At 68.9% G+C, this 87,288-nt stretch carries 85 protein-coding genes; 43 read left to right on the forward strand and 42 right to left on the reverse strand.

The features are described 5' to 3' along the window. A partial coding sequence (locus ACTJLF_RS30120) for a hypothetical protein (protein WP_440884509.1) occupies nucleotides 1-189 on the forward strand: 189 nt, incomplete at its 5' end. A 4-nt stretch (nucleotides 190-193) separates the two neighbouring features. Here ACTJLF_RS30120 and fusA read toward each other — a convergent pair. From fusA to ACTJLF_RS30160, 8 genes are all read right to left on the reverse strand, one after another. Beyond that, complete coding sequence (gene fusA / locus ACTJLF_RS30125) at nucleotides 194-2,293, reverse strand: elongation factor G (RefSeq protein WP_019657816.1); 2,100 nt, start codon at nucleotides 2,291-2,293, stop codon at nucleotides 194-196. Between the two features lie 95 nt (nucleotides 2,294-2,388). Continuing rightward, nucleotides 2,389-2,862: a 30S ribosomal protein S7 gene (gene rpsG / locus ACTJLF_RS30130; protein WP_019657815.1), complete on the reverse strand. Its 474-nt coding sequence runs from the start codon at nucleotides 2,860-2,862 to the stop codon at nucleotides 2,389-2,391. 149 nt (nucleotides 2,863-3,011) lie between these two features. Continuing rightward, nucleotides 3,012-3,389, reverse strand: coding sequence for a 30S ribosomal protein S12 (gene rpsL / locus ACTJLF_RS30135; RefSeq protein WP_019657814.1), 378 nt, complete (start codon nucleotides 3,387-3,389; stop codon nucleotides 3,012-3,014). Between the two features lie 202 nt (nucleotides 3,390-3,591). Further along, complete coding sequence (locus ACTJLF_RS30140) at nucleotides 3,592-4,761, reverse strand: D-alanyl-D-alanine carboxypeptidase family protein (protein WP_440884510.1); 1,170 nt, start codon at nucleotides 4,759-4,761, stop codon at nucleotides 3,592-3,594. A 40-nt stretch (nucleotides 4,762-4,801) separates the two neighbouring features. Continuing rightward, nucleotides 4,802-5,434, reverse strand: coding sequence for an alpha/beta hydrolase (locus ACTJLF_RS30145; RefSeq protein ID WP_019657812.1), 633 nt, complete (start codon nucleotides 5,432-5,434; stop codon nucleotides 4,802-4,804). A 35-nt stretch (nucleotides 5,435-5,469) separates the two neighbouring features. Further along, on the reverse strand, nucleotides 5,470-5,823 hold the full coding sequence (locus ACTJLF_RS30150) for a (2Fe-2S) ferredoxin domain-containing protein (RefSeq protein WP_019657811.1): 354 nt from the start codon (nucleotides 5,821-5,823) through the stop codon (nucleotides 5,470-5,472). Nucleotides 5,824-5,880: 57 nt separating this feature from the next. Beyond that, on the reverse strand, nucleotides 5,881-7,011 hold the full coding sequence (locus ACTJLF_RS30155) for a VanZ family protein (RefSeq protein WP_019657810.1): 1,131 nt from the start codon (nucleotides 7,009-7,011) through the stop codon (nucleotides 5,881-5,883). A gap of 19 nt (nucleotides 7,012-7,030) precedes the next feature. Beyond that, entirely contained in the window at nucleotides 7,031-7,459 is a 429-nt protein-coding gene (locus ACTJLF_RS30160; RefSeq protein WP_019657809.1) for a CopD family protein, read from the reverse strand. Nucleotides 7,460-7,804: 345 nt separating this feature from the next. On the opposite strand from ACTJLF_RS30160, the gene hemB reads away from it, so the two are divergent. After that, the gene (hemB, locus tag ACTJLF_RS30165; protein ID WP_440884511.1) at nucleotides 7,805-8,818 is read left to right on the forward strand and encodes a porphobilinogen synthase; all 1,014 of its coding nucleotides are present in this window, start codon (nucleotides 7,805-7,807) and stop codon (nucleotides 8,816-8,818) included. A 20-nt stretch (nucleotides 8,819-8,838) separates the two neighbouring features. Then, nucleotides 8,839-10,014, forward strand: a complete 1,176-nt coding sequence (locus tag ACTJLF_RS30170) for a magnesium transporter CorA family protein (protein WP_126183871.1) — start codon at nucleotides 8,839-8,841, stop codon at nucleotides 10,012-10,014. An 81-nt stretch (nucleotides 10,015-10,095) separates the two neighbouring features. Here ACTJLF_RS30170 and ACTJLF_RS30175 read toward each other — a convergent pair whose 3' ends face one another. Continuing rightward, nucleotides 10,096-10,464 carry a hypothetical protein gene (locus ACTJLF_RS30175; RefSeq protein ID WP_026346758.1) on the reverse strand — a complete coding sequence of 123 codons (369 nt, stop codon included), beginning with the start codon at nucleotides 10,462-10,464 and terminating at the stop codon, nucleotides 10,096-10,098. A 219-nt stretch (nucleotides 10,465-10,683) separates the two neighbouring features. Next, nucleotides 10,684-11,013 carry an alpha/beta hydrolase gene (locus ACTJLF_RS30180; RefSeq protein ID WP_440884512.1) on the reverse strand — a complete coding sequence of 110 codons (330 nt, stop codon included), beginning with the start codon at nucleotides 11,011-11,013 and terminating at the stop codon, nucleotides 10,684-10,686. A gap of 133 nt (nucleotides 11,014-11,146) precedes the next feature. Here ACTJLF_RS30180 and ACTJLF_RS30185 point away from each other — a divergent pair, with 133 nt between their 5' ends. After that, nucleotides 11,147-12,061, forward strand: a complete 915-nt coding sequence (locus ACTJLF_RS30185) for a LysR family transcriptional regulator (RefSeq protein WP_019657804.1) — start codon at nucleotides 11,147-11,149, stop codon at nucleotides 12,059-12,061. A gap of 45 nt (nucleotides 12,062-12,106) precedes the next feature. Here the strand turns inward: ACTJLF_RS30185 and ACTJLF_RS30190 are convergent, their stop codons facing one another. Both ACTJLF_RS30190 and ACTJLF_RS30195 read right to left on the reverse strand, forming a co-directional pair. After that, a complete protein-coding gene (locus tag ACTJLF_RS30190; RefSeq protein WP_019657803.1) occupies nucleotides 12,107-12,790 on the reverse strand; it encodes a dienelactone hydrolase family protein in 684 nt (227 codons plus the stop codon). A 76-nt stretch (nucleotides 12,791-12,866) separates the two neighbouring features. After that, entirely contained in the window at nucleotides 12,867-13,469 is a 603-nt protein-coding gene (locus ACTJLF_RS30195) for a 2-hydroxychromene-2-carboxylate isomerase (RefSeq protein WP_126183868.1), read from the reverse strand. Nucleotides 13,470-13,543: 74 nt separating this feature from the next. Here ACTJLF_RS30195 and ACTJLF_RS30200 point away from each other — a divergent pair, with 74 nt between their 5' ends. Together ACTJLF_RS30200 and ACTJLF_RS30205 are read left to right on the forward strand one after the other, a co-directional pair. Continuing rightward, complete coding sequence (locus ACTJLF_RS30200; protein WP_126183867.1) at nucleotides 13,544-14,290, forward strand: SDR family oxidoreductase; 747 nt, start codon at nucleotides 13,544-13,546, stop codon at nucleotides 14,288-14,290. Between the two features lie 2 nt (nucleotides 14,291-14,292). Continuing rightward, a complete protein-coding gene (locus tag ACTJLF_RS30205; RefSeq protein WP_019657800.1) occupies nucleotides 14,293-14,946 on the forward strand; it encodes a MarC family protein in 654 nt (217 codons plus the stop codon). Nucleotides 14,947-14,969: 23 nt separating this feature from the next. On the opposite strand, the gene ACTJLF_RS30210 is transcribed toward ACTJLF_RS30205, so the two are convergent. The 10 genes from ACTJLF_RS30210 to purT all read right to left on the reverse strand — a co-directional run bounded on the left by ACTJLF_RS30210 (nucleotide 14,970) and on the right by purT (nucleotide 26,064). Beyond that, the gene (locus ACTJLF_RS30210) at nucleotides 14,970-15,431 is read right to left on the reverse strand and encodes an EVE domain-containing protein (RefSeq protein WP_132755113.1); all 462 of its coding nucleotides are present in this window, start codon (nucleotides 15,429-15,431) and stop codon (nucleotides 14,970-14,972) included. Nucleotides 15,432-15,439: 8 nt separating this feature from the next. Further along, the gene (locus tag ACTJLF_RS30215; RefSeq protein ID WP_019657798.1) at nucleotides 15,440-16,609 is read right to left on the reverse strand and encodes an ABC transporter substrate-binding protein; all 1,170 of its coding nucleotides are present in this window, start codon (nucleotides 16,607-16,609) and stop codon (nucleotides 15,440-15,442) included. Nucleotides 16,610-16,754: 145 nt separating this feature from the next. Next, nucleotides 16,755-18,614, reverse strand: coding sequence for an AMP-dependent synthetase/ligase (locus ACTJLF_RS30220; protein ID WP_132755111.1), 1,860 nt, complete (start codon nucleotides 18,612-18,614; stop codon nucleotides 16,755-16,757). A 5-nt stretch (nucleotides 18,615-18,619) separates the two neighbouring features. After that, on the reverse strand, nucleotides 18,620-19,393 hold the full coding sequence (locus ACTJLF_RS30225; RefSeq protein ID WP_145759708.1) for an ABC transporter ATP-binding protein: 774 nt from the start codon (nucleotides 19,391-19,393) through the stop codon (nucleotides 18,620-18,622). Between the two features lie 238 nt (nucleotides 19,394-19,631). Next, entirely contained in the window at nucleotides 19,632-20,450 is an 819-nt protein-coding gene (locus ACTJLF_RS30230; protein WP_019657795.1) for an ABC transporter ATP-binding protein, read from the reverse strand. 145 nt (nucleotides 20,451-20,595) lie between these two features. After that, nucleotides 20,596-21,672 carry a branched-chain amino acid ABC transporter permease gene (locus ACTJLF_RS30235; RefSeq protein WP_126183863.1) on the reverse strand — a complete coding sequence of 359 codons (1,077 nt, stop codon included), beginning with the start codon at nucleotides 21,670-21,672 and terminating at the stop codon, nucleotides 20,596-20,598. Nucleotides 21,673-21,765: 93 nt separating this feature from the next. Further along, nucleotides 21,766-22,641: a branched-chain amino acid ABC transporter permease gene (locus ACTJLF_RS30240; RefSeq protein ID WP_019657793.1), complete on the reverse strand. Its 876-nt coding sequence runs from the start codon at nucleotides 22,639-22,641 to the stop codon at nucleotides 21,766-21,768. A gap of 19 nt (nucleotides 22,642-22,660) precedes the next feature. Then, entirely contained in the window at nucleotides 22,661-23,503 is an 843-nt protein-coding gene (locus ACTJLF_RS30245) for a helix-turn-helix domain-containing protein (RefSeq protein WP_132755107.1), read from the reverse strand. Between the two features lie 121 nt (nucleotides 23,504-23,624). Then, nucleotides 23,625-24,566 carry an alpha/beta hydrolase gene (locus tag ACTJLF_RS30250; protein ID WP_132755105.1) on the reverse strand — a complete coding sequence of 314 codons (942 nt, stop codon included), beginning with the start codon at nucleotides 24,564-24,566 and terminating at the stop codon, nucleotides 23,625-23,627. Between the two features lie 298 nt (nucleotides 24,567-24,864). Continuing rightward, complete coding sequence (gene purT / locus ACTJLF_RS30255; protein ID WP_126183861.1) at nucleotides 24,865-26,064, reverse strand: formate-dependent phosphoribosylglycinamide formyltransferase; 1,200 nt, start codon at nucleotides 26,062-26,064, stop codon at nucleotides 24,865-24,867. A 173-nt stretch (nucleotides 26,065-26,237) separates the two neighbouring features. On the opposite strand from purT, the gene ACTJLF_RS30260 reads away from it, so the two are divergent. From ACTJLF_RS30260 to ACTJLF_RS30270, 3 genes are all read left to right on the forward strand, one after another. Beyond that, the gene (locus tag ACTJLF_RS30260) at nucleotides 26,238-27,086 is read left to right on the forward strand and encodes a 3-hydroxybutyryl-CoA dehydrogenase (protein ID WP_019657789.1); all 849 of its coding nucleotides are present in this window, start codon (nucleotides 26,238-26,240) and stop codon (nucleotides 27,084-27,086) included. Between the two features lie 120 nt (nucleotides 27,087-27,206). After that, the gene (locus ACTJLF_RS30265; RefSeq protein ID WP_019657788.1) at nucleotides 27,207-28,022 is read left to right on the forward strand and encodes a crotonase/enoyl-CoA hydratase family protein; all 816 of its coding nucleotides are present in this window, start codon (nucleotides 27,207-27,209) and stop codon (nucleotides 28,020-28,022) included. 24 nt (nucleotides 28,023-28,046) lie between these two features. Then, nucleotides 28,047-29,399, forward strand: a complete 1,353-nt coding sequence (locus ACTJLF_RS30270) for a serine hydrolase domain-containing protein (protein WP_354423997.1) — start codon at nucleotides 28,047-28,049, stop codon at nucleotides 29,397-29,399. Between the two features lie 6 nt (nucleotides 29,400-29,405). Here the strand turns inward: ACTJLF_RS30270 and ACTJLF_RS30275 are convergent, their stop codons facing one another. Further along, nucleotides 29,406-30,194, reverse strand: coding sequence for a type III pantothenate kinase (locus ACTJLF_RS30275; RefSeq protein ID WP_019657786.1), 789 nt, complete (start codon nucleotides 30,192-30,194; stop codon nucleotides 29,406-29,408). 134 nt (nucleotides 30,195-30,328) lie between these two features. On the opposite strand from ACTJLF_RS30275, the gene lysM reads away from it, so the two are divergent. Further along, nucleotides 30,329-30,793 carry a peptidoglycan-binding protein LysM gene (lysM, locus tag ACTJLF_RS30280; RefSeq protein WP_184607601.1) on the forward strand — a complete coding sequence of 155 codons (465 nt, stop codon included), beginning with the start codon at nucleotides 30,329-30,331 and terminating at the stop codon, nucleotides 30,791-30,793. 209 nt (nucleotides 30,794-31,002) lie between these two features. Here the strand turns inward: lysM and ACTJLF_RS30285 are convergent, their stop codons facing one another. Beyond that, on the reverse strand, nucleotides 31,003-31,413 hold the full coding sequence (locus ACTJLF_RS30285; protein ID WP_354423993.1) for a rhodanese-like domain-containing protein: 411 nt from the start codon (nucleotides 31,411-31,413) through the stop codon (nucleotides 31,003-31,005). A 177-nt stretch (nucleotides 31,414-31,590) separates the two neighbouring features. Between ACTJLF_RS30285 and ACTJLF_RS30290 the strand changes: the two genes are divergently transcribed. The 3 genes from ACTJLF_RS30290 (at nucleotide 31,591) to ACTJLF_RS30300 (ending at nucleotide 35,404) form a co-directional block, all read left to right on the forward strand. Further along, on the forward strand, nucleotides 31,591-32,706 hold the full coding sequence (locus ACTJLF_RS30290) for a TRAP transporter substrate-binding protein (protein ID WP_126183858.1): 1,116 nt from the start codon (nucleotides 31,591-31,593) through the stop codon (nucleotides 32,704-32,706). Nucleotides 32,707-32,813: 107 nt separating this feature from the next. After that, nucleotides 32,814-33,434 carry a TRAP transporter small permease subunit gene (locus ACTJLF_RS30295; protein WP_019657782.1) on the forward strand — a complete coding sequence of 207 codons (621 nt, stop codon included), beginning with the start codon at nucleotides 32,814-32,816 and terminating at the stop codon, nucleotides 33,432-33,434. Then, complete coding sequence (locus ACTJLF_RS30300) at nucleotides 33,431-35,404, forward strand: TRAP transporter large permease subunit (RefSeq protein WP_132755101.1); 1,974 nt, start codon at nucleotides 33,431-33,433, stop codon at nucleotides 35,402-35,404. Before ACTJLF_RS30295 ends, ACTJLF_RS30300 begins: the two co-directional genes overlap by 4 nt. A gap of 27 nt (nucleotides 35,405-35,431) precedes the next feature. Here the strand turns inward: ACTJLF_RS30300 and ACTJLF_RS30305 are convergent, their stop codons facing one another. Continuing rightward, a complete protein-coding gene (locus ACTJLF_RS30305; RefSeq protein ID WP_126183854.1) occupies nucleotides 35,432-37,480 on the reverse strand; it encodes a PEP/pyruvate-binding domain-containing protein in 2,049 nt (682 codons plus the stop codon). Nucleotides 37,481-37,627: 147 nt separating this feature from the next. Between ACTJLF_RS30305 and ACTJLF_RS30310 the strand changes: the two genes are divergently transcribed. Next, on the forward strand, nucleotides 37,628-39,571 hold the full coding sequence (locus tag ACTJLF_RS30310) for a DUF6600 domain-containing protein (RefSeq protein ID WP_440884513.1): 1,944 nt from the start codon (nucleotides 37,628-37,630) through the stop codon (nucleotides 39,569-39,571). Nucleotides 39,572-39,575: 4 nt separating this feature from the next. On the opposite strand, the gene ACTJLF_RS30315 is transcribed toward ACTJLF_RS30310, so the two are convergent. Next, nucleotides 39,576-39,875: a double zinc ribbon domain-containing protein gene (locus tag ACTJLF_RS30315; RefSeq protein WP_440884514.1), complete on the reverse strand. Its 300-nt coding sequence runs from the start codon at nucleotides 39,873-39,875 to the stop codon at nucleotides 39,576-39,578. Between the two features lie 171 nt (nucleotides 39,876-40,046). Between ACTJLF_RS30315 and gorA the strand changes: the two genes are divergently transcribed. Then, nucleotides 40,047-41,414, forward strand: coding sequence for a glutathione-disulfide reductase (gene gorA, locus ACTJLF_RS30320; RefSeq protein ID WP_440884515.1), 1,368 nt, complete (start codon nucleotides 40,047-40,049; stop codon nucleotides 41,412-41,414). Between the two features lie 86 nt (nucleotides 41,415-41,500). Here the strand turns inward: gorA and ACTJLF_RS30325 are convergent, their stop codons facing one another. Both ACTJLF_RS30325 and ACTJLF_RS30330 read right to left on the reverse strand, forming a co-directional pair. Beyond that, a complete protein-coding gene (locus tag ACTJLF_RS30325; protein WP_440884516.1) occupies nucleotides 41,501-42,406 on the reverse strand; it encodes a ketopantoate reductase family protein in 906 nt (301 codons plus the stop codon). Between the two features lie 67 nt (nucleotides 42,407-42,473). Next, nucleotides 42,474-43,388, reverse strand: a complete 915-nt coding sequence (locus tag ACTJLF_RS30330) for a LysR substrate-binding domain-containing protein (protein WP_440884517.1) — start codon at nucleotides 43,386-43,388, stop codon at nucleotides 42,474-42,476. Nucleotides 43,389-43,554: 166 nt separating this feature from the next. Between ACTJLF_RS30330 and ACTJLF_RS30335 the strand changes: the two genes are divergently transcribed. From ACTJLF_RS30335 to ACTJLF_RS30365, 7 genes are all read left to right on the forward strand, one after another. Beyond that, nucleotides 43,555-44,340, forward strand: coding sequence for an ABC transporter permease (locus ACTJLF_RS30335; protein WP_026346754.1), 786 nt, complete (start codon nucleotides 43,555-43,557; stop codon nucleotides 44,338-44,340). A 19-nt stretch (nucleotides 44,341-44,359) separates the two neighbouring features. Beyond that, nucleotides 44,360-45,388, forward strand: coding sequence for an ABC transporter ATP-binding protein (locus ACTJLF_RS30340; RefSeq protein WP_440884518.1), 1,029 nt, complete (start codon nucleotides 44,360-44,362; stop codon nucleotides 45,386-45,388). Nucleotides 45,389-45,425: 37 nt separating this feature from the next. Then, nucleotides 45,426-46,502: an extracellular solute-binding protein gene (locus ACTJLF_RS30345; protein ID WP_440884519.1), complete on the forward strand. Its 1,077-nt coding sequence runs from the start codon at nucleotides 45,426-45,428 to the stop codon at nucleotides 46,500-46,502. A gap of 158 nt (nucleotides 46,503-46,660) precedes the next feature. After that, nucleotides 46,661-47,485, forward strand: a complete 825-nt coding sequence (locus ACTJLF_RS30350; protein WP_126183848.1) for an ABC transporter permease — start codon at nucleotides 46,661-46,663, stop codon at nucleotides 47,483-47,485. Then, complete coding sequence (locus tag ACTJLF_RS30355) at nucleotides 47,433-47,984, forward strand: TIGR00725 family protein (protein WP_051127672.1); 552 nt, start codon at nucleotides 47,433-47,435, stop codon at nucleotides 47,982-47,984. The genes ACTJLF_RS30350 and ACTJLF_RS30355 overlap by 53 nt, the downstream gene beginning before the upstream one ends. Before the next feature lie 230 nt (nucleotides 47,985-48,214). After that, on the forward strand, nucleotides 48,215-49,732 hold the full coding sequence (locus ACTJLF_RS30360) for an AMP nucleosidase (RefSeq protein WP_019657769.1): 1,518 nt from the start codon (nucleotides 48,215-48,217) through the stop codon (nucleotides 49,730-49,732). Between the two features lie 124 nt (nucleotides 49,733-49,856). Further along, nucleotides 49,857-50,870, forward strand: a complete 1,014-nt coding sequence (locus tag ACTJLF_RS30365; protein WP_440884520.1) for a Bug family tripartite tricarboxylate transporter substrate binding protein — start codon at nucleotides 49,857-49,859, stop codon at nucleotides 50,868-50,870. Between the two features lie 99 nt (nucleotides 50,871-50,969). On the opposite strand, the gene ACTJLF_RS30370 is transcribed toward ACTJLF_RS30365, so the two are convergent. After that, complete coding sequence (locus ACTJLF_RS30370) at nucleotides 50,970-51,665, reverse strand: ArsR/SmtB family transcription factor (protein WP_126183847.1); 696 nt, start codon at nucleotides 51,663-51,665, stop codon at nucleotides 50,970-50,972. Nucleotides 51,666-51,747: 82 nt separating this feature from the next. Here ACTJLF_RS30370 and ACTJLF_RS30375 point away from each other — a divergent pair, with 82 nt between their 5' ends. Further along, nucleotides 51,748-52,926, forward strand: coding sequence for a cytochrome P450 (locus ACTJLF_RS30375; protein WP_440884521.1), 1,179 nt, complete (start codon nucleotides 51,748-51,750; stop codon nucleotides 52,924-52,926). Here ACTJLF_RS30375 and ACTJLF_RS30380 read toward each other — a convergent pair. Both ACTJLF_RS30380 and ACTJLF_RS30385 read right to left on the reverse strand, forming a co-directional pair. After that, nucleotides 52,884-53,876: a flavin-nucleotide-binding protein gene (locus ACTJLF_RS30380; protein ID WP_440884522.1), complete on the reverse strand. Its 993-nt coding sequence runs from the start codon at nucleotides 53,874-53,876 to the stop codon at nucleotides 52,884-52,886. The two genes, ACTJLF_RS30375 and ACTJLF_RS30380, sit on opposite strands and share 43 nt — an antisense overlap. After that, nucleotides 53,873-54,529 carry a glutathione S-transferase family protein gene (locus ACTJLF_RS30385; RefSeq protein WP_020723358.1) on the reverse strand — a complete coding sequence of 219 codons (657 nt, stop codon included), beginning with the start codon at nucleotides 54,527-54,529 and terminating at the stop codon, nucleotides 53,873-53,875. Before ACTJLF_RS30385 ends, ACTJLF_RS30380 begins: the two co-directional genes overlap by 4 nt. Nucleotides 54,530-54,645: 116 nt before the next feature. On the opposite strand from ACTJLF_RS30385, the gene ACTJLF_RS30390 reads away from it, so the two are divergent. After that, nucleotides 54,646-55,536, forward strand: coding sequence for a LysR family transcriptional regulator (locus ACTJLF_RS30390; protein ID WP_019657763.1), 891 nt, complete (start codon nucleotides 54,646-54,648; stop codon nucleotides 55,534-55,536). Between the two features lie 18 nt (nucleotides 55,537-55,554). On the opposite strand, the gene ACTJLF_RS30395 is transcribed toward ACTJLF_RS30390, so the two are convergent. The 3 genes from ACTJLF_RS30395 to ACTJLF_RS30405 are packed head-to-tail and all read right to left on the reverse strand — an operon-like array spanning nucleotide 55,555 to nucleotide 57,664. Further along, nucleotides 55,555-56,139, reverse strand: coding sequence for a hypothetical protein (locus ACTJLF_RS30395; RefSeq protein WP_019657762.1), 585 nt, complete (start codon nucleotides 56,137-56,139; stop codon nucleotides 55,555-55,557). Continuing rightward, a complete protein-coding gene (locus ACTJLF_RS30400) occupies nucleotides 56,136-56,825 on the reverse strand; it encodes a hypothetical protein (RefSeq protein WP_440884523.1) in 690 nt (229 codons plus the stop codon). The genes ACTJLF_RS30395 and ACTJLF_RS30400 overlap by 4 nt, the downstream gene beginning before the upstream one ends. After that, nucleotides 56,822-57,664: a hypothetical protein gene (locus ACTJLF_RS30405; RefSeq protein ID WP_440884524.1), complete on the reverse strand. Its 843-nt coding sequence runs from the start codon at nucleotides 57,662-57,664 to the stop codon at nucleotides 56,822-56,824. The genes ACTJLF_RS30400 and ACTJLF_RS30405 overlap by 4 nt, the downstream gene beginning before the upstream one ends. A 137-nt stretch (nucleotides 57,665-57,801) precedes the next feature. Here ACTJLF_RS30405 and ACTJLF_RS30410 point away from each other — a divergent pair, with 137 nt between their 5' ends. Beyond that, nucleotides 57,802-58,749: an ATP-binding cassette domain-containing protein gene (locus tag ACTJLF_RS30410; protein ID WP_440884525.1), complete on the forward strand. Its 948-nt coding sequence runs from the start codon at nucleotides 57,802-57,804 to the stop codon at nucleotides 58,747-58,749. A gap of 119 nt (nucleotides 58,750-58,868) precedes the next feature. Then, nucleotides 58,869-59,705 (forward strand): ABC transporter permease, encoded by an 837-nt coding sequence (locus tag ACTJLF_RS30415; RefSeq protein WP_440884526.1) that lies wholly within the window; start codon nucleotides 58,869-58,871, stop codon nucleotides 59,703-59,705. Here the strand turns inward: ACTJLF_RS30415 and ACTJLF_RS30420 are convergent. Continuing rightward, nucleotides 59,695-60,759 (reverse strand): MerR family transcriptional regulator, encoded by a 1,065-nt coding sequence (locus ACTJLF_RS30420; protein WP_440884527.1) that lies wholly within the window; start codon nucleotides 60,757-60,759, stop codon nucleotides 59,695-59,697. The genes ACTJLF_RS30415 and ACTJLF_RS30420 overlap by 11 nt on opposite strands. A 164-nt stretch (nucleotides 60,760-60,923) precedes the next feature. On the opposite strand from ACTJLF_RS30420, the gene ACTJLF_RS30425 reads away from it, so the two are divergent. The 4 genes from ACTJLF_RS30425 to ACTJLF_RS30440 all read left to right on the forward strand — a co-directional run bounded on the left by ACTJLF_RS30425 (nucleotide 60,924) and on the right by ACTJLF_RS30440 (nucleotide 64,356). Continuing rightward, a complete protein-coding gene (locus ACTJLF_RS30425; protein WP_019657756.1) occupies nucleotides 60,924-61,379 on the forward strand; it encodes a MarR family winged helix-turn-helix transcriptional regulator in 456 nt (151 codons plus the stop codon). Between the two features lie 105 nt (nucleotides 61,380-61,484). Next, nucleotides 61,485-61,910 (forward strand): organic hydroperoxide resistance protein, encoded by a 426-nt coding sequence (locus ACTJLF_RS30430; protein WP_019657755.1) that lies wholly within the window; start codon nucleotides 61,485-61,487, stop codon nucleotides 61,908-61,910. Nucleotides 61,911-62,169: 259 nt separating this feature from the next. Then, nucleotides 62,170-63,285, forward strand: coding sequence for a DUF2855 family protein (locus tag ACTJLF_RS30435; RefSeq protein WP_440884528.1), 1,116 nt, complete (start codon nucleotides 62,170-62,172; stop codon nucleotides 63,283-63,285). A gap of 36 nt (nucleotides 63,286-63,321) precedes the next feature. After that, a complete protein-coding gene (locus tag ACTJLF_RS30440) occupies nucleotides 63,322-64,356 on the forward strand; it encodes a serine/threonine protein kinase (protein ID WP_440884529.1) in 1,035 nt (344 codons plus the stop codon). Here the strand turns inward: ACTJLF_RS30440 and ACTJLF_RS30445 are convergent. After that, nucleotides 64,347-65,249, reverse strand: coding sequence for a LysR family transcriptional regulator (locus tag ACTJLF_RS30445; RefSeq protein ID WP_440884530.1), 903 nt, complete (start codon nucleotides 65,247-65,249; stop codon nucleotides 64,347-64,349). The genes ACTJLF_RS30440 and ACTJLF_RS30445 overlap by 10 nt on opposite strands. 100 nt (nucleotides 65,250-65,349) lie before the next feature. Here ACTJLF_RS30445 and ACTJLF_RS30450 point away from each other — a divergent pair, with 100 nt between their 5' ends. From ACTJLF_RS30450 to ACTJLF_RS30460, 3 genes are all read left to right on the forward strand, one after another. Then, nucleotides 65,350-67,044, forward strand: a complete 1,695-nt coding sequence (locus ACTJLF_RS30450) for an acyl-CoA dehydrogenase family protein (protein ID WP_440884531.1) — start codon at nucleotides 65,350-65,352, stop codon at nucleotides 67,042-67,044. Between the two features lie 35 nt (nucleotides 67,045-67,079). Beyond that, nucleotides 67,080-68,057: a Bug family tripartite tricarboxylate transporter substrate binding protein gene (locus ACTJLF_RS30455; RefSeq protein ID WP_019657750.1), complete on the forward strand. Its 978-nt coding sequence runs from the start codon at nucleotides 67,080-67,082 to the stop codon at nucleotides 68,055-68,057. Between the two features lie 286 nt (nucleotides 68,058-68,343). Next, nucleotides 68,344-69,489, forward strand: coding sequence for a CaiB/BaiF CoA transferase family protein (locus ACTJLF_RS30460; protein WP_440884532.1), 1,146 nt, complete (start codon nucleotides 68,344-68,346; stop codon nucleotides 69,487-69,489). Here the strand turns inward: ACTJLF_RS30460 and ACTJLF_RS30465 are convergent. Further along, complete coding sequence (locus ACTJLF_RS30465) at nucleotides 69,472-70,818, reverse strand: UDP-glucose dehydrogenase family protein (RefSeq protein ID WP_440884533.1); 1,347 nt, start codon at nucleotides 70,816-70,818, stop codon at nucleotides 69,472-69,474. The two genes, ACTJLF_RS30460 and ACTJLF_RS30465, sit on opposite strands and share 18 nt — an antisense overlap. A 96-nt stretch (nucleotides 70,819-70,914) precedes the next feature. Between ACTJLF_RS30465 and ACTJLF_RS30470 the strand changes: the two genes are divergently transcribed. Genes ACTJLF_RS30470 through ACTJLF_RS30485 form a run of 4 tightly spaced genes read left to right on the forward strand, consistent with a single transcriptional unit; the run spans nucleotide 70,915 to nucleotide 74,909 of the window. After that, the gene (locus ACTJLF_RS30470) at nucleotides 70,915-71,943 is read left to right on the forward strand and encodes a glycosyltransferase (protein WP_440884534.1); all 1,029 of its coding nucleotides are present in this window, start codon (nucleotides 70,915-70,917) and stop codon (nucleotides 71,941-71,943) included. Nucleotides 71,944-71,992: 49 nt separating this feature from the next. Further along, entirely contained in the window at nucleotides 71,993-73,006 is a 1,014-nt protein-coding gene (locus ACTJLF_RS30475) for a hypothetical protein (RefSeq protein ID WP_132756250.1), read from the forward strand. Then, the gene (locus ACTJLF_RS30480) at nucleotides 72,996-73,778 is read left to right on the forward strand and encodes a hypothetical protein (RefSeq protein ID WP_354325085.1); all 783 of its coding nucleotides are present in this window, start codon (nucleotides 72,996-72,998) and stop codon (nucleotides 73,776-73,778) included. Before ACTJLF_RS30475 ends, ACTJLF_RS30480 begins: the two co-directional genes overlap by 11 nt. 3 nt (nucleotides 73,779-73,781) lie before the next feature. Then, entirely contained in the window at nucleotides 73,782-74,909 is a 1,128-nt protein-coding gene (locus ACTJLF_RS30485) for a hypothetical protein (protein WP_184607628.1), read from the forward strand. A gap of 7 nt (nucleotides 74,910-74,916) precedes the next feature. Here ACTJLF_RS30485 and ACTJLF_RS30490 read toward each other — a convergent pair whose 3' ends face one another. From ACTJLF_RS30490 to htpG, 5 genes are all read right to left on the reverse strand, one after another. Beyond that, entirely contained in the window at nucleotides 74,917-75,282 is a 366-nt protein-coding gene (locus ACTJLF_RS30490) for a nuclear transport factor 2 family protein (RefSeq protein ID WP_132756256.1), read from the reverse strand. Between the two features lie 172 nt (nucleotides 75,283-75,454). Continuing rightward, entirely contained in the window at nucleotides 75,455-77,152 is a 1,698-nt protein-coding gene (locus ACTJLF_RS30495; protein ID WP_440884535.1) for a hypothetical protein, read from the reverse strand. Between the two features lie 84 nt (nucleotides 77,153-77,236). Beyond that, nucleotides 77,237-78,229: a Bug family tripartite tricarboxylate transporter substrate binding protein gene (locus ACTJLF_RS30500; protein WP_440884536.1), complete on the reverse strand. Its 993-nt coding sequence runs from the start codon at nucleotides 78,227-78,229 to the stop codon at nucleotides 77,237-77,239. Nucleotides 78,230-78,340: 111 nt separating this feature from the next. Then, on the reverse strand, nucleotides 78,341-79,021 hold the full coding sequence (locus tag ACTJLF_RS30505) for a hypothetical protein (protein ID WP_440884537.1): 681 nt from the start codon (nucleotides 79,019-79,021) through the stop codon (nucleotides 78,341-78,343). Between the two features lie 47 nt (nucleotides 79,022-79,068). Beyond that, a complete protein-coding gene (gene htpG, locus ACTJLF_RS30510) occupies nucleotides 79,069-81,105 on the reverse strand; it encodes a molecular chaperone HtpG (RefSeq protein WP_019657739.1) in 2,037 nt (678 codons plus the stop codon). A gap of 464 nt (nucleotides 81,106-81,569) precedes the next feature. On the opposite strand from htpG, the gene ACTJLF_RS30515 reads away from it, so the two are divergent. From ACTJLF_RS30515 to ACTJLF_RS30540, 6 genes are all read left to right on the forward strand, one after another. After that, nucleotides 81,570-83,708 carry an SdrD B-like domain-containing protein gene (locus tag ACTJLF_RS30515; RefSeq protein ID WP_440884538.1) on the forward strand — a complete coding sequence of 713 codons (2,139 nt, stop codon included), beginning with the start codon at nucleotides 81,570-81,572 and terminating at the stop codon, nucleotides 83,706-83,708. A 55-nt stretch (nucleotides 83,709-83,763) separates the two neighbouring features. Continuing rightward, entirely contained in the window at nucleotides 83,764-84,369 is a 606-nt protein-coding gene (locus tag ACTJLF_RS30520; protein WP_019657738.1) for a hypothetical protein, read from the forward strand. Then, nucleotides 84,369-85,013 (forward strand): hypothetical protein, encoded by a 645-nt coding sequence (locus ACTJLF_RS30525; protein WP_440884539.1) that lies wholly within the window; start codon nucleotides 84,369-84,371, stop codon nucleotides 85,011-85,013. The genes ACTJLF_RS30520 and ACTJLF_RS30525 overlap by 1 nt, the downstream gene beginning before the upstream one ends. Next, a complete protein-coding gene (locus ACTJLF_RS30530; protein ID WP_132756272.1) occupies nucleotides 85,010-85,519 on the forward strand; it encodes a hypothetical protein in 510 nt (169 codons plus the stop codon). Before ACTJLF_RS30525 ends, ACTJLF_RS30530 begins: the two co-directional genes overlap by 4 nt. Nucleotides 85,520-85,670: 151 nt before the next feature. Then, on the forward strand, nucleotides 85,671-86,498 hold the full coding sequence (locus ACTJLF_RS30535) for a COG1470 family protein (RefSeq protein ID WP_440884540.1): 828 nt from the start codon (nucleotides 85,671-85,673) through the stop codon (nucleotides 86,496-86,498). Continuing rightward, nucleotides 86,495-87,157, forward strand: a complete 663-nt coding sequence (locus ACTJLF_RS30540) for a hypothetical protein (RefSeq protein ID WP_440884541.1) — start codon at nucleotides 86,495-86,497, stop codon at nucleotides 87,155-87,157. Before ACTJLF_RS30535 ends, ACTJLF_RS30540 begins: the two co-directional genes overlap by 4 nt. Nucleotides 87,158-87,288: the final 131 nt, after the last annotated feature.

Below are 87,288 nucleotides of genomic sequence, written 5' to 3' on the forward strand. Positions count from 1 at the left end.
GTGCCCACGTTCACGTGCGGCTTGGTGCGGGTGAATTTACCTTTTGCCATTTTTCAATCCTTGAAAGAGCAGTCCCGTGTATTGGTTTTATGTCTGCATCCGGTTGCTGGTTCGCCCCGCACGGGAACAGGGCGGCACCGGATCGCAGACAGGAAGGGCCGCGCAGTGCGCGGCCCCTGGTTCTTTTGAAAGCTTACTTGGCGCGAGCGGCCACGATGGCTTCGGCGACGTTGCGCGGAGCTTCGGCGTAGTGCTTGAACTCCATCGTGTACGTTGCACGGCCTTGCGACATCGAACGCAGCGTGGTCGAGTAGCCGAACATTTCCGACAGCGGCACTTCTGCCTTGATGGCCTTGCCGCCACCGACCATGTCGTCCATGCCCTGCACCATGCCGCGGCGGGACGACAGGTCGCCCATCACGTTGCCGGCGTAGTCTTCAGGCGTCTCGACTTCCACGGCCATCATCGGCTCGAGGATCACGGGGTTGGCCTTGCGGGCACCTTCCTTGAAGCCGAAGATCGCGGCCATCTTGAACGCCATTTCGTTCGAGTCCACGTCGTGGTACGAACCGAAGTGCAGCGTGACCTTGACGTCCACGACGGGGTAGCCCGCCAGCACGCCCTGGCCCAGCGCTTCCACGATGCCCTTCTCGACCGCGGGGATGTATTCGCGAGGAACCACACCGCCCTTGATGGCGTCGACGAACTCGAAGCCCTTGCCGGCTTCCTGGGGTTCGATCTTCAGCACCACGTGACCGTACTGGCCCTTGCCGCCCGACTGGCGAACGAACTTGCCTTCGGCTTCCTCGACGGTCTTGCGGATCGTCTCGCGGTAGGCCACCTGCGGCTTGCCGACGTTGGCTTCCACGCCGAATTCGCGCTTCATGCGGTCCACGATGATTTCGAGGTGGAGTTCGCCCATGCCGCCGATGATGGTCTGGCCCGATTCTTCGTCGGTGTTGACGCGGAACGAGGGGTCTTCCTGTGCCAGGCGGCCCAGTGCGATACCCATCTTTTCCTGGTCGGCCTTGCTCTTCGGCTCCACGGCCTGGCGGATCACCGGCTCGGGGAAGTGCATGCGCTCGAGCGTCACGACGGCTTCCGGATCGCACAGCGTTTCACCGGTCGTCACGTCCTTCAGGCCCACGCAGGCGGCGATGTCGCCGGCGCGGATTTCGCTGACTTCCTCGCGGTTGTTCGCGTGCATCTGCACGATACGGCCGATACGTTCCTTCTTGCCGCGCACCGGGTTGTAGACACTGTCGCCCTTCGAGAGCACGCCCGAATAGACGCGCACGAAGGTCAGCTGGCCCACGAACGGGTCGGTCATAAGCTTGAACGCCAGGGCCGAGAACTTCTCGTTGTCGTCGGCCTTGCGAGTGGTGGGCTCGTCGTCTTCCGACACGCCGGCCACCGGCGGGATGTCCAGCGGCGAGGGCATGTATTCGACGACGGCGTCGAGCATGGCCTGCACGCCCTTGTTCTTGAAGGCCGAGCCGCACAGCATCGGCTGGATCTCGCCGGCGATGGTGCGCTGGCGCAGGGCCTTCTTGATTTCCTCTTCCGACAGCTCGCCGCCTTCGAGGTACTTGTTCATCAGGTCTTCGCTGGCTTCGGCAGCCGCTTCGACCAGCTTTTCGCGGTATTCGTTGCAGACATCGACCAGGTTGGCCGGGATGTCGCCGTACTGGAAGGTCACGCCCTTGTCCTCGTCCCAGATGATCGCCTTCATCTTCACGAGGTCGACGATGCCCTGGAAGTGCTCTTCGGCACCGATCGGGATCTGAATCACGACGGGGTTGGCCTTCAGGCGGTCGATCATCATCTGGCGAACGCGCAGGAAGTCGGCGCCGGTGCGGTCCATCTTGTTGACGAACGCGAGACGCGGAACCTTGTACTTGTTGGCCTGGCGCCAGACGGTTTCCGACTGGGGCTGCACGCCGCCGACGGCGTCGTACACCATCACGGCGCCGTCCAGCACGCGCATCGAGCGCTCGACTTCAATGGTGAAGTCCACGTGGCCGGGGGTGTCGATGATGTTGATGCGGTGTTCGTCGAACTTGCCGGCCATGCCCTTCCAGAAGCAGGTGGTGGCAGCCGAGGTGATCGTGATACCGCGCTCTTGCTCTTGCTCCATCCAGTCCATCGTGGCGGCGCCGTCGTGCACTTCACCGATCTTGTGGTTCACACCGGTGTAGAACAGGATGCGTTCGGTCGTCGTGGTCTTGCCAGCGTCGATGTGCGCGGAGATGCCGATGTTGCGGTAGCGCTCGATGGGGGTCTTGCGGGACATGATTTACTTTCGGGTTAAATGCGTTGAGCGCTGGGCCTCGAGTACAGGCTGAAAGCCCGTCACTCGACACCCAACGCCCAAGCGAAGTTTGGTTTTTAGAAGCGGAAGTGGCTGAATGCGCGGTTGGCTTCTGCCATGCGGTGCACTTCGTCGCGCTTCTTCATCGCGCCGCCACGGCCTTCCGTGGCTTCCATCAGTTCGTTGGCCAGACGCAGGGCCATCGACTTCTCACCGCGCTTGCGGGCGGCTTCCTTGATCCAGCGCATCGACAGGGCGAGGCGGCGGACGGGACGGACTTCGACCGGCACCTGGTAGTTCGCACCGCCGACGCGGCGCGACTTCACTTCGACCATCGGCTTCACGTTGTTGATGGCGATGGTGAACGCTTCGAGCGGATCCTTGTCAGGATTCTTCTTCTCGATGAAGTCGAGGGCACCATAGATGATGCGCTCGGCAACAGCCTTCTTGCCGCCTTCCATGATCACGTTCATGAATTTGGACAGCTCGACATTGCCGTACTTGGGATCCGGCAGGATTTCACGTTTGGGGACTTCGCGACGACGTGGCATTTTTCTAACCTCTTTGCTTCAGTTGGCACCGTTTCCGGCACCGCGAGAGTCAAGCGGGACTCTCACTTACTCGACCCGACAGTGGGTCACTACGTTCGATGTACCCGCCAAGGTAACCGAACACCGTTTGTTTTTGACGACAGGAAGGCTTAAGCCTTCTTGGGACGCTTCGCGCCGTACTTGGAACGCGACTGCTTGCGGTCTTTCACGCCTTGCAGGTCGAGCGAGCCACGAACGATGTGGTAGCGCACACCGGGCAAGTCCTTCACACGACCGCCGCGGACCAGCACGACGCTGTGTTCCTGGAGGTTGTGGCCTTCGCCGCCGATGTAGGAAATGACTTCGAAGCCGTTGGTCAGGCGGACCTTGGCAACTTTACGCAGAGCCGAGTTCGGCTTCTTGGGCGTCGTGGTGTAGACGCGGGTGCAGACACCGCGACGTTGCGGCGAGTTCTGCATGGCAGGGCTCTTCGAAGCGATCTTTTCGACCGTCCGACCCTGACGCACCAGTTGATTGATGGTTGGCATGAATTAAAAAGTCCCCAAAACGAGAAACGCCCCGGCCCTGGCTGTGAAACCGCCCTTGTCGTGACTCAAGGAGGCCGGGAATGACGAAAACGTGAAACCCTTCGGAAAATTCCGAAAAGCCCACGAGTATAGCAAACGAGTCTGAAAACGGCAAAGCCGGGCGGGCCCGCAGGCCTGCCGATGGCTTTTCGGGCCCTTCAGGCTACTTGATCCAGAGCCGCAGGGCGTCCCAGGCACGGCCGAAGATGCCGGCCTGCTCGACCGGTTCCAGGGCCACCAGCGGGACGTCGGCCAGGGGCTGGTCGTCCAGCGTGACCTTGAGCGAGCCGACCGGCTGGTACTTGGTGAACGGCGCCACCAGCGGGTCGGGGCGCGACACCTGGGTCTTGATCTTGTTGGCCGAGCCGGCCGGCACGGCCACAACGATGGGATCGGGACGGCCCAGCTTCAGCACATTGGCCTTGCCCTTCCACACGGCCGGAGTGGCCGCCGGCTGGCCGCCGTCGAACAGGCGCACGGCGTCATAGGCCGTATAGCCCCAGTTCAGCAGCTTCTGCGACTCGTTGGCGCGCACGGTCTCGCCCGTGGTGCCCAGGACGATCGACAGCAGGCGGCGCCCGCCCGTCAGGTTGGGAAAGTCGCGCTTGGCGGTGGCGATCATGCAGTAGCCGGCAGCTTCGGTGTGCCCGGTCTTCAGGCCGTCGACGGTCGGGTCGCGGAACAGCAGCATGTTGCGATTGGTGTCGTTGGTCGACGGAGTGCCCGGGTAGCGGTACTTCTTGATGGCGTAGTACTTGGCTTCCTCGGGGAAGTCGCGCACCAGGCGGGTCGCCAGGATGCTCAGGTCGCGGGCCGTGGTGGTGTGGCCGGGCGCGGTCAGGCCCTCGGGGTTCTTGTAGGTGGTGTTCTTCATGCCCAGCACCTTGGCCTGGGCGTTCATCATCTCGACGAAATGCTCCACGGTGCCGCCCACGCCTTCGGCCAGGGCGACGGTGGCGTCGTTGCCCGACTGCACGATCAGGCCCTTGATCAGGTCTTCCACCGGCACCTGCATCTTGGGGTCGATGAACATGCGCGAGCCGGGCATCTTCCAGGCGCGGGTGCTGACCGGCAGGGTCTGGGTCAGCGTGATCTTCTTGGTGCGCAGGGCGTCGAACACCAGGTAGGCGGACATCAGCTTGGTGAGCGAGGCCGGCTCGACCGGGCTGTCGATGTCCTTCTGGGCCAGGATCTGGTTCGCGGTCACGTCCAGCAGCAGATAGCTGCGCGCGGCGATTTCAGGCGGCGCCGGCATCTGGGCGGCGGCGAGCAGGCTGAAGGAAGCGGCGGCGGTAAAGACCAGCGCGCGGAGCGCGCCAAGAAAAAGATTCATTGGGAGTTCGGAAAGAGACGAAAACAAGCCGGAGCGGCTTTCAAGCGATGTCCGCGCGCAGATGGCGGACGACCAGACCCTTGAGCAGCGGCAATTGTCCGTGAAAGAAATGGCCGCCCCCGGGGATGACTGTGACAGGAAGTGACTGCGGCCGAGCCCAGTCCATCACTGCGGACAGCGCGACTGTATCGTCGGCCTCGCCATGGACCACCAGCGTGCGCTCGTGCGCCTCCACTGGCAGCGTCGCGACGTTGTTGCGCGACGCCGCCGTGCCCACCAGCACGATCTGCCGGAGCTCGCGCGCGGACCACAGCCGGGCGACGGCGCCGCTCGCGACGAAGGCACCGAAGGAGAAGCCGGCGATCGCCAGCGGCCCTTCGGGGGCGAGTTGGCCGATGACGTTCAGCATGTCTTCCAGCTCGCCGCGACCCTCGTCGTGCACGCCCTCGCTGGCGCCCACGCCGCGGAAGTTGAAACGCACCGTGGTCCAGCCGGTGGCGACGAAGGCGCGCGCCAGCGTCTGCACCACCTTGTTGTCCATCGTGCCGCCGAAGAGCGGATGCGGATGGGCGATGACCGCGACGCCGCGCGGGGTTCCGGCAGGCTGGTCGCGCTGCACTTCGATCGCGCCTGCGGCGCCCTGGAGGGTGATCTTTTCTGTCTGGGAATTCATTGGCGCAGGTACGAGCAGAGGGGCGGCGGAAAAGTTCAGCGTCCGACGTTCGGAGGTAGCAGCAGCCGCTCGACGACCTGACCGTTCTTCAGGTGCGACTCGACGATCTCGTCGATGTCCTCGCTGTCGACGAAGGTGTACCAGACGGCCTCCGGATAGACCACGGCCACTGGCCCGCCTGCGCAGCGGTCTAGGCAGCCGGCCTTGTTGACGCGGACCTTGCCGGGCCCCGACAGGCCCTCAGCCTTGACCTTCGCCTTGCAGCGGTCGAAGCCCTCCTGCGCGTTGTGCATGGCGCAGGAGTCCTCGCCGTTCTTGCGCTCGTTCAGGCAGAAGAAGATGTGGCGGCCGTAGTAGCCGGACGGCGCGGCTGGAGTGGAGCTGGGCATCGGCGGATTTTAGTGACCACCCTCTTCGCCATGTCGACGGCCGAGCAATCCGCACCCTCAGCCCACAGGAGCCGCATCGCGCCGCCCGCGGCGCGACAGGGCCGCCACCACGTAGACCAGCACCGCATAGGGCCACACCCAGCCCAGCCATTGCGCCAGCCCGTGGAAGCGGATGAAGCGCCCCTGCTCCCAGGTGGCCAGCGTCTGCGCGAAGTACGCGCTCTCGGGCGCCTGGTTCAGCAGGCTCAGCTGCAGCACCAGCCCCATCAGCAGCAGCGCCGCGCACAGGCGCCGCGGCGCGAACAGCAGCAGCACGCCGGCGAAGAGCGCTGCCGCCATGCCGACCTGCACCGGCAGCCCCAGCCAGGCCCAGGCGTGTTCCGGCCCGTAGCTCAGCGCCGCCGACAACGCGGAGGCCGCGACGCCCGACAGCAGCGTCAACGGCAGCAGCACCGCGCGCTGGACCACCGAGCGCGCCACCAGGTAGCCCAGCAGGCATGGCACCAGCGCGCCCAGCATCACGCACAGCAGTTCCACCGCCGGCACCAGCGGCTCGAGTTCGAACTGCCGCAGCGGCAGCCAGTCGATGAAGGGCGTGTCGAGAAGCCACTCGGAGATCGCCACCTCGAGCCGCTCGAACACCTGCCCCAGCCCGAAAGTGACGGCGGCCGGAAAGAGCAGCGCGAAGGGCCAGAGCGCCAGGAGCACCAGCGCGCCGCGCGAGTCCTCGGCGAACCACTGCGAGCGCGCCCGGCTCCAGTGCGCCACGGCCCCCAGCCTCTCGAGCCCCGCCGCCACGACGGCGCCGGCGAGCGCGCCCGAAACATTGAGCCCCAGGTCCACGTTGGAAGGAATGCGCGCCGGCAGGTAGCTCTGCAGCGTCTCCATGGCAAAGGAGACCGCCGCTCCCGCCACGGTGGCCCGGGCCACCGCGTGCCAGACGCGGGAGGCCTTCCCGGTCCGCAGCACCGCCAGAGCGCAAAGGAAGCCGAAGGGCACGTAGCCCGCGACGTTCACCGCGAAATCGAAGCCCGTCCAGTATTTGGGCCAGGGCGCCCACAGGTACGCCCAGGGCGCGATCCCCTGGTCGCGCCAGTCGGCGAACGGGTACAGGCTGGCGTAGACGATCAACGCCCCGTAGGCGAGCGCCAGCGGGAGCGCGGCGGACTTGTGCTGCGGCCGATCCACCGTGTGCCCCGGTGCCGGCTCAGAAGGGCTTGACCACCACCAGGATCACGATGCCCAGCAGCAGCAGCACCGGCAGTTCGTTGAACCAGCGAAACCAGCGGTGGTTGCGCCGGTTCTCGCCGGCGACGAAGCGGCGCAGCAGCACCGCGCAGCCGTGGTGGTAGCCGATCACCACCAGCACCAGCGCGAGCTTGGCGTGCATCCAGCCGTTGCCGGGGCCGCGCCCGATGCCGTAGCCCAGCCAGAGCCACAGGCCGAAGCCGATCGCGGGAACCGCCAGGAAGGTCGTGAACCGCAGGAGCTTGCGCGCCATGAGCAGCAGGCGTTCGCGCTCCGCCACCGACTCGGGAGGAACCATCGCCAGGTTCACGAAGATCCGCGGCAGGTAGAACAGTCCCGCGAACCAGCTTGCGATGAAGACGATGTGTAGAGATTTGACCCAGAGCATGGGGGCAGTTTAGTGGCGCCCTCCCCGCGGCACCGCTCTGTTCGGGCGGCGATTCACTCGTACGACAGGCAAAAAAAAGCCCGACGTCTTCACGTCGGGCTGGGAAGCCCTTTTGCTGTCACACATCAAGGCACCCGCTCAGGGAGGAAAAGCGGGGGGCGGCAAGCCGCCCGCTTCAGAATTTAACAAAGACGAAACAAGGTTTCAAGCGACTGGGCCACTTTCTTTGACATTTAAAGCAAAAAACTGAAAACCTTGGTTCTACTATTTTCCGTAGTTGTCAGACAACCGAACGCCCGTGCCAAGGGAGTCGTAAACAGACGGTTCAGGCACAATTTTGTAAATATGACGTCATCATCTTCCCCCCTGGCCATGTTTCCCGCCGGGCGGCCGCGGCGCCTGCGCCGCGACGCTTTCACCCGCAACCTGGTGCGCGAGCACGCGCTGACGACCAACGACCTGATTTACCCGGTCTTCGTCCAGGAAGGCGAGAAACGCCGCGACGCCGTCCCCTCGATGCCCGGCGTGGACCGCCTGAGCCTCGACCTGCTGCTGCCCGTGGCCGAGCAGTGCGTGGCAGCCGGCATTCCGGTGATGGCGCTGTTCCCGGTGATCGACGCCAGCCTCAAGACGCCCGACGGCCGCGAGGCCTTCAACCCCGACGGGCTGATTCCCCGCGTGGTGGGGGCGCTGAAGTCGCGCTTTCCGGAACTGGGCGTGATGACCGACGTCGCCCTCGACCCCTACACCAGCCACGGCCAGGACGGCCTGCTCGACGACACCGGCTACATCCTCAACGACGCGACCGTCGAAGTACTGGTGAAGCAGGCGCTCGCCCAGTCGCAGGCCGGCGTGGACATCGTGGCGCCCAGCGACATGATGGACGGGCGCATCGGCGCGATTCGCAATGCCCTCGAGGCCCGCGGCGACTTCCACACGCGCATCATGGCCTACAGCGCCAAGTACGCCAGCGCCTTCTACGGCCCCTTCCGCGACGCCGTGGGCTCGGCCGCCACGCTCGGCAAGAGCAACAAGAAGGTCTACCAGATGGACCCCGGCAACAGCGACGAGGCCCTGCGCGAAGTCGCCATCGACATCGCCGAAGGCGCCGACATGGTGATGGTGAAGCCCGGCATGCCCTACCTCGACATCGTGCGCCGCGTGAAGGACCAGTTCCGCGTGCCCACCTTCGCCTACCAGGTCAGCGGCGAATACGCCATGCTCAAGGCCGCCGCCCAGAACGGCTGGCTCGACCACGACGCCGTGGTGCTCGAAAGCCTGCTGGCCTTCAAGCGCGCGGGCGCCGACGGCGTGCTGACCTATTTCGCGCTCGACGCCGCGCGCCTGCTGCAGAAGTAACGGCGCGCCGGCAACCGGGCATGCGCATCTTCGAAATCAACCGTTCGCAGGTCAGCGAACACGCCGCGCTGGCACCGCTCGCGGTTCCGGGTGCCTGCGGGGCCAGCGGCTATCTCTGGATCTCGCTCACGCGGGATGAATTCCGCTCCTCGCTGGCCGAGGTGCAGCAGATCCTGCAGACGCTGTGCAAGACGCAGCTGGTCGACCTGCACGTGGCCGACCTGCTCAACGACCAGCTTCCTTCGCACTACGACTACACCTCGCTGTACGACGTGCTGGTGTTCCGGCGGCTGGCCAACGGTCAGGGCCAGGCGGCGCTGGGCAACGGCAAGGGCAGCACCAACGAGGCCCCGCCACTGCCGGCACCGGCTGCGGCTCCCCGCCAGCCGCGCAGCGGCCCGCCCGTGCTGCGCCGTGTCGACACCAGGCCGGTCGGCTTCGCGGTGTTCGACCGGGTGCTGCTCTCGGTGCACCCGGAAGACGGCGCAGTGCGCGACGCCTTCGCCGCCCGGCTGCTGGCCGCCGCCTCGCCCGACGGCGGCGCCCCGGCGCTCGACGTGCGCGCCACCTCGGCCCGCCTGCCGACCAGCCCTGCGGACCTGATGCTGCGCGTGATCAACCAGATCGTCGACGGCTACCTCGACCTGCGGCGCGAGCTCACCAAGCAGCTCGACCACTGGCAAAGCGAGCTGATCGACCCGCGCAGCCGCTTCACCAACTGGGGCGCGCTGATGGAGGCGCGCCAGTCGCTGCACCACCTCGACGAGATCTGCGAGGACCAGCGCGCCGCCATGCAGGACTGGATCGATTCGCTGGAGACGCTCCCCGTGCCCAAGGGCGAGGTGGAGCAGCGCGAGCGCGAACTCATCATGATCCGCAGCCGAGACGTGCTCGAGCACATCGAGCGCGTCGTGCACCACGTGCACCGGCTGGAGCAGAACGCCGAGACGGCCGTGCAGATGCACTTCAGCGTCCAGGGGCACCGCGCCAACGACATCATGCGGGTGCTGACGGTGCTCACCGCCGTGTTCCTGCCGCTGAACCTCATCGCCGGCATCTTCGGCATGAACTTCGAATTCATCCCGCTGGTGCACAAGGCCGACGGCTTCTGGATCGCGATGACTTCCATGCTGGTCATCGCGGTGCTGCTGGTAATCGTGTTCTGGCGCAAGCGCTACCTCGCCCGCACGCGCTGAACCCAGGCTTCGCGCCAAAAGAAAAGGGCCACGCTTTCGCGTGGCCCTTTTTCATTGCTGCAGTCCGGAGGACCGCTTCAATTACTTGGCGGTGGCGCCGGCGCCTTGCTGGGCCTGGACGCGCACGTCCATCGGGTGGGGCATGGTCGAGACGACCTTGCTGTTGACGCGCGAGCCACTGGTCACGTTCTGGTCGGGAGCGTAGGCGGTGCGAACGGCTTCGGCTTCGACGATCGAGCGGTCCTTCGACACGGCAACCGTTTCGGCACCGCGCGAACCGCGCACGACGTTCTGGTTCGGAGCCGCTGCGGTACGCACGGCTTCGGCGTTGACTTCGTCGCGGCTCTTGGTCGACACGGCGGTGTTCACGCCTTGGTAGGTTTCAGCCTGGGCGCCAGTGGCGGCGAGCAGGGCGAGGGTGGCGGCAGCGAGGATTTGCGAGGTCTTCATGTTCATTTCTCCTAGGGTGTTCGTTGGATGGTTCGTCCACCAGGCCTGCTGGTCCGCGAGCCTGTGCGGCGAGTTTCCGGGGGAACTGCGTTGCCGGAACACTCGGTTCAGAGACACCGTGTTTCCTCTATTGAAACAATGTCGACATGAAGGCATGCAAAGCAAAAAGCCGGGCCCGGTTCGCACCGGCCCGGCCCTGGCTGAGGGAAGACTTCCGGCCTAGCGTCCGGCGCGCTCGAACTGGGGAGGCACTTCGCTGTTGACGAAGGCGCGGCGGTCCAGGTTCTGGTTCGGCGCGTGGGCGGCGGCCACGGCCTCGGCGCGGACCGAGGCCCGGTCACGGGAACTGGGCCGGGAGGTCAGCGGCGCCGCGACCACGTCGCCATAGACATTGCCGTCGCGCGCCGCGGCATCGGCTTCGGCCGCCACGGCACTGCGGCTGGTGAGGGCCTTGAGCGGCTGGACAGGCTCGAAGCCCTGCGCCAGCGCACCGCCGGAAGCGGCGAGGAGCGACAGGGCAGCGGCGGCGATGATCTTCGGGGTCTTCATTCCAGTTCCTTCCAACGGTCCAGCCGGGCTGGCGACGTCGGCGCGTAGCGCAAGTGTCGCCCAGACCGGTCAGGAAAAACCCGGGAGAATCGAACCATCGCGTTCCCAAAACGGAAACAATGGACTCATCCACATGGACAGCCTCGATCTGATCAGAACCTTCCGGGAGGTCGCCTCGCACGGCAGCTTCTCCCAGGCAGCCAAGAGGCTGGACATGTCGAAGGCCACCGTCAGCAAGTATGTGGCCGAGCTGGAAACCCGCTTCGGGGTGCGACTTCTGAACCGATCCACCCGCTCGGTGAGCCTCACCGACGCCGGCCAGCTGCTGCTGGAGCGCAGCACCCCGGTGCTGGAGATGGTCGAGCTCACACAGGCCGAGCTGCAGGAGCGCGCCAGCCAGCCCGGCGGGCGGCTGCGCATCTCGGCGCCGCACGGCATGGGCAACGGCGAGTTCCCGAACCTGCTGGCCGACTTCATGCGCTACTACCCCGACGTGAGCATCAGCCTGCAGCTGACCAACCGCACCGTCGACCTCGCCGAGGAGGGCATCGACGTCGACATCCGCAGCGGCCCGGTGGAAGACGCCAACCTCATCGTGCGCAAGCTCCGGCGCATGGAGATGGTGGTCTGCGCCTCGCCCATCTACTGGAAGAAGCACGGCAAGCCCGAGCACCCACGCGACCTGGCCAACCATGAAGCCCTCACGCACTCGCTGCTCGGCGCCCAGCCTGTCTGGCGCTTCGACGACGGCGGCCAGCCGCTGGACGTCCACGTCAAGAGCCGCATGGACTGCACCGAGGGCGCGCCGCTGATCCGCGTGGCGATGCGCGGGTTCGGCGTGATCTACCTGCCCTCGATCCTCGTGCAGTCGCACATCGAGCACGGCGAGCTGGTGCCGGTGCTGCAGGACTACACGCGCAAGGACATGTGGCTCTCGGCGGCGTACCTGCAGCGGCGCCACAACAGCGCCGCGCTGCGGGCCCTGCTCGACTTCCTGCAGACCCGCGTGGGCGACGGGCACGGCCCCAGGCGAAAACCGGCACCATGAAAAAAGCCCGGCATGCCGGGCTTTTCCCTTCTTAGCCGTAGCGGGTCAGCCGACGTGCTTCGCAAAGAACGCCAGCGTGCGCTCGCGCGCCAGCTTGGCCGCGTCGGCGTCATAGGAGCCGCGCTGGTCGCAGTTGAAGCCGTGGCCCACGGGGTACACGTGCACTTCCACTTCGGGATGCGCCTTCTTGAACGCCTCGACGGTGTCCAGCGGAATCCAGTGGTCCTGGTTGCCGAAGTGCGCCAGCACCGGCACCTTGGGCTGGCGCGCCGTTTCCTCGGGCGAGGTCATGCCGCCGCCGTAGTAGGGCACCGCCGCCGACAGGCCCGGCAGCAGCGCGGCCGCGCGCCAGGTCAGCAGGCCGCCCCAGCAGTAGCCGACGATGCCGACCTTGCCCGCCTTCGACGCATAGGCGATCGCGGCCTCGATGTCCTGCAGCACGCCCGGCGCCGGCAGCGCCTCGACCGCCGTCTTCAGGCCGAAGCCGTTCTTCATGTCGTCTTCCGAATAGCCGAGCTCGACGCCCGGCTTGACGCGCTGGAAGGTCGACGGCGCCACGGCGAGGTAGCCCTCGGCCGCGTAGCCGTCGGCCACGGAGCGGATGTGCGAGTTCACGCCGAAGATTTCCTGCACCACGACCACCGCGCCGCGCGGCTTGCCGGCCGGCTCGGCCACGTAGGCGGGAAAGCTCAGGCCGTCCTTGGCCTTGAGATCGATGAATTGACCCATGTTTTCTTGCTCCTTGATGGCAAACGGATGAATGAATGAATAAAGAAAGGGAGGACCGAATGAATGATTTGCCGGCCTACGCGCGCAGCGCCCTCTCGACGAAGTCGAGGCGATCCTGCCCCCAGAATATTTCGCCGTCGATCACGTAGCTCGGCGCGCCGAACACCTGGATGTCGATGGCCTCCTGCGTGTAGGCCTCGTAGCGCTCCTGCACCGCCTGGCTCTGCGACTGCTCGCCGCGCTTGGGCGACAGCCCGCATTCGACCACCAGCGAATCGAGGACCTTCGGATCGCCGATGTTGCGCTCCTGCACCCACACGGCCTGGAACACCGCCGAGCACATGCGCATCGCGGCCTCGGTGCCGTCGTGCATGTCGACCGCGATGATGAGCCGCGCCGCGTCGTCGCTCGCCACCGGGAAGAACTTCGGCTTGACGTTCAGCGGCAGCTCCAGGTATTTCGAGCAGCGCGCCAGGTCGACGAGCCGATAGGCCTGGCGCTGCGGCGCCCGCTTGCCCAGCGGCAGCCCGCCCGACACCGGGAACACGCTGCCCATGTCGATGGGCCGCACCCGCACCGTGGCACCGGCGGCCGCGGCGATCGCCTCGAAGCGGGAATGCCCCAGGTAGGTCCATGGGCTCTGTGGCGCAAAGTAATAGTCGATCGTCTTGGTGCTCATGCGCATGCCCCCGGGTGATGTAATCCAAGCCAGTCGTTTTAACTGACACGCAGTTTCTCTGCAGGAGGTAGGTTTTGGACCAGGTGCTATTGATCACCGGCGGCGGTCGCGGCATCGGCGCCGCCACGGCCCTGCTCGCGGCCAGCCGCGGCTACGCAGTGGCCGTCAACTACGCCACCAACTCCCTGGCCGCCGACGAGGTGGTGCGCACCATCCGCGACAACGGCGGCAACGCCATGGCCGTGCAGGCCGACGTGGGCGACGAGGCACAGGTCCTGGCCATGTTCCGGAAGGTCGATGCCCGCTTCGGCCGCCTCACCGCGCTGGTCAACAACGCCGGCGTGGTCGACATGACTGCGCGCGTCGACGAAATGAGCTTCGCGCGGCTGGAGCGCATGTTCCGCATCAACGTGATCGGCAGCTTCATCTGCGCGCGCGAGGCGGTGCGGCGCATGAGCACGCGCTACGGCGGCTCGGGCGGCGCCATCGTCAACATCTCCAGCGGCGCTGCGCGGCTGGGCTCGCCGGGCCAGTACGTCGACTACGCCGCGAGCAAGGGCGCCATCGACACCTTCACCATCGGCCTGGCCAAGGAAGTGGCCGAGGAAGGCATCCGCGTCAACGCGGTGCGCCCCGGCCTGATCGACACCGAGATCCACGCCTCGGGCGGCCTGCCCGACCGCGCCTTCGAGCTCGCACCGACCGTGCCGATGAAGCGCACCGGCACCGCCGAGGAGATCGCCGGCGCCATCCTGTGGCTGCTCTCGCCCGAGGCGAGCTACACCACCACGGCCCTGCTCGACGTCACCGGAGGCCGCTGAGCATGAGCACCTCGATGGACCTGATCAAGCCGCTGGTGACGCTGGTGGCCATCGTCAACCCGCTGGCCATCGTGCCCTTCTTCATCCACTACACGCAGGGCTACAGCGACGCGCAGCGCCGCCACACGGTGCGCATGTCGGCCTTCAGCGCCTTCGTGGTGATCGCCGTGAGCGCGCTGCTGGGGCTGCAGCTGCTGTCCTTCTTCGGCATTTCCATCGCGAGCTTCCAGGTCGGCGGGGGGCTGCTGCTGCTCATGAGCTCGCTGTCGATGCTCAATGCCAAGCCTGCCGAGAGCAAGACCAACGTCGAGGAGCTGCGCGCCACCGAGGTGAAGGCGTCGATGGGCGCGTCGATCGCGGTGGTGCCGCTCACCATCCCGCTGCTCACGGGGCCGGCCACCATCTCCACCGTGGTGATCTACGCCGACAAGGCGCAGCACCTGTGGGAGCTGGCGATCCTGGTCGGCTACGGCGTGGTGGTGGCGCTGGCCACCGCCCTGGCCTTCTCGCTCGCTCAGCCGATCGCACGCGTGCTGGGCAAGACGGGCATCAACATCATGACCCGGCTGATGGGCCTGATCCTCGCCGCGCTCGCCGTCGAGGTGATGGCCGACGGGCTCGGCAAGCTGTTCCCGATCCTGAACAAGCTCGGCTGAAAAGCCGACAGCCGGCAGCTGGTTCAGGCCAGCATCTTCTCGATGATCTTCCAGTGCGCCGGCTCCACCGGCGTGATCGACAGCCGGTTGCCCTTGCGCAGCACGACCAGCTCGGCCAGCTCGGGCCTGGCGCGCAACTCGGGCAGCGCCAGCAGGCGCGTCTTGCGCAGCGCCTGCACGTCCACCAGCAGCCAGCGCGGATCGTCCTTCTTCGACGCCGCGTCGTAGTGGGGCGACTTCGGATCGAACTGCGTCGGATCGGGCTTGATGCCCGAGGCCACTCGCGCGATGCCGGCGATGCCCGGCTCCGGGCAGCTCGAGTGATAGAACAGCACGCCGTCGCCGACCTTCATGCCGTCGCGCATGAAGTTGCGTGCCTGATAGTTGCGCACGCCGGTCCAGGCCACGGTGGCGTCGGGCGCGGCGAGCGCATCGTCGATCGAGACCTCGTCGGGCTCGGATTTCATCAACCAGTAATTGGGCATGGTGCCCGCTATGGTGTCACATAGTCAGACACGACGACCCATTTCCCGTCCTTGATCTGCGACAGGCGCGACTGGTCGTTGCCCAGGCGCTTGGTGGCCGTGTACGTGCTCTTCGGGCTGCCGAACATGTCGGGCTCGAAGGTCATGCTGTCCATGGCCTTGATGAAGCTGTCGGTCGTGAGGTTCGGGCCGGCCTTGGTGGCGGCCTTGATGAACGAGTCGACGATCACGTAGCCGTACACCGAGAACACCGTCGGATCCTCGTTGAACTTGGTCTTGTACTTGTTGGCCCAGAAGCGCAGCGGCTGCGACTGCTCGTCGGTGTAGGGGTTCTGCACGGTCATGGTGGCGTAGATGCCGTCCATCGCCTTGCCGCCGAGCTTGTGGATCAGGTCGGTGTACGCCGCGCTGGAGCCCAGGAAGGTCGGGTTGAAGCCGGTCTTGCGCGCCTCGCCCACGGTGCCGATGGTCTCTCGGATGATGGTGCCGAGCACCACGAGGTCGCAGTTGGCGGCCTTCATCTTCGCGACCTGCGAGCTGAAGTCGGTGGCGCCGCGCTTGAACGATGTCTTCTCCGTCAGCTCCATGCCCGCGGCCTTCAGGCCCGCCTCGGCGCCGCGCTGCACCTCCAGGCCGAACTCGTCGTCCTGGTAGATGGTGCAGACCTTCTTGGCGCCCTTGTCCTTGATCATCTTCGGCAGCGCCAGCCGGATCTGGTCGTAGTAGGTGGCCGCGAACGAATACTTCAGCCGGTTGAGCGGCTCGTACATCTCGCGCGCCGCGGTGATGGGCATGTAGTTGATGACGTTCTTGTCGAACTGCACCGGCATCGCCGCCATGTTCTGCGCCGTGCCGATGTGGCCGGCCATGATGAAGATCTTCTCCTGGTTCACCAGCTTCTGGGCCGCCAGCACCGCCTTCTTCGGGTCGTAGCCCGAGTCCTCCACGAAGAGCTTGAGCTTGCGGCCGTTGACGTTGCCCTGCTCGTTGAGCTCGTCCACGCGCAGCTGCATGCCGTTGCGCGCCTGCTTGCCGAAGCCCGCGAGCGGGCCCGACAGGTCCTGGATGGTGCCGATGCGGATCTCGTCCTTGGTCACGCCCTGTTGCTGCTGGGCGGACGCGAGCGTCGCGGTCAGTCCCAGCACGGCCAGCGTCGTCAGTGTCTTGAGCTTCGTCATTGCGTTGTCTCCTTGCCTGTTGAAAAACACACTGCCTGGCCTTTTCCAGAAACACCGCGGAACCGGCTTTGCCGGGCCGCTGGTGTTGCCCCCGGTAGGGGGAAGGCGTGCGCGACACGAAGTGCGCGAAGCCTGGGGGCGAGCCTTATCCATACATGGCCTCGATGCGCTGCGCGTACTTGGCCTGCACCAGCTTGCGCTTGAGCTTCATCGTGGGCGTGAGCTCCTCGTCCTCGGCGCTGAGCTGCGTCTCCAGCAGGAAGAACTTCTTGATCTGCTCCACGCGGGCGAACTTGGCGTTGACGCGATCGATCTCGCCCTGGATCAGCTCCTGCACTTCCTTGGCGCGCGTCAGGCTCTCGTAGTTGCTGAACGGCACGTCGTTGTCCTGCGCGAATTTCTCGACGTTCTCCTGGTCGATCATGACGATCACCGTGAGGTAGGGCCTCCTGTCGCCGATGACCACGGCATCGGTGATGTAGAGGCTGAACTTGAGCTCGTTCTCCAGCTCGCTGGGCGTCACGTTCTTCCCGCCCGCCGTGATGATGATGTCTTTCATGCGGTCGGTGATGCGGAAATACCCGTCCTCGTCCATCACGCCCACGTCGCCGGTGTGCAGCCAGCCGTCGGCGTCGATGGTCTCGGCCGTCTTCTCCGGCAGGTTGAGGTAGCCCATGAAGACATTGGGACCGCGCACCAGGATCTCGCCGGTGGCCGGGTCCACGCGCACCTCGTTGTAGCTGGTGGCCGGCCCGATCGAGCCCGGCTTGATGCGTGCGGCCGGCACCGCGGTGGAGGCGCCGCACGACTCCGTCATGCCCCACACCTCCAGCATCGGCACGCCCAGCGCGAGGTACCACTTCACCAGCTCCGGCGAGATGGGCGCCGCGCCCGTCACCAGGAAGCGCGAGCGGTGGATGCCGATGAGCTTGCGCGCGTTGTCCAGCGCGAGCGCGCGCGCCAGCCTGAACTTGAGCTTCAGCCCTGCCCCCACCGGCTGGCCAGCCAGCACGCGCTCGGCGATCCGTTCGCCCACGCCGATGCTCCACCTGTAGGCCGCCTGCTGCAGCGGGCTCGCTTCCTTCAGCGCGATCATCACGCCGGAATAGAACTTCTCCCACACCCGCGGAACCGCAGTGAACACGGTGGGTGCGATCTCGCGCACGTTCTCGGGCACCGTCTCCGGGTTCTCGACGAAGTTGAGGATCGAGCCGGTGTACATCGCGAAATACTCGCCGCCCATGCGCTCGGCGATGTGGCACAGCGGCAGGAAGCACATGCGCTCGTCCTTGTCGTCCTGCGCCACCAGCGTGTTGTAGCCGCGCGCCGTGTACACCAGCCCCGCGTGGCTGTGCATCGCGCCCTTGGGCTTGCCGGTCGTGCCCGAGGTGTAGACGAGGATGGCCAGGTCTTCCGGACGGCAGGCCGCGACCGTGCGATCCACGGTTTGCGGGTCGGCCGCCAGGCGCTCGCGGCCGAGGGCGCGCAGCGCGTCGAGGCTCATCACGCCCGCGTCGTCGAGGTCGCGCAGGCCCTCCATGTCGAACACGATCACGCGGCGCAGCCCCGGCAGGCCGGCGCGCACCTCCAGCGCCTTGTCGAGCTGCTCGTCGTCTTCCACGAAGAGCACGGTGGTGCGCGAGTCCTCGCAGAGGTAGTGCACCTGCGAGGCGGCATCGGTCGGATAGATGCCGTTGGACACGCCGCCGCAGCTGAGCACCGCGAGGTCGGCCAGCACCCATTCGATGACGGTGTTCGACAGGATCGACGCGCACTCGCCCGGCGCGAAGCCGATGGCCTGCAGTCCCGCCGCGATCTCTCGCACCGCGTCGGCCGTCTGGTGCCAGCTCCAGCTGCGCCAGATGCCGAGCTTCTTCTGCCGCATCCAGATGTTGTCGCCGCGCTGCTTCACGGCGTTCCAGAACATCGCCGGGATGGTGTCGCCGGGCACGACCACGTCGAGCTTCGGCGCGAAGGTGTTCAGGTCCCAGAGTCCTTGCTGCATGGCGACTATCTCCAGGTCTTCTTCTTTTTCCAGCGCCGCTCGCCGCGCACGCCGTCGTCCTTCATGCCGAGGTAGAACTCCTTGATGTCCTCCTTCTCCCTCAGGCGTTCGCAGGAGTCTTCCATCACGATGCGGCCGTTCTCCAGCACGTAGCCATGGTCCGCCGCGTTGAGCGCCATGTTGGCGTTCTGCTCCACCAGCAGGATCGTGGTACCGCGCTCGCGGTTTATGCGCACCACGATCTCGAAGATTTCCTTCGTCAGCTTCGGGCTCAAGCCGAGGCTGGGCTCGTCCAACAGGATCAGATGCGGCGCCGCCATGATCGCGCGCGAGATCGCCAGCATCTGCTGCTGCCCGCCCGACAGCAGGCCCGCGTCCTGCGCCGCGCGCTCGCGCAGGATCGGGAAGTAGCCGAAGACCGTCTCGATGTCGCGCACCACGCCGTCGCGGTCCTTGCGGGTGTAGGCGCCCATCAGCAGGTTGTCCTTCACCGACAGCAGCGGGAACACCTCGCGGCCTTCAGGCACGTGGCTCAGGCCCTGCTGGACGATGTAGGCCGGGTCCTTGGCGGTGATGTCCGCGCCCTGGAACTCGATGCTGCCCTTGCGCGGATCGATGATCCCGGAGATGGTCTTGAGGATCGTCGTCTTGCCCGCGCCGTTCGAGCCGAGCACCGTCACGATCTCGCCCTTGCGAACCCTGAGGCTCACGCCCCTGATGGCCTTGATCGGGCCGTATGCGCTCTCGACGTTCATGAGCTGGAGGACTGTGTCGCTCATGTCCGCCCTCCACCACCCAGCCAAGCCCGGTGTGCGGTGCGGCGCGGCCGCCCCCCCTGTGCCGCCGAGGAGCGCAGCGTTTCGCGGACAAGGGCTGGCAGCTGTTTGAGCGAAGCGAGTTCTGCGAGACCCCGCGAAACGCGAGCACCGCAGGGTAGCCGCGAAGCGGCCGGCATAGTGGGGGCGGCCGCGCCGCACCGCATGCCGGGCGCCCCCAAAGAGGCAACGAACGAAGCTTTCACGCCGCCACCCTCCTCAAACTGCTCACGTCGTCCACGGTCCCCAGATAGGCCTCGACAACACGAGGATCAGCCTGCACTTCGCCGGGAGAGCCAGTAGCCAGCACCTCGCCCTGGTTCATAGCCAGCACCCGGTCCGATACCTTCGACACAAGCGACATGTCGTGCTCGACCATCAGCACCGACACGCCCAGCTCATGCTGGATGTCCTGGATCCAGAAGGCCATGTCCGCCGTCTCCTCCACGTTGAGGCCGGACGAAGGCTCGTCGAGCAGCAGCAGCTTCGGCTCCGTGCACAACGCACGCGCCAGCTCCACCACCTTGCGAACGCCATAGGGCAGCCCCGCGACCATCGAGTCGCGATGGTGCTGCAGGTCCAGCAGGTCGATCACCTGCTCCGCCTTCTCGCGCGCCGCGATCTCGGCGCGCCGCGTGGCCGGCGTGAAGAAGACCTCGCTCCAGAAGCCCGTCCGCCGGTGCGTGTGGCGGCCGATCAGCAGGTTGTGCAGCACCGTCGCATGCTCGAAGAGCTCGATGTTCTGGAAGGTGCGCGCGATGCCCAGTGCCGCAATCGCGTGCGGCGCCTGCTGCGTCAGCGCGATCGGCCTTCCCGCTTCGCCGTGCCACACGATCTCGCCGGTGGTCGGCGTGTAGATGCGGCTGATGAGGTTGAACACCGTCGTCTTGCCCGCACCGTTCGGCCCGATCAGCGTGAAAACCTCGCCGCGCCGCACGTCGAAGCTCACCTTGTTGACCGCGAGCACGCCGCCGAAGCGAACGCTCAGCTCCTTCGCGGAAAGGAGGATGTCGCCGCTCAACGCTGTACTCCGTCACGCGCCGGCGCGCAGGATTGCCACTCGGCATTCGCAGGACACCGCGGAGCCGGCTTTGCCGGGCCGCAGGTGTCGCCCCCGGCGAGGGGGTTGGCGAAGCGACACGAAGTGCGCGAAGCCTGGGGGAGTGTCATTTCAGTCGATCCGACTTGGTGAAGGACTTCTGCCGCTTGAACAGACCCTTGCGGTAGAACGGAAACAGCTGCAGCCAGGTGCGGATCTTCAGCCAGCGCCCGTACAGCCCCAGCGGCTCGAACAGCACGAAGGCGATCAGCACCAGGCCGTACACCAGCCCCTGCAGGCCCGGCGCCTGTCCGATGGCGGCAGGCAGCCAGTCCTTGCCGATGGAGATCAGCTGCGGCATCGCGATCAGGAAGATCGCGCCCAGGAACGCGCCGTGCACCGAGCCCAGCCCGCCGATCACCACCATCAGCAGCAGGTCGATCGACTGCAGGATGCTGAACTGGTCCGGCGAGATGAAGCTCAGCTTGTGCGCATACAGCGCGCCGCCCAGCCCCGCGAGCGCGGCCGAGATCGCGAACGACATCGTCTTGTAGCGCGCCAGATGGATGCCCATGCTCTGCGCCGAGATCTCCGAATCGCGGATCGCGACGAAGGCCCGCCCCGTCGGCGAACGCAGCAGGTTCAGGATGCCCAGCGTCGCCAGCACCGCCACCACCAGGCAGAGGAAGTAGAAGCCTTCGCCAGAGCCCAGCGACCAGCCGAAGAGCTGCGGCGACTTGACGTGCAGCCCCGCGTTGCCGCCCGTCATGCTCTCCCAGCGCGCGAACACCTCCTCGACGATGAAGCCGAACGACAGCGTCGCGATGCCCAGGTAGATGCCCTTCACCCGCAGCGCCGGCAGGGCCACCACCACGCCCACCGCCGCCGACAGCGCAGCGGCCGCGACCAGTGCCAGCGGAAACGGCACGCCGATGTTCGTCAGCACGCCCTGCGTGTACGCCCCCGCGCCGAGGAACGCCGCGTGCCCGATGGAGAACTGGCCCGTGAAGCCCGCCAGCAGCATCAGCCCCAGGCCGACGATGCCGTAGATCAGCACGAAGGTCAGCTGCGCGAGCCAGTACTCGTCGATGACCCACGGCGCCGCCAGCAGGAAGGCCACCAGCAGCCCGTACCAGAACACGTGGCCGCCGTGCTTGGCGAGCCGGATGTCCTGGTCGTAAGTCGTTTTGAAGATGAAGCGCATGGTTCAGGTCCGTCGCCAAGCCGCCCCAGGGCGGACCTGCGCCCCCTCGGGTGGCGGCGAGTACACGAAGTGACGAGCGTGGGGGCGCATTCTTTAAACCTTCTTGCGCAGCTTCTCGCCGAACAGGCCGTTCGGCTTGATCATGAGCATCAGCAGCACCACGATGTACGGCGCGGTGTCCTTGAAGCCGTCGGGCAGGTAGAAGCCCGCGAAAGACTCGACGATGCCGATCACCAGCCCGCCGACGATCGCGCCCGGCAGGCTGCCGAAGCCGCCCACCACCGCCGCCGGAAAGGCCTTGAGCCCGATGAAGCCCATGTTCGCGTGCACGAAGGTGATGGGCGCCAGCAGCATGCCCGCGATGGCCGCCACCGCCGCCGCGAGCCCCCACACCAGCCCGTTGAGCCGCTTCACCGGAATGCCCATGTAGTAGGCCGCGAGCTGGTTCTGCGACGAGGCCTGCATCGCGATGCCCAGCTTGCTGTAGCGGAACATCGCGAACAGCAGGCCGCACAGGATGGCGGTGGCCACGATGATCACGAACTGCTCCAGGTTCACCACCAGCTCGCCCAGCTTCCAGATCTGGTCCTTGTAGGGCACGGCCAGCGTGTGCGTCTCTGTGCCGATGCCCGGCACCATGGTGACGAGCCCGCGTGCCACGTACGCGATGCCGATGGTCAGCATCACGATCGAGAACTGCGGCTGCCCGAGGATCGGCCGGATCACCACCAGCTCCAGCAGCACGCCGAAGGCCGCCATCGCCACCACCGCGAGGATGGCCGCCAGCCAGAAGGGCATGCCGAAGAGCGACATGCCCGCGAACGCCCCGAAGGCGCCGAGCATCATCAGGTCGCCCTGCGCGAAGCTCACCGTCTCGGTGGCCTTGTAGATGAGCACGAAGCCCAGCGCGATCAGGCCGTAGATGCAGCCTTGCGCGATGCCCGACAGCAGCAGCTGAAGAATCTGCATGGACTCTGTTCCGCCGCGTTCATTGCCGGGTGAAGCCGCCGCTGCCGCCGGCCGCGTCGTGCAGCACGAGGCGGCGCGAGCCGGCCACGATGTCGCTGGGCTTGAGGCCGTAGACCTGACGGATCGAATGACTGAAGTGCGTCGAGTCGGGGTAGCCGGTGTCAAGCGCGATGTCGGTCAGCGTGCTGCTCTGGCGCACATGGCGCAGCAGGCTGCGCGCACGCTTCCAGGCCCTGAACGCACGGAAGGCCATGCCCGTCTCCTGTTTGAACAGGTGCAGGAAGCGCGAGAACGACAGGTGCACCGAGGCCGCCCACTCCTCGGCCGAGGCCGGCGCGGCTGGGTCGGCGTTGATGGCGTCGGCCACCCTGCGGATGCGCGCATCGAGCGCGCGCGGCGCGAGCGGCTCGCCGAAGAACATCGTGTCGAAGTCGAAGCCCTCGAAGTTCATGCCGCGCGCCGAGGCGGCGAGAAGGTTCGCATGGGCTTCGCGCACGCGCTGCACGAAGGCCGGCGCATCGGCCGGGCCGCAGTGCTGAAGGAAGGCCGGCATGCGCGCCGGATCGACCGACTCCGACTCGATCAGCAGGTTGAAGATCAGCGGATGCGCGGTCTCCACCTCGTGCGGCACGTGCGGCGGCACCACGATGAACTCGCCGCTCATCCAGGCTCCGCCGCCGATGCGGATGCGCGTGGGCGGCGCGCCGACGGGCGACACGTATACGCCGTGCCCGCCCATCGTGCGCTCGGCAGCGGCACCGAGCAGGCCTGCGTAGAACACGCGATGCGGCGTGAGCCACATCAGGCGTTCGCCTTGCCTCTCGGCACCGCGCGCGGGCGGCGTCGTCCTCGTTCGCTGCATGGTGCTTGTCTCCTGCATCGGTGGACTGCCGCTTCGTGGCGGCGTCCTTTGTTGGCTGGATCGTAGCGGCGCAGGCCGCCTGCGCGATATGGGTTTGCGCCGATTTGCGCGAGGACTTTCCCTATGCCGCCGCGAACGCGCGGCGCAGCTCGGCAGCGCACAGCTCGACCGCCGCATTGGCCTCGTCGAGCACCTTGCCCATCGGCACGAAGCCGTGGATCTGGCGCTCGAAGCACACGTAGACCGCGCTGTTGCCCGCGGCCGTGAGCGCCTGCGCATACGCGGCGCCTTCGTCGCGCAGCGGGTCGTAGCCGGCGGTGAGCACCAATGCCGGGGGCAGCCTCGAAAGATCGGGATGCAGCAGCGGCGAGGCACGCCAGTCGAGGTCGTGCTTCGGGTCGGTGATGTAGTGGTCGTGGAAGTAGCGGATGGTGTCCGCCGTGAGCAGGTAGCCCTGCCCGTTGCTCTGGTGCGATGCGTGGCCGCGCCGCATGTCGGTGGCCGGGTAGATCAGCAGCTGGTAGACGATGGGCAGGTCGCCCGCGTCGCGCGCGGCGATCGACACCACCGCCGCGAGGTTGCCGCCCGCGCTGTCGCCGCCCACGGCCAGGCGGTTGGCGTCGAGCCCCAGCGCGGCGGCCTCGCGGCGCACCCAGCGGGTGGCGGCCAGCACGTCGTCGACGGCGGCGGGAAAGCGGTGCTCGGGGCCCATGCGGTAGTCGACCGCGACCACCGCGCAGCCCGCGCCGTTGGCCAGCTGGCGGCACAGCACGTCGTGCGTATCGAGGTCGCCGATGACCCAGCCGCCGCCGTGGTAGTACACCAGCACCGGCAGAGGCCCCACGCCAGAGCCCATCGGACGGTACAGGCGCACCGGGATGGCGCCGTGCGGACCGTCGGCAGCGAGGTCGCGCACCTCGGCCACCTCGGGCGGCAGGGGCTGCGTGGCGGTGCGCCGCTCGCGATAGAAGGCCCGCGCGTCGGCGGGCGACAGGGTGTGCGTCGGCGGGATGCCGCGCGCCTCGATGAAGTCCAGCAGGGCGCGCGCCTGGGGATGCAGCATGGTGTCTCCGGTGGATCGTTGCGAGCGTCCAGTGTGGGAGGCATCGGGCGCTTGCGGTATCCGCATGCACCCGCACCCCGACCGGGCCCGGCAAGCCACCGCACCATGCCCGCGCTCGCCAGGACACGGCTTGCGGAAACTGGCTACATCTATCGCGGAGGCTCCTCCTTCGCGAGGCCCACGCGCCGCCACGGCCTGGGCCAGGGACACCGCGGAACCGGCCTTGCCGGGCCGCCGGTGTCGCCCCCGGCGGGGGGTTGGCGTAGCGACACGAAGTGCGCGAAGCCTGGGGGCGAGCTTACTTCCGGGGCTTCACGCGCGAGGCGGCTTCTTTCGCGAGCTTGCGGGCGGTGTCGGTGTCGGCCGCGTGCACCAGCGCCACGCCCATGCGGCGCTTGGTGAAGCTCTCGGGCTTGCCGAACAGACGCACCTCGCTGCCGGGCACCTGCAGTGCATCGGCCACGCCGTCGAAGGCGATGCCGGTGGCGTCCACGCCGCCGTAGATCACCGCGCTGGCGCCCGGGCTCTTGAGAGAGGTGTCGACCGGCAGGCCGAGGATGGCGCGCGCGTGCAGCTCGAACTCGTTCTGCCACTGGGTGGCCATGGTGACCATGCCGGTGTCGTGCGGGCGCGGGCTGACTTCGCTGAACCAGACCTCGTCGCCCTTCACGAAGAGCTCCACGCCGAACAGGCCCTGGCCGCCCAGGTCGGCCGTGACGGCCTGCGCGATCTGCTGCGCCTTCTGCAGCGCCGCGGGCGCCATGGGGTGCGGCTGCCAGCTTTCGACGTAATCGCCGCTCACCTGCACGTGGCCGATGGGGTCGCAGAACTTGGTCTCGATGTTGCCGGCGGCATCCTTGGCGCGTACGGTCAGCAGCGTGATCTCGTAGTCGAAGTCGATGAAGCCCTCGACGATCACTCGGCCGTGGCTCACGCGGCCGCCGGCCATGGCGTAGTCCCAGGCCTTCTGCACGTCGGCGGGGCCGTCGATCTTGCTCTGGCCCTTGCCGGAGCTGCTCATCACGGGCTTGACGATGCAGGGGTAGCCGATGCCCGCGTCGATGGCGGCCTGCAGCTCGGCCAGCGAGTCGCAGAACTTGTAGGGGCTGGTCGGCACGCCCAGCGTCTCGGCGGCCAGGCGGCGGATGCCCTCGCGGTCCATGGTCAGGCGGGCGGCGCGGGCCGTGGGGATCACGCGCACGGTGCCGGCCTCTTCCAGCTCCTGCAGCATGGGCGTGGCGATGGCCTCGATCTCGGGCACCACCAGCGCGGGCTTCTCGGCCTCGATCAGCGCCTTGAGCTGCGCCGGGTCGCTCATGGTGATGGTGCGGGCATGGTGCGCCACCTGCTGGCCGGGGGCGTTCTCGTAGCGGTCGACGGCGATGGTCTCGACGCCGAGGCGCTGCAGGGCGATCAGCACCTCCTTGCCGAGTTCGCCGGAGCCCAGGAGCATCACGCGGGTTGCGGAGGGGGAAAGGGGGGTGCCGAGGGTGGTCATGGTCGGAAGTCGAAAAAGGCGGGAAAAAGCAACCGCAGGACTGTAAGCCACCTGCAGCCGCCGGTGTCGCACGCGGGAACGGCGCGGGCGCGGGGCTGCTTCACAATCGATGTTTTTGCCGCGGGCCAGCCGCGCGCTCCCCTTTCTTTTTGCTTTCTCCAAGGAGTTCTCTCATGGCTATCCAGACTGTAGGCATCATCGGCGCCGGAACGATGGGCAACGGCATCGCGCAGGCCTGCGCGGTGGCCGGCGTGAAGGTGGTGATGGTCGACATCGCCCAGGCGGCGGTCGACAAGGGCCTGGCCACGGTGTCGGGCAGCCTCGACCGCCTGATCAAGAAGGAAAAGCTCACCGCCGAGCAGAAGACCGCCGCGCTGGCGCTCATCCAGGGCTCGACGAACTACGAAGACCTGAAGGGCGCCCAGCTGGTCATCGAGGCCGCCACCGAGAACCACGCGCTCAAGCTCAAGATCCTCAAGCAGGTCGACGAGATGCTGGCGCCCGAGGTCATCATCGCCTCGAACACCTCCTCGATCTCGATCACGCAGCTGGCCGCAGCCACCTCGCGCGCCGACCGCTTCATCGGCATGCACTTCTTCAACCCGGTGCCGATGATGGCGCTGGTGGAGCTGATCCGCGGCTACCTCACGAGCGACGCCACGCACGACACGGTGAAGGAGCTGGCCGAGCGCCTGGGCAAGTCGCCGATCACGGTGAAGAACGCCCCGGGCTTCGTGGTCAACCGCATCCTGGTGCCGATGATCAACGAGGCCTTCTTCGTGCTGTCCGAAGGCATCGCCACGGCGGAAGACATCGACGCCGGCATGAAGCTGGGCTGCAACCAGCCCATCGGCCCGCTGGCGCTGGCCGACATGATCGGTCTGGACGTGTGCCTGGCGGTGATGGAGGTGTACCTGGAGCAGTTCGGCGACTCCAAGTACCGCCCCTGCCCGCTGCTGAAGGAAATGGTCGCGGCCGGCCAGCTCGGCCGCAAGACCGGCCGCGGCGTGTACACCTACTAACCCCCGGACTCGGCCACTTCGTGTGGCCCGGACACCCCCTTGGCAAGGGGGCGACACCAGCGGCCCGGCAAAGCCGGCTCCGCGGTGTCCCTTCAAGAGACAAGAAAGGAGACTGCTCGCATGACCGCCACGCCCACCACCCCACCCGCAGAAGGCTGCATCGACACCCAGGTGCTCGGCCACGTGCTGCTGATCGGCATCAACCGCCCGGCCAAGCGCAACGGCTGGACACCGCCGATGTTCAAGCAGCTGGCCGAGGCCTACACCCGGCTCGACGACGATCCGGAACTGCGCGTTGGCGTGCTGCATGCCTTCGGCGACCACTTCACGGCGGGCCTCGACCTGCCGGCGGTCACCGAATACATGAAGCGCGGCGAGAAGGCGATTCCTGCCGGGCTGGTGGAGCCGCACGACTTCGGCCTGCCCGACTACCGCCGCCGCACCAAGCCGATGGTGGTGGCGGTCAAGGGCATCTGCTTCACGGTCGGCATCGAGCTGATGCTGGGCGCCGACATCGTGGTGGCGGCCGACAACTGCCGCTTCTCGCAGATGGAAGTGCAGCGCGGCATCATGGCCACGGGCGGCGCCACGCTGCGCATGGCCGAGCGCGCGGGCGTGGGCAACGCCATGCTGCACCTGCTCACTGCCGACGAGTTCGACAGCGCCGAGGCCTACCGCCTCAACTTCGTGCAGAAGGTGGTGCCCACCGGGCAGGAGCTGGACGCGGCGCTGGCCATCGCCCAGCGCATCGCGGCGCAGGCGCCGCTGGCGGTGGTGGCGACGCGGCTGAACGTGATCAAGGCCGTGGAGCAGGGGCCGCTGGCCGCCGTGTCGGAATTCATCGAGACGCAGAAGCGCCTGTCGAACAGCGAGGACGCCGCCGAGGGCGTGCGCTCCTTCATCGAACGCCGGCCGGCGCGGTTCTCGGGCCGCTGAACTCTTTCATCAAGAACAACGAAGATGCCTCGTCTCACCCCCCTTCTCACTCCTCTTCTCACTCGCACGGCGCTCGCCGCCGCATTCACCCTGCTCGCCGTGAATACCACTTCCGCCCAGACGCCCACGCCTGCAGCGCTGCCCGACCCTGCCGCCACCTCGGTCGAGGCCATGGGCTGGATGAAGGGCTTCCCGCCCCCGCCCGACAAGCTCATCACCTTCGACAACCCCGCCGGCGGCGTCTTCCCGCGCACGCGCTGGAGCTTCTCGCACGTGCGCGAGACGGTGCCCACGGCCAACGTATGGCGCGGTCCCGGCGCGGCCAGCCCGCTGCCTTCAACGCCGGCACCCTTCGACATCGAGGCCGTCACCTTCAAGCCGCTGGGCAGCGACCAGACGCTGAACTTCGCCCAGATGATCGCCAACACCTACACCGACGGCATCCTCGTGATGCACCGTGGCAAGGTGGTCTACGAGAAGTACTTCGGCGCGCTCACGCCCGAGCGTCCGCACATCGCGATGTCGGTCACCAAGTCCTTCGTGGGCACGCTGGCGGCGATCCTCGCGGACGAGGGCAAGCTCGACCCGGCCGCGCCCGTCACGAAGTACATCCCCGAGCTCAAGGACAGCGCCTACGGTGACGCCACCGTGCGCCAGGTGATGGACATGACCGTGGGCGTGCACTACTCCGAGAACTACGCCGACCCCAAGGCCGAGATCTGGGACTACGCGCGTGCCGGCGGCATGCTCACCCAGGGCGCGAACTACACCGGCCCTAAGTCGTTCTACGAGTTCCTCGTCACGCTGAAGAAGGAAGGCGAGCACGGCGAAGGCTTCGCCTACAAGACGGTCAACGCCGAGGTGCTGGCGTGGATCGTTCGCCGCGCCAGCAACCAGTCGCTGGCCGACCTGCTGAGCGAGAAGATCTGGCGCCGCATCGGCGCCGAGCAGGACGCCTACTTCATGGTCGACCGCATCGGCACCGAGTCGGGCGGCGGCGGCCTGAACACCGTGCTGCGCGATCTCGCGCGCTTCGGCGAGACCATGCGCAACGGCGGGCGCGCCTCCAGCGGGCAGCAGGCCATTCCGAAGGCGGTGGTGGAAGACATCCAGCGCGGCGGCGACCCGGCCAAGTTCGTGAAGGCGGGCTATCCGCTGCTCAAGGGCTGGTCGTACCGCGACATGTGGTGGGTCTCGCACAACCCGCACGGTGCCTACATGGCGCGCGGCATCCACGGCCAGAGCATCTACGTGGACCCGAAGGCCGAGATGGTGATCGTGCGCTATGCGGCGCACCCGGTGGCGGCCAACGGCGCGAACGATCCGCTCACGCTGCCGGCCTTCCAGGCGATGGCCGAGGCGCTGATGCGCCCCTGAGCCTTCTCAGTTCGAAGCCCGCTCGCGGGCGATCACCAGGAGCCCGTCCATGATCAGGCTTTCGACCAGTTCGAAATGCCCGTTCATCACGGGCGCCATCTTCCAGCCCGCACCGCCTGTCATGTAGCAGGCCGGCTCCACGCCGCAGTGCGAGCGCACGTGCTGCACCATGCGCTCCACCGCGCCCGCGATGGCGTAGGTGCCGCCGCTGGTCAGCGCGTCGCTGGTGTTGGTCGGGAACTCGCGCACCTCGCCGGTGGGCACGTGCAGGCCCGCCGTGCCCGACTCGAGCGCGCGCAGCATGATGCCGTGGCCCGGCAGGATCAGGCCGCCAAGGAACTTGCCGTCGGCATCGATGGCCTCGACCGTCACGGCCGTGCCGATCAGCACCACCACCATCGGCCGCGGCGCCTGCCCCGGCCTGGCGGCGGCCAGCATGCGGTGGCGCGCGCCGATCATCGCCACGAAGCGGTCGGCGCCCAGGCGCGTGGGATGGTCGTAGCCGTTGACGATGCCGGCCTCGCCCGCGCTCGACATCACCCAGCGCGGCGTGCAGTCGAAGCGCTCGACGATCTGCTCCTCGGCGCGACGGCGCACCGCATCGCCGGCCACCACGCAACCCAGCATCGAACCGGGCGAAGGCAGGTCGGCCCACGGGCCGTCGGCCAGCCGTTCGATGTGGTCGAGGAATTCGGCGCCCTGCGCCTGCAACGCGGCGCCGGGGCTGGCCGAGTCGTAGAGCGCCCACTTGATGCGGGTGTTGCCGATGTCGATGGCGAGGAAGGGGGATGACATGCGCGGGATTATTGCGACTTTGTTGTTATTCCTGCTGGCACGTCGTTGACACACGCGGCATGGGACTACGCAGGCACGCCGAGTTCCACCCCTACATTGGCGGGTTCCACCCACCACCGCACAAGGAGAGAACCATGGGATTGCTCAGTTTCATCAAGGAGGCTGGTGAGAAGCTGTTCGGCGGCTCGTCGGCCCAGGCCGCCACGCCCGACGCCAACCAGGCCGCTGCCGCCGCCATCAAGACCTACATCGAGACCCAGAACCTCGGTCTCACGGGACTGGAAGTGACCTACACCGCCAGCACCGGGGTTGTCACCCTCGCGGGCCAGGCGCCGTCTCAGGAAGCCAGCGAGAAGGCCTCGCTCGCCGCCGGCAACGTGGCGAACGTGACCAGCGTGGAGAACAACCTCGTCGCACCGGCCGCACCGCCCGCCCAGTACCACGACGTGGTGCGCGGCGACACGCTCTCTGCCATCTCGAAGAAGTACTACGGCGACGCCAACAAGTACAACGTGATCTTCGAGGCCAACAAGCCAATGCTGAGCAACCCGGACAAGATCTATCCGGGGCAGAAGCTGCGCATCCCGGCGCTGGGCTGAAAGCCTTTCGCCATGCAGTGCAGGAAGGCCCGCGGCGTACCGTGGGCCTTTGTGCTTTCTGGCGCAGCCGATGAAGGGCAAGCCCACCCGGCGCGACGCGTACTGCCGCACGCCGTGTGCCTGTTGCCCGATTAGCAACGATCGTCGCCTTTTGAGCAACGAATTCTTCGTGGCCCTGCCATGAAACACTCAGCCGCCAGGCTTCAGGCTCAGTTCTGCCGCCAGGGCAACCCGCGCTTGCGCCAGCCGCCCGTCAGCCCGCGGTGGCCGTTCTCGTCCGGGTTGCCCTCGAAGCCTTCGAGGATGTTGTAGGCCTCCACGCCCAGTTCCGTCGCGCGCTTGGCCGCGGCGATGGAGCGCACGCCGCTGCGGCACAGCAGCACCAGCTTCTTGCCGCCTTCGGCCGCGGCGCGGATGCCTTCGTCGAAGGCTGGGTTCAGCGCCATGCCGGGCCACTGCTTCCATGCCAGCGGCACGGCGCCGGGCACGTAGCCGACCCATTCGCGCTCGGCATCCGTGCGCACGTCGACCAGCACGGCGTCTGCGCTGGCGATCCATTGCGCGGCCTGCTCGGGCGTCACGTCGCCGGCGTAGCCCTTGTTCTCGATGGGTTCGGTCATCTCTCTTGCGTCCTTGGCATGCGGGTTTTCATTCCCCGGAATTTTTCACCGGTTCGTGAAAACCCTGTTTGTTGAGTGCTCCCGCGCGCCAAAGATGGCGCCTTGGGCCTGTCGAACCATAACTCCAAGACGCACAGCCTGGGTTTTCCCAAGTCAGAACCGTTTGGAGAGAGACAAATGACAGACAGCAAGATGCCCCGCCGCCGCGGGCTGCTCAAGGGCGCGGCCGTGGCCGCCGGCGCCATGTCCGTGCCGATGGTCAGCATGGCCCAGACCACCACCCTGCGCTTCCAGAGCACCTGGCCCGCGAAGGACATCTTCCACGAGTACGCGCAGGACTACGCGAAGAAGGTCAACGACATGGCGGGCAGCCGCCTGAAGATCGAGGTGCTGCCCGCCGGCTCGGTGGTGCCCGCCTTCCAGCTGCTCGACGCGGTGGCCAAGGGCACGCTCGACGGCGGCCACGGCGTGGTCGCGTACTGGTACGGCAAGAATTCCGCGCTCGCGCTTTGGGGCTCCGGCCCGGGCTACGGCATGGACGCCAACATGGTGCTGGCCTGGCACACCTACGGCGGCGGCAAGGCGCTGATGGAGGAGATCTACAAGGGCCTGAACCTCGACGTGGTCTCCTACCTCTACGGCCCCATGCCCACGCAGCCGCTGGGCTGGTTCAAGAAGCCGGTGGCCAAGGCCGAGGACATGAAGGGCCTGAAGTTCCGCACCGTGGGCCTGGCGGTTGACGTGTTCACCGACATGGGCGCGGCCGTGAACCCGCTGCCCGGCGGCGAGATCGTGCCCGCGCTGGACCGCGGCCTGATCGACGCGGCCGAGTTCAACAATGCGTCGAGCGACCGCGTGCTGGGCTTTCCCGACGTCGCCAAGAACTGCATGCTGCAGAGCTTCCACCAGAGCGGCGAGCAGTTCGAGGTGCTGTTCAACGGCGCCAAGCTCAAGGCGCTGCCGACCGAGCTCAAGTCGATCATCGAGTACGCCACGCAGGCCGCGAGCGCCGAGATGAGCTGGAAGGCCATCGACCGCAACTCGAAGGACTACGAGGAGCTGAAGAAGGCCGGCATCAAGTTCTACAAGACGCCCGACACGGTGCTGCGCGCGCAGCTCGCATCGTGGGACAAGACCATCGCGAAGAAGTCGGCCGAGAACCCCATGTTCAAGAAGGTGCTCGACTCGCAGCGCGCCTTCGCGGAACGCGCAGGCCAGTGGCAGAACGACTACGAGGTCGATTTCAAGATGGCCTACAACCACTACTTCGGACGGCAGGCGAAGAAGACCTGAGCCAAGGGATCGATGCGACGCGAGGGCACCCGTGCGGTGCCCTCTTTTCATGCCTGCGCCCAAGCTGCCGCGCAAGACACGGATGACGCGGCGAGGAGTTCGTTCCGATGCAATCTTTCCTGCTGGCGGTCGACCGGTTCTCCACATGGATCGGCAAGACCTTCGCCTGGTGCGCCCTGCTGCTCACGCTGCTGATCAGCTGGGAGGTGTTCTCGCGCTATGCCCTCAACAAGCCCCACGCCTGGGTGCTGGACGCGCAGATCATGCTGTACGGCACCATGTTCATGACCGCGGGCGCCTACACGCTCTCGAAGAACGGCCACGTGCGCGGCGACGTGCTCTACGGCTTCTTCCGCCCGCGCACGCAGGCGCTGGTGGACCTGGTGCTCTACATCGTCTTCTTCCTGCCCGGCATCGTGGCGCTGACCTGGGCCGGATGGGTCTACGCGGGCGAGTCGCTCGCCATCCGCGAGCAGACCTTCTCGGCCGAGCCGCTGCCGCTGTACCCGTTCAAGTACGTCATTCCGCTGGCGGGGTTCACGCTGCTCCTGCAGGGGCTGGTGGAGATCATCCGCTGCGTGCGCTGCATCCGCGAGGGCGCCTGGCCCTCTCGTGAGCAGGACGTGGAGGAAGTCGACGTCGAGAAGCTCAAGGAGATGGTGCACGTGAAGGACGAGGACATCGCCGCGCTCGATCGCGTCGTCGCCTCGAAGGAGGCCGCGCGATGATCCGCCGCGAACTCTGGTTCGGCCTCTCGTTCATGGCGCTGATCGTGATCGGCGCGGTGGCGGTGCTGGCCAACGCGCCCACCATCACCAACGGCCACCTCGGCCTGCTGATGCTCTCACTGGTGGTGGTGGCCATCATGCTGGGCTTTCCCACGGCGTTCACGCTGATGGGCATGGGCATGCTCTTCACCTGGCTGGCCTACGACCGCGACTGGCACCGCACGCTCGACCTGATGGTGCAGTCGGCCTTCAAGACCATGGCCAACGACGTGCTCATCGCGGTGCCGCTGTTCGTGTTCATGGGCTACCTGGTGGAGCGCGCGAACCTCATCGAGTCGCTGTTCAAGAGCCTGCACCTCGCGCTCGCGCGGCTGCCGGGCGCGCTGGCGGTGGCGACGCTCGTGACCTGCACCATCTTCGCGACGGCCACCGGCATCGTGGGCGCGGTGGTCACGCTGATGGGCCTGCTGGCGCTGCCGGCCATGCTGCGCGCGGGCTACAGCGTGCCGCTGGCCGCGGGCTCGATCACCGCGGGCGGCTGCCTGGGCATCCTGATTCCGCCTTCGGTGCTGCTGATCGTGTACGGCGCGACGGCGGGCGTGTCGGTGGTGCAGCTCTATGCGGGGGCGTTCTTTCCGGGGCTGATGCTGGCCTCGCTCTACGTGCTGTACGTGATCATCGTCGCGTGGCTCAAGCCGCAATGGGCCCCGCCGCTGTCGCACGCCGAGCGCGTCGTGCCGCTGCCGCCGCTGTCGCAGCGGCTGGCTGAAAGCCCGGCCGCGCATGCGCTGGTCGGCCTGCTGAAGGGCCGGCGCAATGCCGACGTGCCCTTCTCGCATGTGCTGAAACAGCTTGGCGTCGTCGCGCTGCCGGGTGTGATCTTCCTGCTGCTGGCCGCCTTCAGCTACAAGGCCGTGACCACCGTCGAGACGCAGGCGCGCTACGAGATCGAGGAGATCGGCGCGGTGCGCAGCAGCACGCCGGAGTCGGGTGGACTGCAGGAGCCTCCGGTCGAAGGCGGGCTGCAGGAGCCGCCGCAGGAAGGCGGCCTCCAGGAGCCGCCCAGTGAAGATTCGCAGCCATCGGCGCCGGCCGCTGCTTCGAACCAAGGCTCGCTGGCCGAGCCGCCGGGGGCATCGCCCGCGCCAGCGGCGCCTGCCGCCGAGGGAGCTGCGGAGCCCGCCGCCCCTGCCGCCGCCGAAGCCGCCACGCAGCGTCCCGCGCCGACCTGGTGGTGGGTCACCTTCGCCATCTTCGGCGCGATCGTCACGCTGTTCTACCTGTTCCTGAGCTTCGCGCGGCTCGAGATATTCAAGATGCTGCTGGCGTCGTTCTTCCCGCTGGTGCTGCTGATCCTCGCGGTGCTGGGCTCGATCGTGCTGGGCCTGGCCACACCCACCGAAGCGGCAGCCATGGGCGCGCTCGGCGGCATGCTGCTGGCGGCGGCCTACCGGCGGCTCAACCTCGCGGTGCTGAAGGAGTCGGTGTTCCTCACGGCCAAGACATCGGCGATGGTGTGCTGGCTCTTCGTCGGCTCGGCCATCTTCTCGGCCGCATTCGCGCTGCTGGGCGGACAGGCGCTGGTGGAGGAATGGGTGCTCGGCATGAACCTCACCAAGGTGGAGTTCCTGATCCTGAGCCAGGTCATCATCTTCCTGCTGGGCTGGCCGCTGGAGTGGACCGAGATCATCGTGATCTTCATGCCCATCTTCATCCCGCTGCTCGACAACTTCGGCGTCGACCCGCTGTTCTTCGGGCTGCTGGTGGCGCTGAACCTGCAGACCGCCTTCCTGTCGCCGCCGGTCGCGATGGCAGCCTTCTACCTCAAGGGCGTGAGCCCGCCGCACGTGACGCTCAACCAGATCTTCCTGGGCATGCTGCCCTTCATGGGCATCCAGGTGCTGGCGATCGTGCTGCTGTACATGTGGCCGCAGATCGGGTTGTGGCTGCCGCAGCTGCTGTACAAGTAGAAGCGGCGGCAAGCCGGGGCGGCGGCGTCAGCGGCGCCTCTCCACATACGGCCGCGCCTGCAGCAGCACGATCCTGTCGCCCACCGTCGCCCACTCGATGTCCTGGTCGACGCCGTTGAAGGTGCGTTTGACCGCCGCGCCCACGTTGGACAGCCGTACGACCAGGTCGTCGGTCAGCACGTTGCGGCCGGCTTCCACCGGCACTTCCTTCACGCCGCCGTCCTTGTCGAGCTGCAGCGCGGTGTCTTCGGCCGAGCGGCTGAGCACCTGGATGGCCTTGGACCAGCTCGAGTACATCACCTGCTCGGCCACGCGCCGGCCCTCGACCACGCGGATGCCGATGCCGCGCTTGGCCGAGATGTAGGTGATGTGCGGATGTCCCGCGTCGAAGGGGTCGCGGGTGATCATCACGCCGGCGTTGGCGGAGTCGATGGCGGTCTGCACGAACACGCCCATGAGGACCGATTCGGCGCCGAAGCCCGCCGCCGCGCGGGCCTCCCAGGCCTCGGGGTTGAACACCGATGCCCAGACCTTCTTCACGGACACTTCGAGCGCGTCGCCGGTCTTGACGTTGGGCACGGTGGTGTAGAGCCCCGCGCCGCTGAAGCCGGGAAGGTCTTCGGAGTTGGACGAGCTGCGCACGAACACGCCGCCGCCGCCGAGCTGCGACTGCCATGCGGCGCGCCAGCCAGCGGCGGTGGCGGCATCGACGGGCCATTGCACGATCTCGTCGCGCAGCTGCGCCAGGGCCTTCTGGCGGACCTTCGGGTCGCTCGCGAAGCCGGGCTGCTGCTGCATGCGCGCGATGCGATCGGCCAGGCCGTTGGCGCGCATGAAGCGGTCGTAGTGCGCGAAGGGAATGCAGAAGCCGTCGGGCACCGAGGTGCCCGGGATGTGCGCGGCCTGCATGGCGCCGAGGTTGGCGGCCTTGACGCCGCACTGCGCGCTGTTGCGCGCGCGCAGCGAGGCCAGCGGCAGCAGCCGGCTCTCGCGCAGGTCGGGCCTGATGGCGCGCGCGCTGCCGGGCACGGCTCCCGTGGCGGCGGTGCGCACCGCGCGCGGCGGCAGCGCGGCGATTTCCTCCAGCGTGAGCCGGCGCACCTGGTAGCCCGAGCTGGCGACCTTCAGCGCCACCCACTGGCCGGCATGCTCCTTCAGGACCGCGGCGGCATCGCGCACGTAGGCGTTGGGAATGCCCCAGCCCTTGGCCAGCAGGTTGACGTGCGAGAGCGCAGTCGAGGGGCGTTCGGTCAGCACGGCCGCCACCGGCGGCAGGCCGATGGGCACCTGCCGCAGCACGGCGATGTCGTCGGGCAGCAGTGCGTCGATGCCGGCGTCGTCCTCCACGATGCGCACGCGGCCGGTGGCGGTGCCTAGGTTCATCGGCAGGAAGGGCTGCTCGCGGATCAGCGCCTCCTGGCTCACGAAATCGATGCCGGCTTCCTTCGCCACGCGCTCGTGCAGCGTGGAGTTGGTCTTGAACTTCACCGGACCGAAGAAGCTGGACCTGACCTGCTGCTCGGCCTGCCGCAGCAGCGGCGCGGTGAGCTTGTCGCCCTCCCAGAACTCGTAGGTGAAGCTGCCGATGTTCTGCTGCCAGCTCAGCGTGCCGAACAGGAAGCGGCGGTCGGGCACGAGGTAGTTGCGGTCGATCTCGCGCTTGACGGTGTTGGGTGCGAGCCGCGTGTCGCGCAGGAAGCGCACGTGCAGCTGGTAGCGCGGAGTGTCGATGTAGTACATGCGCGGCGGCTTCGCCTGCCGGTCGACCACGAAGAGCACGTGCGCAAGCTGCATCGGCGTGCCGGCGTCGTAGACGCGGGCGAGCTGGTCGAAGTCGGCCTGGCTGCGCAGCGCGGGCAGCGACGAGGGCACTGCGGGGCGCGGCACCAGTTGCGCGGCCGGGCCTTCGGGCTGCGGCTGGTTCTGCTGCTGGTAGTAAGACGGTTTGCGGGCCAGCTGCGCATCGGCGGGCCCTGCCACCAGTGTTGCCGCAGCAGCAGCCATGGAGAACACGATCGCGCTACGGTTTTTGAAGCGCGATCTGCCCGTGGGTCGTGTGTTGTTCTGGTTTTTCATGGGGTGTCCCTCCTTACAGCCGGTTTCCGATTGCACGCGCGCTTCACCAAGCAGGGGTCGTGCGGTGACGGCGGCAGCGGATTCTCGCGCGTTACAAAAACCCGGCGCCGCGCTTTCGCACCGTCCCGAGGATCAGAGAACGACACCATGAACCAACCCGCCCCTTCCATGCTTGCCGCGCCACGCCGATGGCTGCTCGGCATCGCGCTGCTGTGCGCGGCCTTCGCGGCCAGCGCGCAGCAGGACCCGCCGGGCCGCGTCGCGCTGCTCGGCTACCAGCAGGGCTCGGTGAGCTTCGCACCCGCCGGCGCCGACAGCTGGTACGACGCGCAGACCAACCGCCCCATCACCACAGGCGACCGGCTCTGGACCGACCGCAACGCCCGCGCCGAACTCTTCATCGGCTCGGCGGCACTGCGGCTCGACGGGCAGACGCACCTGGAGTTCACAGAACTGGACGACGACACGGCGCGCATCACGTCGAACCAGGGCAACCTGCAGCTGCGCGTTCGCGACGAGCTTTCGGGCCAGCGCTTCGAGGTGGACACCGGCAACATCGCGGTGGTCATCGACGCGCCGGGCGAATACCGCATCGCCGCCGATCCGGCCGCCGGCACCACCTGGGTGGCGGTGGCCTCGGGCCGGGTCACGCTCCATGGCGAGAACGGCCAGTCGCAGTCGCTGGGCGCGCGCCAGCAGCTCACCGTGGCGGGCCGCGATCTTTCGGCCGTGAGCGGCGCGCCGCAGCAGGGCAGCGGCTTCGACGCCTGGGTGGCCGAGCGCAACCGCATCGAGGACCAGTCGATCTCCGCCCGCTACGTGTCGCGCGACGTGGTCGGCTACCAGCAGCTCGACGCGTACGGCGACTGGCAGAGCGACCCGACCTATGGCGACGTGTGGTTCCCGCGCAATGTCGATGCCGACTGGGCGCCGTACCGCGACGGCCAGTGGGTCAACGTCGCGCCCTGGGGCCTGACCTGGATCGACGCCGCGCCCTGGGGCTTCGCGCCCTCCCATTACGGACGCTGGGCGCGCGTCGGTCCGCGCTGGGGCTGGGTGCCGGGGCGGCCGGGCGGACGGCCCGTGTATTCGCCGGCACTGGTGGGCTTCGTGGGCGGCGCTGCCGGAACGGGCGGCAACGGCGGCAACGGCGGGGTCGGCTGGTTCCCGCTGGCCCCGGGCGAACAATGGCGCCCCGGCTACCGCGCGAGCCAGCGCTACCTGGACCAGGTCAACCGCATGACCATCTATAACCGCCAGGCGTTGCGCAGCGACTTCTACGCCAACCAGCAGATGCCCGGCGCGGTGACCGTGGTGCCCGCCGACCGCTTCGGCCGCGGCCCCTTCGGGCGGCGCGACCTGATGCGGCTGCCGGACGACCGCTTCGCGCGCGGACCTGTGGCGCCCGCGCCAGGCATCGCAGTCAATGCCTTCGGCGGTTTCGGCCGGCCCGCCGCGGTGGTGCCGCCGGCCGCCGCGCTGGCGGCGCGGCAGCAGCAGATCCAGCTCCAGCAGGCGCGACAGGCACAACAGGCACAACAGCAACAGCTGATGCAGCAACAGCAGCAGATGGAATGGCAGCGCCAGCAAGGCTGGAGGCAACAACAGGATTGGCGCCAGCAACAGGATTGGCGCCAGCAACAGGACTGGCAGGCGCAGCAGGAATGGCGCCAGCGCGGGGAGCAGGATCGCTGGCAGCGCCAGCAACAACAGCAGCTGCAGCAACAGCAGTTGCAACTCCAGCAGCAACAGGCCATGCGCCAGCAGCATGAAATGCAGCAACGCGCCGCGCAGGCGCAGGCCCTGCAGCAGCAACAGCTGCTCCAACAACAGCAGGCGGCGCAGATGCAACTTCTGCAGCAGCAGGCGTTGGCGCAGCAACAGCAGCTTCGCCAGCAGCAGGAGATGCAGCAGCGCGCCGCACAGATGCAGCAGCAGGCGCAGGCTCAACAGCAGGCCTTGCAGCAGGCCCAGTTGCGCGCGCTGCAGCAGCAGCGCGGCATCCAGCCGCCCGCCGTGCAGCAACCGCAGCCCGGCCAGCGCGGTGACGACCCGCGCCGGCTCTGGACCTCGCCCGACTCGCGCCAGTAGCGCTTCAGCCGCGCAGCGGCGCGTGCGAGGGCTGGCCGCACTGCGCGCAGAACTTCGCACCGGCCTGCATCGCGGTGCCGCACTGCCTGCAGGCCGCCGGCTGCATCGAGCCGCCGCATTGCTGGCAGAAGCGCGCGCCCGGCCCGTTGACGGCGCGGCATGCGGGGCAAGCGCTGCCGCCACCACCCCCTCCCGCATGCGGTGCGCCGCTGCCGTGGCCGTATCCGCCGTGCGAGCCATGGTGGCCGCCGCCGCCATGCCGCGATCCGCCGTGGCCTCCGAAAAGCCTTTCAAGCATGCCCATGTGATCTCCCTGATAGCGGGCTGCCCGTGGAAGCGTCGCCGGCGGCGATGAACACCCGCGGGGCCCGGACACAGTGGAATCCCTGAAGCAGCTCCAGGGTCAAACAAGCCCCGACGCAAGCGCCGGCTTCGCCCCGGCCGCTACAGTCGGCGGCCAAGGAGCAAGCCTTTCATGCCCACATTCGACTTCGATCTCTTCGTCATCGGCGGCGGCAGCGGCGGCGTCCGCGCCGCTCGCATGGCAGCGCAGACCGGCGCCCGCGTCGCCCTCGCCGAGGCCGCCGAGCTTGGCGGCACCTGCGTCAACGTGGGCTGCATCCCCAAGAAGCTCTACAGCTACGCGGCCGGCTATGCCGAATCCTTCGAGGAGGCGGCGGGCTACGGCTGGAAGCTGCCCGAGGCGCCGCAGTTCGACTGGGCGCACCTGAAGGCGCAGCGCGCGAAGGAGATCGGCCGGCTCAACGGCATCTATGCCTCGCTGCTGAAGAACGCGGGGGTCACGCTCGTCACCGGATGGGCCCAGCTGGTCGATCCGCACACGGTGGAGGTCGACGGCAAGCGTCACACCGCGCGCCACCTGCTCGTGGCCACCGGCGGCACGCCCTTCGTGCCCGGCATCCAGGGCCGCGAGCACGTCGTGACCTCCGACGCGATGTTCGACCTCGATCCGTTCCCCAGGCGCCTGCTGGTGGTGGGCGGCGGCTACATCGCCTGCGAGTTCGCGTCGATCTTCAACGGGCTGGGCGCCAAGGTCACGCAGCTGCACCGCCGCGCGCACCTGCTCACCGGCTTCGACGACGACGTGCGGCAGTTCCTGGCCAACGAGATGGGCAAGGCCGGCGTCGACGTGCGGCTGAACTGCGATGTCGCCTCGGTCACGCGCCACACCGGCGGTAGCGGCGGCCTCACGGTCACACTGGCACGCGGCCAGCAGATCGAGGCCGACACGGTGCTCTTCGCCACCGGCCGCGTGCCCAACACCCAGGGGCTCGGCCTGGAGGCGGCGGGCGTGGCGCTCGACGAGCGCGGCGCGATCGCGGTCGATGCGCACTACCGCAGCTCGGTGCCATCGATCTACGCGGTGGGCGACGTCTCCACGCGCGTGCAGCTCACGCCGGTGGCGCTGGCCGAGGCGATGGTGGTGGTCGACGAGCTCTTCGGCAAGGGAAAGCGCCGGCTCGACTACGAGTTCATTCCCACCGCCGTGTTCACGCACCCGAACATCGGCACCTGCGGCTACACCGAGCTCGACGCACGCGCCAGGTTCGGCGAGGTGACGGTGTTCTCCAGCGAGTTCAAGTCGCTGCGCCACACGCTCTCGGGCCGCAGCGAGCGCACCTTCATGAAGCTGGTGGTCGACAAGGCCACCGACCGCGTCGTGGGCCTGCACATGGTGGGCGCCGATGCCGGCGAAGTGGTGCAGGGCTTCGCGGTGGCGATGCGCGCAGGGGCGACGAAGGCGGTCTTCGACAGCACGGTGGGCATCCATCCCACGGCGGCCGAGGAGTTCGTGACGATGCGCGAGCCGATGCCGGGGTGAAGGCTCGCCCCCAGGCTGCGCGCACTTCGTGTCGCTGCGCCAACCCCCTTCCGGGGGCAACCCGCGGTGTTCCCGCCAGATAGGGGTCAGCTCGAGCGTTGCTTGCCTTCAAGGAGCTTCACCATCACGAACAGCACGCGGTTCGCCGGCGTGGGCACGCCCAGCGCCTCGCCGCGGCGCACGATGAGGCCGTTGAGGTGGTCGATCTCGGTGGGCTTGGCGCGCGCGAGGTCCTGCGCGGTGGAGGAGTACTGCGACGGCATGGTCTGCGCGATGGCGCGCACGGCGGCGTCGGTGTCGCCGACCACGTCCACGCCCTCGGCCTTCGCGACCGCGAGGCATTCGGCCACCACGTCGCGGATCACGTCGGCCACGCCGGTGCCCTTCACGAGCACGCCGTAGGGCAGCTGCGTGACGGCGGAGAGCGCGTTGTAGGCACAGTTGAGGATCAGTTTGGCCCAGAGCGATCCGCGCACGTTGGGCGATATCTGCGTGGGCACGCCGGCGGCTTCGAGCTGCCGCGCCACTTCCTCGCTGCGGGCCGAGGGCGCGATCACCAGCTCGCCCCGGCCGTGGTGCTTCACGTGGCCGGGGCCGGCCATCTCGGTCGCGACGTAGACGACGGCCGCAGCGACTTCGTTCGACGGCGGCAGCACCGAGCGCACGCGCTGGTCGTTGTCCACGCCGTTCTGCAGCGTGAGCACCAGCGCGCCGGGTGCAAGGTGCGGCCTGATCTGTCCGGCGGCCGATTCGGTGTCGGTGGATTTCACGCAGAAGAGCACGAGGTCGGCGCCCTGCACGGCCGAAGCGTCGGTGCTTGCGGCAACGCGCACGTGCTCGTCGAAGGCCTTGGTCTCCAGGCGCAGGCCCCTGGCGTCGACGGCCTCTACGTGAGAGGGGCGGCCGATCAGCACCACCTCGTGTCCGGCGCGCGCGAGCATCGCTCCGTAGTAACAGCCGACCGCGCCGGCACCCATCACTGCGACTTTCATCGGTTCGTTTCCTTGCTTGTCCGCATGGAGGGCAAGCCTAGCGAAGATGGCGCCTTCGTGCCTCGCTTCATGCTTCGGTTTCCACGCCGCGCGACTTCAGCCCCTCGTCGAGCAGCCATTCGCGGAACGCCGCGAAGGCCGGCAGGTCGAGGCGGTCGGGCCGGTAGCACAGGTAGTGCCCCTGGTTCACGCTCACGGGCGTGCCGCTGGGGCTGAGCAGCACGCCTTCGGCCAACTCTTCCTGCACCAGCAGCTTCGGTACGAGGCCGATGCCCAGTCCGTTGAGCGCCGCCTGGATCAGCGCCGAATACTGGGCGAAACGCGGCCCGGCGACGGTCTGCACCTCGGGCACGCCGTGCTGCACGGCCCACAGGCGCCAGGCGGTGGGCGCGCCCTCGTGGTGCAGCAGCGTGTGGCCGACGATGTCGGCGGGCTGCGCGATTCGATGGCGCCCCTCGACCAGCGATCGCGCCACGATCAGCACGAACTCGCGCCCCGCGATGTATTCGGACACCACGCCGGGCCAGCCGTCGGGGCCATAGCGGATGGCGGCATCCACGCCGGCCGGGATGCCGTCGCTGGGCTCCAGGTGGCGGCTGAAGCTCAGCATCACGTGGCGGCTCTTCTGGCTGAAGGCGGGCAGGCGCGGAATGAGCCACTTGGTAAGGAAGGTGGGCACGCTCGCCAGCGTGAGCAGGCCGGCGCCGGCATCGCCCGAGCGGGCCTCGAAGGTGGCGGTCTCGATGGCGCGCAGGCCGCCGGAGATCTTCTGCCAGTACACGCGCCCCTGCGGCGTGAGCTGCACGCCGCGGCCGTTCTTCTGCAGCAGCTCGCGGCCCAGGAAGGCCTCGAGCCCCGCGATCTGCTTGCTGACCGCGCTCACGGTGATGCACAGGGCTCCGGCCGCGAGCGTGATGCTCTGGTGGCGCGCCACGGCGTCGAAGGCCAGCAGCTCCTGGATGGTGGGGCAGTCGCGCTTCATGCATGGCCTCGCTTCATGAAAGCTGCGTGAAAAAGGGTTTCCAATTGCTCAAGTGTCGTCATCCAACTTTCACCCATAAGTACGCATGCGGTTCCTAGAATTCGGGACGGCGCGGCGGCATGACCGGCGCGAACAGTAGCGCATCCGGAAAGTATGCCGGGTGTCCATGACATTGGAGACAAACTTGGTTCGCGTCATCTCGCTCGTCTACGGCCTGTACCTGCTGCTGCCCATCGCGCTGCTGCTGGTCGGCAGCGTGGGCGGCAACTGGACCAACACGCTGCTGCCCACGGGCATCACCGGGCAGTGGTACGTCGACCTCTGGCTCGACACCTCCTTCCGCAAGGCCTTCGTGAGCAGCCTGGTGGTGGCGCTGTCGGCCTGCGCCATCAACACCGTGCTGGCGCTGCCGCTGGCCTATGCGCTGTACCACGGCGCGCGGCGCGGCGGCAGCCTGGCGGCGCGCATCGTGAGCGCCACGCCGGTGGCGGTGCCGACGATCACGCTGGCCTTCGGCTACATGATCGTCTTCAACACCGACCTCGCGCCCTGGCTGGGCTCGATGCCGCTGCTGATCGCGGCGCACGCGATCCTCACGCTGCCCTATCTCACCAACACGCTGCTGACCGACCTGCGCCACCTCGACCTCGGCCGGCTGGAGCAGGCGGCCGCCACGCTCGGCGCCTCGGGCTGGCAGCAGTTCACCGGCATCGTGCTGCCCAGCCTGCGCCAGAGCCTGATCAGCGGGCTGGTGATGGTGGCGGCCATCTCGGTGGGTGAGTTCGGCGTGTCGAACCTGCTCACGAGTTTCCAGAACCGCACCTACCCGGTGGTGCTGCTGCAGGCCTTCTACGGCGCGACGGGCTTCGCCTGCGCGGCCACGGTGATCCTGCTGGTGCTGGCGAGTGCGTCGGCGCTTCTTTCCTCCTCCCTCGTGAAGCAACGCGCATAAGCGGCAGAACCGATACGCCATGAGCCTCCTCCTCGACAAGGTCAGCTACAACTACCCCGGCAGCACGCACGGGCTGCACGACGTATCGCTGGACGTCCGCACCGGCGAGCTGGTCGCGGTGATCGGCCCCAGCGGCTCGGGCAAGTCGACGCTGCTGAAGCTGGTGTCGGGCCTGGAGACGGGCCACACCGGCCGCATCGCGCTCGACGGCGAGGACATGTCGCGCACGCCGGTGCACCAGCGCCACATCGGCATGGTGTTCCAGAGCTACGCGCTCTTTCCGCACCTGAGCGTGCTCGACAACGTGGCCTACGGCCTGAAGCTGCGCAAGGTGGCTGCGGCCGAGCGGCATCGCCGCGCGCAGGAGCTGCTCGACATCGTCGGGCTGGGCGAGTTCTCGCGGCGCGCCGTGGCGCAGCTCTCGGGCGGGCAGCAGCAGCGCGTGGCGCTGGCCCGCGCGCTGGCCATCGACCCGCGCGCCCTGCTGCTCGACGAGCCGCTCTCGGCGCTCGACGCCAGCGTGCGCGGCCACCTGCGCGACCAGATCCGCGCCATCCAGCAGCGCTTCAATGCCACCACGCTGCTGGTCACGCACGACCAGGAGGAAGCGCTGGCCATGGCCGACCGCGTGGCGATGCTCAAGGACGGCAGGCTGCTGCAGATCGCCACGCCGCGCGACATCTACGAGAACCCCGCGAGCCGCGCGGTGGCCGAGTTCGTCGGTCTCTCGACGATCCTGCCCGCGAAGGTGGCCGCACCCGGCCGGCTGGACATGGGTTTTGCCGAGCTCTTCGCCGACACCGGCCGGCGCGCCTTCGGCACCGAGGTGAACGTGCTGGTGCGGCCCGAGCACATCCGGCCCGACCCGGCCGCAGACGCCGTGAACCGGCTCGCGGGCCGCACCGGCGCGCAGCGCTACCTGGGCGCGCTCACGCGCTACGACTTCGAGGTGCAGGGCGCCGCCAAGCCCTTCCTCGCCGAATCTTCGAGGCCGGCCGTCGAGGCGATCGCCATCGCGCCAGAGCACCTGCGCCTGCTCGACCACTGAACAAGAAAACCCTGAACCCATCCTCCAAGGAGCCACCATGCAACGCAGACATCTGATCCAGGCCGCCGGCGCACTGCCGCTGGTCTCTCTCGCGGCCCGCACCGCATTCGCCTTCGACGGCCCCGAGCTCTACGCGGGCGAGAAGGCGCTGTACGCCGAGGCGCAGAAGGAAGGCCTGTGCGTCTCCTTCGACACCGGCCCCGAATGGGCCAACTGGAAGTCGCTGTTCCGCGACTTCAAGAAGCGCTACCCCGAGATCGAGCTGACCTACAACGACATCGGCTCCGCCGCCACCGTGGTCTCGCTCGAGAAGACGAAGCGCCGCCCGCAGGCCGACACCGCCTACTACTTCGCCGCCTCCGCCGTCGACGCCGCGAAGAAGGACGTGGTCGCGCCCTTCAAGCCGGTCAACTTCGACAAGCTGCCGGCCGTGTTCCGCGAGGCCGAGGGCCGCTGGTTCACCATCCATACGCTCAACATCGCCTTCCTGGTCAACAAGAAGCTGGTGAAGAACGTGCCCACCGGCTGGGCCGACCTGCTCAAGCCCGAGTTCAAGAACTCGGTGGTGTACCTCGACCCGCGCTCCACCGGCATCGGCCAGGTGCTGACCTTCGCGGCGGCGTACGCCAACGGCGGCAGCGTCGACAACGTGCAGCCCGGCACCGACTACCTCGGCAAGCTGCATGCGGCCGGCAACGTGCTGCGCGTGGAAGGCACCACGCCCTATGCCAAGTTCCTCAAGGGCGAGATCCCGGTGTGGATCAGCTACGAGAACGACGGCCTGAAGGCCAAGCACGTCGACGGCATGGGCGACGCGGTGGAAGTGGTGATCCCGAAGGAAGCCAGCGTGGCCGCGCCCTACGCCATCAGCCTTGTGAAGAACGGCCCGAACCCGAACGCCGGCAAGCTGTGGCTCAACTTCATCATGAGCGAGGCCGGCCAGTCGCTCTTCGCGCAGGGCTTCGTGCGCCCCGCCGTGCCGGGTACGCCGCTGGCCGCCGACGTGGCCGCCAAGATGCCGGCCGCGCCGCAGATCAAGCCGCTCGACGTGGTGAAGGCCTCGGAGCGCAAGGCCGAGGTCGACAAGCTCTGGGCGCAGGCAGCACTGAAATGACGCACTCCCCCAGTCTTCGCGCACTTCGTGTGGCTTCGCCAACCCCCTCGCCGGGGGCAACACCTGCGGCCCGGCAAAGCCGGTTCCGCGGTGTTCCCCGCCCTGGCCCTGCCGTTGCATGCGCCGTGGGCCGCGGCAGGTCGTGACGGAGAACTGATATGCGACGCTTTGGCGCCTGGCCCGCATGGGCCTTCATGGCGCTGTTCTTCGCGGTGCCCCTTGCCGCGCTGCTGCCCGAGGCCTTCGGCGAGGGCGGCAGCGCCTTCGGGCGGCTGTTCGGCAACGCGCTCTTCTTCGGCGCGCTGCGCAATACCCTGGCGCTCGGGCTCGCGGCGGGTGCCATGTCGGCGCTGGTGGGCACCTGCATCGCGATCGAGCTCGCGCGCCAGCCCGAGGCGCGCCGCCGCTGGATGATGACCCTGCTGGGCCTGCCGCTGGCGTTCTCGGGGCTGGTGATCGCCTATGGCTTCATCCTGGCCTTCGGCCGCGCGGGCTTCGTGACGCAGCTGCTCGCGGGCCTGGGCGCCGACCCGGCGGCCCTCGGCAGCTGGATCTACAGCGTGTCGGGCCTGGGTTTTGCGTATGCCTACTACCTGATTCCGCGCGTGGCGCTGTCGCTGTACCCGGTGTTCGCGAACCTCGACCTGCGCCCGGCGCAGGCGGCGCGCACGCTGGGCGCCTCGCGCTCGCGTGCTTTCTGGGACACGGTGGTGCCCGAGGTGCTGCCCTCGGTCCTGTCGAACGCCTGCATGGTGGCCGCGATCGCGATGGGCACCTACGGCACGGCGCTGGCGCTGGTGGGTACGCAGCTCAACATCCTGCCGCTGATGCTGCTGGCGCAGGTGGGCGACGGCGGTTCCGATTTCGCGGTGGCGGCGGCCCTGTCGCTGGTGCTGATGGTTGTGTGTGTGATCGTGATGGGAGTGGGCGATGTCTTTACGCGAAGGCGCGAGCGCGGTGGCGCTGCCGGCGCAGGTCACTGAGGCGCTGGCGCGCCTCGCGCAGAAGCAGCGGGGGCCGCAGCGCCACCGCCAGCCGGTGGCCATCATCGGCCCCGGCGACGGCGGTCCGGCCGAATGCGAGGCCGCCCATGCCGTGGCGCATGCGCTGGCCGGCGCCGGCATGGCCGTGGTCTGCGGCGGGCGCGGCGGCGTGATGGCGGCCGCCTCGCGCGGCGCGGTGGAAGCCGGCGGCATCGCGGTGGGCATCCTGCCCGAGGACGACGACCGCAACGCCAACGAATGGCTCAGCGTGGCCATCCCCACCGGCATGGGCGAGATGCGCAACGGCATCGTCGCTCGCAGCGGCGTGTGCCTGGTGGCCATCGGCGGCAACATGGGCACGCTGTCGGAGATGGCGCTGGGTCTCAAGTGGGGCAAGCCGGTGTTCGTGATGCACGGCGACGTGGCGCTGCCGGGGGCGGTGCAGGTCTCGGATGTGAACGAGATGCTCTCCAAGGTGGTGGCCTGCCTGTTGGGCTGAGTTTCTGCTCTGTCGTTCGGGGGTGTGCACAGGGCACGACGAGCGCTGCTCTTGTGCCGGCCGATCAGCCAATGCTCTGGACGATCACGCCGATGGGGTGCCTTGCGCAGCGAGACAACGGAGGAGGGGCGAAGCCCCGGGGGACATTCGCGGAGCAAGGTACCCCGTCGGCGTGATCGCGCCCCGAACAGCGGCCCGAAGCAACCCAGCAGCCATTGCACAATGCCGGCATGCCCTACATGCCCACATTCGTCGCCCCCGCCCGCTTCACCGACGCCGCCGCCGCACTCGAGCAGGTCAAGCTCATCTACCAGAGCGGCCTGACGCACCTGCGCGAATCGATGCTGCGCTTCGTCGCCGGCGAGGAGCTTCCGGGGCGGGTGCGGGCCTGCTACCCCTTCGTGCGGGTGCACACCCACACCGTCTCGCGCCACACGCCGCCGGCCAACGCCGGCCTGAGCTACGGCTTCGTGGCCGGCCCCGGCCGCTACGAGACCACGCTGACGCGCCCCGACCTGTTCGCGCGCTACTACCTCGACCAGTTCCGCCTGCTGCTGGAGAACCACCAGGTCGAGCTGGAGGTGGGCACCAGCACGCAGCCGATCCCGATCCACTTCTCCTTCGCCGAGAACGACCACATCGAAGGCACCATGAGCGCCGAGCGCCGGGCCCTCATGCGCGACGTGTTCGACCTGCCCGACCTGGGCGTGATGGACGACGGCATCGCCAACGGCACCTTCGAGGCGCGCGACGGCGAGGCGCAGCCGCTGTCGCTGTTCACCGCCGCGCGGGTCGACTACTCGCTGCACCGCCTGCGCCACTACTCGGGCACGGCGCCGGAGTGGTTCCAGAACTTCGTGCTGTTCACCAACTACCAGTTCTACATCGACGAGTTCGTGCGGCTGGGCCACGAGGCCATGGCCGACGAGAACAGCGAGTACGTCGCCTTCATCGAGCCGGGCAACGTGGTCACGCGCCGGCGCGGCCTGCCCGCCGGTTCGAGCGCCACCTACGGCCACCTGCTCGACGGCAGCCAGGGCACCGCGCCCCCGCGGCTGCCGCAGATGCCGGCCTACCACCTGGTGCGCGAGGACTGCAGCGGCACCACCATGGTCAACATCGGCGTCGGCCCGGCCAACGCCAAGACCATCACAGACCACATCGCGGTGCTGCGTCCGCACGCCTGGATGATGCTGGGCCACTGCGCCGGCCTGCGCAACACGCAGCAGCTCGGCGACTACGTGCTGGCCCACGCCTACGTGCGCGAGGACCACGTGCTCGACGAGGAACTGCCGCTGTGGGTGCCTATTCCGGCGCTGTCGGAGATCCAGCTCGCGCTGGAAAAAGCCGTGGCCGACGTCACCCGCTACGAGGGGCCCGACCTGAAGAAGATCATGCGCACCGGCACCGTGGCCAGCACCGACAACCGCAACTGGGAGCTGCTGCCCGGCAACCAGCCGCAGCGCCGCTTCAGCCAGAGCCGCGCGGTGGCGCTGGACATGGAAAGCGCGACCATCGCGGCCAACGGCTTCCGCTTCCGCGTGCCCTACGGCACCCTGCTGTGCGTGAGCGACAAGCCGCTGCACGGCGAGATCAAGCTGCCCGGCATGGCCAACCACTTCTACCGTGAACGCGTGGAGCAGCACCTGCGCATCGGCATGCGGGCCATCGACATCCTGCGCGCCGAGGGCTCGACCCGGCTGCACAGCCGCAAGCTGCGCAGCTTCGCCGAAGTGGCGTTCCAGTAAGAAGAACGGCTCCAGCAGGGCCGCGACCAGGGCCGGGCCTCAGGGTTTGTCCTGCCCGCGGGCACGCCTGATCGGCGCGTTTCGCGGACATCATCCGGTCTATCCCACGACAACCGGAAAGAAGATGACCCAGTCGCGCTCCGTTCCCCCCATTTCCCGTCGCAGTTTCTCTGCATGGATCGCGGCCTCGGCCGCAGCAGCCGGCGCAGGACACGCCGCGCTGTGGCCGCGCTCCGCGCACGCCGCCGACGCGCCGCTGAGCAACCGGCTGCGCATCGTGATCCCCGCCAACGAAGGCGGCGGCTGGGACCAGACGGGCCGTGCGCTGGGCGCCGCCATGCTGGCGTCGGGCGCGGTCGGCAGCGTGGTGTACGAGAACGTCGGCGGCAAGGGCGGGACCATCGGCCTGACCAAATACGTCGAGAAATACGACGCCGACCCCGACACCCTGCTGATGAGCGGCATGGTCATGGTCGGCGCGGTGGCCCTGCAGAAGCCGGCCGTCACCATGGCCAGCATGGCGCCCGTCGCCCGCCTCACCAGCGACTACGAGGTGATCGCGGTCAAGGCCGACTCCCCCATCAAGACGCCGAAGGACCTGATCACGCAGCTGCACGCGGACGCGGCCAACACCGTCATCGCAGGCGGTTCGGCCGGCGGCGTGGACCACATGTATGCCGGCATGCTGGCGCGCGTGGCCGAGGCCTCGCAGTCGCTGGTCTACCAGGCGCACCCCGGCGGCGCGGAGGTGGTCGAGGCGCTGGAAAGCGGCAAGGCCGCAGCAGGCATCTCGGGCTACAGCGAGTTCGCCGAGAGCATCGCCAACGGCAAGCTGCGCGCCATCGGCGTGTCGTCGAAGCGGCCGTTCCAGGGCATCGCCTCGGTGCGCGAGCAGGGCGTGGACGCCGACCTCGCCAACTGGCGCGGCGTGCTCACCGGCCGCAAGGTGCCGCCGTACCGCAAGACCGCCCTGCTGACCGTGGTGAAGCGCGCCACCGCCACCGATCTGTGGCAGAAAACCGTCAAGCAGAACAACTGGGACCCGTTCTGGCTGGAAGGCAAGGAATTCGAGAACTTCCTCGAGACCGACACGGCGATGGCCGGGCCACTGATCTATCTGCTCAAGCTCAAGGCCTGAGGCGGGCTGACCGCCAGGCTTCGCGCACTTCGTGTCGCGCACGCCTTGCCCCTTCCCGGGGGATATCGCGGCGCCTTGCAGCCGGTAGCCCCTGCGCGTTCAGGCGAAGAGTTCCGGCATCTCGCGCTGCGCCTTCGGCGTCAGCGTGAGCGCGCGCCCATCCAGTTCCTGCCGCACCCACCCGCGCTTCAGCGACAGCTGCAGCCATGCCGCGCCCAGCGCGCCGCCCAGGTGCGGGCGGCGCTCGCTCCAGTCGAGGCAGGCGCAGGCGAAGCGGCGGCGGGAGCGGCGCACCTCGTCGATCTTCACGCCCAGGCTCTCCAGCGCGATCGCGCCTTCGGGCGTGAGTTCGTACGAGCCGCTCTGCAGGCCGCTGAGCCAGCCATGGGCGTGCAGCCGGTCGTGCAGCGCGACGCCGGCTGTGCCCGCCATGTGGTCGTAGCAGGTGCGCGCGCTGCGCAGGCGGCTGGGCGTGCTGGGCCTGAACTCGGGTGTGCGTGGAGTGCCGGCCACCACCATCAGGCTTTCGAGCGCCGAGGCGACGTCGTCGCTGGCGAGGCGGAAGTAGCGGTGCTTGCCCTGCACCAGCACGTCGACCAGTCGTTCTTCCTTCAACCGGGCGAGGTGCGCGCTGGCGGTGGAGGCGGCCACCTCGGCGACGGTGGCGAGCTCGGTGGCGGTGCGTGCGTGGCCGTCCATCAGGCAGCTCAGCATGCGGGCGCGCGCCGGCTCGGCGATGGCCCCGGCCAGTCGGGCGAGCTGGAAGTCGGCGGAGGATGAAAGGGTGTCGTCCATGCGCCCATCCTAAGACGGCGGCACACGCCACACTTCGCTCACGGGCGAAGTGTGGCGGCAGCTTCGACAGCACACTGGCGCGATGAACCCAAGCCCCACGCTTTCCGCCATGCCCGCAGATCCGGTCGCGGCTGCCACGCATGCAGATCCCTATCCTTACTACGCAGCCCTTCGCGACGGACCGGCGCTCGCATGGAACGCGCAGCTGCGCCTGTGGGTCGCGAGCCGTGCCGACGTGATCGAGCAGGTGCTGCAGGCCCACGGCGCCCTGCGCGTGCGGCCGGCCGCGGAGCCCGTGCCGCGCGCCATCATGGGCAGCCCCGCCGGCGAGGTGTTCGGCCACCTCGTCCGCATGAACGACGGCGCCGCGCACCAGGCGCACAGGCCTGCGCTGCAGCGCGCGCTCGCAGGGCTGGACCTGGATGCGGTCTACGCGTCAACGCTGCAGGCGGCGCAACGCGTGCTGGCGCAGCCGCAGCCGCCTTCCGAGGCGTTGTTCTCGATGCCTGTGCAGTCCGTCGCCCACCTGCTCGGCTTCGCGGACGATGCGCTGCCGCAGGTGGACCGGTGGATGCGCGACTTCGTGGCCTGCCTCTCGCCGCTTTCCACGCCCGAGCAGCTGCAGCGCGCGAGCACGGCGGCTGCGCAGCTGATGACGCGCTTCGAAACGCTGGCGGCCGGCAATGCGCCGCGTCGCGGCACGCTGCTCGCAGCGGTGCTGGCCGAGGGCTCCGGCGATGCGCTCCCCTCGCGCTCGCTGCTCGCGAACCTCGCGGGCCTGCTCTCGCAGACCTGCGACGCCACCGCTGGCCTGGTCGGCAACAGCTTGATCTCTCTGATGCGCGAGCCATCGCTGTTGTCCTTGGCCCGCACGCGCCATGGCCTGCAAGCCATCGTCGAGGAAACCGCGCGCCACGATCCCTCGGTGCAGAACACGCGGCGCTTCGCCGCCGAGGCCGCCACCATCGCCGGCACCGACGTGGCTGCAGGCGACACGGTGCTGGTGCTGCTGGCATCGGCCAACCGCGATCCGGCGTTCAACACCGAGCCCGACCGGTTCATGCCGATGCGGGAGCGCCGCCGCATGCTCGGCTTCGGCCACGGCATGCACGCCTGCCCGGGACAGGCACTGGCCTGCACGCTGGCGGCGGCCAGCCTCCACACGCTGCTGCAGCAGCATGCAGCCGACCTCGACGCGCAGCGCCTGCGCGGCTGGAGCTACCGCGCGTCGGTCAACGGCCGCATCCCCGTGTTCCACTGACCCGTGCCCGCGAGGTGCGGCGACAGCTGCGCGTCGCCCCAGCGCAGCGGCAGCGCACCCGGACGGCGCAGCGCGTGCGTGACGTGGAAGCGCACCAGCCGCTCGGCGCCTTCGAAGGCATCCACCTCGGGTCCGTTCCACACGATCTCGGCGGTGGCCGCCACGTGCAGCAGGTCGCCGCTGTCGAAGTCGACGAAGAGCAGGCCCGCGCGCGGATGCACCGCGAGGTTGCCCAGCGTGTTGAAGAAGCGGTTGCCGTTGAAGTCCGGCAGGATGAGCGTGTCGTCGCCGTCGATGCGCACGAAGCCCGGGCGGCCGCCGCGATGCGACACGTCGACGCCGTGCGAGCTCGCGTCGGCCCCGTCGCCCGCCGCGGCTTCGTCGGGGTAGGCGGTGGCGATGAACAGCGTGTCGGCGCTGCCGATGAGGCGGTGCGCGGCAAGGTCCAGCCCGTCGAGCCATTGCGCGGGAGCCGCATCGGCAGCGCGCGGCGCGACGAACTCCGGCTCGCGCGCCTGGATGTAGCGCGGGCAGTTGCCGAAGCTCTGCTGCACCGCGACGCTGAAGCCCGCCGCATCGAGCGCCTCCACGGTTCCGTTCATGCGGTTGCGCCGCCGCGTGTGCGGCTGGATGCCGAGAAGGCCCAGCGTGGCGCCCTGCTTCAGCTGGCCAATGAGCGGGTCGCCGGCAGCCGGCAGCGCGTCGATGCGCAGGTGCGTGGCATCGGGCGAGTGCACGAAGCCTGTGGGCCCCGCGAGCACGCTGGCCCAGGGCTGCAGCTCTTCGTCGAGACTGCCGGCCACGATGAAGGGCAGCAGCGAGAAGAACTCGCGGTGCTGGTCGGGCATGTAGTCGCGGATCACGCGGGGCCCGGCGACCTCCATCTGCTCGCGCGAGCCCGCCAGCGCCTGCAGCGTGCGCTCGCCGGCATGGAAGGGCGCGGCGATCATGACTTGGCCTCCGCAGCGAGTCCGACGGGAGTGCGCACCATCGGCACGAAGCCGGGCAGCGCTTCCACGCGCGCCAGCCACTCGCGCACGCTCGGATAGCCGTCGAGCGACACGCTGCCTTCGGGGGCATGCGCCACGTAGGCGTAGTTCGCGATGTCGGCCAGCGTGGCATCGGGGCCTGCAAGGAAGGGCTGCTGCTGCAGGTGCGTTTCCATCACCGAGAGCAGCGCGTGCGAGCGCTTGACGGTCTCCGTCGGATCGGTCGCATGGCCGAACAGCACCATGACCCGCGCGGCCGCCGGGCCATAGGCTAGCGGACCGGCCGCCACCGAGAACCAGCGCTGCACGCGCGCCGCGCCGACCGCGTCGCGCGGCATCCAGCGCGTCGGATCGGACGAATAGCGCTCGTTGAGATAGACCAGGATGGCGTTGGAATCGGCCAGCGTCAGATCGCCGTCCTCGATCACCGGCACCTGGCCGAAGGGATTGCGCGCAAGGAACTCGGGCGTGCGGTTCTCGCGCTTGCGCATGTCGAGCTCGATGCTCTCGAAGGGCAGCCCGAGCATCGTGAGGAACAGGCGCACGCGATGCACGTGGCCCGAGATGGAGGAGCCGTAGAGCTTGATCGGCTGGGCGGGGCGGGTGGCGGCCATGGGCGATTCCTTTTCCGTGAAGAGATGAGGCATGGGCTGGATTCTTCTCTCTTGCGTGGAATGAATGAATAGCCATTCCTGTATTTGACTGCTGCGTTTTCCGGTTTAATCGACCCATGGATCGCTTCAAAGCCCTGCAGAACTTCGTCCAGATCGCCGACCAGGGCAGCCTCACTCGCGCCGCCGAGGCGCTGGGCACCTCGCTGCCCGCCGTGGTGCGCTCGCTCGCCGCGCTGGAGGCCCACCTGGGCGTGCGCCTCTTCCACCGCACCACGCGTCGCCTCTCGCTCACCGAGGAAGGGCGCAGCTATCTGCCGAGCGCGCGCGAGCTGCTGCTCGCGGCCGACGCCGCCGACCTCGCGCTGAAAGCCGAGGCCCGCGAGCCCGCCGGCCAGCTCACCATCACCGCGCCGGTGCTCTTCGGCCACATGTACGTGGCGCCCGCCATCGTTCGCTTCATGCAGCGTTACGAGAAGGTGCGCTGCAGCGTGCGGCTGTACGACCGCACGGTGAACCTGCTGGAGGAAGGCATCGACGTCGGCATCCGCATCAGCCCGCTGGAAGATTCGTCGCTCGTCGCACAGACCATGGGCACCATCCGCCGCGTGCTGGTCGCGAGCCCCGACTACCTGGCGCGACACGGCACGCCGATGCACCCGCGCGAACTGAACGGCGCACCGTGCGTGCGCGGCCGCGTCGACGCGCCGACGCAGTGGCAGTTCTACGAGGGCGGCAAGGCGATCGGCGTAACGCCCGACACCCGGCTGGAGTTCAACCACCTCGCGCCGGCCATCGAGTCGTGCGCGGCGGGCATGGGCTTCGGCACCTTCTTCTCGTACCAGGTGATACCCCACGTGGCACAGGGCCGGCTGAAACTGGTGCTCGAAGACTTCGAGCCGCCGCCGCGCCCGGTGAGCGTGATCTATCCGAATGCGAGGCTGCTGCCGGCGCGCACGCGGGCGTTCATCGATTGGATGAAGATGGAGTTCGAGGGGCTCAGGCTTTGAGCGGCGGCGGCCGCGATGTCATGCGGCCGCGTGCAGCGAGCTGTCGTGCAGGCAGACCTGCGAATGCTGCTTCATCAGCGGCCAGCCTTCGCGATCCAGGTGCGCGGCCAAGGCAGCGACACGCGCCTTGAAGCCGGCCAGCGGCTCGTGGCTGCGCAGCGTCACTACGTGAACATCGGGTTCATCGCCGATGTCGTCGCGCGAAAGCCGTGCACCGTGCTCTTCACACAGCTGCTGCAACGCCGAGACATCGCGCAACCGCAGCTTGCCGTGCCATCTGAAATACTGGCTCGGCCACTCAAGGCTCTCATGACTCTCGATCGGCGCCTCGACCTTCACGCGCAGCACCGCCATGCCCGCGCGGGCCAGCCATTGCGCGAGCGCCATTGCCTCGGCCTTGGCCTCTGCCAGGTCGCCGCGCAGCCAGGTGGTGGCCATGGGCTGCTGCTTCTGCTCGCCGTTGGCGAGGTCGATGAGCAGCGGCTTGAGCCCGACCTGCTCGCAGACCTCGACGAAGGACGGGATCTGCGCGGCGTGCATCGCGCCGCAGGTCAGGTGCAGTTCGAGCCTGCTCTTGTTGGGTTGCCGGGCGATCGTGTTCATGGCGCGGGGGCCCTCGCGGGCAGGGGTTTGCCGTCGCACAGCGCGGCCACGTCGACGACGAGGCCTCGCACAGCCTCTTCCATGCCGAGGTTGAGCACCGACATGAATTCGCCGTTGCCGTTGGCCCAGTTGGCGCGCGTGCCCATGCCGTGGTACTGGCGCACCACGGCCTCGGTGCCGGGCATGCGGAAGCTGGCCTGCAGCACGACGTGCGAGACGAGGTTGAGGCCCGACGACCACGAATGCGCCAGGCGCAGCGCGACTTCGGCCGTGGCCTGCCGCGTGGCGCCGGTGGAGGGCGGCACTGCGCTCACGACCTGCAGGCCGTAGCGGCTCGCGGACTGCAGCGCACTGCGCGTCCACTCGACCGGATCGCCGCCGGCCCGGATGGACTGCACCTTCACAGGCGTGGCGTGCAGCGTCGGCAGCATGAGCGTCAGGTTGCCGACGTTGGCCTTGTTCAGGCGGGTGTCGTCGATCCTCGGCAGGTACAGCGTGCAGCCGCTCGTCACGCGCAGCGCCGGGGCGGGCGCGCTGTTGGGCCGCTCGGCCGGCTCGGGTGCCGCCTCGTAGACCATGGGAAGCGGCTCGGTCTCGGTCAGCGCGTGCGAGATGCCCGGCATGGCGCCGAGCATGCACAGGGCGCGGAAGACGACCGGCCTCCAGGCTTGCAGCAGCGGCGTCATGGCGCAGCGCTCCTCACCGAATAGAGCGCGCCGTCCTGGTCGCGGAACAGCACGCGGCCCGGACGCTCGTCGAAGCTCTGGCCGGCCAGCGTCACCCATGAGCCGTTGACGTTGAAGCGCGCGGTCTTCACCGGCCCCGAGCGCGCGCCGGCGAGGTCGAGCGCCACCGCATGCAATGTCTGCGTCATCGACTCGCGCATCATGCCGCGCAACACCTGCCCGTCATCCGCGGTGAGGCGGCGCAGAACGGTGGCGCGCGCGACGCCGCCTACGGGCGTCTGGAAAATGGCGGCGGCGCGGTAGGTGGGCTCGCTCCTGCCGTCCTGCCAGAGCAGCGCCGAGGTGCGCGTGGTGAAGGCGCCCAGGCCGGGCTCCAGCGCGTACTGCAGCAACAGCACCATGTAGGACGGCCCGTTCTTCGTGGCGGCGATGCGGGCCTCGTGCTCGGCCTTGGCCGGCATGGCCGGCAGCAGCTGCGCCGAGCGGATCTTCAGCGGAAAGGTCGACGGCTCGCCGAGCTGCGCCTCGAGCGCCCGGGCGGCCTCGGCGCGGTAGTCGTAGTCGAGCAGCGGGCCGACGATGGCGTGCACCTCGGCGCTCATGTCCTTCTGGCGCGACTGCTGCACCGAGGAATCGATGAGCGCGCCGATGAGCCCGCCGCCCGTGGCCGCGCTCACGCCGGGCGCCTGCGCCGAGAACATGAAGCTCTCCTGCGCGACGACGACGCGCAGGTCGACTTCGCCGACCTTGTTGCGGTCCGCGGCCGCCAGCGGCCGGTGAAAAGGTGCGCAGGCGCCGAGCAGCGACAGCGCCGCCAGCGCCAACCAGAAACGCAGCATCCTTGGGCCTCCCCCCGTTGCAATGCCAGATATTCGAACGTTGATGGACTGCGATTGTGGGGCCGCCGGGAACGCGCCCCGACCCGGGTTATCGAGGACCCGGCACGCACGCCGCCGGCGTGCGTCAGAATGGCCGCGTGCCGCCCACGACCTCCTCCAGCCCGCCTCCCCTCTTCCACGCCAGCCATCTGCTCAAGCGCTATGGCGACACCACGGTCGTGGACGACCTGTCCTTCGAGATCGCGCCCGGCGAATGCCTGGGCGTGATCGGCCCGAACGGCGCCGGCAAGACCACCACCATCCGAATGTGCCTGGGCCTCACGGCGCCCGACGGCGGCGAGATATCCGCGCTCGGGCTGCAGATGCCGCGCGATGCGCTGGCCATCAAGGCGCAGCTCGGCGTGGTGTCGCAGTTCGACACGCTCGACCCCGACTTCAGCTGCGCCGAGAACCTCGTGGTGTACGGCCGCTACTTCGGCTTCAGCAAGGCGCAGGTGCGCGCACGCGTGCCGCAGCTGCTGGAGTTCGCGGCGCTCTCGCACAAGGCCGATGCGAAGCCGGGCGAGCTCTCGGGCGGCATGCGGCGTCGGCTCTCTCTGGCGCGCGCATTGGTCAACGACCCGAAGCTGCTGCTGCTCGACGAGCCCACCACCGGGCTCGACCCGCAGGCGCGGCACCTGATGTGGGAGCGGCTGCAGGTGCTGCTGCAGCAGGGCAAGTCGATCCTGCTGACCACGCACTTCATGGACGAGGCCGAGCGCCTGTGCTCGCGCCTGCTGGTGCTGGACCACGGCCGCAAGATCGCCGAGGGCCGCCCGCGCGACCTCATCGCCGAGCATCTGGAGCCCGACGTGGTCGAGGTGTACGGCAGCGGTGCGCTGTCGCTGGCCGAGTCGGCCGAGCTGAAGGCTATGGCGGCGCGCGTGGAGGTCAGCGGCGAGACGGTGTTCTTCTACACGCAGGACTCGCGCAGGCTGCTCGAAGCGCTGACAAGGCACGGTGGACTGCGCACCTTCCACCGCCCCGCGAACCTCGAAGATCTTTTCCTCAAGCTCACGGGTCGCCAGATCCGCGAGGACGGCTAAAGATGAGACTCACCCCCCAGGCTTGCCCACGTCGTGTGGCCGCCACCCCCCTCGCCGGGGGCAATACCGGCGGCCCGGCAAAGCCGGTTCCGCGGTATTCCTGAGATGGAGCAGCAGCCATGAACAACGTATCGAGTCCGGCGTCGACTTCAACGCCCCCTTCGCCTTCACCATGGCGCCCCCCAGAGCTTTCCCTGCGCTGGTGGCCCGTGTTCCTGCGCAACCTGCTGGTGTGGCGCAAGCTCGCGATACCGAGCCTGATCGGCAACATCGCCGAGCCGCTGATCTGGCTGGTGGCCTTCGGCTACGGCATGGGCGCGCTGGTGGGGCAGGTGTCGGTCGACGGCACGAAGGTGCCGTACATCCTGTTCCTGGCCAGCGGATCGATCTGCATGAGCGCGATGAACGCGGCGAGTTTCGAGGCGCTGTACTCGGCCTTCTCGCGCATGCACGTGCAGAAGACCTGGGACGGCATCATGAACGCGCCGGTCGGCCTCGACGACATCGTGCTGGCCGAGATGCTGTGGGCGGCGTTCAAGTCGATCTTCACGGTGACGGCCATCCTCTTCGTGATGCTGGGCCTCGGCATCAGCCACAGCCCGAAGCTCGTCGTGGCATGGATGGTTCTGATCGGCACCGGCATCACCTTCTCGTCGATCGCGCTGATCTTCAACGCGCTGGCCAAGGGCTACGACTTCTTCACCTACTACTTCACGCTGTTCATGACGCCGATGATGTTCCTGAGCGGCGTGTTCTTCCCGCTGGAACAGCTGCCTGCCGCGGTGCAGGCCGTGGCGGCCTGGCTGCCGCTGACGAACGCGGTGGCGCTGGTGCGGCCGCTGTTCATGGACCAGTGGCCCACCGGCTGGTGGGTGCACGCAGTGGTGCTGGCGGTGTATGCGGTGGCGGCGTTCTGGATTGCGCTGGGGCTGACGCGCAAGAGGTTCAAGGCGTAGCGGCAGCGGCCTGAAGCCGGCCCGGCGGACGCCACGCGATAACGCCTGCTGTCCGCGCCCGCACTTCCGGCGAGGCCAGGCAGGTGGCGACCGCTTCGTAGCCGGGAGAACCGGGATGCGGCGCGACCTGCATCGGCGGGCTGTGGTTGGCCGGGCACAAGATGATGCTTTCGTCGGGGCCCACGGCGGACAGGTCGAGGATCGCGCAGGAGCGGGTGAGCATGAAGACCGGCCGCGCGCCCGGGCCTCTTCGGCGCAGCCAGGCGATGAGGGCTTCCTGCGTCGGCTGGTCGAGGCCCTGCTCGATCATGTCCACGATCAGCGGGACGGCAGGCCCCTCGGCGACCAATGCGGCGAGCAGCACGCCCAGGGCATCCGACGGGGTTGCGCCGTCTTCCACGAGCCAGGCCATGGCCGCATCGACGCTTGACTTCGATCGATGGTCAGCAAGCGGCTTCGCCTTTGCCCCGGCCGGCTCGGTCGCATCGAGCCTCTGCAGACCCAGGAAGACGGCGCCGGGCAGCGCCTTCGCGAGGCTGTGCGCCAGCCGCGTCTTCCCGCTGCCCAGCGGGCCGACGATGTAGTTCAGCGCGCGGATGTCGCGCAGCTCGAATAGCTCGCCGCCCCAGGGCCAGGGAAGCTCGAATGCGACGCGGACCCCGGAGGCCGGTGCGCGCAGGTCCGCGAGTTCGCCGATGGTCGGCGTGCGGCCCTGCCGCAGATCGCTTCGCAGGCTGCGGATCTTCGCGACCGTGCCTGCGAGGCCATGCAGCTGCGCCTCCAGTGCGGCCTGATGGGCCTCCAATGTCTGTTCCAGGCCCTGCGGGTCTCCCTGCAGCACCCGTGCCACCTGGGCAAGGCTGAAGCCGAGCGCGCGAAGCGCGACGATCTCTGCGGCGCGAGCCATCTGCCCGGGGCCGTAGGCGCGCCAGCCGGCTGCCGTGCGCTCGGGCGCCACCAGCCCGCGCTGCTCGTAGAGCCGCAGGGCCTTGGCGGACACGCCGAGCCGCCGGGCGGCTTCGGAGGGACTGAGGAATCGGGCGTTGGACGGCATGACGGTGGCCTTTCGGCAGGAGTTTCCGCTTTTGTAAGGGCTGCCCCAGGGGCCGGGTCAACAGGCGGACACGAAAACCGGGTTTCATGTGCCCCGGACCGGCTGTATATCGATACTTTCAAATTACATTGCACGCAATTTAATTGTTCGCTACAATTCAGCCCATGCCCTCCACCGCCATCAACGCCGACGAAATGCTCAAGCTGGACAACCAGCTTTGTTTCGCCGTCTATTCCGCTTCGCTGGCCATGACCCGGCTCTACAAGCCGGTGCTGGAGAAGCTGCAGCTCACCTACCCCCAATACCTCGTGATGCTCGCCCTCTGGGAGCAGGACGGCCTCATGGTCTCCGAGCTCGGCGAGCGTCTCTCGCTCGACTCGGGCACGCTCACGCCGCTGCTCAAGCGCCTGGAGGCCAACGGCTACGTGGCCCGCGTGCGCGACGTGGCCGACGAGCGGCGCGTGCACATCACGCTGACCGCCGCGGGCCGCAGGCTCAAGAGCCGCGCCTCCAACGTGCCCGCCTGCCTGATGGCTGCGGCCGAGTGCTCGGTGCCCGAGCTGGTTTCGCTCACCCAGCAGATCCAGACGCTGCGCGACCGCATCAGGAAGGCGGCCTGACGCCACGCAACATGTTTCTCCCGCTCCGGTCGACTTCCGCAAGGAAAGAGAACGAAGCCTTTTCACCACCCTCCCTTCAACTTCATCACCACCAAAGGAATCACCATGACCACCAAGCTCGACAAAGTGCTCTACACCGCAGAAGCCCACACGGTCGGCGGCCGTGACGGCGCAGGCAAGTCCAGCGACGGCGCGATCGACGTCAAGCTGAGCTCGCCCGGTTCCGGCAAGCCCGGTACCAACCCCGAGCAGCTGTTCGCAGTCGGCTATGCCGCCTGCTTCATCGGCGCGATGAAGGCCGTCGGCCCGAAGATCGGCGTGAAGGTGCCTGAAGACGTCGCCATCGACTCCAGCGTTTCCCTCGGCCCGACGAACGGCGGCGCCGCCTACGGCATCGCCGTGAAGCTGGCGATCACGCTGCCCGGCCTCGACGCCGAAGCCAAGCAGAAGCTGGTCGACACCGCCCACCAGGTGTGCCCGTACTCGAACGCCACGCGCGGCAACATCGACGTCGAACTGACCATTGCTTGAGCTCGCCCCCAGGCTACGCGCACTTCGTGTCGCTTCGCCAACCCCCTACCGGGGGCAACACCTGAGGCCCGGCAGAGCCGGTTCCTCGGTGTTCTCTTGAAGGGATCACATACAGAGCGGCCCGGCCTCAAGCCGGGCCGCTTTTTTCATGCCCGCCGATGTCTCACGGGTGACGCCGGAAGCCGCCGCGCGATGGCGCCTTTCATCAAGCTTGGCTAACGTCGGCGAATCCCGCAACCGCCAGCCAGGAGCCACGCTCATGAGCACCACCAGCCTCCTCATCCGCAAAGACCAGCTTGCCGCCACCCGCCTTCGCACCGCCACCGACCAGGCGCTTGCCGACGGCCAGGTGCGGGTGCGCATCGACAGCTTCGCGCTCACCTCCAACAACATCACGTATGCGGCCTTCGGCGACGCGATGAGCTACTGGCAGTTCTTCCCGAGCGGCGAGGAAGGCTGGGGCAGCATCCCCGTGTGGGGCTTCGCGAGCGTGGTGCAGTCGCTGCACCCGGGCGTGCCGGTGGGCGAGCGGCTGTACGGCTACTGGCCGATGGCCTCGGGCGCGGTGCTGAGCCCCGGGCGGCTTTCGCCCGAGCGCTTCACCGACGTGGCGCCGCACCGCGCGGAGCTGCCGGCCGTCTACAACCAGTATTTCCGCTGCGCGAGCGACCCGCTCTACACGGCGGGCACCGAGGACATCCAGGCGCTGCTGCGCCCGCTGTTCATCACCTCGTGGCTGATCGACGACTTCATGGCCGACAACGATTTCTTCGGCGCCAACACCATGCTGCTGTCGAGCGCATCGAGCAAGACGGCCTATGGCACCGCCTTCCAGCTGCACAAGCGCGAGGGCATCGAGGTGATCGGGCTGACCTCGCCCGCCAACGTGGCCTTCTGCGAGAGCCTCGGCTGCTACGACCGCGTCGTGACCTACGACACGCTGGATTCCATCGCGGCCGACGCGCCCTGCGTGTACGTCGACTTCGCCGGCAACGGCGCGCTGCGCAACGCCATCCACGAGCGCTTCGCCAACCTGAAGTACAGCAGCTCCATCGGCGGCACGCACGTCGAGCAGCTCGCGGCCAAGGGCGCAGGCAAGGACCTGCCGGGCCCGCGCGCCACGCTCTTCTTCGCGCCGGCGCAGATCAAGAAGCGAACCGCCGAATGGGGCCCCGATGAGTTCGGGCGCCGCATGGTCGCGGCCTGGCACGACTTCATGGCGACCGTCACCGACGCGAAGGCGCCCTGGCTTCGCGCCGAGCATCACGATGGCGCAGCGGCCGTGCAGGCGGCCTATGCGCAGGTGCTGGGCGGCAAGGGCGATCCGCGCACGGGTCACATCCTTTCCCTTTCCAGGCAGGCCGTCACGTCCTGAGACGGACGGGCGCCCGGCGGCGACGACAATTGCCGCATGACCCAATCTTCCGCGGCGCCCGCGAACACACATCCCTATGAGAGCCTCACGCCCGACGCGGTGCTCGACGCGCTCGCGACGCTCGGCCTGTACGGCGACGGCCGGCTAACCGGCCTGAATTCCTACGAGAACCGGGTCTACCAGGTTCACCTGGAAGACCGCAGCGTGGTGGTGGTCAAGTTCTATCGCCCCGGCCGCTGGAGCGAGGCCGAGATCCTCGAGGAGCATGGCTTCTCGCTCGAGCTGGCCGCTGCCGAGGTGCCGGCCGTGCCGCCGCTGGCCTTCGACGGCAGCACGCTGCACCACCACGCCGGCTTCGCCTTCAGCGTGAGCCCTTACCGCGGCGGCCGCGCGCCCGAGCTCGACGACTTCGAGGTGCTCGAATGGGTGGGCCGCTTCCTGGCGCGCATCCACACCGTGGGCGGCGCCAGGCCTTTCGAGGCCCGGCCCGCGCTCGACCTGCAGAGCTTCGGCATCGCCTCGCGCGACTGGCTGCTCGCCAACGAAAAGATCCCGCTCGACGTGCAGCGCGACTGGGAGAAGGCCTGCAACGAGGCGCTGGACATGATCGGCGCCACGGCGCTCGCGGCGAATCCGCCTTCGTCCGACTTCCAGCCCCGCAAGCTGCGCCTGCACGGCGACGTGCACCCCGGCAACATCCTGTGGACGCCCACCGACCGCCCCGGCGGCGGGCCCCATTTCGTCGACCTCGACGACGCGCGCACCGGCTTCGCGGTGCAGGACCTGTGGATGCTGCTGTCCGGTGACCGCGCGCAGCGCACCGCGCAGCTGTCGGGCCTGCTCGACGGCTACGAGCAGTTCCGCGAGTTCGACCGGCGCGAGCTGGCGCTGATCGAGCCGCTGCGCACGCTGCGCCTCATCCACTACAGCGCCTGGCTGGCGCGGCGCTGGGAAGACCCGATCTTCCCGATCAACTTCCCGTGGTTCGGCTCCAGCGACTACTGGAAGGGGCAGATCCTCATGCTCGAGGAGCAGTGCGAGCAGATGGCGGAAGAGCCGCTCTACGCCTGATCTTCCCGCGTGGCGGCGAGGCTGTCGGCCACGCCCTCCAGCAGCCGCTCGACCAGCACGTTGGCCGGGCCGTTGCGCCAGATGCCGTAGGCCTCCGACTGCACCACCGCCCTGTCGAGCGGCCTGAACACCGCGCCGCGCAGGGCCGAATGCCGCATCGCCTGCGGCACCAGCGCCACGCCCAGCCCCTGCGACACCCACGAGACCACCGCCAGCCAGTGGCGCACCTCGTGCCTCACCTCGGGCAGGAAGCCCGCGTCGGCGCAGATGCTCAGGATGCGCTCGTGGTAGTCGGGCGAGACCTCGCGGGAGAACAGCACGAAGGGCTGCTCGCGCAGGTCGGCCGGTGCCAGCACCCGCTTGCGCGCCAGCGCATGGCCGGCGGGCAGGCAGGCCACGAAGGGTTCGGACAGCAGCAGCCGGTGCTGCAGCTCGGGCGGCACGCGGTGCGTGTGGGCGAAGCCCAGGTCGAGCCGGTCGTTCATCAGCTCGGCGATCTGCATGCCCGAATTGAGCTCGCTCAGCGTGATGCGCACCGCCGGATGCTTCGCCTGGAAGGCGCGCAGCGCCTGCGGCAGGCCCCGGTAGAGCATCGCGCCGACGAAGCCGATGCGCAGCCGCCCGGCCGAACCCAGCGCCACGTCGCGCGCCTCGATGGCGGCCTCCTCGGCCTGCAGGAGCAGCCGGCGCGCCGAAACCCGCAGCGCCTCGCCAGCGGGCGTGAGCCGCACCTCCTTGCTGTTGCGCTCGAAGAGGCGCGCACCCACGTTGTCCTCGAGCTGGCGTATCGCCACCGACAGCGGCGGCTGCGAGATCGACAGCCGCCGCGCCGCGCGCCCGAAGTGCAGCTCCTCGGCGAGCACGCAGAAGTAGCGCAGGTGCCGCAGTTCCATGGATAGTCAGATCGAATCGAACAAGACCAAATCGATATTAGACACGGATCGTCGCGGCTCCAACAATGCGCCAAACAAGGAACCCCAGGAGACAACGCGCATGTCCGCAGAGCACGCCCATCCGATCCCCGACCGCCACGGCCAGAACCTGTTCACCACCGACGCCGAGCTGCACGCCCTGCTCGCGCTCTACCTGCCCGAAGACCTGCGCCGCCACATGCAGCCGCACTTCGAGCGCCTGGGCGGCCTCGCGGGCGGCCTGATCGACGAGCTGGCCGGCACCGCCGACCGCAACCCGCCCGTGCTGAAGCAGCGCACGCGCACCGGTCTGGACGAACAGAAGATCGTCAAGCACCCCGCCTACGTGGAGATGGAACGCCTCGCGCTCGCCGAATTCGGCCTCGCCGCCATCTCGCACCGCGACGACACGCTGGGCTGGAAGGGCAGGATGCCGCCGCTGGTCAAGTACGTGCTGACCTACCTGTTCGTGCAGGCGGAGTTCGGCCTGTGCTGCCCGGTGTCGATGACCGACTCGCTCACGCGCACGCTGAAGAAGTTCGGCAGCCCGGAGCTGGTCGCGAAGTATCTGCCGCGCCTCACCTCGCTGGACTTCGACGAACTCGCCCAGGGCGCGATGTTCATGACCGAGCAGGCCGCCGGCTCCGACATCGCCGCCACCGCCACCATGGCCCGCCGCGAATCGGACGGCAGCTGGCGCCTCACGGGCGACAAGTGGTTCTGCTCGAACCCCGACGCCGACTTCGCGATGGTGCTCGCGCGCGCCGACGACGGGCCGCAGGGCATGAAGGGCGTGTCGCTGTTCCTGCTGCCGCGCCGGCTGGACGACGGCAGCCTCAACAGCTACCGCATCATCCGGCTGAAGGACAAGCTCGGCACGCGCTCGATGGCCAGCGGCGAGATCCGCCTCGAAGGCGCCACCGCCTGGCTGGTGGGCGAGGAAGGCCGCGGCTTCGTGCAGATGGCCGACATGGTCAACAACTCGCGCCTGTCGAACGGCGTGCGCGCCGCCGGCCTGATGCGCCGCGCGGTGGCCGAGGCCGAGTTCATCGCATCCGAACGCCGCGCCTTCGGCCGCACGCTGGAGCAGATGCCGCTGATGCAGCGCCAGCTCGACAAGCTGCGCCTGCCCGCCGAACAGGCCCGCACCATGGTGTGCCAGACGGCGCTGGCGCTCGCGCGTTCCGACGCCGGCGAGCCCGATGCCTATGCGCTGCTGCGCATCCTCACGCCGCTCATCAAGTTCCGCGCCTGCCGCGATGCGCGCAAGGTCACGGGCGACGCGATGGAAGTGCGCGGCGGCTGCGGCTACATCGAGGAATGGAGCGACGCGCGGCTCGTGCGCGACGCGCACCTGGGCTCGATCTGGGAAGGCACGAGCAACATCGTGGCGCTGGACGTGATCCGCGCGGTGAAGCGCGAGGGCTCGCTGCCGGTGCTGCGCGCGCATTGCGCGACGCTGCTCGACGACGCGGCGCTCACCCCCGGCTTCGACAAGTCGCTGCGCAGCGCGCTCGACCGCGCCGCCGCGCTCACCGAGACGGCCGCGCGCGAAGGCGGCGACGTGCTCGCGCGCCAGGCCGCCTCCGCCCTCTATCACTGCACCAGCGCCATCGCGATGGCCTGGGAGGCCTCGCGCGGCGGCTCGGCAGCGCGCCTGCGCTGGGCGCAGCTGGTGCTGCTGCACCGGGTGCTGCCACGCGATCCGCTCTCGCCCGACGCGATGCCCGCGGACTGGAACGCGGCAGCCGCTTTGCCCACGGCCGTGCCCGCCTGAGCTTTCTCTTTCATTCAAAAAATCGGAGACATCCCTTGAAACGCATCACCTTCCTGCTGGCCGCCTGTGCCACGCTGATGACTGCCATGCCCGCTGCGCAAGCGGCCGACGCCTTCCCCTCCAAGCCCCTGATGCTGGTCGTGCCCTTCCCGCCCGGCGGCCCGACCGACGCGATGGCGCGCACCCTCGCCGCCGAGATGAAGGACCGCCTCGGCCAGCCCATGATCGTGGAGAACCGCGCAGGCGCCGGCGGCAACATCGGCGCCGAATACGTGGCGCGCGCCGAGGCCGACGGCCACACGCTGCTGTTCGGCACCTCGGGCCCGCTGGCCATCAACTCGAGCCTTTACCGCAAGATCAACTACGACCCGGTCAAGAGCTTCGCGCCGGTGATCCAGGTCGGCTACCTGCCCAACATCCTGGTGGTGAACCCGTCGCTGCCGGTGAAGAACGTGCAGGAGCTGGTGGCCTACGCGAAGGCCAACCCCGGCAAGCTCAGCTATGCCTCGTCGGGCAACGGCGCCTCGTCGCACCTCGCGGGCGTGCTCTTCAACTCGGTGGCGGGCACCGACCTGCAGCACATTCCCTACAAGGGCACCGGCCCCGCGCTCAACGACCTGCTGGGCAACCAGGTCAGCATGACCTTCACCGACATCCTCACCGCGCTGCCCTACGTCAAGGCCGGCAAGCTGCGCGCGCTGGGCGTGGCCACCGTCGCGCGCTCGCAGGCGCTGCCGGAGGTGCCGACGATCTCGGAGCAGGGCTACAAGGGCTACGACGTGAGCGTGTTCTTCGGCATCGTCGCGCCGGCCGGCACGCCTGCCGATCGCGTGAACAAGCTCAACCATGCGTTCACGGAAGTGCTGAATTCGCCCAAGGTGAAGCAGATGTTCGCGGCCCAGGGTCTCGAAGTGCCTGCCGACACTTCGCCGCAGAAGCTCGGGCAGTTCATTGCTGGCGAGTCCGTGAAGTGGAAGGACGTCGTGAAGAAGTCGGGGGCGCAGCTCGACTGAGGCAGCCATCCGGGGAGCAATCACGCCGACGGGGTGCCTTGCTCCGCGAATGTCCCCCGGCCTGCGGCCTCCTCCTTCGTTTCGCTGCGCAAGGCACCCCATCGTCGTGATCGATGAGCGCTGCGCTCATGCGGCCGGCACCAGCAGAGCGTCCATGTGCACAGGGCGTCGGGTGCTCCCCGCAGCGAAACAAAGGAGGAGGGCCGCAGGCCCGGGGGACATTCGCGGAGCGGAGTACCCGGCGGCCTGTGCACGCGCCCCGCAAAGCAAAACACAGGAACAAGAAATGACGCAAGCCCAAGGCGCCCTCGCAGGCATCCGAGTCCTCGACATCTCCCGCATCCTCGGCGGCCCCTACTGCGGCCAGATCCTCGGCGACCACGGCGCCGACGTGCTCAAGGTCGAGCCGCCGCAGGGCGACGACACGCGCACCTGGGGCCCGCCCTTCAGGGAAGGCGTGGCCTCGTACTACCACGGGCTCAACCGCAACAAGCGCGTGCAGCACCTGGACTTCTCCAACGATGAAGGCCGCGAGGCGCTGCTCGCGCTGGTGGCCGAGGCCGACGTGCTGATCGAGAACTTCAAGACCGGCACCATGGAGCGCTGGGGCATCGGCTACGAGGAACTGTCGAAGCGCTTCCCGCGCCTGGTGTGGTGCCGCGTGTCGGGCTTCGGCGCCGACGGCCCGCTGGGTGGGCTGCCGGGCTACGACGCCGCCGTGCAGGCCATGACCGGCATCATGAGCATCAACGGCGAGGCCGATGGCGGTCCGCTGCGCGTCGGCCTGCCGGTGGTCGACATGGTGACCGGCCTCAACGCGGTGATCGGCGTGCTGCTCGCGCTGCAGGAACGCAACCGCAGCGGGCGCGGCCAGTTCGTGGAGGCGGCGCTGTACGACAGCGGCCTCTCGCTGCTGCATCCGCACGCCGCCAACTGGTTCATGGACGGCACCGAGCCCCGCCGCACCGGCAACGCGCATCCGAACATCTATCCCTACGACGCACTGGCCACCGGCACCGACCCTGTGTTCGTCGCCGTGGGCAACGACCGGCAGTTCGCGAGCATGTGCCGCTGCATCGGCGTGCCCGAGCTCGCGGACGATCCGCTCTTTCGCACGGCCGGCGCGCGCTCGGTGCACCGCGCGCAACTCAAGCAGCGGCTCGAGGCCGCGATGGCGGCGTTCGACGGTCGCTCGCTGGTCGATGAATTGATGGCCGCCGGCGTGCCCGCCGCGCCCGTGCTGCCGGTCGATGCCGCGCTGCAGCATCCGCACACGCAGCACCGCGAGATGGTGGTGGAGATGCCCGGCGGCTATCGCGGCATCGGCGCGCCGGTGAAGCTCAGCCGCACGCCGGCGAGCTACCGGCATGCGCCGCTCACGCCCGGCGACGCCTTCCTCGCGCAGGACCAGGACTCAGCCCAGCCGCAGTGACGACCGGCCGCGGCCAATGCCGTAGTAGGCGATGCCCGCCGACTCGACCTCCGCGGCGTCGTACACATTGCGGCCATCGAAGATGACCGGAGTGTGCAGCTCTTTCGCGATGTGCGCGAAGTCGGGGCTCCGGAACTCGTCCCACTCGGTGACGAGCGCCAGCGCATCGGCGCCCTGCAGTGCTTCGGGCGCCGTGGCGCACCAGCGCAGGTCCTCGCGATCGCCGAGGAGGTCGCGCGCGTTCGGCATCGCCGCGGGGTCGTAGACCTGCACGCGCGCACCGGCCGCCCACAGCCGCTGCAGCAGCACCAGGCTGGACGCGTCGCGCATGTCGTCGGTATCGGGCTTGAAGGCCAGGCCCCACACCGCGACGGTCTTGCCGGCGATGCGGCCGCCGAAGTGGTGCGTCATCAGGTCGAAGAGGCGGCCCTTCTGCTCGTGGTTCGTGGCCTCGACCGCGGCAAGGATGCGCAGCGCGTGGCCGCCGCGGTCGGCCGCATGCACCAGCGCCCGCACATCCTTCGCGAGGCAGGAGCCGCCATAGCCCGCGCCGGCCTGCAGGAAGTCGGGCCCGATGCGCCGGTCTGCGCCGATGCCGCGCCGCACCGCCTCGATGTCGGCACCCGCCAGCTCGGCCACGCGGGCCATCTCGTTGATGAAGCTGATGCGGGCGGCGAGCATCGCGTTGGCCGCGTACTTGGTGAGCTCGGCCGAGCGGCGGTCCATCACCAGCAGCTGCCTCTGCGGGTCCTGGATGAAGGGCGCGTAGAGCCGGGTCAACAGCTCGACGGCCCATGGGTCCTCGCTGCCGATCACCACGCGGTCGGGCTGGCGGCAGTCGCGCACCGCCGAGCCTTCGCGCAGGAACTCGGGGTTCACCGCCACGGCGATGCGGTGCCGCACGCCGCGCTGCGCGAGTTCGCCGCCCAGCACGGCCTCGACCTGCGCGGCCGTGCCCACGGGCGCGGTCGATTTGCAGACCACCAGTGCGTCGCGATCGCGATGCCGTCCGATGGCGGCGGCCACCGCGATCACGTGCCGCAGTTCGACCCGCCCCTGCGCATCGGCCGGCGTGTTCACCACGATGAAGAGCAGATCGCCGTGCGCGCAGGCCGCGCGCTCGTCGGCCGTGAATCGCAGGGTGCCGGCGGCGATGCCCGAGGCCACCAGCGCCTCCAGGCCCGGCTCGTGCAGCGGCATCAGGCCGCGCTGCAGCCCCTCGATGCGCGCCAGGTCCGCGTCCGCGCACAGCACCTCGTGGCCGGCCTCGGCCAGGCAGGCCGCGAAGCTCAGGCCCACGTAGCCCGCGCCGAAGATGGTCACGTTCATGGCTGGCCCCAAGGCGCGCGGCACTGGTGGCGGGCGCGGTTGTGCGATAAAAGCAGGATGCAAGCCTTCAAAACGATGTCCGGACAGGAAAATTCGATGATGCCCGATCAAGTTGCCGCGCGTTGCGCTCTGGTCCTGGAGACCAACAACCTGCGCGGCGGAGCCGATGCCGAGGCCAGGGCCGGTGCCAGCCTGCAGCGCCTGGTCGCCCTGCTGGGCAGGCAGAAGCTGCCGCTCGCCGCACTCGCGCAGGTGGTCATCACGCACGACGGTCTGAGCCCCGCCACCTGCGAGGCCGTGAGCGCGCTCGCAGGCCGCCCGGTCGACTTCGTGCGCATCGACGCGAGCACCGGCTACTACGACGCCAAGAACGCGGGCTTCGCGGCCACCGACGCGCAGCGGTGCACGCACGTGGTGTTCGCCGACGCCGACTGCCTGCCCGACGACGACTGGCTGCTTCAGATGCTGCTGCCCTTCACCAGGGGCGCCGAAGCGCCAGCCGTGGTGGCCGGGCGCACCAGCTATGCAGCCGACGTGGTGGGCACCGCGCTCACCACCATCGACTTCATGTACTTCCCCAACGCCGACCACGCCGGCGCCACGAGCAACTTCTACGCGAACAACGTGGCCTTCCGCCGCGACGTGTTCGAGCAGCACAGCTACCAGGCGCTCGACGGCGTCTACCGCGCGCACTGCCAGGTGCTCGGCATGCGGCTGAAGGCGGCGGGCGTGCCCATCCACTACGCAGCCGCGGCCCACACCGAGCACCGCCTGCCCGACACCCGCGCCGAGGCGCTGAAGCTGCGCTGGATGCGTGGGCAGGACACCTACTCGCTCACGCCGCACCTGCTGCGCAGCTACGTGTCGCCGCGCTGGCAGTGGCTCGCGCGCAGCGGTCCGATCGGGCCGCTGGCGGTGCTGTTCACGCGGCTGGGCTTCAGCATGAAGGCGCTCAACCATCAAGACCTGCCGCCGCTGCGCGGCCTGCGCTGGCTCGCGGGCGTGGCGCTGATCATGGGTTTCTCGGCCATCGACATGCTGGGCGCGTTCGCGCGCGGCATCGGCTGGCACACGACCGGGCGCACCCACGCGGATGCGCAGGCGCTGTCGTATCACCGGCCCTGATCGAGCCCTGCTCCTTTCCCTTTCCGCAGAAGAAGAACGAACAAAGACCATGCGCAACTTCCCTTCACCTGCCGTTCGCCGAGCGGCACTGGGCCTCGCGCTCGCCGGCGCCTGCGCGCTGGCCGGCGCCGCCGACTTCGCCGGCCGCGGCGTCTTCAACTTCAAGTCCGACGCCGGCTGCCCCTTCGCCGCGCTCGCGGGTGGCGGCAGCGAGTGCAACCGCCTCGCGCTGGACGACGCCGACACCCACGCCGCGCTCGACCCGGCGGCCCACACCATCCGCTTCGCCAGCACCCGCAGCTACCCCGAGAAGACCATCGTCGGCGACGTGCTGCTGCAGGGCTCCGGCCGCGCGCGCGACGGCCAGCGCGTGCCGCTGACCTTCCATGCGCTGCTGAGCCGCTCGGGCAGCGAGTGGTCGGTCAGCAGCCATGCCCATTCGCCGGTGAGCGGCGAGTTCGACGACATCCGCATCGATCCGTACAAGGTGACGGTGAACGAACCCGGCAGCGAGCGCGTGATGCTCACCGCCGAGCAGATCGTCGAGGCGCTGGCGAAGCCCTCGCTGGCCGCGCGGCTGGCCAACGTGTTCGTGCAGGTGGACGACAACCGCGCCGATGGCGCGCGGGACGCCGACATCACCATCGGCCTCGGCCTGAGCCGGGCCTCCAAGTCGGTGGCGCGCGCGCGTTTCCGCGCGCCGGGCGCCAAGGGCCGCGACCTGGCCGAGGCGATGCGGCAGGGCAACTGGACGCTCGAGCTGCAGGCGCTCAGCAGCAAGATCCCGCGCCAGGTGATCCAGCGCGACATGTTCCTCTACGGGCTCGAATCGCAGCCGCTGCTGCAGCCCCTGCTGCAGCGCGGCTTCCGCAAGAACGAGAAGCTGCTGCTGGGCGCCGCCGACGGCAAGGGCTACATCCGCTACGACGGCCAGCAGCGCGAGTTCGCGGGCGCCGACGCCGCCGCGCGCGCATTCCTGCAGGACAGCTTCATCGGGCTGGTGCTGGGCTGGCAGCAGCAACAGCCGCCGCAACCGGTGAAGACCAGGGCCGATGGCCGCTGACCCCACGCCTGGCAACCCGGCCGGCTCCGCGCCCGGCTTCGAGTGCCTCTCGCCGCCGCGACTGCGCGGCTGGCCCGCGCTGCAGGCCCGGCTGGTGCACCACGTCAAGCGCGCTGCGCTGCGGCAGCTGCATGCGAGCAACGACGGAGAGATGCTGCTGCTGCGCTTCTACCTCGTGGGTGAGGAATCGTCGGAGCAGGCGCTGCAGCGCGAGCTGCGCATCGCGCCGCCCGAATGGCTCGTTCGCCAGCTCGACCAGCACCTGGCCGACGAGCAGCTGCATGCGCGCCTGTTCGCACAGGCCATCGTCGAGCGCGGGGGCAGCGCGCAGGCCGCCGCATCGCCGGAGGAAGCGCCCAGGCCCGACTGGTTCAGCCGCCGCAAGCTCGCACGCTGGCAGGCGCTGATCCGCCGCCACGCGCCGCACTTCGCGCACGGCGGGCTGGTTCCCGCCTACGCCATCGGCCTTGCGGCCGAGCAGATGGCCTCGCGCATCCTGCAGCGCCACTGCGCGCTGATCGGCTCGCAGCACGCGCTGCATCCGCTGCTCGCGCGCGTGATGGCCGACGAGGACCGCCACATCCGCCTGTGCACCCGCACGCTGCAGCGCTGCGTGGCGCCGCATGAAGAGGCGCGGCTCGCGCAGCTGATGCGCGAGGTGCGCGACACCGAGCGCGGCTTCGGCGTGACGGGAGCTCTCGGCATGTGGCTCGCCGGCGTGGCGCTGCGCCTGCGCCCGGGCTCGGCGCCGCCGGTGCGGCACCACGCCTGAGCGATGCCGCCGCGCATCCTGTACCTCGCGACCGCGGACGCGCGCGGCCACCTCATGCGCGCGCAGCTGCTCACGCATGCGCTGCGCGAGGCCGGTGCGCAGGTGCGCGTGCTCACCACCTCCGACGAGGGCGCGCGCTTCCTCGCCGGTTTCGGCATCGACGCGCCGGTGCTCTCGCGCCACTACGCGGTGCAGTTCGACACGCAGCAGAACATGCTGCGCCGCGAGACCGACCGCAACGTGGCGCTGTACATGTTCAGGCCCGAACGCATGCTGCGCGACGTGTGGCGCCTGCGCGCGCACTTCCGCGATGCCGACCTGGTGGTGAACGACTCCTTCCACCCCGCGCTGCTGCTGATGGGCTGGCTGCCCTTGTGGAGGCGCAAGGTGGTGCACGTGTACGGCGCGAGCCTGCGGCATGCGCTGGAGACCAACTTCGGCGGACGCATGCCGGGCTTCGTCGCCCGTCTGTTCGGCCGCATCGTGGCCTGGCAGATCGACCGCAGCCTCGCGCGCATCGAGCACGACTTCGCCTACGGCGAGCACCGGCACGACGAACGCGGCCGTCACCGGCTGGCCACGCCGGTGGCCGTGGTCGACGCGGTGGACAGGGGCGATGCGACGCAGCATCGTGTCGCGGCCGTCTACCTCAACCCGCACTTCCAGGAACCGGCGCTGGCCGACGGGCTGGAGCAGGGCCTCGCCGACGCCGGCGTGCCCGCGCACCTCGTCGGCGAAGGCTATGCGCACCGCCCGCACTGGCACGCGCGCGACGAGCACTGGATCGAGGCGGCCGCGCACAGCGCCTTCATCGTCTCGGCACCGGGCATGGCGGCGCTGTCGATCGCGGCGGTCTACCGCAGGCCGATCCTGCTGCTGCTCACCGACCAGCCCGAGCAGGCGATCAACGCGGGCCGCGCGGCGCAGCTCGGGCTGGCGCACCGCGTGGTGGTGTGGCGCGGCGACGCGCCGAAGTTCGCACGGGCCGTGGCGGGCGCGGCCCAGGAACTGCTCGCGGCGACGGCCGATGACGCGGTGCGCACTGCCGACGGCCGGCAGGCGGCCATCGAGCGGCTACAGCACTGGGTCGTGCTGCTGCACGGGCTTGCGGCGTCGAACGCGCAGCGATAGGCGGCCGTCAGCCCTGCGCCTGCGGGCGGGCTTCGACGACGAAGGCCTGCAGCTCGGCCAGCCGGCCATCGCGAAAGCGCCAGACATCGCAGTACGCATGGCGGGTCGCCTTGCCGGTTTCGTCCTTCAGCGTGATCTCTCCGAGGGCCGCGAGAAAGTCGCCGTCGGCGATCAGGCGGTGCACCTCGAACCGGGGTGGCTCCAGGTAGGCGGTCGCCATCCATTCGCGCACCGCCTGCTTGCCGTCGAGGGTTCTGTCGCCGACGAAGGTCCACTTCGTGTCGTCGGTGCAGAACGCGAGAAATCCTTCGTGGTCGCCTTGGGCGATGGCGGCATTGGCCTTCTCGAGGATTGCCTTGTGGGTCTCGGACATCCGGAACTCTCCTGTGTTCGTGCGGCGCATGCGAATGCACGCGTGCCGGCGAAGTCCAATTTCCGTCGGTCCGGCTCTGCCGGCTGCCAGCCTGCCTGCAGCGAGGGCGTCAGTCTTCGGCTCGTGGGCTCCGGCTGCCCAGGCAAGCGCACGCGGCGGAAGGCTACTTGCGTCAGCCTGCGATTCCGCGCGCCGAATCAATCAGCGCACGGAACCTCCTGGCCATCGCGCGCACCGGATGCAGCTCGGGCCATCGCACCGCCTTCGCCTTCGGCGGCGCGGAGATCACGCCCCGGCCCATGCGCAGCGACACCTGCAGCTTCCTGATCGTGAAGGCCGGAGGCGCCGCGCGCCTGCGCATCGGGCCGCCGCGCACACCGGTACCGGCCACGACGAACTGCAGCACCAGGCATTTGCGGCCCGCGGCCGGTTCGACCTCGAACACCAGGCTGCGCCGCCGTGCGCCGGTCGTCTGCTGGCTTGGCAGCACCATCCCGTCGAACATCGCGTGCACGCTGGTGGACCTGGCGTTGCCGCGATAGTCGACGCGCACCTCCACGCGGTAGGGCTGCCGATGCGACAGCGATTGCACGCAGGCCTGTGACGGCGCCGACAGCGCGGGCAGCGGCACCACGAGGCAGGCAAGTTCCCCCTCGCTGCGCGCGCCCTCGCCGTCGAAGCCCGACCAGCCATGGCTCAGCCAGCCCGTCGCGGGGCTGCCGGGCCGGAACAGGTAGGGGCGGCCCAACTGGAGCTCGGCCACGGCGGGCAGGCCGGCGGCCTGGTCGTCGAGGCCCCAGCGCGTGAGGAAGGCGCGGTCGATGGCCGTGGAGGGCCAGGCCGCGAAGCTGCGCACGGCGTCGACGGCGGTGCCTTCTTCTTCCATGCCGCAGGCGGCTGCCATGAAGTCCTTCGATCCCAGATCCGCGCCCACCGGTATCCAGCCCGAGCAGGCGGCGGGCAGCAGTTCGCCCGCGTTGCGGTCGGCGCGGATCAGCGCGTGGGCGGGCTTGCGGAAGTAGCGCGCCTCGGTCAGGACGCTGGAAGACAGGCTGGCCGCGAAATGCACATTGCCCGCCGACAGAAGCGCATAGGTGTTCTCGCGCGTCCATGCCACGTTGGGAATGGCGCGCGCGATGGGCGCCAGGTCGTGCAGCGCGGGCTCGTACGGATGCGGCTTGACCACCAGCAGGTCCACGCCCCGGGCCAGCTCGCGCAGCGGCGCGATCACGCTGGCCGGGTGCATGGTGCGGCCGCCGCTGACGAGCGACAGGTCCACCAGGCTCTGGCCGAAGAAGAGGCCCACGCGCAGCCTCGCGTCGAAGAGCGACCCGGCTCCGTGGCGCGCGAAGCGGCCCTTGAGCGCGCTCGCGTGGTTCCAGAACAGCTCCTCGTCCACCCGGCGTGCCAGAAGCGCGGCTTCGATGGCGGGGTCGTTGGTGCGCGCGCAGAAGTGCAGGCGCTCGGTGAAGCGGCGCGGATCGATCTCGATGTCGAGGTAGCTGGCGCCGCAGGTGTCGATGCAGCGCTGCTGCGCGGGCGTGAGGCCCCAGCCGATCACCAGGCAGCCGGGGCCGAAGGCCGGCATGCCGTCGCGGCCGGCCAGCGGCGCGAGGTCGGTCACGCAGGCGCGCGCCCAGCCGGCGGGCGTGCAGGGCAGCTCCAGCCGGTCCATGAGGCGGGCGACGTCGATACGCCCGCCCTCGGACATCGGCGCGACCTCGCTCGCGGGCAGGCCCAGGCGGCCCAGCGCGGAGTCGAGGAAGCCTCGAAGGAAGCGCCGGTTGGCGACGTGGTACTGGAGCCCGTTGGCGGAAGAACGGAAGAAATCGTCGGCGAAGACGACGTGATGGAACCGGCGGGTGGTCATGGGCCCCGCCAATCTAGGCAGGCCGTCTTAGCCCGGCGTGAGCAAGGCGCGGCGCTTCGGCAAAGTTGCCGTAAAGGCGGCGTCCTAGTCCAGCGAAAGGTTCAGGTCGCGGATCAGCGGATGCCACCGCGCCGACTCGCCCTGCAGCAGCGCCGCGAAGCGCGAGGGCGTGTCGCCCGCGGGCTCCACGCCGTACTCGGACAGCCGGCGCTGCACCGCGGGGTTGTGGATGGCGCTGGCGACCGACTGCTGCAGCCGCGAGACGATCTCGCCCGGCGTGTTGGCGGGCACCACCAGGCCCATGAGCGCGGCGGCCTCGACGCGCGGCAGGCCGATCTCGGCGAAGGTGGGCACGCGCGGCAGCTGCGCGAGGCGCGAGGGGTTCGCCACCGCCAGCGGGCGCAGCCTGCCGCTCTGGATGAAACGGCGCGAGGCGGCCAGGTCGCACATCATCACCGGCAGCTGGCCGCCGGCCACGTCGGCCACCGCGGCCGCGGCGCTGCGGTAGGGCACGTGCACCATCTCCAGCCCGGCCTCGCGTTCGAGCAGTTCCATCGACAGGTGCTGCGGGCTGCCGGTGCCGGCCGAGGCGTAGCTGACCTTGCCGGGGAAGGCGCGCGCGTCGTCGATGAAGGCCTGTGCGTCCTTCACGCCGCTGGCCGGCCCCACCAGCAGCACCATCGGCAGCCGCCCGAGCAGGGTGACGGGCGCGAAGTCGCGCGAGGGGTTGTAGCTGAGGTTGCGGTACAGCGCCGGGTTGAACACCAGCGTGCCGCTGTCCGCCGACAGCAGCGTGTAGCCGTCGGCCGGAGCACGCGCGGCCTCCATGGCGCCCAGCGCGGTGTTGCCGCCGGCGCGGTTCTCGATGCTCACCGACTGGCCCCAGTCGATGGCGAGCTGCGCGCCGATGGTGCGCGCGACGATGTCGGTACCCGCGCCGGCCTGGTAGGGCACGATCCAGCGGATCGACCTGGAGGGATAGGCGAACTGCGCCTTCGCTGCGCGCGGCAGCCACGGTCCGGCCGCAAGCGCGGTCATGGCCAGGAGTTGCTGCAGAAGCGGTCGGCGGCTTGTCATGGAAGGGCGGACGGGTTCTGCGCCATGGTAGTGGCATCGCCGCCGGCCCGGGCGTTCGCATGCCGCGAGGCCACATGGGCCGAGCGGGGATGCGGGGCGATCAGGAAGAAGTCAGGGCGCGACCGGATTGCCCGGCGTGCCGGCCTCGCGGGCCGCTGCCGCGGCGGCGGCCACGGCCGGCGTGCGGTAGGTGACGTTGACGGCGGGTGCGGCTGCGGGCGCCGCCTGGGCGACGGGTGCAGCCGGCTCCGGCGGCGGTCGCGTGATCTTGACCAGCGGCGCCCTCCTGGAGGGAGCCGGCGCCGCAGCCACCGGCTTCGGGGGGACGACGGGTGCCACGGGCGTGAAGGGAGCCTCGGGTGTCGAGTAGTACTGCACGGGGGCGGGCGCAGCGGCGGCGGAAGAGGCGACAGGCGTGCCGGCCGGGGAAGCTCCCGGTGAAGGAGCGGCTGGCGCAGCCGAAGCCACAGTGCCGGCAGCCGCGGCCGGCGCAACGGGCGCTCCAGGAGCTGCAGGAGTTCCGGGAGCCGCCGGGCCGGCCTTGGGGTCGTAGAGCACGGCCCCCTTGCTCACGCCGGTGCGCACCGGCCCCACGCCGACGCCCACGCCGGCCGAGCCCGACACCTGCCCGCCGTTGTTCACGGCGACGCCCGCGCCCAGCGGGCCGAAGCCGGTGTTGAGCCCCACGGAGAAATTGCCGTCTTTCGTGGCGCCGAGCCCCAGCGAGAGCCCGGGCACCAGCGGAATGCCGACGTGGTAGTGGGAACAGCCGCCCGCCAGGAGCAGCAGCATCGCCGCCGGAACGACGGCCGCTGCCCGGATGACGCGCGGCCGGCCGTTCACACCAGCAGCGCGTTGACGCGCCTCACGTAGGCCGCCGGGTCCGCCGGCAGGCCGCCTTCGGCCAGCAGGGCCTGGTCGAACAGGATGTTGGCCAGGTCGTCGAAGTGCGAGGAGCCCTCGAGCTTCTTCACCAGCGGATGCTCGGCGTTGACTTCGAGCACCGGCTTCAGGTCGGGCGCGGGCTGGCCGGCCTGCTTGAGCATGCGCGCGAGCTGCGTGCTCATGCCGCCGTCCTGCACCACGAGGCAGGCGGGCGAATCGACCAGGCGCGTGGTCACGCGCACGTCCTCGGCCTTGTCCTTGAGCGCTTCCTTGAGCTTCTCGAGCATCGGCTTGAACGACTCGGCAGCTTCCTCGGCGGCCTTCTTCTCGGCCTCGTCCTGCAGCTTGCCGAGGTCGACCGCGCCCTTGGCCACGCTCTGCAGCGGCGTGCCGTCGAACTCGTTGAGGTAGTTCAGCGCCCACTCGTCCACGCGGTCGGTCATCAGCAGCACCTCGATGCCCTTCTTCTTGAAGACCTCGAGCTGCGGGCTATTCCTGGCGGCGGCGAGCGTGTCGGCCGTGATGTAGTAGATGGCGTCCTGGCCTTCCTTCATGCGGGCCTTGTAGTCCGCGAAGCTCACGCTCACCGAGTCGGTGGTGGTGGAGGCGTAGCGCAGCAGCTTGGCGATGCGATCGCGGTTGGCGAAGTCCTCGCCCAGGCCTTCCTTGAGCACCGCGCCGAACTCGGCGTAGAACTTGGCGTACTTGCCCGATTCGTCGGCCGCGGCAGCGGCGGTCTCGGCGGCGGTGGGCGCGTTCTTGTCGACCACGTCGGTCACGCCTTCGGTCGGCTCGGGGGCCGGCACCGATTCGCCGGAGCCCACGTCGATCCTGCCCTCGCCGCTCTCGGGCGAGGTCTTCTGCTTCTTGGCAAGGTCTTCCAGCATGCCGAGCACGCGCTTGGTGCTGCCCTCGCGGATCGCCTTCACGTCGCGGCTTTCCTGCAGCAGCTCGCGGCTCACGTTCAGCGGCAGGTCGGCCGAGTCGATCACGCCCTTGACGAAGCGCAGGTAGCTGGGCATCAGCGCATCGGCGTCGTCCATGATGAAGACGCGCTTGACGTAGAGCTTCACGCCCGCGCTCTTGTCGCGGTTCCACAGGTCGAAGGGCGCCTTGGCCGGGATGTACAGCAGCTGCGTGTACTCGGTGCTGCCTTCCACGCGGTTGTGGCTCCATGCGAGCGGGGCCTCGTAGTCGTGGCTGATGCTCTTGTAGAACTCCTCGTACTGCTCGGGGGTGATGTCCTTCTTGGGGCGGCTCCACAAGGCGTTGGCCTTGTTGACGGTCTCCCATTCGCCGGTCTTCACCATGTCGCCGGGCTGGTCGTTCTCGCCGTCCTTCCACTCTTCCTTCTCCATGAGGATGGGCAGGGAGATGTGGTCGGAGTACTTGCCGACGATCTGCTTGAGCTTCCAGGCGTTGAGGAACTCGTCGGCATCCTCGCGCAGGTGCAGCGTGATGCTGGTGCCGCGCTCGGCGCGCGTGATGTCGGTCACCTCGAAGTCGCCGGCGCCGCCGCTCACCCAGCGCACGCCCTGGTCGGCCGGAAGGCCCGCGCGGCGCGATTCGACCGTGATCTTGTCGGCCACGATGAAGCCCGAGTAGAAGCCCACGCCGAACTGGCCGATGAGCTGCGCGTCGGCCTTCTGGTCGCCGCTCAACTTGCTCATGAAGTCCTTGGTGCCGCTCTTGGCGATGGTGCCGAGGTTGTCGATCGCCTCCTGGCGCGACAGGCCGATGCCCTTGTCGGTGATGGTGATGGTGCGCGCGGCCTTGTCGAAGCTCAGGCGCACGTCGAGGTCGGACTGGCCTTCGTACAGCTCGGGATGGTCGAGGGCCTCGAAGCGCAGCTTGTCGCAGGCGTCCGATGCGTTCGAGATCAGCTCGCGCAGGAAGATCTCCTTGTTCGAGTAGAGCGCATGGGTGACCAGATGCAGCAGCTGTGCGACTTCGGCCTGGAACGGAAGTTTGGTTTTGGAGGAATCAGCCATGGAAATTGAAATGTCGAAACCGGAAAAATTCTAAGTCGGGCGCGGCGCCGCCGGGCGCCGCCGCGCCAAAGTCTTCAACTGGGTCGCCCTTTGTTCTCATCACGAGCAAATGAAATCCAACGTTCCAGTTTTGACTTTCCTGAAGGCCGGAGGCCCACGTTCTCCTGTGGGGAAAACCCTCCGCGGCCCGAAAAATTGACTCTTGTTAACAGTTCTGAAATATCCTGACGACTGCCAAGAAGTGACACGAACAGGGGTGCAGCCCCGGGGAACGAGACAAGGGATGACTTCTGATGACTTGCACGTCGCCAGGGGCCGTTTCCGGCCCGCCCGGAGCCGCGAGGCGCCCGGTGGCCGCCCTTGCATGGCTCGAGTGCACGACAGCCCTCGCCTGCCTGTCCTGTGCACAGGCACAGGCGCAACCCCAGCAGAAACCGCAGGCGACGGCCCCGGCCGCCCACGTCGTGGCTGACGCGCGCATCGAATCCCTCGACCGCGCCCAGGCGGAGCAGGCGCGGCTGAAGGCGCTCCTCGAATCCGCGCCCAAGGCCTACGAAGACCGCTTCATGAGCTCCGACGCCGACGCTCCCGCGGCCGAGGCCACCCCCGAGTCCGAGCAGCCGGAGGGCTTTCGCGCCTGGCTGGTGGAAAGCCGCCTCGGCTTCGGCGACGCCACGACCACCGGCTACGGCCGCCAGCGCGCGACCGAGTTCGGCCAGCGCCTCGAATACCGCCGCGAGACGCTCAACTACGGCGAGTTCGTGCTGCAGGCCGACGGCCGCCACCTGGGCGGCGACAACGCCACCGGCGGGCTGGGCATCGGCTCGCTGGGCTACGCGCGCGAGAACACCAGCGGCCGCTTCGCGCTGCGCAACATCGGCCTGCCGCTGACCACGCGGATCTTCGCCGACACCACGGTGGGCGACGCCTACAGCGAGCTGACCGACGGCCTGTCGCGCAACTACAGGCTCTCGCTGGGCTCGACCACGGTGCGCGGCGTCTCCACGCGCATCTACGGCAGCGGGTTCGACGTGCGCGCCGGCTTCGGCGAGCGCGGCAACCTCACGGGCGGGCCGTACCCCGGCTTCGAGAAGAGCCAGGGCACGCTGGGCTGGCTCGGGGCCACGCTGCGGCTGGACGAGCAGTGGTTCACCTCGTTCCAGCTCGACCGGGCGCGCAACGTGGCCGCCTACTACTACGACCCGCTGACGGCGCAGGGCTACGGCCGCAAGGACATCACGAGCTGGGCCGCCTCGCTCGGCTGGGGCCGCGAGGTGGTGCGCGACGGCGACTTCAGGGCGCGCGCCACGCTGGTGGGCAGCCGCGTGGCCTCGCCCACGCCGGGCGTGGCCACCGGCGGCTCGCACGGCCTCTTCGTCGAGGCGAGCGCGCGCACCGGCCTGTACCGCCACGAGTTCGGCGCCTACACGGCGCGGCCCAACCTGTATTTCGGCGACTACGCACTGGCCACCGGCACGCGCGGCGCCTACTGGCGGGTCGACCGCAACACCACCCGGATGAGCTGGGGCGCCGGCCTGGACTACGAGCGCGCGGCAGCCGATGCCAGCTTCCGCCTGTCGGGCTACAGGCGCTTCGGCGCCAGCGGCAACTTCCAGTACATCTTCGACCGCTACAGCTCCATCGGCGGCAGCCTGAGCGCCTACCGCACGCGCTACGAGGGCCGCGCGGACGACAGCCTCGCCGGCACCTTCGGCGGCGCGCCCGGCGGCAGCAGCAGCGACGGGCGCAGCCTCTACGGCAGCGCCTTCTACCAGACCCGCTTCTTCGACTGGCCGCGCAGCCGCTTCACGCTGACGGTGCGGCGCAACGAGCTGATCGTGCTGGGCGATTCCGCCGCCACCGGCCAGGAGGTGCAGTGGGAGCAGGACTGGATCGGCGGGCGCTACGAGACGATGCGCCCCGAGCTCACCACCACCATCGGCCATGCGCGCGACCGCAGCGGCGGCACCGCGCGCAGCTACCCGACGGCGGGCCTGCAGTTCCGCTACTGGATCGACAGCGGCTTCCACGTGGGCGGCAACCTGCGCTACACATCGCAAAGCGGCGGCCTCTACACCAGCCGCGGCCTGTCGGGCTCGCTCACGGCCGAGAAGGACCTGGGCTCGGGCTGGAAGATGGGGTTCGTCGCCAACTTCAACCAGGCGCGGGCCTCGCTGCTGCCGACTTCGTGGTCGGCGCCCAATCTCTATCGCAGCAACGAGAAGACCGCCTACGTCTACCTGCGCTGGGAAGGCAGTGCCGGCACGGGCTACCGGGCGGCCGGCGTGCGTGCCGAAGGCCCGGGCGGCGGCAGCGTGTCGGGGCGCGTTTTCTACGACGCCAACCGCGACGGCGAGCAGCAGCCGGGCGAAGGCGGCGTCGCTGGAGTCGAGGTGCTGCTCGACGACCGCTACCGCGCCGTCACCGACCGCGACGGCCGCTTCGAATTTCCGCTGGTGACCACCGGCCGCCACCAGCTGACCCTCAGGCTCGAGAGCGTGCCGCTGCCATGGGGCGCGGCCGGCGAGACCGGGGTGAGCGTGAACGTCCCGCTGCGCGGCCAGGCCAGTGCGGCGATCCCCGTCGTGAAGGTGGGCGAATGAGCTGCGCCGACCTGCCGCTTTCCCCACCCCCGTGCATTCAACCGAAGGAGACTCCATGACCAGAGCACGCATCTCCCGCAAATTGCCGGCCCTGTGCCTGGCCGGCCTCGCGCTGGCCGGCAGCGGCGCCCTCGCCGAGAGCCAGTACGGCTCCGGCACGGGCACCATCACGGCGCAGGCCAGGGTGAACCTGAGCGTGACGGTGCCCAAGCTGATCCTGCTGCGCGTGGGCTCGACCAACACCACGGTCGACACGGTGACATGGGCCTCCACCCTCAGCATCCCGCCCGTGCCCACCACGCCGGTCACGGGCAACAACACCAACGTCGACTGGAACGGCGCGGCCCCCACCGTCACGCCCGCGTCGACCACGAACACGCTCAACGTGTACGCCTGGACCAACGCGGGCGCCGGCACCATCAACTGCGCCATGGGCACCTGGGCACCCGCGACCGGCGGCCCGGCGAACGCGGACTTCACCGTCGTGACCACGGGCACGCTGCCGCACCCCGGGGCCAACCTCGGCGCCTGCGCCTCGACCTCCTTCACCTCGAACGCGGTCGCCTCCGGCACCTGGGCCTACACGCTCGGCGGCACGCCCGCGGGCTGGGTGGCTGGCACCTACACGAACACGGTCACGTACACGGCCCAGGGCATCTGATGCCTGCGCATGCGGCGATGGCGGCGGCGACGGCGATCGCCGCGGCGGCGGCCATGCTCGCCGCCATGCCCGCGCGGGCCGTCATCACCACGGTCACCGACACCGGCAGCACCTACAGCCTGACACTTCGCGTGGGCTCGGCCGGCGCGACCGTCGACACCGTGGCCTTCAGCGTCACCGGCGCCAACGCGGGGCTCACCCCCACGGCCGTGACCGGCACGCCCGCCATCAGCGTCTGGGTGATGCCGGTGCGCCCCGTGGCCAACACCACCGTGGCGCGGCCGGTAACGCTGCGCGTCGATTCGTCCGTGGCCCTGACCTGCCAGTCGGGCGGCTGCGCAAGCACCGCCATTCCGTTCAGCAGCATCAGCTGGGTGGCCTCCAACAACAGCAGCGCGGCCTCGGGCGACATCCAGAGCGGCCGCTTCGACGGCACCGCCAGCCAGACGATCGCGAGCTACAACGCCAACGCCACCTTCTGCGTCGGCCCGCTCGGCCTGCCCTGCGTGCTGGGCGTGGGCACCTGGACCTACCTGTCGAACAACATCACGGCCACGCAGCTGCAGTTCTCCTACGACAACAACACCATGTACCCGGGCGGCAACTACAGGGGCACCGTGCGTTTCACGGCGTCGATGGAATGACCCTTCGCATCCTTCGCCGCCTGCACCCGGGGCTCGCCGCCGTCGCCGCGCTGCTGCTTGGCGGCATGCCGTGCGCGCCGGCCGCCGCCGCCGTCGCGCGGCTGGACGATTCGGCCTCGCCGCGCGCGCAGGTGCGCACCGATTTCGCCAATGCGCAGGGCATGGACGGCAACATGCTGGTGCTGCCCTTTGGGCGCATCGAATACCGGCTGGCCACCGCTGCGCACGTGGGCCGGCGCGCGCGCATCTTCTACGTGATCCCGGCGATGGTCGCGGGCCTGCGCTCGCCGGCCGGGATGCTGGTGCAGTGGCGCGGCAACGGCGCCTTCGCGAGCGGCAGCGGCCGCCCCGGCGACCGGGTGCAGGTGTGGAACGGCGTGGTCCAGTCGCCGTGGATCAACGAGACCTTCGAGCTGACCCTGCGCATCGATCCGCGCGAGCTGCGCATGCCGTCGGGCTCGGCGCTGAGCTTCGAGTCGTTCTTCGAGATCGAGACAATTCCATGAGACACCCCCTGAGTCGCTTCGCGCCTTCCCCCTCTCCTTCGGGAGGGGGACGCCCCCCGTGGCCTGGCCAAGCCAGTTCCACGGGTGCCCGCGCATCGGCTGCGTCCGTTTCATGGGCTGCGCGTGGTGCGCGGCGCGATGGACAACTGACATGAAAGCAACCGCCTTCCTCCCGTCCTTCTCCCTCGCGTCCTTCTGCCTTGCGCTGCTCGCGGCTGCCGGCATGGCGAGGGCCGCGCCCTTCGAGCTGGCCGTCACCCCGTCGCGCTTCGAGCTCGCGGGCAAGGCCGGCGCGCGGCTCGGGCAGTCGCTCGACATCCACAACTTGGCCTCGGCCGCCACCGAGGTGACGATGCGCACCATCGACTGGAGCTACTCGGCCGAAGGCAACATCGGCTATCACGACGAGTTGCTGCCCGGCAGCTGCAGGCCGTGGGTGGTGCTGGAGCGGCGCAGCCTCTCGGTGCCCGCGCGCAGCAAGCGCTCGTTCCGCTTCCAGGTGGAGCCGCCGGCGGACGCGCCGCGCGGCGAATGCCGCTTCATGATCGCCATCGAGGGCACGGAGCCGGCGCAGCAGACCGTGATCCGCAACGGCGGCGCCAGCCTGAGCCTGCCGGTCACCGGCCGCATCGCGGTGGCGGTGTACGTGATGCTCGACGGCGCCGAGCCCAGGCTCGAGATCAGGCAGATCGCCAGCGGCGAAGCCGGCGGTGCGCGCCGCGCGGTGGTCACCGTGGTCAACACCGGCGACGCCCACGGCCGCCTCGAAGGCAGCCTGGACGCCACCGACAGCCAGGGCCGCGCGTTCGAACTGGTGCCCGAGGGCACGCCGATCCTGCCGGGCCAGACACGCACCCTCGCACTGGTGCCCAAGGGCGAGAACGGGCAGCCCGCGCCGCAACCCGCCTACCCGGTCAAGGCCAGCGGCAGGCTGGACTGGGACAAGGGCAGCTTCAAGGTGGACGTCGAATTGAAATGACGCTGCGCTCGACGCATCGCGCCGGCACCCTCGCCATGGCGGGCTTGATCGCCGGTGCGCTGGGGGCGGGCACGCCCGCTGCGCAGGCCGCGTCCAGCACCGCGGGCCCCAGTGCGACCGTACCGCTGAGCACCGGCGTGAACCTGGACTTCACCATCGCGATCGACAAGTTCATCTTCTTCCGCATCGGCAATGGCGCCTGGCCCACGCCGGGCGGCACTCCCAGCACGGTGAGCTTCGTGCTCACGCCCTCGATCCCGCCCGTGCCCACCACGCCGGTCGCAGGCAACAACAGGTCGGTGAACTGGAGCGGCGCCGCGCCGGCCTTCAGCGTCACGCCTTCGGGCAACGCGCTGCCGGTGGAGGTGCGCAGCAACGCGGGGCAGGTCACGCTGCGGGCCACCGCGACCACGCCACTGGCGAGCGGCGCCAGCACGATCCCGCTCTCGGAGATCACCATCGCCAGCAGCGACGCCAGCCTGCCCGCGCCGCAGATCCCTAACACGGGCACCGGCACCGCGGTGAACGTCGCGGGCACGGCCTTCGCCAACCTCGTCACCCAGCGCACCGCGACCTGGACCTTCTCCTACGCCAACCTGGCCAGCCGCACCGCGGGAACCTACACCGGCCAGGTCACCTTCACCGCCAGTTCGCCCTGAGGCGTTCCAGCCAAGGCAATTGCCGAGGAGGTACGTCTTTCCAGGAACACCGCGGAACCGGCTTGGCCGGGCCGCCGGTGTTGCCCCCGGAAGGGGGTTGGCGCAGCGACACGAAGTGCGCGAAGCCTGGG

Source organism: Variovorax sp. 22077 (assembly GCF_052044195.1).
In the GTDB taxonomy this organism is placed as follows: Bacteria; Pseudomonadota; Gammaproteobacteria; order Burkholderiales; family Burkholderiaceae_C; genus Variovorax; species Variovorax atrisoli.

Bases quoted from the DNA above. Each gene is read 5' to 3' on its own strand.
- fusA (WP_019657816.1), bottom strand. From the start codon at position 2,293: ATGTCCCGCAAGACCCCCATCGAGCGCTACCGCAACATCGGCATCTCC.
- rpsG (WP_019657815.1), bottom strand. From the start codon at position 2,862: ATGCCACGTCGTCGCGAAGTCCCCAAACGTGAAATCCTGCCGGATCCC.
- rpsL (WP_019657814.1), bottom strand. From the start codon at position 3,389: ATGCCAACCATCAATCAACTGGTGCGTCAGGGTCGGACGGTCGAAAAG.
- ACTJLF_RS30140 (WP_440884510.1), bottom strand. From the start codon at position 4,761: ATGAATCTTTTTCTTGGCGCGCTCCGCGCGCTGGTCTTTACCGCCGCC.
- ACTJLF_RS30145 (WP_019657812.1), bottom strand. From the start codon at position 5,434: ATGAATTCCCAGACAGAAAAGATCACCCTCCAGGGCGCCGCAGGCGCG.
- ACTJLF_RS30150 (WP_019657811.1), bottom strand. From the start codon at position 5,823: ATGCCCAGCTCCACTCCAGCCGCGCCGTCCGGCTACTACGGCCGCCAC.
- ACTJLF_RS30160 (WP_019657809.1), bottom strand. From the start codon at position 7,459: ATGCTCTGGGTCAAATCTCTACACATCGTCTTCATCGCAAGCTGGTTC.
- hemB (WP_440884511.1), top strand. From the start codon at position 7,805: ATGACGTCATCATCTTCCCCCCTGGCCATGTTTCCCGCCGGGCGGCCG.
- ACTJLF_RS30170 (WP_126183871.1), top strand. From the start codon at position 8,839: ATGCGCATCTTCGAAATCAACCGTTCGCAGGTCAGCGAACACGCCGCG.
- ACTJLF_RS30175 (WP_026346758.1), bottom strand. From the start codon at position 10,464: ATGAAGACCTCGCAAATCCTCGCTGCCGCCACCCTCGCCCTGCTCGCC.
- ACTJLF_RS30180 (WP_440884512.1), bottom strand. From the start codon at position 11,013: ATGAAGACCCCGAAGATCATCGCCGCCGCTGCCCTGTCGCTCCTCGCC.
- ACTJLF_RS30185 (WP_019657804.1), top strand. From the start codon at position 11,147: ATGGACAGCCTCGATCTGATCAGAACCTTCCGGGAGGTCGCCTCGCAC.
- ACTJLF_RS30190 (WP_019657803.1), bottom strand. From the start codon at position 12,790: ATGGGTCAATTCATCGATCTCAAGGCCAAGGACGGCCTGAGCTTTCCC.
- ACTJLF_RS30195 (WP_126183868.1), bottom strand. From the start codon at position 13,469: ATGAGCACCAAGACGATCGACTATTACTTTGCGCCACAGAGCCCATGG.
- ACTJLF_RS30205 (WP_019657800.1), top strand. From the start codon at position 14,293: ATGAGCACCTCGATGGACCTGATCAAGCCGCTGGTGACGCTGGTGGCC.
- ACTJLF_RS30210 (WP_132755113.1), bottom strand. From the start codon at position 15,431: ATGCCCAATTACTGGTTGATGAAATCCGAGCCCGACGAGGTCTCGATC.
- ACTJLF_RS30215 (WP_019657798.1), bottom strand. From the start codon at position 16,609: ATGACGAAGCTCAAGACACTGACGACGCTGGCCGTGCTGGGACTGACC.
- ACTJLF_RS30220 (WP_132755111.1), bottom strand. From the start codon at position 18,614: ATGCAGCAAGGACTCTGGGACCTGAACACCTTCGCGCCGAAGCTCGAC.
- ACTJLF_RS30225 (WP_145759708.1), bottom strand. From the start codon at position 19,393: ATGAGCGACACAGTCCTCCAGCTCATGAACGTCGAGAGCGCATACGGC.
- ACTJLF_RS30235 (WP_126183863.1), bottom strand. From the start codon at position 21,672: ATGCGCTTCATCTTCAAAACGACTTACGACCAGGACATCCGGCTCGCC.
- ACTJLF_RS30240 (WP_019657793.1), bottom strand. From the start codon at position 22,641: ATGCAGATTCTTCAGCTGCTGCTGTCGGGCATCGCGCAAGGCTGCATC.
- ACTJLF_RS30245 (WP_132755107.1), bottom strand. From the start codon at position 23,503: ATGCAGCGAACGAGGACGACGCCGCCCGCGCGCGGTGCCGAGAGGCAA.
- ACTJLF_RS30250 (WP_132755105.1), bottom strand. From the start codon at position 24,566: ATGCTGCATCCCCAGGCGCGCGCCCTGCTGGACTTCATCGAGGCGCGC.
- purT (WP_126183861.1), bottom strand. From the start codon at position 26,064: ATGACCACCCTCGGCACCCCCCTTTCCCCCTCCGCAACCCGCGTGATG.
- ACTJLF_RS30260 (WP_019657789.1), top strand. From the start codon at position 26,238: ATGGCTATCCAGACTGTAGGCATCATCGGCGCCGGAACGATGGGCAAC.
- ACTJLF_RS30265 (WP_019657788.1), top strand. From the start codon at position 27,207: ATGACCGCCACGCCCACCACCCCACCCGCAGAAGGCTGCATCGACACC.
- ACTJLF_RS30270 (WP_354423997.1), top strand. From the start codon at position 28,047: ATGCCTCGTCTCACCCCCCTTCTCACTCCTCTTCTCACTCGCACGGCG.
- ACTJLF_RS30275 (WP_019657786.1), bottom strand. From the start codon at position 30,194: ATGTCATCCCCCTTCCTCGCCATCGACATCGGCAACACCCGCATCAAG.
- lysM (WP_184607601.1), top strand. From the start codon at position 30,329: ATGGGATTGCTCAGTTTCATCAAGGAGGCTGGTGAGAAGCTGTTCGGC.
- ACTJLF_RS30285 (WP_354423993.1), bottom strand. From the start codon at position 31,413: ATGACCGAACCCATCGAGAACAAGGGCTACGCCGGCGACGTGACGCCC.
- ACTJLF_RS30290 (WP_126183858.1), top strand. From the start codon at position 31,591: ATGACAGACAGCAAGATGCCCCGCCGCCGCGGGCTGCTCAAGGGCGCG.
- ACTJLF_RS30295 (WP_019657782.1), top strand. From the start codon at position 32,814: ATGCAATCTTTCCTGCTGGCGGTCGACCGGTTCTCCACATGGATCGGC.
- ACTJLF_RS30300 (WP_132755101.1), top strand. From the start codon at position 33,431: ATGATCCGCCGCGAACTCTGGTTCGGCCTCTCGTTCATGGCGCTGATC.
- ACTJLF_RS30305 (WP_126183854.1), bottom strand. From the start codon at position 37,480: ATGAAAAACCAGAACAACACACGACCCACGGGCAGATCGCGCTTCAAA.
- ACTJLF_RS30310 (WP_440884513.1), top strand. From the start codon at position 37,628: ATGAACCAACCCGCCCCTTCCATGCTTGCCGCGCCACGCCGATGGCTG.
- ACTJLF_RS30315 (WP_440884514.1), bottom strand. From the start codon at position 39,875: ATGGGCATGCTTGAAAGGCTTTTCGGAGGCCACGGCGGATCGCGGCAT.
- gorA (WP_440884515.1), top strand. From the start codon at position 40,047: ATGCCCACATTCGACTTCGATCTCTTCGTCATCGGCGGCGGCAGCGGC.
- ACTJLF_RS30325 (WP_440884516.1), bottom strand. From the start codon at position 42,406: ATGAAAGTCGCAGTGATGGGTGCCGGCGCGGTCGGCTGTTACTACGGA.
- ACTJLF_RS30330 (WP_440884517.1), bottom strand. From the start codon at position 43,388: ATGAAGCGCGACTGCCCCACCATCCAGGAGCTGCTGGCCTTCGACGCC.
- ACTJLF_RS30335 (WP_026346754.1), top strand. From the start codon at position 43,555: ATGACATTGGAGACAAACTTGGTTCGCGTCATCTCGCTCGTCTACGGC.
- ACTJLF_RS30340 (WP_440884518.1), top strand. From the start codon at position 44,360: ATGAGCCTCCTCCTCGACAAGGTCAGCTACAACTACCCCGGCAGCACG.
- ACTJLF_RS30345 (WP_440884519.1), top strand. From the start codon at position 45,426: ATGCAACGCAGACATCTGATCCAGGCCGCCGGCGCACTGCCGCTGGTC.
- ACTJLF_RS30350 (WP_126183848.1), top strand. From the start codon at position 46,661: ATGCGACGCTTTGGCGCCTGGCCCGCATGGGCCTTCATGGCGCTGTTC.
- ACTJLF_RS30355 (WP_051127672.1), top strand. From the start codon at position 47,433: ATGTCTTTACGCGAAGGCGCGAGCGCGGTGGCGCTGCCGGCGCAGGTC.
- ACTJLF_RS30360 (WP_019657769.1), top strand. From the start codon at position 48,215: ATGCCCTACATGCCCACATTCGTCGCCCCCGCCCGCTTCACCGACGCC.
- ACTJLF_RS30365 (WP_440884520.1), top strand. From the start codon at position 49,857: ATGACCCAGTCGCGCTCCGTTCCCCCCATTTCCCGTCGCAGTTTCTCT.
- ACTJLF_RS30370 (WP_126183847.1), bottom strand. From the start codon at position 51,665: ATGGACGACACCCTTTCATCCTCCGCCGACTTCCAGCTCGCCCGACTG.
- ACTJLF_RS30375 (WP_440884521.1), top strand. From the start codon at position 51,748: ATGAACCCAAGCCCCACGCTTTCCGCCATGCCCGCAGATCCGGTCGCG.
- ACTJLF_RS30380 (WP_440884522.1), bottom strand. From the start codon at position 53,876: ATGATCGCCGCGCCCTTCCATGCCGGCGAGCGCACGCTGCAGGCGCTG.
- ACTJLF_RS30385 (WP_020723358.1), bottom strand. From the start codon at position 54,529: ATGGCCGCCACCCGCCCCGCCCAGCCGATCAAGCTCTACGGCTCCTCC.
- ACTJLF_RS30390 (WP_019657763.1), top strand. From the start codon at position 54,646: ATGGATCGCTTCAAAGCCCTGCAGAACTTCGTCCAGATCGCCGACCAG.
- ACTJLF_RS30395 (WP_019657762.1), bottom strand. From the start codon at position 56,139: ATGAACACGATCGCCCGGCAACCCAACAAGAGCAGGCTCGAACTGCAC.
- ACTJLF_RS30400 (WP_440884523.1), bottom strand. From the start codon at position 56,825: ATGACGCCGCTGCTGCAAGCCTGGAGGCCGGTCGTCTTCCGCGCCCTG.
- ACTJLF_RS30405 (WP_440884524.1), bottom strand. From the start codon at position 57,664: ATGCTGCGTTTCTGGTTGGCGCTGGCGGCGCTGTCGCTGCTCGGCGCC.
- ACTJLF_RS30415 (WP_440884526.1), top strand. From the start codon at position 58,869: ATGAACAACGTATCGAGTCCGGCGTCGACTTCAACGCCCCCTTCGCCT.
- ACTJLF_RS30420 (WP_440884527.1), bottom strand. From the start codon at position 60,759: ATGCCGTCCAACGCCCGATTCCTCAGTCCCTCCGAAGCCGCCCGGCGG.
- ACTJLF_RS30425 (WP_019657756.1), top strand. From the start codon at position 60,924: ATGCCCTCCACCGCCATCAACGCCGACGAAATGCTCAAGCTGGACAAC.
- ACTJLF_RS30430 (WP_019657755.1), top strand. From the start codon at position 61,485: ATGACCACCAAGCTCGACAAAGTGCTCTACACCGCAGAAGCCCACACG.
- ACTJLF_RS30435 (WP_440884528.1), top strand. From the start codon at position 62,170: ATGAGCACCACCAGCCTCCTCATCCGCAAAGACCAGCTTGCCGCCACC.
- ACTJLF_RS30440 (WP_440884529.1), top strand. From the start codon at position 63,322: ATGACCCAATCTTCCGCGGCGCCCGCGAACACACATCCCTATGAGAGC.
- ACTJLF_RS30445 (WP_440884530.1), bottom strand. From the start codon at position 65,249: ATGGAACTGCGGCACCTGCGCTACTTCTGCGTGCTCGCCGAGGAGCTG.
- ACTJLF_RS30450 (WP_440884531.1), top strand. From the start codon at position 65,350: ATGTCCGCAGAGCACGCCCATCCGATCCCCGACCGCCACGGCCAGAAC.
- ACTJLF_RS30460 (WP_440884532.1), top strand. From the start codon at position 68,344: ATGACGCAAGCCCAAGGCGCCCTCGCAGGCATCCGAGTCCTCGACATC.
- ACTJLF_RS30465 (WP_440884533.1), bottom strand. From the start codon at position 70,818: ATGAACGTGACCATCTTCGGCGCGGGCTACGTGGGCCTGAGCTTCGCG.
- ACTJLF_RS30470 (WP_440884534.1), top strand. From the start codon at position 70,915: ATGATGCCCGATCAAGTTGCCGCGCGTTGCGCTCTGGTCCTGGAGACC.
- ACTJLF_RS30475 (WP_132756250.1), top strand. From the start codon at position 71,993: ATGCGCAACTTCCCTTCACCTGCCGTTCGCCGAGCGGCACTGGGCCTC.
- ACTJLF_RS30480 (WP_354325085.1), top strand. From the start codon at position 72,996: ATGGCCGCTGACCCCACGCCTGGCAACCCGGCCGGCTCCGCGCCCGGC.
- ACTJLF_RS30485 (WP_184607628.1), top strand. From the start codon at position 73,782: ATGCCGCCGCGCATCCTGTACCTCGCGACCGCGGACGCGCGCGGCCAC.
- ACTJLF_RS30490 (WP_132756256.1), bottom strand. From the start codon at position 75,282: ATGTCCGAGACCCACAAGGCAATCCTCGAGAAGGCCAATGCCGCCATC.
- ACTJLF_RS30495 (WP_440884535.1), bottom strand. From the start codon at position 77,152: ATGACCACCCGCCGGTTCCATCACGTCGTCTTCGCCGACGATTTCTTC.
- ACTJLF_RS30500 (WP_440884536.1), bottom strand. From the start codon at position 78,229: ATGACAAGCCGCCGACCGCTTCTGCAGCAACTCCTGGCCATGACCGCG.
- ACTJLF_RS30505 (WP_440884537.1), bottom strand. From the start codon at position 79,021: ATGCTGCTGCTCCTGGCGGGCGGCTGTTCCCACTACCACGTCGGCATT.
- htpG (WP_019657739.1), bottom strand. From the start codon at position 81,105: ATGGCTGATTCCTCCAAAACCAAACTTCCGTTCCAGGCCGAAGTCGCA.
- ACTJLF_RS30520 (WP_019657738.1), top strand. From the start codon at position 83,764: ATGACCAGAGCACGCATCTCCCGCAAATTGCCGGCCCTGTGCCTGGCC.
- ACTJLF_RS30525 (WP_440884539.1), top strand. From the start codon at position 84,369: ATGCCTGCGCATGCGGCGATGGCGGCGGCGACGGCGATCGCCGCGGCG.
- ACTJLF_RS30530 (WP_132756272.1), top strand. From the start codon at position 85,010: ATGACCCTTCGCATCCTTCGCCGCCTGCACCCGGGGCTCGCCGCCGTC.
- ACTJLF_RS30535 (WP_440884540.1), top strand. From the start codon at position 85,671: ATGAAAGCAACCGCCTTCCTCCCGTCCTTCTCCCTCGCGTCCTTCTGC.
- ACTJLF_RS30540 (WP_440884541.1), top strand. From the start codon at position 86,495: ATGACGCTGCGCTCGACGCATCGCGCCGGCACCCTCGCCATGGCGGGC.